The following is a 115,343-nucleotide window of genomic DNA, read 5'->3' on the forward strand; positions in this document are numbered from 1 at the left end:
ACGTCGCCGATTGTATAGTGGTCGCCGCCCGCAGCGGCGGCGGCGGTGAGAACGGTGTGACGCTGCTCGCGGTGCCGGCCAGGGAGAAGGGCGTCACGGTCACGCAGCTGAAAACAGTCGATATGACGCGCCGGCTGTGCCACGTCAAATTCGACAACGTCACCGTGCCCGGCGCCAACCTGCTTGGCAAGGAAGGCCATGGATGGGCTCCGCTGCGCCGCACACTGGACGTCGCGACTGCGGCGCTGTCGGCCGAGATGGTCGGCACGGCGCAGAAGGCGCTCGACATCGCGGTGGACTACGCCAAGACTCGCGTGCAGTTTGGCAAGCCCATCGGCTCCTTCCAAGCGGTCAAGCACAAGTGTGTGGACATGATGGTCGCGGTCGAAAACGCGCGCTCGCTGACCTACTACGCCTGCTGGACGGTGGATGAGAGGCTCGCCGAGGCGGCCACCGCAGTGCCGATGGCCAAGGCGTACGCTTCCGACATGGCCAAGAACGTGACCAGCGAGGCGATCCAGGTGCATGGCGGAATCGGCTTCACCTGGGAGCACGACATGCACCTGTACCATCGCCGCGCGCTGGCCGGCGAGGCCAACTTTGGCAACGCGCCGATCCATCGCGAGACCGTCGCGAAGTCGCTGCTCGCGTAGCGCGCTCGGGCTCCACGGTTGAGATAATAAGGGCGGCCGCCGCGGCAAAGAGCGGCGGCCGATTTTTCCCCCGCGCTCCCGGTCAATCGGCTGAGGCCTGTGATGCAAGAAGCAGCGAAGACGCGCAGTCTATCGACTTACTATTCCCCCGTCAGCCGCGATATTCTGGCGATTGATCCAACCGCCCTGTTCGCTGACGATGAAGTAGATGAGCTTGGCGATGTCCTCGGGCCGGCCAAGGCGGCGCAGCGGCGTCATCTCGACGAAATCCCGCCGCGCCTCCGGGCCGAGATTCGCGAGCAGCATTCTGGTTTCAACGAAGCCCGGTGAGACCAGGTTGACCGTGATGCCGCGCGGGCCGACCTCTTTGGCCAGCGTCCGACAAAATTGCTCCACGGCAGCCTTGCTGCCGAAATAGCAGCTCCCCCCGGGAACATTCAGGAGGGTTCCAATCGTCGAGACACATACGACCCTGCCGCCATCGGCCATGTGCCGCAGCGCTTCCTGAAGACAAAAATATGTTCCCTTTGCGTTGACTCGGTAGGTGTGATCGAAGTCCTCCTCGGTCGTTTCCGCCATCGGTTTGAAGCACGCATACCCTGCGTTTGCGACGAGAATATCGAGCCTTCCCAACCGCTCAATGGTTTCTCGAAAAAGCCGCCGTATATCGGCGAGGTCGGCGATGTCAGCTTGGATTGCCAGCGCCACGCCTCCCCGGCTGCCGATCGCCGCCGCTACAGCATGCGCCTCCTCTGCACTGGTCGCGTAATTGACCACCACGGCAGCTCCGGCCTCTGCTAGCCGTTCCGCTGCGGCTCGCCCGATGCCGCGCGAGGCGCCCGTTACGACCGCTACCTTGCCATCCAATTCGCCCATCGCCTTTATCCATTTCTACGGCCATGGCCCGGCCTGGCCCGCGTGAACTAGAACCGCGGATGGGCGGTAATGTGAAACCGCGCCTCCCTCCCCTTACTGCGTGGGTGCTGCATTTCCGGCTCGCCTGCCGACGCGCGGAGCCCTCTCGGAGTCCGGTCAGCCGGTCGATCGCACCGCGAGCAGGGCGCGGCGCACTCGCTCGGCCTCATCGGCCAGTTCGACGAGCGTCGCGCACGCCTTCTCGGTCGCGTGGTCGCGGCCGGCCTGCTCCAGCAGCGCGCAGATGCGGTCGAGGGCCTCCGCGCCGAAGTTGCCAGCGCTGCTGCGCAGTGCGTGAGCGTGCAGCGCAAGTGCCGGGGCGTCGGCACGCTCAGTCGCCGCCCTGATCGCGGCGAGGCGCTCCGGCAGATCGGCGAGAAAGAGATCGACGAGTTCGGCCAGCGCCACGTTGCCGCCCGGGAGCGAGTCGCGCAAGCGACGAATCCGCTCGAGGTTGATTGGATCGGCAGACAAGCGCCCCGGCGCGCGTCCGCGGGCGACCGTCTAGCGCGCCCCGTTGGAGTCGTTGTCGCGCCGCGGATAGCTGTGTTCGTTGCCTAGGCGGCGCATGAAGCGGTACAGCGTGGCGCGCCCGATTCCGAGGTTGCGTGCGGCCTCGGCCCGGTTGCCTTTGGCCTTGGCCAGGGCTTGTGCGATTCGTTCGCCCGCGGCCTTGTCGAGATATTCAGTCAGACTCACGTCGTGGATTTCGCGCGCGGAGGTCCGGTGATTGCTGTCATTGTCGGCGGCGCTCGCTGCTGGCCTGGGTGGGTCGGGCGGCGGTTGGGTCGAGGCGGCCTCGCCGCGATGCAGCGCGCCGCCGACGCGATCGAGCATCAGGTCGCCGGCGCCGATTACGTCGGCGCGAGTCAGCACCACCGCGCGCTCGATGGCGTTTTCGAGCTCGCGCACGTTGCCCGGCCACGAGTGCTCAAGCAGCATCGACTCCGCGTCGGGCCCAAGCGTCATATGGCGGCCGGCGCGCGCGGCGAAGCGCTCAAGAAAATGGCGCGCCAGTGGCAGGATATCCTCGCGCCGCTCGCGCAGAGCAGCGAGCACGATCGGGATTACGTTGAGCCGGAAGTAGAGATCCTCGCGGAAGCTGCCCGCGGCGACCTTGTCCTTGAGCGCGGTGTTGGTCGCCGCCACCACCCGCACGTTGATTCGGCGCGGCTCCGCACCGCCCACCCGCAGCACCTCGCCTTCCTGGAGCACGCGCAGCAGCTTGGCTTGGAACTCGGGGCTGATGTCGCCGATCTCGTCGAGCAGCAGGGTGCCGCCCGAAGCCCGCTCGAAGCATCCCTGGCGCGCTGCGATCGCGCCTGTGAAGGCGCCCTTCTCATGTCCGAAGAGTTCGCTCTCGAGCACGCTCTCGGCGAAAGCTTTGCAGTTGACTGCGACGAAAGGGCGTCCCACTCGGTCGCTCCAGTAGTGCACCAAGCGCGCGATCAGTTCCTTGCCGGTGCCGCTCTCGCCCTGGATGAGCACGGTGGCGTCACTGGCCGCGATGCGCCGCACCAACTCCATCAGCGCGCGGCTGTGCGCGCTCTCGGCGACCACGCTTTCGGGACCGAAGCCGGCGGCCAGCTCCTGGCGCAGGGTTGCGTTCTCGCGCCGCAGCTGGCTGCGCTCGAGCGCGCGCGCGACCCGGGTCTGAAGTTCGAAGATCTCGACCGGCTTGGTCACATAGTCGAACGCTCCCGCACGCATCGCGGCCACCGCAGCGGCGATGCTGCCGTAGCGGGTGACCAGGATGACCGGCAGCCCGGGCACGCGCCGATGCAGCTCGCGCAGCAGCTCGGTGCCCTCCATGTTGGGCATCACGATGTCCGAGACCACGACGTCGGCCGCGTGCTTCTCAAACGCCGCCAGCGCCGCGCGTCCGTCGGCGCAACTCACCACTTCGCGCTCGGCGCTGCTCAGCGCCTGCTCGAACAGGCGCAGATCGACCGGATTGTCTTCGACGATCAGTATTCGCTGGGTCATGCGGACGACGGACCGAATCGGCGACGCACCATCCCAGCACGCCACCAGCAAGTTTCAGGCCGCCCACTAAATCTTCAGCCTTAACCCGATATCCCTCGAAACTAACCGGTCTAATGGAGCATGGACCCACGCCCGACTTTTTTGATGCGCCGAATCTTTGGCGCGTCATAGACAAATCGTTGCCGCTTGCACCCTGCCGCCGGCTGGAGCATAAACAAGGCACACGACCAGTTTGCTGAGGCCGGCCGGGGAACAATCGTGGCAACTGTCATCACGCTCCGCCGCCCGCGCCCGCTCGGGCCCCACGCCACGCCGGGTACGACGGCCCGCGCTCCGCATTCGGCCGAGCGCTTTTGGCGCAATTCGATGGTTCCGGCGTCGATCGTGATGGGGGCGATCATCGTGCTCACCCTCGGCACGCTCTTCGTCGGACTAAAGACGGGGCTATTGGGCCACGACTCGGCAACCTGGGTGCTCGTTGCGGCGCTGGTCTCAGTGATCGGTCTGACCAAAATCATCGTCGCCAACATGTTCTTCTACATCATGACCCAGGACGACGCGCGCCTGGACGAGCCCGCGCCCACCCCGCCGCCGCCTCCGATCCGACAGACACGGCCACTCAGGATGCCGCCGCGCGCGCTAGCGGATCGACATCCGGATCGGCGGCGCGGTCGCGGCCGGCTCGCGGTGCTGCCGCGCAGCTAGCTGCCGTCCCGCGGGCGCATCAGCCAGACAACCCTCCGCATCGGCGCCGCCCCACACGATGCCCACCGAGATCAGAGCCAGCGACCTCCAGCTTGCGCGCTTCATCCGGCCCGGCGACACCGTCGTCTGGCCCCAGGGCACGGCCGAGCCGCTGACGCTGACCGAGGCGCTGGTGGCGCAGCGTCACGCGTTTGGCCCGGTGACGGTTTTTCTCGGTCCCGCCTTTTCGGACACGCTGCGCCCCGAGCACACCGACCGCCTGCGTTTTCTGGCAATGAGCGCGATCGGAACCCATCGCCGGCTGGTGGAGGCGTGCGTGCTGCGCCTCATCCCCTGCCAGCTCTCCGATGTCCCCGGGCTCTTCCAAAGCGGCGTGCTCAAGTCGGAGGTTGTCTTTCTCCACCTCAGTCCGCCGGCCGACGGGCGCGGCGAGTACAGCATGGGGATCGTCAACGATTATCTGAAGATCGCGATGCGCCGGGCGCGGGTGGTCATCGCTGAAGTCAACGAGCAGCTGCCGTGGACCCATGCCGACGAGCCGCTCGATTTTGCCCGCGTCGATTACGTCGTGCGCACCTCGCGCCCGCCGCTCGAGCAGGCCACGCGCACGCCGAGCGAGACCGACCGCGCGATCGCCCGCCGCGTGGCCGAGCTGGTGCCCGACGGCGGAGTGATCCAGATCGGAATTGGCGCGATGCCGGCGGCGATCCTCGATGCCCTGCACTCGCATCGGCGGCTCGGAATCCATTCCGGGATGATCGGCGATAGCGTGGTGGACCTCGTCGCCTCGGGCGCGGTGACCAACGAGACCAAGCCGTTCGATCGCGGCGTGAGCGTCACCGGCGCGCTGCTCGGCACCCGGCGGCTGTACGACTTCGCCCATCGCAATCCGCAGTTGGTACTCAAACCGCTGACGTTCACGCACAACGTCGAGCTGCTGGCGCAAATCGACCGCTTCATCTCGCTCAACTCGGCGATCGAGATCGACCTCGGCGGCCAGGTCAACGCCGAGGTCGCCGGCGGAGTCTACATCGGCGCGGTCGGCGGCCAGGTGGACTACGTGCGCGCGGCGCGGCGCTCGCGCGGCGGCCGCTCGATAATCGCGCTGCCGGCGACCGCGCGCGGGGGTAAGGTCAGCCGGATCGTGGCGGCGCTGAGCGCGCCGGTGGTCACGACCGCGCGCTCCGACGTCGACGTCGTGGTGACCGAGTTCGGCGCCGCCGAGCTGCGCGGGATAAGCCTGGAGGAGCGGGCGCGACGGCTCGTCGCGATCGCCGCGCCGCAATTTCGCGAAGAGCTCGAACGGGCGGCGCGCGCGAGCTTCGGCCCAATTTATTGATTGGCCGCTCGGTCCGCATCAACGGTCGGGTAACAAACTGCAGCGAGGTCAAGGCGTATGAAATTCGGCACCTTCATTACCCGCCAGCGCGGCTCGGCGATCGCCGCTGATGTCCAGAAGGCCGAGCAGCTCGGCTTCGAGTCGGCCTGGGTCGCCGAGCATCTGATCATGCCGGCGCGCCAGGGCTCGGCGTACCCCTACACCGCCGACGGCCGCTTTCCCGCGCCGCCCGACGCGCCGTTTCTCGATCCGCTGCTCGCGCTTGCCTACGTCGCGGCGGTGACCCGCACCATCCGGCTTGCCACCGGCATCTTCGTCGTCCCGCTGCGCAACGCTTTTGCCACCGCCAAGGCGATCGCTACGCTCGATACGCTGAGCGAGGGGCGCGTCATCTTCGGCGTCGGCATCGGATGGTACAAGGAAGAGTTCGAAGCGGTTGGGATGAAGTTCGAGGACCGCGCGCTGCGCACGCGCGAGTACCTCGAACTGATGACCGAGCTGTGGAGCAAAGCCGACCCCGTGTACCATGGCAGGACAATCGCGACCGAGGGGATGAAGTTCAATCCCAAAACGGTCCAGCAGCCCCATCCGCCGATCGTCCTCGGCGGCACCACCGAGGCGGCGCTCAAGCGCGCGGTGCGGCTGGGCGACGGATGGTACGGGATCGCGCACACCCTCGACGAGGCGCGTACGCTGATCGCCCGGCTGCGCGAGCTCGAGCGCGCGGCCAACCGCGCGCGGCCTGTCGAGATCACCCTCAGCCTGCGCACCGGCAAGCCGATTAGCGCCGACGACGTGCGCCGGATGGCCGAGCTTGGTGTCGAGCGCACGCTCGCTGGCCATCCGATCAAGGCGCTCGATGCGGCCGAGATGGAACGTTTCCGCGCCGAAGTGATGGACAAGGTGTAGCGGCGCGATGGGCCACCTGTTGCGGTGATGGGATCGCGCGTGATGAACGAAAAACTGTGGGAACCGTCGGCGCAGAGGGTCGCGGCCGCGCGGATGAGCGCCTTCATGCGCGCGGTCGAGTCTTCGGAGAACGTCCGGATCGCCGACTACGGCGCGCTGTGGCGATGGTCAGTCGATAATCGCGAGGCCTTCTGGCGCGCGGTTTGGAAATTCTGTGACGTGATCGGCGAGCCCGGCGCCAGCACCGTCGCCGATGGCGATCGGATGCCGGGCGCGCGATGGTTCCCCGATGGACGGACCAACTTTGCCGAGAACTGTCTGCGATGGCGCGGCGGCGAGGACGCGCTCGTCTTTTGGGGCGAGGACAAGGTGCGCCGCCGGCTCGGCCGCGACGAGCTTTACGCCGAGGTCTCACGCGCGGCGCAGGCGCTGCGCGCGGCCGGCGTCGGAATCGGCGATCGCGTCGCCGGCTTCCTGCCCAACCTGCCTGAGACCGTGATCGCCGCGCTCGCCGCCGCCGCAATCGGCGCGATCTGGTCGTCGTGCTCGCCCGACTTCGGCGTCGAGGGCGTGGTCGATCGCTTCGGCCAGATCGAGCCCAGAGTGTTGTTCGTCGCCGACGGCTACTTCTACAACGGGCGCGCGTTCAACACGCTCGACAAGGTGCGCGAGATGCGCGCACGGATAAGCGGCGTCGAGCGCGTGGTCGTCGTCCCTTACGTCGCCGCCAACGCGGAGCCGCCCGCCGGTTCGGACGCGGTGAGTTGGGCCGACTTTGTGCGCCCGTTTGCGCCCGGCGAGATCGACTTCGCCCGCCTGCCCTTCAATCATCCGCTCTACATCCTGTATTCCTCGGGAACGACCGGCGCGCCCAAGTGTATTGTGCATGGCGCCGGCGGCACGCTCCTCCAGCACCTCAAGGAGCATCAGCTCCACACCGACGTTCGCCCCGGCGACCGCCTGTTCTACTTCACGACCTGCGGCTGGATGATGTGGAACTGGCTGGTGAGCGGGCTCGCCTCGGGAGCGACGCTGCTGCTTTACGACGGCTCGCCGTTCCATCCGCATCCCTCGGCGCTCTTCGATTTCGCCGAGCAGGAGCGGATGACGATGTTCGGCACCTCGGCCAAGTACATTGACGCGATCCGCAAGTCGGCGCTCGAACCGCGCCGCACGCATCGCCTCGACGCCCTGCGCACGATCTGCTCGACCGGCTCACCGCTTGCGCCCGAGGGCTTCGATTACGTTTATGCGAACGTCAAGGAGGACGTCTGTCTCTCCTCGATTTCGGGCGGCACCGATCTGGTGTCGTGCTTCGCGCTGGGCAACCCGGTCGGCCCGGTATGGCGCGGCGAGCTGCAATGCCGCGGGCTGGGGATGCGCGTCGAGGTGTGGGACGAGGACGGCCGGCCGCTGCGCGAGGCCAAGGGCGAGCTCGTGTGCACGGCGCCGTTCGTCACGATGCCGCTTTACTTCTGGAATGATCCTGACGGTTCGAAGTACCGCTCGGCCTACTTCGAGCGCTTCCCGGGCGTATGGTGCCACGGCGACTGGGCCGAACTGACCGCGCACGACGGGATGATCATCTACGGCCGCTCCGACGCGACGCTCAACCCCGGCGGCGTGCGCATTGGCACCGCCGAGCTTTATCGCCAGGTCGAACAGCTCGACGAGGTCGTCGAGTGCATGGCGATCGGCCAGGACTGGGACAACGACGTGCGGATCGTGCTGTTCGTGCGTCTGCGCGAGGGGCTCAAACTCGACGACGCGCTGCGCGAGCGCATCCGCGAGACTATCCGGCGCAACCTCACGCCGCGTCACGTTCCGGCCAGAATAATCCAGGCTCCCGATATCCCGCGCACGCGCAACGGCAAGCTGATGGAACTGGCGGTGCGCAATCTGATCCACGGCCGGCCGGTGAAGAATCGCGAGGCGGCGGCGAACCCCGAGGCGCTGGACTTTTTCGCCGACATCCCGGAGCTCAAAAGGCAGCCGCCCGCGCGCGTCCGCCGCCCCCGCCGCCGGGCGTAAGTGCGCGGCTGGTTGCGGGGGCGCGCCTGTTCTATGATTCGGGGCGCGCGGCGAGAGCTGCTTTTCCGCACGCGCAAACTTCGCACCGGAGAGCGATTACGATGGGCAAGTACTTTGAGGAATTCAAAGTCGGCGAGGTGGTGCAGCATCAGCCCGGCCGCACGATCACCGAGGCCGACAACCTGCTGATTACGACCCTGACGATGAATCCGCAGCCGCTGCATCTCGACGCCGAGTTCAGCAAAAAGGCCGAGTTCGGCCAGCGCCTGGTCAACTCGATCTTCACGCTCGGGCTTACCGTCGGGCTTTCGGTCGGCGATCTCACGCTCGGCACCACGGTGGGCAACCTCGGCTTCGAGAAGGTCGAGTTTCCCAAGCCCGTCTTCATCGGCGACACGCTTTACGCCGAGAGCGAGGTGCTCGAAGCGCGGGCGTCGAAGTCGCGTCCGGAGTGGGGAATCGTGATCTTCGAGCATCGCGCGCGCAACCAGCGCGGCGAGACGGTGATGCGCTGCAAGCGGGCGGCGATGATGCTGCGCAAGCCTAATAAGTAGCGGCCGGCGGGAGCACCGATCATGGAAACGCTGCGCCGCGCCGTGCACTTCGTGCCCGGCGCCAACGACAAGATGCTGGCGAAGTCGATCGACCTCGCCGCCGACACCCTGGTGCTCGATCTCGAGGATTCGGTCACGCCCGACAACAAGGAATCCGCGCGCAGGACGGTTACCGAGTGGCTCAGGAGCGTTGATTTCAAGGGGCGCGAGCGGATGGTGCGGATGAATCCGCTGGAGACGCCGTGGGGCCTCGCCGATCTGGAGGCGACGATGGCGGGGCGGCCGGACTCCTACATGGTGCCCAAGGTGCGCACCCTCGACGACATCGTGCGCATCGACGAAATCCTCTCCGGGCTGGAGAAGAAGTACGGCTATCCCGAGCGCGGCGTCACTCTGCTCGTGCTGGCGACCGAAACCCCGCAGGGCCTGCTGAACATCAAGGACCTCGGCACCCATCCGCGGGTGGACGCGCTGTCGTGGGGCGCCGAGGATCTCTCGGCCGCGATTGGCGCGCGGCGCAACCGCGACGAGCGCGGCGAGTTCCTCGAAGTCTTCCGCTACGCGCGGATCATGACGCTGCTCGCCGCCACCGCCGCCGGCGTCCAGCCGATCGACACCGTCTTCGTCAACGTCAAGGATCCCGAGGGCTTCCGCCGCGACTGCCTCGAGGGCGCCTGGATGGGCTTCACCGGCAAGATCACGATCCATCCGGGCCAGATCGACATCGTCAACGAGGTCTTTTCGCCTTCGCCGCAGGAGGTCGCCGACGCCGAGGCGCTGCTCGCCGCCTTTGAGGAGAACCGCAAGGCGGGGCGGATGGCGTTCAGCTTCCGCGGCGAGATGGTCGACGTGCCGCATCTCACTCGCGCGCGGCGGATCATCGAGCTTTCGCGCCGCGCGGGCAAGCGGTGAGACAGCGCAATTTCAGCACACTGATCGCCGGCCGCGCAGACGGCCAGCCCTTCAATACCCCGCGAAGCCCATGTCGGTGGTCGCCTGCGCTTCGGGATCGGTGCACACGTTGACCAGCGCGGGCTTGCCGCTTTGCATCGCGCGCTCGATCGCGCCGCGGATCTCCGCCGGTTTCTCGACGAACTCGCCGTAGCCGCCCAGCGCCTCGACCATCTTGTCGTAGCGCTGCCATCCCAGCTCCCGTCCCACCGTGCCGCCGGTCTTGCGCGAGGTGAAGCCGGCGTTGTTCGACACCACGACCACGATCGGCAGCTTGTGCCGAATCGCCGTGTCCATCTCCATCCCGTTCCATCCGAACGCACCGTCGCCCGAGAGCACCACCACCGGCGCATCTGGCCTGGCGACCTTCGCGCCAATTCCGAACGGCACGCCCACACCCATGCATCCGTGCGGCCCCGCGTTGATGCTGCATCCGGGCTGGTAGATCGGGATCGATTGGCGGGCGAAGTTGAGAATCTCGTGGCCGTCAACGATCAGGATGGTGTCGCGCGAGATGAGGTCGCGGACCTCACGGCACAGGCGCAGCGGATGGATCGGCACGGCATCGGAGTGGAGCAGCGGGGCCGAGCGCTCCTGGTTGGAGCGATGCTTGGCGGCAAGCTGCGCCACCCATGGGCTTTCGTGGCGCGGATTGAAGCGGCCGTTGGCCTCCTCGGTGAGCTGGCGCAGCACGAGCTTGGCGTCGCCGATGATCCCGAGCTCGACCCCGCGGTTATGGCCGATTTCCTTGCCGTCAAGGTTGACGTTGATGAAGCGCGCGGCGGGTGAGAAGCGCGGCGGGCGCAGAAAGGAGAGCATCGAGTTGGCCCGCGCGCCGATCACCAGCACCACGTCGGCTTCGCGAAACGCCATCGAGCGCGCACCCGGGAACGCGCGCGGATGGTCTTCCGGCACCACGCCGCGCCCCTGCGGCGTGGTGAAGAACGGGATGCCGGTCGTGCCGATGAACTCGCGCAGCTCGGCTGCGGCGTCCGACCACAGCACGCCGCTGCCGGTCACGACCAGCGGGCGCTCGGCCGCGAGCAGAAGCTCGACGGCGCGGCGCACCAGCGCGGGATCGCCCGCCGGGCGGCTGGTGACGCGGTAGTTGGTCGGGAAGTAGAGCCGCTCGTCGTCGAGCTTGGCGTTGAGGATATCGCCGGGAAGGTCGAGATAGACCGGGCCCTTCTTGCCGTCGAGCGCCTCGCGGAAGGCGATGCTGATGTACTCGGGGATGCGCGCGGCGAGGTCCACGCGGTAGGCCGCCTTGACCACCGGTTTCATGATCGCGACCTGGTCCATCTCCTGGAAAGCGTCGAGCGTCGTCGCGCGCATCGGCGCCGACCCGCCGATCGCGATGATGGGCGCGGCGTCGGCCCACGCGTTGGCGAGCCCGGTGAGCGCGTTGGCGGTGCCCGGACCCGACGGGGTGATACAGATTCCGGGCTTGCCCGTCAGCCGCGCGTAGGCGTGCGCCGCCATCGCCGCGGCCTGCTCGTGGCGGACGTAGATTCCGCGCATGCCAAGGTCGAGACAGGCGCCGGCAGTGCCGCTGGTGGGTCCGCCCATCATGAAGAAGATCGTATCTACGCTCTCGTTGCGGAAGCAGCGCGCGATAACCTGTTCGCCCTTGATAATCGCCATCCTCGGATGCTCCTGTGGGTTGAGCCTGCGCGATTGTTGGAGCAGCCTTGCGCCCGCCATGTCAAGGGCGCGCCGGGCAGCGGCGCGCGGCTTGCCCGTCCGAGACGATTTCGGCGGCAATCCGGTCAAGCGCGGACGCCATAGAGCCGGGCTGAGCAGGACACGCGGCGTCCGCGAGTGCTTCCGCGCGCATGGCGCCGCCTCGTTCCAGGAGGATCCAATCGGCCTCGAGCTGGCGGGCCTGTTCAAATTCGACGTCGAGCAGATGATGCGCTAGCCGCGCGTGCCGCTCAACTAGGTGGGTGCGCCGCCGGGCCCTGTGCGTCCAGGGACAGCGCCGCCAGGCGCGGATAAGGTGAGGCCGTCTGCTCAATAAGAGCGCAAAAAGCCTATCAATGAACGGGTCAGGTTATTGACTCGCTAGCCCGGTCGTGTTTATGGCTTGTTGCGGACATCAGCAGTGTTGCCCGGGGCGTGGGGGAGGGCATCTACGATGGAAAAGCATACCGCGATAAGGGTGCTGCCCGGGAGCCGCGTGTTTTTCCGCGGGCGGCTTTACGAAGTGGTGAGCGTGAGGTCTGCTGGCGGAATCGACGCACCGTATTTCCGCCTGCGCAACCTGGAGCACGGCACGCCGACCGATCTTGTGAGCTACAAGATGATCGAGCCTGCGGAGAAGCGACAGCCCGCCTAGCCTCGCACATTCCGCGCAGCGGCTTGCCGCTTTGCGTCAGGACGTGAATCGGTAAACCAGGCGGGTTGCGACGCTCATCGCGAAGCGCGCCGCGCGGCGAGCTGGCACGGCGCGCGCGTGCAATAGCGCGCGCCGTTGGCCGCGACGAATGCGCCGCCGCAGGCGGCGCATCGCGCAAGCTCCTCGTTGGCATCGAGCAGCGGCCGCAGGGCGGCCGCAACCGCGGCCGATTCGGCGACATCCACCATCTCCAGCACGGGCCCGGCGGACGCTGCGGCGCGCCCGGCGCCGGCGGCCCGCGATACCGCGGCCCCCGCCCGTCTGCCGCGCGCGAGGGCCGCCGCCTCGCGCGCCAGCCGGTCGGCGGTCTCGTTCAGCGGGTCGCCCGCGTGGCCCTGGACCCACTCAAAGCGCACGTCGCGCTTGGCGACCTCGGCGTCGAGCGCTTTCCACAGGTCGTGGTTTTTGTTCCGCCGCCATCCCAGGTTCATCGTATTGACCAGGTACTGGCTGTCGCTGCGCAGGGTGACGTGCGCGCCGGGCTTGAGATGGCGCAGCGCCTCGATCGCCGCCGTTAGCTCCATCCGGTTGTTGGTGGTCTGCGGATCAGAGCCGCTGAACTCCATCGGCTCGAACGGACCAACGATCACCACACCCCATCCGCCGGGGCCGGGATTGCCCTCGCAGGCGCCATCGGCGTAGGCCAGGATCCGCGCTGGAGCGGGAGCCATCGCCGCCGCTTTCAGAGCCCGCGTGCGCGGCGCAGCTCGGCGAACCATTGCAGGTAATGGCGCGCCGAGACGTTCCACGAGAAATCGGCGGCGAAGCAGTTATCCATCAGCCGCTGCCACGCCGTGCGATCCGCGAACACTCGGCGCGCGCGCCCGGCCGCCTCCAGCAGGGCCTCCGGACGGTAGTCGCTGAAGACGAAGCCGTTGCCCGTACCGGTTTGCGGATCGAACTCGACGACCGTATCGCGCAGCCCGCCGGTCGCGCGCACCAGCGGCGCGGTGCCGTACTTCAAGGCGTACATCTGGGTCAGCCCGCACGGCTCGAAGCGCGACGGCATCAGGAAGATGTCGCTCCCGGCCTGGATCTGATGCGCTAGCGCGTTGTCGAAGGCAAGCCGGATCCGCAGGCGGTCGGCAAAGCGCTCCTCGGCCGCCTTGAAAAGTTTCTCCAATGCGGGGTCGCCACTGCCCAGGATTACCAGGCGCACGTCGAGCGCCATCAGCGCCTCGAGCGCCTCGCCCAACAGATCCACGCCCTTCTGCGAGGTCATCCGGGTGACCATCCCGAGCACCGGCCCCTCGCCGTGCTCGGGCAAGCCAACCACCTTGAGCAGCGCCCGGCGGCATACCGACTTGCCCTCGCGCCGTTCGGGCGTGTACCGGGCCGCTATCAGCGGGTCGGTCGCCGGGTTCCATTCCTTGTAGTCGGCGCCATTGAGAATCCCGACGTAGCGCCCGCCCTTGGCGCGCAGCACGCCCTCCAGGCCGAAGCCCAGCTCGGGGTCGGTCGCGGTCTCGCGCGCGTAGCTTGGGCTTACGGTCGAGGCACCGTCGGCGAGCACGATCGCGCCTTTCATCAGGTTGACCCGGCCCCAGAATTCCAGGCAGTCGACCGAGAAGTACGAAGGGTCGAGGTTGAGCAGGCCGTAGTCGGCGGCATCGAAAATCCCTTGGAAAGCTAGGTTGTGCAGGGTGAAGACGATCGCCGTGCGGCTGAACGCTTCGCGCAGCGCGGGATCGGCACGCGCCACAATCGGCGCGACCGCCGCGTGCCAGTCGTGCGCGTGCAGCACCTCGGGCTGTATGACACGCGCGGCGGCGAGCGCTGCCGCCCGGCCGAACATGATGTAACGCGGCAGGTTGTCGGGGTAATCCTTGCCCTGCTCGCCGTAAACTCCGGGTCGCGCGAAGTTCCGCGGATGATGAACGAGGTAGAGCGGCACCCCGCCGGTGCCTTCCGCGCGCAGCAGGTCGAAGCGTTCAACCTCGGCGCCGACCGCGACCGCAAGCCCCTCGGCCACAGGCGTGGCCTTGAGGCTCTCGAGCAGGCCGCGATAGCCGGGAAGGATGACCGCGGCCTCGGCGCCGTTGGCTTTGAGCGCCGCGGGCAGCGCGCCGATAACGTCGGCGAGTCCACCGACCTTGGCCCACGGAGTGATTTCAGCTGCGACGATTGCGATCTTCATTTGTCACCGCAAGGCGCCGCGTGGGATGCTTGCGGGTGTCCGCGAACATCCGCACCCGGCGGAGGCGTTCGCTGTCGGCCCTCAGCGCTTCAAGCTAGCAGACCCGGCGAGGTCGCTCGAACGGCGGTGCGGGCGGCGCGGCGAGCAGGCGCAAAGTCACTGTTCGCCCGCGCGATGCGGGCTGTCGTGCACGCCATGGAGCGGAAAGCGCGGCGGCTCAGCTCGCCACCGGCATCTGCGTCTGCTGCTGGGCTTGGGCGTTGACCGGGGCCTGGGCCGCGCCGTTCAGCGCCTCGCGCAGCGCCTCGGCCGCGCTCTCGGGCGGAACCGGGTTGATGTAGAAGCCGGTGCCCACTTCGAAGCCGGCGACCTTGGTCAGCGCCGGTGTGACCTCCATGTGCCAGTGGTAGTGCTTGCTCTGGGCCTCGCGCAGCGGCGCCGAATGAATGATGTAATTGAACGGCGGGTCGTGCAGCGCGTTTTTCAGCGCGCTCATCGTCGCCTTCAGCGCCGCCGCGAAGGCCGGATAAGAGGTCGCCATGTGCTCGAAATGTGAGCCGTGGGTCTTGGGGATCACCCACAGCTCGAACGGGAAGCGCGCGGCGAACGGCGAGGCGGCGATGAACTCGTCGTTCTCGAACACCACCCGGCGCCGATCCTGACTCTCCTGGTTGACGATGTCGCAGAAGATGCATCGCTCCTTGAGCGAGTAATAGTCGCTCGACCCGCGCAGCTCCTGCTGCACGTTGAGCGGCAGGATGGGCAGCGCGATGAGCTGCGAGTGGGGGTGTTCGAGGCTCGCGCCGGCTTCGGGTCCATGGTTCTTGAAGATCAGGACGTAGCGGAAGCGTTCGTCGCGCGACAGGTCGAGTACCCGCTCGCGATAGGCCCAGAGCACTTCCTCGATCTGGTGAAGTTCGAGATCGGCGATATCACGCTCGTGGTCGGGGCTTTCAACAACGACCTCGTGCGCGCCGATCCCGTTCATCAAGTCGTATAGTCCTTCGCCGCGTCGCCCCGCTGGTCCCTCAATGCGCAGGGCGGGGAACTTGTTGCTCACCGCCCGCACGCGCCATCCGGGCGTGTTGGGCTGCGAACCATTGTCGCGGTAAGCGAGGACTTCGGGCGGAGTCATCTGCTCCATCCCGGCGCAGAACACGCAGGGCGGGCCCTTGCGTTCGTCGCGACGAGAATTGAAGTCCGAGGGGCGTTTCGCGCGCTCGGTTGCCATAATGACCCAGCGCCCGACCACCGGATCCTTCCTCAGCTCAGGCATTTCGGTTGTGCCATCTCCAGAACAGATTGCCTTGCCACCGGCCCCCAACCGGCAAGGCGAGCGTTATACTAGCCGCGCAGGTTGGTCCCGCGCCATAGCAGCCGGGCCGAAGCAAAGCACAAATCAAACGTCAGTTCAGAACCGTCCGTTCCGCTCTCGCCGCCTCGGGCTGCGCGCGCTGCTCGCTGCCGTCTCGCAAAGCGTGCCTGAGAACCTCGTCCACCGTGTCCACGAAGATGAACTCGATCTCCTTGCGCACTTCCTCCGGGATGTCGTCGAGGTCGCGCTCGTTGCGCCGCGGCAGGATAACGGTTTTAATGCCCGCCCGGCGCGCGGCCAACACTTTCTCCTTGATTCCGCCCACTGGCAGAACCTTGCCGCGCAGAGTTATCTCGCCCGTCATCGCAACCTCCGGGCGCACCGGCCGCGCGCTCAGCAGCGACGCGAGCGAGGCGGCGATGGTGACGCCCGCCGACGGTCCGTCTTTTGGAATTGCGCCAGCGGGAACATGGATGTGGATGTCGGACTTGTCGAAGAAGTCGGTCGGAATCCCCAGTTGCGAAGCGCGCGAGCGTACGTAAGAGAGCGCCGCCTGCGCCGATTCCTTCATCACGTCGCCCAACGAGCCGGTGATGGTCACGCCCTTCTGGCCGGTCATCCGCGTGCTCTCGATAAACAGAATGTCGCCGCCGTTGGGCGTCCATGCCAGTCCGGTCGCGACGCCTGGCTCCTGGGTCCGTTCGGCCACCTCGGAGAAGAACTTAGGCGGTCCGAGGAAGCGCTGGAGCATGTCGGGCGTGATCCGCTCGGGCGGAGCCTCGCCCTCGGTTATTGCGCGCGCGATCTTGCGGCAGATGCGCCCGATCTCGCGCTCGAGATTGCGCAAGCCGGCCTCGCGCGTGTAGCTGCGAATAATCTCGGAAACCGCCTCGGGGGTGAACTCGATCTTCAGCGAACCGAGGCCGTTCTCGGACATCTGCTTGGGCACGATGTGGCGCTCGACGATCTGGAGCTTTTCCTCCTCGGTATAACCGGGCAGCTCCAGCACCTCCATCCGGTCGCGCAGCGCGGGCGGAATCGGGTCGAGCACGTTGGCCGTGGTCAGGAACAGCACCTTGGACAGGTCGAATGGCACGTCGAGGTAGTGGTCGGCGAAGGTGTTGTTCTGTTCGGGGTCAAGCACCTCGAGCAGGGCCGAGGCCGGATCGCCCCGGAAATCCATCCCGAGCTTGTCCACTTCGTCGAGGATGAACAGCGGGTTGTTGGAACCCGCGTTGCGCAGTCCCTGGATGATGCGTCCGGGAAGCGAGCCGATATAGGTGCGGCGATGGCCGCGGATCTCGGCCTCGTCGCGGATGCCGCCGAGCGACAGCCGCACGAACTTGCGTCCCAGCGCGCGCGCGATCGAGCGCCCCAGCGAGGTCTTGCCGGTGCCCGGCGGACCCACGAAGCACAAGATCGGGCCCTTGGTGTCCTGTTTGAGCTTGCGCACGGCGAGGAATTCGAGGATGCGCTCCTTGACCTTCTCGAGATCGAAGTGGTCCTCGTCGAGCACCGCCCGCGCGTGCTTGATGTCGAGGTTGTCGTCGGTTGAGGTCGCCCATGGCAGGCTGACCAACCAATCGAGGTAGGTCCGCACCACCGTGTGCTCGGCCGACTCCGGCGGGATCATCCTGAGGCGTTCGAGCTCCTTGTCGGCCGCCTTGCGGGCCTCCTCGGGCATGTTTGCCGCCTCGATCTTCTTCTGGAGGTCTTCGATCTCCGAGGAGCGGGCGTCGCCTTCGCCCAATTCCTTCTGGATCGCCTTGAGCTGCTGGCGCAGGTAATACTCGCGCTGATTCTTGTTGAGCTCAGTCTGGACCTGGGACTGGATCTTGTGGCCGAGTTCGAGCAGCTCGATCTCGCGCCCGAGGATGACGATGAGCTTCTCGAGGCGCGCGCGCACGTCGTTGGCGGCGAGCAGGTCCTGCGATTCCTCGACCGCGATCTTGAGGTAGGAAGCGACCATGTCGGTCAGCCGCCCCGGCTCCCGCACCTGCATTGCCATCACCTGGAGCTCGTCGGGCAGGTAGGGCACCAGCGAGACGAACTTGGAGAACTGGCTGACCAGGTGGGCTTGGAGGGCGTCGAGCTCTTTGTCGGCGGCCATCTCGTCGGCTACCCGCCGAACGTGGGCGCGGAAGTAGGGATCGACCTGGACGAATTCGCCGAGGTCGATGCGCGCGATGCCCTGGACCAGCACCCGCACGCTATGGTCCGGGTACTTGAGCATCTTAAGAATCCGCACCGCCGTTCCCCGCGGATACAGTCCCTCGGGCCGCGGGTTCTCCTCTTCGGGATTTTTCTGCGCCGAAAGCCCGATTATCCGGTTGGCCGCGCCGACATCCTCGATCAGGCGCAGCGAGGAGGCCCGGGAAACCAGGAAAGGGTGGATCTGATTTGGGAAGATGACGATGCCACGCAGCGGCAGCACCGGCAAAATGTCGGGAACTTCGACCTTGCTCAGATCTTCTTCAATGTCGAAGCGCTTCTCACCTCGGGATTTGTCTGCCATAGGCTGGTCCGCCTGCCCCCCTAGCGACCGAAACAAACGGCCGGCGCTTCCACCCCCGCCATCATTCAACGTAATATACGGGTCGGGAAGGCACAAGCTCAGTCTTTACTGTCAAATGTAGCCACGATCGCCAGCGCGCGCCATCGTGGAGGCAAACACTTGGCAAAGCATCGGTTCGAGAAGGTTTTCACACCGGCGGACGCCAACGCGCTCATCCCGCGGCTGGAGCTTTTGATCCGCGGGCTGCAGCTGGAGGCCGAGGCCCTGCGCGCCCGCATCCGCGAGCTGGCGCGGCGCGACCCCTCAGTCCCTGGCGAGGCGCTATCCGCTCTGATCGAACGGTTTCCCGACTTGCGCGATAACGCCGCACGGATAGCCGAAGCGGCCGCCCAAGTCGAGTCGCTGGGCGGCTTCCTCAAGGACATCGACCAGGGGTTGGTGGATTTCCCCTACGAGGCCGAGGACGACGTGGTCTTCCTCTGCTGGCAATTCGGCGAGCGCGAAATCGTGGCTTGGCACCCGGTCGATGGCGGTTTCGCCCAGCGTCGCCCGCTGCCCGGAGTCAGCAAGCCCTACCTGAACTGAGATCAACCCCGGAGGCAGCCACCCGATGCTTGCGTTGTTCGTCTACCTCCTGTGCCTGGCGTGCTGGCTGGGTGGGATGGTGTTCTTCTCGGCGATCGTGGCGCCGGTAATCTTCGCGCAACTTTCGATGCCCGACGCCGGTAAGGTGGTCAGCGCATTGTTCCCGCGCTACTACCTGCTCGGTTATATTGCCGGCGGGCTCGGCCTCGTTCTGGCGGTGTACCTTTGCGTGATGCGCGTGCCGCGGCTGTGGTGGGCGATGGCGGCTGTCGCGCTCGCGATCGCGCTTGGGCTCACCTTCTATGCGGGGCAGGTCGTGCGCCCACAGGTCGACGCTATCCGCACCGTCGCCGAGGAGGCTAACCCTGATCCCGCGCGGCGCGCCGAGTTCGACCGCCTCCATCGCCTGTCGGTCATCCTCAACGGGGCGATGATGGTGCTCAACCTGGCGGCGCTGTTCAGCAGCGCGGTCGCGCTGACTCCGCGACCCTGAGCGGCGTTTTTCTTCCGTGGCTGGCGGCGAAATCAAGGCGGTGGTGCTCGACCTGTTTGACACCCTGGTCAAATGGGAACCCGAACGGCTGCCGCTGTTCACATGGCGCGAGCGCACCGCCCATAGCACCATCCCGTGGGTTCTGCCCGCGCTACGCGAAGGGATGGGCGAAGGCTTCGCCCTGGAGGATTTCCTTACCGTCTATCACGAGGTGGTCGAGGAGATCGGCGCCGAACGCGAGCGCGAAGGCATCGAGATAACCTGCCACGAGCGCTTCGAGCGGACGCTCGCACGCCTGGGCCGGCCGGAGCCTGACGCCCGTCGCGCGTTCGCGCGCCATCTTACGCGTGTCCACATGCGCGGGGTGCGCGAGGTGACCTACGCGCCGCCCGAGCGCTCACACGCGGTGCGCCGGCTCGCCCCCCGTTTCCGCCTGGGACTGCTCTCCAATTTCGACGACGCCGAGACCGGGCGGGAGGTCCTGCTTGATACGGGCGTCGCCGAGTTGTTCGAGGCGGTGATAATCTCGGCCGAGGTCGGACTGCGCAAGCCCAACCCGAGGATCTACGCGCGGATGCTCGAGATGCTGCGGCTGGCGCCGCACGAGGTGCTGTTCGTCGGCGACACCCCGCGCGAGGACGTGCTCGGCCCCAAGCGTGCCGCGATGCGCGTGGCTTGGATCAACAAGCGCGGCGAGCCGCTGCCCGAAGGCATCCCCCCGCCCGACCTGACGGTGCGCGACCTGGCCGAGTTGCCCGCCTTGCTTGGGGTGTGACGCGATGGAGCGCCCGCCCGCGATAGCCGTGATCGGCGCCGGCGAGGCGCCGGCCGAGGTGCTCGATCTGGCCTATCGGGTCGGGAGCGAAATCGGCGCCCGCGGCGCAACGCTGGTCTGCGGCGGGCGGGGCGGCGTGATGGAAGCGGCCGCGCGCGGAGCACGCGAGCGTGGCGCCCATACCGTCGGCATCATCCCGGGCTTCGACCATCGCGAGGCCAATGAGTACGTTGAATTCGTCGTCGCCACCGGCCTCGGCGAGGCGCGCAACGCGGTCGTCATCGGCAGCGCCGACGCGGTCGTCGCGCTGGCGGGCGAGGGCGGCACGCTCAGCGAGATCGGCTTCGCGCTGAAGCTCGGCCGCCCGCTGGTCGCGCTGCGCGCCTGGCGCAATCTCGAGGGCATCACGCACGCCGACAACCCAAGGGCGGCCGTCGAGACGGCGCTCCGGATGGCCGAGGAACGGCGGCCCGGACGGCGCCGAGCGGAGAGGTCGCGATGAGCGACGCGCACGTCGGCGCAGTACTGGCCGAGATGGAGGCCGGGCCGTTTTCGGCGGCGCTGCGGCTCAAGATCGAAGAGTACGCCGAAGGGACGGCGGTTGTGCGGATGCCGTTCGACCTGCGGAGCCTCAATGCCGGCGGCCCCGACGTTCCGATCCACGGCGGCGCAATCGCCGCGCTTGCCGATTTCGCCGCTTGCGCCGCGGTTTGGACGCTGCCGGCGACCCGCCGCAGCGCAACGATTTCGATCACCGTCAACTACACCGCGCCAGCGGTGCAGAGCGACCTCATCGCGCACGCGCAGGTGCGCCGCCACGGGCGGCGCGTCGCCAGCATCGCGGTCGAGGTCCACGATAGCGCCGGCGCGCTGGTCGCCGACGCGCTGGTGACCTACAAGATTGCCTGACGCCCGCGCCATATTCGCCGCAATTCGCGCGGCGGCCGATCGCCATGGCCTCAACCTTGCCGCGGCGGTGCCGGTCGAGCGCTACGACGCGAGGGTCAAGCCGGCGGCGCGCGCGGCGGCGATTGACCCCGCCGCGCGCTCGATGGTCGTGCTCGGCAACGGCGGCGGCGCGCTCTGGACGGCGCTCAACGGGCACGCTGCGCGCAACCACGGATGGTGGGAGCGCGAGAACCCGCTCGACGATTTCATCCGCGAGGTGGTCGAGCGCGACGCCGCCGCCCCCGCGCGCGATGCGGGCGTACGATGTACGATTGCCTACCCGTTCATCAACGGCGGCCCCGCGCTCGATTTCGTCGCGCTCGCGTGCGCTGCCGCAATCGCTGCACCGAGTATCCTCGGCGTCGCGGTCCATCCGCTCTTCGGGCCGTGGATCGCCTTTCGCGCTGCGCTTCTGCTTGACGTGGTGCTCGATGAGCCGGGCGAGGCGGCGGGCTTCGATCCGTGTCCCGGATGCGTCGCGCGCCCGTGTCTGGCCGCGTGTCCCACGGGCGCGGTGCGCTTTCCCGCCGGATGGGACGTGGCGCGATGCCTGACGTATCGCGTCGAGCAGGAGGCCGATTGCGCCGGGCGATGCCATGCGCGGGCGGCCTGCGTGCTCGGCCCCGGGCATCGCTATTCCGACGACGAGTTGGCGTACCATCAGATGCGCGCGCTGCACGCGATGCGCCCGTACTACGAGGCGCACATCCGACCGACGCGGCGCTAGGCGGGCGCGCCGCTCTCTGGCGGAAGGTGCAGAAGGGAGTGCCGAGCGTCGCCCGTGCGGCCTACTTGCAGGAATTGAGCCGATGGCGGTCGAGCGCCGGCAGCGACGGCTCGGCGGTCTCGTCCTCTTCGGCCCACGGTGGCGGCTGATCGCGCTCGGTGTAGGTCTTAAGCTCCGGGCGCATCGGGTTATACACCTCGCGCGCCTGCTCGTCGTACCACGCCAGCATCTCGCGCATGTTGCCGTCGCGCCCCTGCTCGGCCAGAACGCGCGAGCGATGCATCAGCAGCTCCTTGGTTTCGACGAAGTCCTTGCGGTCGAAGCCCCAGATGCGTGGATGGACGTAGGTGTCCATCCGGATCGCGTCGCACGGGCAGGCCTCGACACACAGCCCGCAGTAAATGCAGCGCAGGGTGTCGATCTCGTAGCGCACGGGGAATTTTTCGACGTGGGGGTCGGGATGCGCGCAGGCCTCGATGTAGATGCATTGCGCGGGGCAGGCGGTCGCACACAGGTAGCACGCGGTGCATCGCACCGAGCCGTCGGCGCGCAGGGTCAGGCGATGGCTGCCGCGGTAACCCTCGGAGTAGGGCTTGCGCTCGTCGGGGTACTGGACGGTGGTTGCCGCCTGGCGCTGGCGGGCTAGGCCGAAGAGGTGCGCGACATGCAGCGCAAAGTTGCGCATGAAATGGGCGTTGATCGTCGCGAGACCACGCAGCACCTCGCCGAGGTACAGGCGTTCCCACAGCGTCATTTCTTCGCGTCGTTTCATCGTGGTCGGGATGCGGCGCAGGGGGTAAGGCGTTAACTCGGCGCCCACTATAGGAGGCGCCGGCGATCGGAATCAAGCCTGCCCCGTTTCCCCTTGGGGCCGCTGCCAACGGCGCCTACCGAAGGCGCGTCCAAGCCGGGTCTGTCAGCCCGGAACAACTTCCAGCGCGACGGTGGTGTCGGCGGTCGCGACCGCGACCGAGCCGTACAGCGGTCAGTGCCGCTTGTAGAACTCGACCATCTCGCGCGCCTGCGCCTCGCTCACTCCCACCATCACGAATTTCAGCCGCGCGTTCTCGAACACCGCCGGCCCCTCGCGCTTGGCCTGGGTGTCGATCAGTCCTTCCATGCTGACCTCGACGCGCTTGAGCGCCGCGCCGGACTGCCTGGCCAGTCGTTCCATCATGAGCGTCGCACAGCCGGTGATTCCGGCCAGGAACAGCTCGCCCGCACCGGGCGCCTCGCCGGGGCCGCCGTGGTAGGCGCCGTCGTCGATCACGGCCTGGTTGTGGCGCGCGGTCCAGATGTGGCGGCCGGGAATGCCGGTCGAGACGGTTGTGACCTTGGGCGTGATGTAACGCTCAGCCATGGGGACGCCTCCTCGACGTTTGCTACGCGGCGACTTGGGTTGTGCCCTGGAAGGCGGGGCGTTCGGGGTCGCAGATGTAGCGAATGCGCGGCATCGCGATGTCCGCGACCGCGTAGCTTATCGAGATCGGGTTGCGCGGCTTGAGGTTGCCGGCGGCGTCACCCCACGCCGCGTTGTCGAGCACGCGCAGCACCGGGCGTCCGCGCTCGGCGCACGAGAAGGTGAACTCGGGATCGACCTGGATCAGGACAAGCTGGCCGTCGTCCCTGTTGCGCGCCAGATGCATGCTCGCGATGTACTGGATATCGTTGCCGGAGAGCAGGTCGCGGTCGAGCATCTCGAACTCGAGGATCGTTCTTCCCTCGGCGCCGACGTGGCCGATCACGCGGTCGTGGCGCAGCGTGAGTTTGACCTCGCCGGGCGCGGTCGGATAGCCCCATCGCTGCGCCAGTTCGCGGCGTGCCTCTTCGTTGTTGCAGAAGGTGCGCAGGACGAAATCGCGCGGACGCACGCCGGCGCGCCCCGCGATTTTGACCTCGCCCAAGGCATACGGGCCCACCGGACTTTCGGGGCAGAGCGTCACCGTGCAGGTCATGTAGGCGGGGATCGACGGGTGCATCGTGCGCGGGATCAGCCAGTCGCCGAGGTCGTCGTCGATCTCGTGGTTGAGATTGAGGATCTGAGCCTTTTTGAGCGTCCACGGCTCGGTCTTGTAGCCGTGGATCTCGCGCGCGTACTTCGCGCTGAAGGCTTTTACGTCGAGCTTTCCCAGACGCGGTGGCATCAGCGGCCTCCCGCCGCGGCGGCGGCCTGCTGCTCGCCGCGGAAGTGCGGCATCACGTGCTTGGCGAACGTGCGCAGGCTTTCGAGCACCTCGGCTTGCGGAATCGTCTCCAGCGCGTTGAGCAGGAAGTTGACCCGATCGACGCCCACCGACTCCCACGCCTTGCACGCCCGCAGCACGCGCTCGGGATCGCCGATCGCGATTCCCTCGGGCACGCCCATGTCGTCGCCCGGACCCGAGGCCTCCCGGCGCAGGGTCGGCAGCAGCCCCAGCGATGGATACGAGCGCGTCGGGTAGGCCTCGCGGCAGGCGAGCAGCTGGGCAGCGAGGAAGTTAAACGTGCCGAGCAGGCGGCGTCCGTTTTTGACTCCCTTCTCGGTGTCCTCGTGGCAGTACAGGAAGTTGACTGTGCTGACCTGCTCGTTGACGAACTCGCCGACCGGCTCGCAATCGCGGATGATGCGCCGGTAGTTCTTGATCTTCTCGGCCTGCTCCTTGAACGAGCCAAAGGTGAGCCCGAGGCTGCCCAAGCCGCGCTCGGCGGCGTCGATTTCGGTGCCCGGGCTGGTCACCGCGACCCACATCGGCGGATGCGGCTTCTGGTAGGGCTTGGGGATGATCGTCCGCACCGGCATGGAGAACGCGCGACCCTCGTAACCGAAGCGCTCCTGGGTCCACATCCTGGGCAGCACGTGCACGAACTCGTCCCAGGTCTTCTTGGTCTCGTCGGGATTGGCGCCGAAGCCGCCCAGCTCGGTCCAGGTGGCCGAGCGTCCGGTGCCGACCTCCAGCCGCCCGCCCGAGACGATATCCATCGTGGCGGTGCGCTCGGCGATTTTGATCGGGTTGTTGAACTGCGGGACGCAGACGATGATGCCATGGCCGACGCGGATGCGCCGGGTCTTCATCGCGCAAGCGGTCAGAAAAATCTCGGGCGCCGAGCAGTGCGAGTACTCTTCGAGGAAATGGTGCTCGACGGCCCAGACCTGGTCGAAGCCCAGCTCGTCGGCGAGCATCACCTGCTCCAGGCAGTTGTCATAGACGCGCTTTTCGGCTTCGCGGTCCCACGGGCGCGGCACCGAGATTTCGTAGAAAAGGCCGAATTTCATCGTGGTTCCTCCCGCTACAGGGTTCGGTTTAACGCAATCCCGGCGCGAAGGGAAAGTCCGCACGGAGAGGGCTGGCGATGAGTCCCGCCCGATCTCGCCGCGGATTCTTGCGCTGCGCTCAAGCGGGCGCGCCGGCGTGCAAGTCGGACCCCTTACGCTCTCGGCCCAGACTTATCACGATCGCGGCGCCGACCAAAGCGATCCCGGCCACCGTCGCCAGCGCCGCCGCGTACGACATCCGTTCCGCCAGCAGCGCCTCGACGAACGCCGCGTTGGCGGCAAACATCACCCCGAGCTGATAGGCGAGCCCGGTGAACAGCCCGCGCACCTCGGCAGGCGCGAGCTCGGCCAGGTGCGCCGGGATTACTCCCCACGCGCCCTGCACCATGAACTGCATCACGAACGCCCCGGCTCCGAGCCACAGCAGCGAATGCGGATAGACCCATAGCGGCACCACCAGCAGACCGCACAGCGCGGCCCCCGCCATCGCTTGTCGCCGCCCCGCGCGGTCGGACAGCCACCCCAGCACGAGCCCGCCGATTAGCGCGCCGACGTTGTAAACCAGCGCCAGGGTGGCGACCGTGCGGGAGTCGAGCCCGCGCTCGCGCTGGAGAAAGGTCGGATACATGTCCTGGGTGGCGTGCGCGATGAGGTTCATCGTCGTCATCAGCACGACCAGATACACGAACAGTCGCAGGTTAGCGCGCACTGCGCGCCAGATGCGCGAGCTGTCCGGGCGCATCCGCTCCCACGCCGGCGACTCCGGCACCTTGGCGCGGATATACAGCGTCAGCAGCGCCGGCGCGCCACCCAGCACGAACATCGCGCGCCATCCGAAGTGCGGAAAGACGAAGTAGAAGGCCCCCGCCGCGAGCAGATAGCCCACCGCGTACCCTTCCTGCAGCAGCCCGGAGAGCAGTCCGCGCCAGCGCACAGGCACCGCCTCCATCGCGAGTGCGGCGCCCACGCCCCATTCGCCGCCCATCCCGATCCCATACAGCCCGCGCAGGATCAGGAACACGGCGTAGCTCGGCGCGAGCCCGCTGAGCGCCTCGATTATCGAGTAGAAGATGACGTCGAGCATCAGCGGTGTGCGCCGGCCCCATCGGTCGGCGATCCAGCCGAAGAGCAGCGCTCCCACCGGACGCATCATCAGAGTGGCCGTGATCGTAAAGGCGACGTCAGCGACCGAACGATGGAACTCGCGGGCGATTGCCGGGACAGTGAAGATCAGGACGAAGAAGTCGAAGGCGTCGAGCGTCCAGCCCAAAAACGCCGCCGCCAGCGCGTGGCCCGCGCCCGCCGCGGCGGCGGCCTGCGGTTCAGCGATTCGGGCCCGCGCCCGTCCGGCCTCCATAGGCTGCATGTCATAGTCGATATGCTTGGCGGCGCAAAGCCCCATTGCGCACGCCGCTCTTTGGCCGAGAAGACCACGGCGGGCGCTCGGAGCCCCGACCGCTAAATCTGGATCCACCTTGGGCCGCAGGGAATCTCGCCGTGCGGGCAGCCGTCCGAGGCCTCGTATCCCACAGCGCGCCGATTGAACGCGCGCGGCAAATGCGCCATGCAGATAGCATGCGATTGGCGCTCGGAGCGGCATTGTCACTGGTGACCGTCGGCTTTTCGACCCCGCTCCTGACGCGGCATCCGCTTTCGGCGTCGGCCGCCGCGGCCGCCGAGCCGTTCCGCTTTCCGGCCGTGCTGCGCACCGGCAAAAGGGTCGGCGACCTGATTCCCGGCGTCACCAGCTTGAACGATGCGCTCAGGATGTTCCCGGCTGCGCCGCGCGACTTCCCGGGTAATCCGCGCGCGCCGGTCAGCTTTCCGGTAGCCAAGCTCGGCGACGTCCAGCCCGAGCCGACGCTGGTTTACAACCCGCCCGATACCACCTACGCGTTGTTCTTCGACGACAACAGCAAGCTCGTGATCATTGAGGACGCCCGCCCACCGCTGCGCGGGCTCGGCCCGCGCGAGATCCACAAGCGCTATCCAATGCTCAAGGACATGGGACACGACGAACGCGTAATCGAACTCCAGGGCGAAGTGCGGCCGTGCGTCGTGATGATGGTGCTGTTCGATGCCGCCAGCCGCAAGGTGAGCGCCATCGCGTACGCGTTCACGTGCGCGACCGGTGCGGCGCAGAGCACGATGCGCGATCCGGATGGGCGGCTCGCATGCCGCGCCGCGGCGCGCGGCGCTTGAGGCGAGGGCGCGACGTGGGTTATTTGACCGTCGGCGGCTAGTCAGGGGAATCGGCGAGGCGACGGCGATGTTCAACGGCAGCAAGGTTATCGACGCCGACGGGCACGTGATGGAGCCCAACGCGCTGTACGACGAGTATCTCGAAGCGCGCTTCAGGCCGGACCTCGAGGAGCTCAAGCGCGAGGCGGCCGCGCTGCCCTCGCAATTCTTCTTCGGCATCTTCCACCGTCTGAACACCGGCCGCCCGCTCGGGGTGATTAACCCCGAGCGGCCGCTGGTGCGTTCGGGACGCAGGCCGCCGGGCGAGGCGCCCGATACGCGCGGCGGCTTCGACCCGCACGTCAGGATCAAAGACATGGCGCGCGAGGGAATCGACATTGCGGTGCTGTTCGCGACCGTGGTGTCCAGCTTCTGCGCGCTCAAGACGGTCGAATTCGAGCTCGCGATGATCCGCGCGTACCATCGATGGCTCAAGGAATACTGCGCGGCCTATCCGTCGCGGCTCAAGGGCGTCGCGGTGATGCCGATGCGCGCGCCCGCGCTCGCCGCCGAAGAAATCCGCCGCGTCGCCAAAGAGCCGTGGTGCGTCGGCATCTATCTCTCCGGCCATATCGAGGACAAGCTGCTCGACCATCCGACGCTCCATCCGATCTGGCAGGCCTGCCAGGACGAGGACCTGCCAGCCTGCTTCCACGGCGGCACCGCCCGCCCGCCCTACGGGCTTGGCACCTTCGAGATGACCAACAATCTTTTCCTTCAGCACTCGGCGACCAACCCGTTTGAAATGATGCGCGCGATAGGCGCGCTGGTCGGCGGCGGCGTGCTCGACCTCTTCCCGCGCCTGCGCGTGGCGATTCTGGAGGCGGGCGTCGGATGGCTGCCGTACTGGATGGAGCGGCTCGACGAGCACTACAAGTTGATGCCGGAGTATGTGCCGCTTCTGAAGCGCGCGCCCTCCGAGGCGCTCCGCTCGTCCCAGTTTTTCATCTCCTGCGATCCCGACGAGGAGACGCTGCCCTACGTCGCAAGCTTCGTCGGTGTGGACCATATCCTGTACGCTTCCGACTACCCACACTTCGACGGCCGCTTTCCCGACACCGTCCGGCTGACCGCGGGGCGCGCGGAATTCAGCGAGGCCGACCGCCGTAAGATCCTGTGGGACAACCCGCGCCGGCTGTACTCGCGAATTTCGTGAGCCCGGGCGCGCCGCTGCGACCCGACCTCGTGGATAGGACCGCACGCCTCGTCGCCGGCACGCTGGCCGCCGAAGTCTGCGCGATGGCGGGGTATGCACCGTTCGCCTCACTGCTGGTTGAGCTTTCGCGCCTGTGGCGGCTCGATCCGGCGCATGCCGGATGGATCAGCAGCGCCTACCTTATCGGCTATGCGCTCGCGGTGCCGATGCTGGTCGGGATGACCGACCGCGTCGACGCGCGTGCGATCTACGTGGCGGGGTCGGCGCTTGGCGTGATCGGCGGCGCTGGCTTCGCCTGGTTCGCGCACGGCTTCTTCAGCGCCTTTATCTTCCGTGCGATCGCCGGAATGGCGCTGGCGGGGACGTACATGCCGGGCCTGCGGATTCTGACCGAACGCCTTGCGCCGCGTGCGCGCATCCGTTCGGTGCCATATTACACCGCGATGTTCGGAGTGGGTGCGAGCCTGTCGTTCTGGATAAGCGGATGGGCGGCGCAGCGCTGCGGATGGTCGGGTGCGTTCTGGGCGGGCGCAATCGGGTCGGCTGCTGCCGGCGCGCTCGTTCTCCTCGGGACCGTCGCGATTCCGCGCGCGCCCGACCTCGATGGCGCGCCGGCCGCCGCGCGCCATCCCCTCGACTTCCGCCCGGTGCTCCGCAATCGCGCCGCGCTCGCCTACGTTCTTGCCTATGGCGGCCATTCACTGGAACTGTTCGGCTTCCGGGCGTGGCTGCCCGCCTACCTGCTGTTCGCATGGACGCGGCTTGGCAACGGACCACCGGGCTCGAGGATCACCGATTGGGCGATGGTGATCACGGTGACCAGCCTTCCCGCGAGCATCATCGGCGCGGAGGTGGCGATGCGTCGGTCGCGCAGCCGTCTGATCCGGTTGGTTGCCGGGGCGAGCGCGCTCATCGGTCTTTGCACCGTGGTTGTCGGACGGCTCTCTTTTGCAGCGGCGGTCACAGCGCTGTTCGCCTACGCAGCGGCAATTTCGGCCGATTCCGGCGCACTTACGGCGGGTGCGGTTGCGGTCGCCCGACCCGGCGAGCAGGGTGCGACGCTGGCCGTCTACTCGCTGGTCGGATTCGTCGGTGGCGCGCTCGGGCCGCTGGGCGCGGGAGTTGCGCTTGGCCTGGGCGGCGGGCTGTCGGCGCTGACCGCGTGGTATTTGGCGTTCGCCGCCGTCGCGGGGGGCTCAATTGTAGCGGCGGTGGCAATTTCCTTCGCTCCGCTCACGAGTTCGGTTTCGGCCTAGCGCCGGTGGGCTGCCATGCCTCCGCCCTTTCACTGGCGCGGCGGGATGCGCGCGATGCGGTAAGCCGGATGGTCGGGCAACAGGCGCCGCTGGCCGGCTCCGAACAGATGCTCGCGCAGGGTCTTCCCCTCGTAACTCGTGCGCAGGCGCCCGCGGCGGTGCAGCTCCGGAACCACCAGGTCGATGAATTCGGCGAAGCTGCCCGGTTGGTAGATCGGCACCAGGTTGAGGCCGTCGATGCCGGTTTCGTCCACCCACCGCTCGACCTCGTCGGCGACGCGTATCGGATCGCCCACGACGAGCGGAATCAGGCTCGCCAGCTTCATCTCCTCGCGTGCGTCGGCCAGCGTGAGCATCCGTCCCGGATAGGCGGCGGAGAACCATCGCGCCGCCGCCTTGATCCCCTCCGATGGGAAGCGGTCGAGCGGCTCGTCGTCGCGGAACTGCGCAAGGTCGATGCCGGTCCATCCGCCGAACAGCGCAAAGGCGCCGTCGGGACTGGCGTACGAGCGCAGGCGACTCTCCTTCAGCCGGGCCTCCTCGTCGGTCTCGGCGACCACCACGGCGAGGCCGAGCAGGAGCTTGACGTGATCGGGGTCGCGGCCTTCGGCGCGGATGGCGCTGCGAATACGCGCGACGCGCACGCGCGCGGCCTCGATGGTCGGATAGGTGACGAAGAGCGCCTCGCCGTGGCGCGCGCCGAAGGCGATGCCGCGGCCGGACTGTCCGGCCTGGAGCAGCAGCGGCGTGCGCTGCGGCGACGGCTCGCACATATGCGGCCCGGCGACTTCGAAGTATTTGCCCTTATGGTTGATCGCGCGGACGCGGGCGGGGTCGGTGTGTATGTCCCGCGTGGAGTCGCGTACCACTGCGTCTTCCTCCCAGCTTGCCTCCCACAGCTTGTACACGACCTCCATGTATTCCTCGGCACGCTCGTAGCGCCGGTCGTGCGGCAGCATCTCGCCCATCCCGTTGCGGCAGGCGCTGGCGAGGTACGAGGTCACGATGTTCCAGCCGACCCGCCCTTCGGTGAAATGATCGAGCGACGAGAAGAGTTTGGCGGTATGGAATGGCGGGTAGTAGGAGGTGCTGTAGGTCGAGATGAAGCCGAGATGGCGCGTCGCCTGCGCCATCGCGGGGAACAGCACCGTCGGATCGTTGCCCGGAAACTGCACCGCGTGGCGAATCCCGGCCTCGGCGCTCCCGCGATAGACGTCGTAGGCGCCGTGGACGTCGGCGAAAAACAGCGAATCGAAGCCGCCCGACTCGAGCAGGCGTGCAAGTTCGACCCAGAACCGCGTCGAGGTGTACCCCTGCGAGGTGCGGTCGCGCGGGTTGCGGAACTGGCCGAAGGACTGAAGCGCGGCCGCGCACTGGTTGAAGGCGTTGAGATGGATTAGCTTCTTCATCGCGACGAGTTTTACTCCGCCCCGCGCACGCGCTATAGGCGTGGGGCCGATGCGCGGCGCGCCGCGCCTGCGCTAAAATAATACCGACATGCGCTGGACAATCGACAAAGTGCGCCAGTCGTTCCTTGATTTTTTCCGGGAGCGCGGCCATCAGATCGTGCCCTCGGCGCCGCTGGTGCCCAAGGGCGACCCGACCCTGCTGTTCACCAACGCCGGGATGGTGCAGTTCAAGGACTATTTCCTCGGCATCCGCACGCCCGCCTCGACGCGCGTCGCCGATTGCCAGAAGTGCCTGCGGATTTCCGGCAAGCATAACGACCTCGAAGCCGTCGGCCGCGACTCCTATCATCACACTTTTTTTGAGATGCTCGGCAACTGGTCGTTTGGCGACTATTACAAGCGCGAGGCGATCGAGTTCCACTGGAAACTGATAACCGAGGTCTGGGGCATTCCCGCCGAGCGCCTGTGGGCGACGGTCTATAAGGACGACGACGAGGCCGAGCAGGCTTGGCTGGACCACGGCTTTCTGCCGCGCGCGCGAATCCTGCGTTTCGGCGAGAAGGACAATTTCTGGGAGATGGGCGAGACCGGGCCGTGCGGCCCGTGCTCGGAGATCCATATCGACCGCGGCGCGGCGGCGGCAAAGGACTGCACGCATCCGGGGACGGAGTGCGCGGTCAACGTTGACGGATGCTCGCGCTACATCGAGTTGGCCAACCTGGTTTTCATCCAGTACAACCGCGACGCGGCGGGCAAGCTGACGCCGCTGCCGATGAAGCATGTCGATACCGGCACCGGCCTGGAGCGGGTGACGGCAGTGTTGCAGAGTCTCGAAACCGGCAAGGTGCTGGGCAATTACGACATCGATTTGTTCCAGCAGATAATCGCCAGCATCGACGACGTTGTGGGGCGCATAGGCGACCATTTCATCTACGGGCGAGATGGCCTGGCCTCGCAAGCAGTTGGCACGTCTTTCCGCGCGATCGCCGATCACGCGCGTGCTATCGCCTTTCTGGTTGCCGAGGGCCTGAGACCCGGCAACACCGAGCGCGAGTATGTGTTGCGGCGCCTGATACGGCGGGCCGCAACGCACGGCAGATACCTGGGAATTAAAGCCCCATTCCTTGCGGAGATTGAGCGGTCTGTTATCAAAGGTATGGGAGAAGCATATCCCGAGCTAGAGGCTCAGCCCATCTGTGACGTAGTCACGGACGAGGAGGGGAGGTTTGGCGAGACGCTCGACCGCGGGCTCGAATTGCTCCATCCCGAGCTTCGTAGGCTGTACGTTTCGAGGCAACGAACGCTGTCAGGAGACCTCGCCTTCAAGCTGTACGACACATACGGATTTCCCCTTGATCTCACGCAAGACATCGCGCGCCGTTTCCTTGGTGACTGGCCGATCGAAGTAGATGTCGCCGAGTTCAATCGCCTGATGGCGGAGCAGCGCGAGCGGGCGCGTGCCGCGCGCAAGGAAGAGGCCGGCGCGCCCGCGATCAAGCTCGAAGCGGGCGCAACTTCGCGCTTCGTCGGACACCATCGCTACGAGGCCGAGTCCGAAGTGATTGCGGCCCACCGCGAGGGCGACGGCCGCATCATCCTGGTTACCGCCGAGACGCCCTTCTATCCCGAGGGCGGCGGCCAGATCGGCGATCGGGGCGTGATCGAGACCGCCGACGGCACAATCCTGGAAGTCCTCGACACGCGCAAGGGCGACGGCGTCATCCTCCATATCGGACGGCTCATCCGCGGTGAGCCGGGCGAGTTCGAACGCGGGCGGCGGGTGCACCTCAGCGTAGATCGCACTCGGCGCGACGCCGCGATGCTCAACCATTCGGCGACCCATATCCTGCACTACGCGCTGCGCGACGTCCTTGGCCCCGGGGTCCATCAGGCGGGCTCGCTGGTCGCGCCCGACCGCCTGCGCTTCGACTTCAGCCATAGCGGCCCGGTGGGTGAGGGCGACCTCTCGACGATCGAGGAGGAGGTCAACGCGCGCATCCGCGAGAACGCCGAGGTTACGACCGAAGAGATGGCCTACGACGAAGCGATCAAGGCTGGTGCGCTCGCGTTTTTCGGCGACAAGTACGGCGACCGTGTGCGCGTGGTGCGGATGGGTGACTTCTCGGTCGAGCTGTGCGGGGGCACCCACGTCTCGCGCACCGGCGACATCGGATTCTTCAAGCTCGAGGCTGAATCGGGGGTCGCCGCCGGCGTGCGCCGAATCGAGGCGGTGACGGGACAAGGTGCGCTGGAGACGATTCGCCGCCGCGAGCGCATCCTCGCCGAGCTGGGCTCCCATCTAGGGGCGCGCGAGGAAGCGGTGCTCGAGCGCCTGGAACGGCTGCTCGCACGCGAGAAAGAGCTGGAGAAGAAGCTCCGCGCGCTCGAACAAAAACTCGTCGCCGGCGACGGCGGGGCCGGCGCGGGGGCCGAGCAGGTACGCGAAGTCGGCGGAGTCAAGGTCGTGACTCGCCGGGTCGAGGGCGTGGACGCGCGTGCGCTGCGCGAGATGGCCGACCGCTTGCGTCAGAAGCATCGCTCGGCCGTGGTTGCGCTAGGCGCGGTCGCGGATAGTAAAGTCGCGCTGCTGGTTGCGGTCACGCCCGACCTTACCGCGCGGATCAAGGCCGGTGACATAGTCCGCCAGATCGCGCCGATGGTCGGCGGGTCGGGCGGCGGGCGGCCAGACTTTGCCCAGGCCGGCGGGCGCGATCCCTCGGGACTCGACGCCGCGCTGGAGCGGGTCGCCGCGCTCGTCGGATGATCGTTCGGCCGCCGGGGGAGTTATTGCTATCGACGATACGTCGAAGTGCCCTTTAAATGAGGGCGCGAAACGCGCTACGATCGTGGTGAACGCGGTGGACTGCGGTCCGCATCGAGACGAGGCTTAGCGCAGCCATTTCTCAGCCAAACACCGAAGATTCGCTCGAACTCCACTTCGACGACCATCGGGCCTTCACCGATCTGCTCGGCCAGCACGACGCCCACATCCATCTGATCGAGCAGGCGCTGGGGGTGCGCATCGGAGTCAACGGCAGCACCCTGCGCATCTCCGGTGGCCATCCGGAGCAGGCGCTGGCGGGCAAGGTCCTGGGCGAGCTTTACGAGATCGTCAAGCAGGGCCATCCGATCTACCCCAGCGACGTCGAGTACTCGGTCCGTATCCTGCGCGCCGACCGCAACGTCGAGCTTAAAGACATCTTCCTCGACACCATCTACATCTCCGCGCACAAGCGGGTGATCTCGCCCAAGAGCGTCAACCAGAAGCGCTATATCGACGCGATTCGCAACCACGACATCGTCTTCGGTATCGGTCCCGCCGGCACCGGCAAGACGTACCTGGCGATGGCGATGGCGCTGGCGTCGCTGATGAAGAACCAGGTCACGCGGATGGTGCTGTGCCGACCCGCGGTCGAGGCGGGCGAGCGGCTGGGCTTCCTGCCCGGCGACCTCGCGGAAAAGGTCAATCCCTACTTGCGGCCGCTGTACGACGCGCTGCACGACATGGTGGACTTCGACCGTGCGCGCCGGATGCTCGAGCGCGGCACGATCGAGGTCGCGCCGCTCGCCTTCATGCGCGGACGCACGCTCAACGACTCCTTCATCATCCTCGACGAGGCGCAGAACACGACCTCCGAGCAGATGAAGATGTTCCTCACGCGCCTCGGCTACAACTCCAAGGCGGTGATCACTGGCGACATCACGCAGATCGACCTGCCGAGCGGGAAACTCTCGGGGCTCAAGGAGGCGCGCACCGTGCTGGCGCGCACCGAAGGGATCTCGTTCGTCTATTTCGACGAGCGCGACGTCGTCCGCCATCGCCTGGTGCAGGCAGTGATCAGCGCCTACGAGGCGGCCGCCGAGGGCCGGGTCGCCGACGATCCGGACGCTACCGACAACCATTCCGAAGGATAGACCGTGGTGATCGCGCTGCGATCCGAGGCCGGGCGCGGACGGCGCTACGCGGCGCGGCTGCGCGCCGACGCGCGCCGGCTGCTGGCGGCGTGCGGGCTGGGGGCGTGCGAGCTGTCGGTGGTGATCGCGGGCGACGAGTTCGTGCGCGCGCTCAATCGCGATTTTCGGGGCAAGGATCGAGCGACCGACGTGCTGTCGTTCTCGCTGCTGGAGGAGGCGGTCGAACCCGCGCAGCGCGCGGCGACGCCGCGCGCCGCGCGGGTTGGAGACGCGGGTGACGGTGCGGCGGGCGTGGGGCGCGGCGTCTGCCGGGCCCCACGCCCGCCCGGGCGTCTGCCGGCCGGGGCGCAAGCCGGCATGCTTACGCCCCGGCCGGGGATGCTGCTTGGCGACGTCGTCATCTCCGCCGACACTGCCGAGCGCCAGGCGCGCCGCCTCGGCGTCGAGGTGGCCGCGCGAATGCGCGCGCTGCTGGTGCACGGCGTGCTCCATCTGCTCGGCTACGACCACGAACGCTCGCCGGCCGAGGCGCGGCGGATGTTCGCGCGCGAGCGCGAACTGGCCGCCACGCTGGCCGGGGCTGTGGGCGGGGCGGCGGCGCGCGCTCGCGGGTGCCGCCGTCCAGCCCACGGCGCCGGCCGGAGGCGCTCGCGATGACCGCGCGGCGGCGCTTCCCAACTCTGACCGGCGCCGCGATGCTCACCCATTTCACCCGCGCCGCGCGCACCGATTCGGCGCTCGACAACCTGGTGACGATCCTGCGCGAGGGCGCGGTGCGGAGCTCGACCCGGATGGTGCGCGGTGAGCGGGCGGTGGTGTGCCTGTTCGACGTTGCGCTGGGTGATCTCCGGATTCTCCTTGATCGGCGCAACCGGCGCCGCTATCAGCCCTTCGGAATCGCGGTCGATAAACGGTATGCTTTCCGGATGGGAGCGCGGCCGGTCATCTACATGCCGTGGCGCGAGGCCGAGCGCCTGCTGGCGCCGGCTGAGCGATGGCGTGTGGTCGCGCTCGACCTCGAACGCAATCCGCCGGTCGATTGGAGCTTCGAGCGCGAATGGCGAATCGCCGGCGACCTCGTCCTGCCCAATAAGGGGGCGGTGGCGCTGGTCGAGAACTGGCGCGACGCCGACGAAATCTACGACCGGTTCCAGGGCCAGCCGCCATGCGCCGGAGTGATACCGCTGAACGAAATTTTCGGGCGTTCTTGAACGGCCCCCTCAACACCCCGGCGCGCCTGTTCTTGTGCCTGCTCAGCGGCATCGCGCTGGGTCTTGGCTTTCCCAAGTTCGACTTCGGCCTGCTCGCATGGGTGGCATTTGTGCCGCTCCTGCTGGCGGTCGAGGGCCAGGCGCCGCGACGGGTGTTCGGTTACGCGTGGGTCCAGGGGTTCGCCTGCAACCTGGTGGCGCTCTACTGGGTCGAGTTCACGCTTCATCACTTTGCCGGTGTCAATCCGGTTCTCGCGACGGGGCCGCTCCTGCTGCTCGCGGCGATCGAGGCACTGTATACGGGGCTCCCGATCTGGGCGGCCGAGTTGACGACCGCGCGCCTGCGCCTGCCGATCTTCGTCACGCTGCCGATCGTGTGGCCCGCGATCGAATGGCTGCGCAGCATCGACGCACCGATCGCCTTCCCCTGGGATCTGGTGGGTTACACCGCTTACCGCAGTCTGCCGCTGATCCAGTTTGCCGAGATTACCGGTGTCTATGGCGTCTCGGCGCTGATCGTGTTTTTCAACGCCGTCATCTTCGTCGTGCTCTTCGAGCGCCATTCGCGCCGCACGCAGACCTGGAGCCTGGGCTTCCTTACCGCGGTGATGGTCGCAGTGCTCGTCTTCGGCACGATCCGGATCGACGAGCTTCGCGCCGAGCGGCCGGCCGACCGGATTAGGGTTGCGATGGTGCAGGGCGATATACCGCAGAGTATCAAGTGGGACCCGAGCTTCCTCGACGCCAGCTTCAACATCTACGCCCGGCAGACTGCGCAGGCCGCCCACCATCACGTCGATCTCGTCGTATGGCCGGAAGCGGCGGCCGCCTTTTTCTTCCAGCCGGACGCCATCTATCCGCCGCGCTTCGCCGGCGACGCGCTCTATCGCGAGCGCCTGCTCAAGCTCGCCGAGAGCACCGGCGTTCCGATCCTGTTCGGCGCGCCCGCGCTGGGCCGTGCTCCCGACGGCTCGATCGGCACGCACAACCGGGCCTACCTGGTTTCGGCCGAGGGCAAGGTCGCGGGCTATTACGACAAGATTCAGCTCGTCCCCTTCGGCGAATACGTCCCGTTCCGCGCCGTCCTCGGCTTCGTCGTCAACCGCATCGTGCACGGCTTCGGCGACATGCTCCCGGGCACCATCCAGACGCTCTTCGACGTCAAGGGCGCACGGCTCGCGGTGCTCATATGTTACGAGAGCATCTTTCCCGACCTCACCCGCCGTGCGGTCAAGGGCGGCGCCGACATACTGGTCAACATCACCAACGACGCATGGTACGGCAAAAGCTCGGCGCCCCATCAGTTGCTTGCGATGGCGGCGCTGCGCACGGTGGAGACGAAGGTCCCGATGGTGCGGGTGGCCAATACGGGGATAAGCGCGATCATCCGTCCCGACGGTCGGATCACCGCGCGCACGCCGCTGTTCAAGCGCGGCACCGAAATCGAGGACGTTGCATGGCGCCCGCGGCGTACGATCTACACCGTCGTCGGCGACCTGTTTTCAGAGATCTGTTTCGCGCTGACCGTAATCGGCTTGCTGCTCGCCATCCTGCGCGGGCCGGGCGCCGACGCCGCGCCCTCGCCGATTGCCGGCGCGCTTAGCCGCAACGGCCACGGCTGAGGCCGCGCCCGCCTGCGCCATTAAACCGGCCGCGCAGATATGGCATGATGGACGCCATGACACTGAGTGAGATGCGCGAACAATTAGCTGATTTCGAAGCTCGCACCGAAAAGCTCGGGAGGCGTCTTTGACCTTGCCCGCCTCAAGGCTCGCCACGAAGAACTCCTGAAGGAAACCGCCAAGCCAGGATTTTGGGATCGCCCCGAGGCCGCGCAGGCCACGCTCAAGGAACACGATCGGATAAACGAGCGGCTCGCCGGCTTCGAGCGGCTGAACTCCGCGCTCGAGGAGGCGCGGCTGTTCCTCGCGATGGCCGCCGAAGAAGGTGCCGAGGACTCCGAGGCCGCGCACGAGGCAACGGCGGCGCTCGCCAAGGCGCGCGCCGAGCTCGAGCGCCAGGAGCTCGAAGTGATGCTCGGCGGCGAGTACGACCGCCTCGGCGCGATCGTCTCGATCCATCCCGGCGCCGGTGGGCTGGAAGCCCAGGATTGGGCCGAGATGCTGCTCCGGCTGTACCTGCGATGGGCCGAGCGGCACGGCTACAAAACCGACCTCGCCGATTTGCAGCCGGGCGAGGGCGGCGGAATCAAGAGCGCGACTTTCACTGTCGAGGGCGACTACGCTTACGGTTACCTCAAGGCCGAGGCCGGAATTCATCGCCTGGTGCGGATCTCGCCCTTCGACGCCGCTGCGCGCCGCCACACCTCGTTTGCTTCGGTTTTCGTCTTCCCGGCGATCGACGACAAGGTCGAGGTCGTGATCAACCCCGCCGACCTGCGCGTCGACACCTTCCGCGCAAGCGGCGCGGGCGGCCAGCACGTCAACAAGACCGACTCGGCCGTGCGGATGACCCATATTCCGACCGGAATCGTGGTGAGCTGTCAGAACGAGCGCTCGCAGCATAAGAACCGCGCGATGGCGATGAAGATCCTGCGCGCGCGGCTGTTCGAACTCGAGGAGCGCAAGAAGCGCGAGCAGCTCGAACAGTTCACCAAGGACAAGAAGGAGATCACCTGGGGCAGCCAGATCCGATCCTACGTGTTGCAACCCTACCGGATGGTCAAGGACCATCGCACCGGGGTCGAGATCGGCAACGCCGACGCCGTGCTCGACGGCGCGATCGATCCGTTTATCGAGGCTTACCTGATGGGCGTGCGCAAGGCGGGCGCCGAGTCGGCGCCGGCGTAACGCGCGCTTGCGCCGCGCGCCCGCAGTGACGCAAAGTCGTTTGACCCGGGCCGCTTCCCGATCGAAGGAGATGCCATGATCGACGTTTATTTCTGGATGACTCCCAACGGCTACAAGGTCACGATCGCGCTGGAGGAGCTGGGGCTGCCCTACAACGTGATCCCGGTCAATATCGGCAAGGGCGAGCAGTTCCGCCCGCAGTTTCTGGAAATCAGCCCGAACAACAAGATCCCGGCAATCGTCGATCACGACGGCCCCGACGGCAAACCGCTGTCGCTCTTCGAGTCGGGCGCGATCCTGATCTATCTCGCCGAAAAGACCGGGCGCCTGATGCCGAAGGACCCGCGCGGGCGTTACAACGTGCTCGAATGGCTGATGTTCCAGATGGCCAGCGTGGGTCCGATGCTCGGGCAGGCGCATCACTTCCGCCGCTACGCGCCCGAGCAGATCCAGTACGCGATCGATCGTTACACCAACGAGGCCCGGCGCATCTACAACGTGATCGACAAGCGTCTCGCCCAGACTCCCTACCTCGCCGGCGAGTATTCGATCGCAGACATCGCGACCTACCCTTGGCTGCGGCCACATCGATGGCAGGGGCAGGAGCTCGGGGATTTTCCCAACCTCAAGCGATGGTACGACGAGATCGAAAAGCGCCCGGCCGTGCAGAAGGGATGCGCGGTGATGGCCGAGCAGCTCCAGAGCCGCCCGCCCGACAAGGAATCATGGCAGGTGCTTTTCGGCCCCAAGCAGTACGAGAAGCGTTAGCGGCTCGGGCCGTCTAATCGCACCATCGGGCGCCGCGCCCCAGAAAATCGCGGACCTGCGGGTCCCCGGAGCCTTCGCCTTCGGCTCGGGATGGCGAGCCGGGGGAGGCTGTCTGTTGCCTGTCATCGTGAGCGCCGCAAAAGAGTTTCCCGGCCATGTTTGGTGGCCGCGATTTTTTCCCCGATGTGATGCCGAGCCGCGGTTGTACTTCCGCCTGGGTCGCCCAAGCAGCAACCCTGTTTAATCATCCGCAGCAAAGCGAGGAGAAAGGGGCTGCGTAAGGGTATGATTAGCAAAACAGCAGCGACTCCTGCTCCGGCGACTGATGGATCGCGTTCCCGGAGTCTCAAGCGTCTCCCGGTATCGCACGCATTTTCTATGCACCGACGGAGATTTGCACAATCTTATGGCTATCGGGCAGCTCCCAATCTTCGCTCGCTCGATTGTCCATGCAGAGTTCGATCGCCTCTCGGATATTCCGCAACGTTTCCTCACGCGTCCTGCCCTGACTGATACAGCCTGGGATCACGAGGCACTCCGCGACCAGGTAACCGTCCTCTCCGGGGAGCAACATGATTGGAAGTTCCATTCGAACGTTGCGGCAGCACAGGCGTTCATGCCCGCGGTAGGGCTAGAGGCTGCGGGGTGGGAGCGCCTCCGCTTCTCCTGACAAATGCGGACAATCCGCTTTGTCGCTTATGTCCGCGAACCGAAAAAGCCTTGATTTTCTTGGTGGAGCTGAGCGGGATCGAACCGCCGACCTCCTGAATGCCATTCAGGCGCTCTCCCAAACTGAGCTACAGCCCCACCGGCGGGAGACGGTCCCCAGTTAACCCGATGCGTACCACGGGGTCAACCTGACCCCCCTTACGTAAATTACATCGACGCAGTTCAGCGCAGGGCCGAATGCGGCACCGGCCGCCGTCGGGACGGCCGGGAGGTCCGAGCCGCGATTGCTGCGTGCCGGGTCGCTTGCGCGGCGATACAATCCACAGGGGACGACATCCCGCCGGTAAGCGAAGCGGCGGCGCGAGGAGCAACCATGGGGCGCAAAATCCTCTTCATCACCACCGACCAGCAGCGCTACGATGCGCTCGGATGCAATGGCGGCCGAATCGCGCGGACGCCCGCGGTCGACGCGCTCGCCGCCACCGGCATCAACTACCGCCGCGCCTACAATCAGAACACGGTCTGCACACCGGCGCGCTCGACGATGCTGACCGGCCAGTACGCGCGCACCCACGGCGTGGTCGCCAACGGCATCGCGCTGCCCGCTGAAGCGCCGAGCGTCGCCGCATGGCTCCGCGAGCGCGCGCGCTACCGCACCGCTCTCATCGGCAAGGCGCATTTCGAGCCCGCGCTCGACCTCAACAACCACGCATGGCCCGAAAACCGGATGGCGCTCGATGGCTCCCACGGCCCCCATCGCGGCTTCGAATACATGGAGCTGGCGATGCATGGGCCGATGGGCAACTGGCACTACTCGGTCTGGATGCGGGAGAACTTTCCGGCCGAAGCCGGCGGTTTCGTCTCGATGCTCGCTGGGCCGCCGGGCGGCGACACCGGCGCGGTCCAGGTCGCCTACAACCCGATGCCGCGCGGCCACTACCATACCGACTGGATCGCCGAGCGCACGATCGCCTACCTCGACCGGCTCGCCGACGACGAGGACTGGTTCGTCTGGATGAGCTTTCCTGATCCGCACCATCCATGGGATCCGCCCGCCTCCGAAGCGCGCCGGATCAACTGGCGCGAGCTCGACCTGCCGCCGGGCCATCCCGGCTCGCGCGAGAAGATCGAGAAAATCCTCGCGCAGAAGCCGCGCCATTGGCTGGACTGGTACGAGGGACGCTTTCGCAACAACGAGGGCACGCCGGTGATGACCTTCGTGCCGTGCCAGATGAGCCACGACCAGGTGCGCGAGATCAACGCCCTCGTTCACGTCAAGAACGAGCTTATCGACGAGGCCTGCGCGCGTGTGCTCGGGCGGATCGCCGAGCGCGGATGGGACCGCGACACCGACGTCTTCTTCACTACCGACCACGGCGAGTTGCAGGGCGACTTTGGCCTGCTGTTCAAGGGGCCCTACCATGTCGATGCGCTGATGCGCGTGCCGCTCGTATGGCGGCCGGCGCCGTCGGCCAAAGTCGCGCCTGCGCAGGTGAGCGAGCCGGTCGGCCATCTCGACCTCGCGCCGACCTTCTGCGCGGTCGCCGGCCTGCCGGCGGCGCCATGGATGCAGGGGCGGGCGCTGCCGACAGCGCCGGGCTCGGGGCGCGAGCGGGTGATTACCGAATGGGATAGCCAGTTCGCGCAGATTGGGATGCATCTGCGGACCATTTACCGGGATGGCTACGTATTGACCGTGTATGAACCGACTACGCGCGATTGGGGATTTGACCTCGCGATGCTCTACACCGCGCTGGGCATCGCCCAGCCGCTGCCCGATATCCGCTACGCCGGCAGCGAGGGCGAGCTTTACAATCTCGAGGAGGATCCGCTGCAATGGCGCAACCTGTGGAATGATCCGGGCTACGCGCGGCTGAAGTCGGACCTCAGGGCCGACCTCTACGACAACCTGCCGCCGCCTCGCAAAGAGCGGCTGCCCGTCGATTCGCCGGTGTGAAGATTGTAAGCAAAAGGTCGACCCTCCTCGCGCGGCAGCCCGCGCGCGAGTGACAGACCAGAGAGCCGGCGGTTCATGTCGAAGAGTCTGAGGAGCCACCAACCGAACGCCGCGTCGGTCTCCGAGACAAAGCGCGCTAGGCTCGGGCGCGGTCGATCAGTTCGCGGGCGGCGCGGCGGAACTTGTCACTGACCTCTTCGCCGGCGAGCATCCGCCCGATCTCCTCGATCCGTCCGTCGTGGTTGAGCGCGCTGACCTTGCTGCGCGTCGCCCCGCGCCGCTCCTCCTTTTCGACCAGGAAGTGAGTATCGGCAAATGCCGCGACCTGCGGCAGATGGGTGACGCAGAGCACCTGATGATAGCGGGCGAGCTCCTTGAGCTTGCGCCCGACGACTTGGGCGACTGCGCCGCCGACGCCCGCGTCCACTTCGTCGAAGATGAGCGTGGCGATGCCGCGGCGCTGCGCCTCCAGGCGCTTGAGCGCGAGCATCACGCGCGACAGCTCGCCGCCCGAGGCGATCCGCGCCAGCGCCATCGGCGGCTGCCCAAGGTTGGGCGAGAGCATGTACTCGACGCTGTCCGCACCCGCCGGCCCGAGCGCCATCCGGTTATGCTCGAAGCCAGCCTCGCTTCGTTCCAGCGGCGCAAAACCCGCCTCGAAGACCGGCGCACGCATCCCGAGCGTCTTCAGCTCGGCCTCCATCCGGCGCTTGAGCTCGACCGCCGCGCTCTGGCGGCGCGCGCTCAGCTCAGCGGCCATCCGCGCCAGCCGGTCGAGCGCGCCGCGCAGCGCGGCCTCGGCCTCGGCGCGCGAGTCGGCGACGCCTTCGAGCTCAGCGATCTCCGCGCGCGAGTGTTCGAGGGTTTCGAGCGCGCTTTGGAGCGTGCCGCCGTACTTGCGCTTGAGGCGGTTGAGTTCGGCGGCGCGCGCGTCGAGCTCCTCCAGGCGCGCGGGGTCGGCCTCGACGCGCGCGGCGTAGGCGCGCAGCGCGTGCGCCGCTTCCTGAAGGCTCAGCCGCGCCGCCGAGATCAGCTCCGCCGCTTCGCCAAGCTTGGGGTCGATCGCGGCCGCTTCGCTGACGCGTGTGAGCGCGCGGCCGACCGCATCGAGCGCGGCGCCGTCGCCCTCGAGCAGCATCTGCTCGGCCTCGCCGGCGGCGGCGACTAGCCGCGCGGCATTGGCGAGCACGGTGCGCTCGGCGGCGAGCGCCTCGTCCTCGCCCGGACGCAGCGCGGCGCGCTCGAGCTCGGCGACGCGGAAGCGCGCGAGTTCGAGCGCCTCGGCGCGGGTGTGCTCGCGCTCGCGCAGCTCCTCGGCGCGCTCGCGCGCTGCCATCGCGTCGCGGTAGGCGGCGCGGTACTCCGCGAGCGCGGGGTCGAGGCCGGCGTGGCGGTCGAGGAGCTGGAGATGGCTCTCCGGGCGCAGCAGCGTCTGCTGTTCGTGCTGGCCGTAAACCTGGACCAGGCCCTCGCCCATCCGCGCCAGCGTTTGCACGGTCGCCAATTCGCCGTTGATGTATGCGCGCGAGCGGCCGCCGTCGGCGGCGACGACGCGCCGGATGACCAGCTCGCGCTGGCCCGACGCCGCCAACTCCTCGGGCATCCCCTCGGGCGGCGGCCCCTCGCCTTCGAGTTCGAACAGCCCCTCGACCACCGCCTCGCTCTGCGCAGCGCGGACCATGTCGGGCGAGGCGCGCGCGCCGAGCAGCAGGCCAAGCGCGGTCATGATGATGGTCTTGCCGGCGCCGGTTTCGCCCGACAGCACGTTGAAGCCGGGGCCGAAGTAGAGCGTGGCGCCCTCGATGATCGCGAAGTTGCGGATGCGCAGTTCGACCAGCATCGCCGCTCCGATCCGCCGCCGCTAACCCCAGCGCAGCTTGTTGCGCCAGATCTCGAAGTAGGCGTGGGACGAGCGCACTAGCACCACCGGATTTCGGCCGCGGCGCACGCGCAGCGCGTCGGCGCTGGTCAGGCGCGCGGTCTGCTGGCCGTCTACGGTCAGGATCGCGCCGTCGTCGTCGGCGCTTCTGACGCGCACCTCGATCTCGAAGGAATCCGGCAGCACGACGGGACGGTTGCTCAACGTATGCGGGCAGATCGGCACCAGCAGCACGACTTCGAGCGAGGGAAACACGATCGGGCCGCCCGCGCTGAGCGCGTAGGCGGTCGAACCGGTGGGAGTGGCAATGATCAGCCCGTCGGCGCGGTAAGTGGTGAAGCGTTGGCCGCCGGCGACAACCTGCAGCTCGAGCATCCGCCCGATCGCGCGCTTGTTGATTACAACATCGTTGAGCGCGCGGAAGCTCTCGCGATGCACGGCGCGGCCGCCCTCGCCGTGCGCCTCCACCCTCGCCTCCAGCGTGATCCGGCGGTCGGTTTCGTAGTCGTCGGCGAGCACGCGGGCGAGCGTCGCCTGCGCTTCCTCGGTGGTGATCTCGGTCAAAAAACCCAGCCCACCCATGTTGATCCCGAGGATCGGCGTTTCGCGCTCGCCGACCAGGCGCGCGATGCTCAGGAGCGTGCCATCGCCGCCCAGCACCACGATAAGATCGGCGCGCCGGGCGAGCGCCTCGTGTTCGGCGGGCTCGGCGCCGAGTTGGGCCGCGACCTCCGGCTCGGCGAGGGTGGCAAGATGGCGTCCGTGAAGCCACGCCGCCAGCTCGCGGGCGAGCGCGACCGCGCGCGGCCGTTCGCGCCGCACCACCATCGCGACGGTCTTGATCGCGTGCCGCGCCATCGGGCTCACGCGGCCCACCGCGCGCGGCGCGCGGCGGCGAGTGCGGCGGGCGGGCGCCCGCATCGTCTATCGGATATGCGCGGCGAGGATGAAATGACGTTCAACGCGCTGGTCCGCCGTCCTCCCCAATCCCCGCCCAAGGTTAGCTAGCCCGGCGCGTCGGGATCAACCGTGATGGTTTTGGGCACAGGCTTGGAGGGCAGGGGAACTTCGATTGTTTTGCGCACCGGCTTGCCGGCAGGCTTGGCAGACTCGATTCTCAGCGCCACCGCCTCGACGTGGTAGGTCCCTGCCGCGGAGTCGGACTGCTTGAGCACGAGCGCGTTGGCGCCGGCCTCGCACGCGCGGCGCTTGAGCAGCGCCATGATCTGGTCGCGCTCGACTGGCTCGCCGTCGAGCTTGAAGGTTGCGACCTCGCGCACTGCGCTCCTGGGCTTCTTATGCAGGATCTCGACGTCGCATTGCGATGGTTCTGCGCCCGAAGGCGCGCCCGCGCCGGGGCTGGCAAGAAGCGTCACAGCAGCGGCATCACTGGCCGAGTGCTCGCCGCCAGCAGGACGTGCGTCGCCCGATGCCCTCGCATCATTGGGGGTAGTCGCACCGGCGGCGCGCGCGTCGCCGACAATAAACGAAATCGGCATTCCGCCCGAGGTTCGCGCCGAAACCGCGTCGGCGCCGCTGCTCGGCGCGTTGCTATCGTCGGAGGCGGCCTTGGAGTGGGCGCTTGATGAGGACGCGTCGGCAAAGGCGCCAGAGGCGTGTCCGTCGTCGCCAGCGGTAGAGGGCTGCGCCGCGGCGTCGGCGCCGCGGTCGTGCGAGGCATCGGCGGATTTTTCACCACCGTTGGAAGACGGAGGATTGTTCAGCAAGACGACAGAGGTTTCGTTGCCGGCCTCGAAAATTTTCGGTCCGGCTTTTGCCGGCTCGGATGCGGCAGAGGGTGACGTGGCCTCGTCGTGCACCAGGCGCATCACGGTCACGCCTATCGCCGGCTCGAGGCGCAGCTTGGGCGCCGCAGGTTGAGACGCGCTGCTATCGTCGCGGGAGGGACCGGCGAAGCGCTCGGGGTTGGAGCGTGCCGCAGCTTGCGCCGCGGGCGCAGATGCCGAAGCGTCCGACTGGTCCGGCACGACCACGGCCACGCCCGCCGGCATCGAGTCGGGTGGCGGAAGCGAGGGCGCCCTCGCCGCCGAGCATCCGAGTACGCCGAGCGCGCCACCAAGGACGAACCACGCCGCTGACCGCCGCACATTCCCAAGTATCCGCGCATGCCCGGGGTGCGCAAGCCGCGCGCTCGGCGCCTCGCTTTCGCGGCCGTTTGATATAAAATCCCGGCGTCGACTTCGCGAGACGGCGCTGGCCAGCGGCATGAATTGACGATGACTTCGAGGGATACCGACAAGCGCCCGCTTATCGGCGCGCACATGTCAATTGCGGGCGGCGTCAGCGAGGCGCTCAGGCGCGGCAAGCAGGTCGGATGCGACTGCATCCAGATCTTCACGAAATCGTCGCGTCAGTGGGCCGCCAAGCCTTATGCGAAAGAGGAAGTCGCGGCGTTCAAGGCGGCGCAGGTCGAGACCGGGATCAAGATCGTCGTCGCCCACGACTCCTACCTGCTCAACCTGGGCGCGCCCGACGAGAAACTGCGCAGGAAATCGGTCGCCGGCTTTATCGACGAACTGGAGCGATGCGAGATGCTGGGCGTGCCGTTTCTGATCGCGCATCCGGGCTCCCACGTCGGTTCGGGCGAGGAGGCGGGCATCCAGACCATCGCGCACTCGCTCGACGAGGCGCACAAGTCGTGCGCCGGCTTCAAGGTCAAAGTCGCGTTGGAGATCACAGCCGGGCAGGGAAGCAACCTCGGCTACTCGTTCGCCCAGATGGGCCGGATTTTCGACGCGGTCAAAGAGCATGAGCGGCTGCGCCTGTGCTTCGACACCGAGCACGCCTTCGCCGCCGGCTACGACCTGCGCGACAACGAGGGCTACGAGCGCACCTTCGCCGAACTCGACGAGCATATCGGGCTGCGCCGCCTGGTCGCTTTCCATCTCAACGACTCGCTCAAGCCGTTCCACTCGCGCGTTGATCGCCATGAGCATATCGGCAAGGGGCATCTCGGCGTTGCGCCGTTTCGCCGCCTGCTCCACGACCAGCGCTTTTTCGGATTGCCGATGTGCCTTGAGACCGAGCCCGGGCCCGAGATGAAGGACATCGCCGCCGACCTCGCCACGCTGCGCAAGCTGCTTGAAGCCAAAAACTGACAAGATGGAAAAACGCATCCTGACCGGCGACCGGCCGACCGGCCCGCTGCACCTGGGCCACTACGTAGGCTCGCTGCAAAATCGTGTCCGCCTCCAATACGACTACGACACCTACATCCTGATTGCCGACGTTCAGGCGCTCACCGACAACTTCGAGCATCCTGAAAAGCTCGAAGCCAACGTCTTCGAGGTCGCACTCGACTATCTCGCCGTCGGCCTCGACCCCGAGCGCACGAAGTTCGTCGTGCAGTCGATGGTGCCCGAGCTGACCGAGCTCACCATCTACTTCATGAACCTGGTCACAGTAGCGACGCTCGAGCGCAACCCCACGGTCAAGGACGAGATAAAACAGCGCAACTTCAAACGCGGAGTGCCGGTCGGCTTCTGGGCGTATCCGATCTCGCAGGCCGCCGACATCACGATCTTCAAGGCCGAGCTGGTTCCGGTGGGCGAGGACCAGCTGCCGATGATCGAGCAGGCGCGCGAGATCGTGCGGCGCTTCAACTCGCTGTATGCCAAGGTGCTGATCGAGCCGCGCGCGATGCTCGGGCAGATAGCGCGGCTGCCGGGGACCGACGGCAACGCCAAGATGTCGAAGTCGCTCAACAACTGCATCTATCTTGGCGACCCGCCGGAGACGGTGCGCAAGCGGGTGATGTCGATGTTCACCGATCCCACCCGCATCCATCCCACCGACCCCGGCCACGTCGAGGGCAATCCGGTTTTCACCTACCACGACGTCTTCAACCCGGATAAGGCCGAGGTCGAGGAGCTCAAGGAGCGCTATCGCAAGGGCACGGTAGGCGACGTCGAGGTCAAGCAGCGGCTGTTCAAGGCGCTCGGCGCGTTCCTTGCGCCGATCCGCGAGCGGCGTGCGCAGTACGCCGCCAGGCCCGCGCAGGTGCGCGAGATCATCATCGAGGGCACACGGCGGGGCAGGACGGTGGCGCAAGCGACGATGGAAGAAGTCCGCGCCGCGATGAAGCTCAACTACAAGTTCGAGCGCTAGCGTGAATCGCTTGACCCGGATTCTTCGCTTCGTCGAAACGCCGAAGGACCGGACCATCCCGGGCGGAGCGCGTTCCGGGCCCCGCCAGTTCAAGCCCATTTACGCCGCGGGCGGCGTTACAGTATAGGATCGCTGACGCGGGAGCGCGCGGACTCGCTCCCGGCAAACCGGTGAAGCCAGGCGCAAGCGCGGCAGGAGCCCGACAACGCACGCGGCGATGGGTAGCATGCGCGTCGGCGCTCGTCGCCGTGGCCCTCGCGATGCGATTCGCCCCGCTGTGGGCGCGCGCCGAGCCGCCCGTCCTGACCTGGTATCCCGACGCCAGCGGAAGCTTCGCCACCTACGAGCCGGGCGGGCCGACGGCCGCCGACAACCCGTTCTTTCATCCCCTGGGCACCAATGGACGCGCTTGCGTGAGCTGCCATCAGCCGGCCGACGGATGGACGATCACCCCAGCGCATGTCGAGGCGCGATTCAAAGCCAGCCACGGACAGGATCCGCTGTTCCGTCCGATCGACGGCGCGGTCTGCCCCAACGCCGACGTCTCGACGCCAGCCGCGATGCGGCGCGCGTACGGCCTGCTGCTGAGCAAGGGGCTGATCCGGATGCCGATGCCGATCCCGCCCGACGCGGAATTTTCCGTCGTCAAGGTCGACGACCCCTACGGCTGCACCAAGCTTGCCGGCCCCAAACGCGGGGTACTTTCGGTATATCGGCGGCCGCTGCCGGCGACCAACCTCCGCTTCGAATCCGAGATCATGTGGGACGGGCGCGAAGCGAGCCTTCAATCGCAGGCGATCAGCGCCGCGATCGGCCACGAGCAGGCGAGCGGGGTGCCGCCGGCGAAGACGCTGGACGCGGTCGTGCGATTCGAAAGCGGATTGTGGAGCGCGCAGGTGTCGGACGGCCGCGCCGGGAGCCTGCGCGAGCTCGGCGCGGGCGGCGGCCCGATCGATCTGTCGCGCCAGGACTTCTACCTCGGGATCAACGACTCGCTGGGCAACGACCCGATTCAGCGCGCGTTCACGCTCGAAGTGTTCAACATCTATCAACCGTGGCTGGGCCTGAAGGCCAAGCCGTTCGCCGAGCAGCGGGCGGCGATCGCGCGCGGCGAGGAGATTTTCAACCAACGCGCGTTTTTCATGGCCGGACTCGCGGGATTGCAGAGCCGCGGGCGCGACCAGATGGCGACCGGCTTCTGCACGACCTGTCATGACACGCCCAACGTCGGCAACCGCTCGGTCGCGGGAACGATCGACATCGGCACTGCCGACGCCTCGCGGCGCACGCCGGACCTGCCGTTGTTCACGCTGCGATGCGATTGGGGCGAGTTCAGGGGGCAGACCTTCGAGACCGACGACCCCGGGCGCGCGCTGATAACCGGCAAGTGCGCCGACATCAGTACGTTTAAGGTGCCGGTGCTGCGCAACCTGGCGGCGCATCCGCCGTATTTCCACGACGGCTCGGCGGCCACGCTGATGGACGTGGTGAATTTCTACGACCTGCGTTTCGGAATGGGCTTCACTGAGCAGGAGAAGAGCGACCTCGTCGCCTTTTTGCAAACCCTCTGATGTTTGTGTGTTTCTTTGAAGTCTATCCATACGATTAGCCAGGGGCTATACGGTTTACGGAACGGAAGCGCAGAGCCGGCAGGAAAGTCGGGTCGCCTGCTGCAGCGAGTCGCTCGACGGGGACGCACATGATCAATGAGGCAGTGCTCAAAGCGCTACAGAGTCGGATGCGGAAGCTAACTATGGCCGGCATCAACGCGGCCGCCCGCGCGGAGGAGCTGCGCGCGGCGATCGAGGAGTCGGAAGCGGCGATTGAAGCCGCCGCCGAGGAAGAGGCGGCCGCGCTGCGCGAGAACGACAAGGCGGTGGCCGAGGTGAAAGCGTTGGCCGATTATATCGAGAACCTGGTCCGTGGCGGCGAAGACCAGGCCCTGGTCACGGTGCTGAAGGAGGAGCTGGCCGAGCTTGAGAGCCAGCAGCGCGAAGCCGCCCAGCGGCTCGAACGGCTCCGCGCTCACACCCAGGCGCTCCGGGACGCGCTTAAGAGCAATGCGGGCGAACTCGCAAGCGTCGAGCAGCGGCATCGCCAGATAAACGATCAGGCGATGAAGCTGCGCGAGCATATCGAGAAGGTCGTGCATCGCGAATCCGACGCTCGCGCGCGCGGATGAGCCGACGCGGGTGCCGGATGCCGCCTCGCGCCGGCGTCCGACGAGCGCGCGGCGACAGGCTGCGCTCGCCTGCCTACAACGTCACGTGGAGGCCGACGTTCTCCAGCCGGTCGGCGCCCGCGCGCAGGTTGCGGTCGAGGTTCCATCTGCGCGCCAGCGCCAGCGTGCGCTCGTAGTCCTCCTGCACGTAGGGCTCGAATTGGAGCACCTCGCCGAGCCCGAAGCGGTTCAAGTCGTAGGAACGGTCGTGCAGGATCGGCGGGATGTTGCGCTCCCACAGGCGCATGTAGCGCTCGGGGGCGGCTTCGAGCGCGGCCTGCGCCTGGCGCATCGCGCGGAAGTACGCCGCCGCCGCGTCCGGCTCCAGGGTGGCCGCGACCCAGAACAGCGTGCGGAACTCGCCGGCCGCGATCTTGCGCAGCCCCAGCTCGTCGGCCATCGCGATCTCGGGATCGAGCAGGTTGGCAGCCGCTATCTCGCCGTCGAGCAGAGCGCGCAGCCGCCGCCCCGGCCCGCCGATATTTTCCGGCCGGATACACCCGCGCGGCATCACGCGCTCCATCGTCTCGAGGAACGAAAAATGGCTCCCCGCCATCAGCCCGATACCGACCGGCACGTTCCTTAGCTGCGCAAGCCGCGTGATCTTCGAGCCTGGCGCGACGAACAGCGCAAAGCGCGCGACTCCATAGACGTCAAGCACTGCCTTGCCCATCCCCGCGCCGGCGTTCATCGGGACCGCCCACTCGCAGGCCGACGAGCAGACCTTGTCGCTGGCGCGGAAGGGGCGGTCCTGCGGCCGCTCGAAATAGACGTCGGCGCCGTGGGACGAGATCTGATGCATGTCGTCGGCGAGGATTTCGGGCGCGAGTCCTTCGGCGGCAAAGAGACCTTCGTCGAGCGCGATCCATTCGTGCAGCCGCATGAAGTGCGGAACGATCTTGATCGGCCTCGCCATCGCGCGTACCTCCCTCGGATTCGAAATGCCGCTCGCCGCCGCTGGTGCCACTCAAGCTTCGGTTACTCCGTGTGTCGCAATTGGACAAGCGCGCGCCGCCAGGCGATTCGGCCGCCATGCGAAATAGTGTTAGATTTGCGCAATGGCCGACCTACATACGGGTTACGTCGTCGATTGCGACTCGCACGTGATGGAGCCGCCCGACCTGTGGGAGCGCTACCTCGAGCCGCGCTTTCGCGACCGCGCGATCCGGATCGTCACCGACCCCGCAGACGGGCTGGAGGTTCTGATGATCGACAAGCGGCCGGTGCTCAAGGGAGTGCTGGCCGGACTCGGCGGCGCCAATCTGCCGCGCCAGTCGGTTTTCATCCCGGGTCAGACTCGCTATCTAGACGGATGTCCGCCGGCAAGCTATGAGCCGGCCGAGCGTATTCGTCTGCTCGACCAGTGGGGCGTGGACGCCGGCGTGCTGTTCCCCACGGTCGGCATCCTCTGGGACGTCGCGGATGCCGAACTTGCCCTCGCCTACGCGCGTGCCTACAACAAATGGGTCAACGATTTCGCCGCCCACGATCGCAGCCGCATCATTCCGATCGCGCATCTTGCGCTCCATGACCCCGACGAGGCGCTGCGCGAGCTGCGCCGCTGCCTCAAGCTCGGCTTCAAGGGCGTCTTCCTCGCGCCCGAAACCGTCGGCGGCAAGCGCTTTTCCGATTACTCATTCGATCCGATCTGGCGCGAATGCGAGCAGGCCGGGATTCCGGTTTGCCTGCACGTGATCGTGCGCCTGGGGCGCGCGCAGGCGATGCTCGGCAATTTCTACCAGCCCAGCGAGTTCCGCGCGGTGTTCGGCTTCGCGCTTGGCGGCTTCGCCCAGATCGTACCGGCGATGATGACGATGGTGCTTGACGGGCTGTTCGACCGCTTCGAGCGGCTCAAGGTGCTGTGCGTCGAGGCGGGATGTGGATGGGCGCCGTACGTGATGGACCGGATGGACCAAAAGTACGAGCACCTCGGCTGGACGTTCCCGCTCAAGCTCAAGCCCAGCGAATACTTGCGGCGCAACGTATGGATGGTCGCGGAGCCCGAGGAGCGCACTATCGCGAACGTGATGGACCTGATGGGCGAGGACCATGTGTTGTGGGGTTCCGACTACCCTCACATCGACTCGACCCTCGAAGCGCCGAGGCTCATTCGCGAAAGCGCCGCTCGGCTCGCGCCCACCCGCGCACGCAAACTGATGGGCGAGAACGCCCGCCGGCTGTTTCCGTCGTAGCCGGCCGGTTCAATTGGCCGGCGACGGGAAGCAGGGCAGCTTCTGCACCGCGGCGTAGCGGTAAATCCGGTTGTTCCAGCGGAAGGTGCCGAACGTTGGCCCAAAGGCGACCGTCAGCGCGTTGAGCTGATCCTGCTCGGTGGCGTCCTGCGCCGGATCGGGCGCGTAGGCGATGTAGGTTACCGAGTCGGCTTTCAGCAGCGGCTGAATCGGCGGCTGGAAGTCCATCTTCATGAAGTTGGTCGCGAGCCGCCAGCCGTTCGGATCGGCGCTCTGGTTGGGCATTGCCACCCATCGCGGCTCGATCTCGTTGCCGGTCAGGCTGAGCGCGCGGTAATCGATCTTGCCGTCCTTGCCGGTGCGCAGTTCGGTGAGCAGCGGAATCTCGCTGGTGAGGTCGTCGCAAATTTCGTTCTTGCGCAGTTCGCTGCCGTATTCCGGCTCATGGGATTCGATAACGCCGGCCTCGGCGACGTGGGCGACGCCCGCGCCGACCGCTTCCACCGCCTGGAGCGCCAACGGCACCGCCGCCATGCATCCGCCGGACGCAAGCGCAAACGCCACGCCGAGCAGCGGCGCTCGCCTCGGCCGTCTGGGCCCCCCGCTCATCGCGAGAACCACTTTAGCATCAAGCGCGACGCAAGTCGGATAGGGGTGATGGGATTTCGCACAGCTCGAGCGCCGGCGCGCCGGCCTCTACCACGGCCGTGATTGCGTGTGTCAGACTGGATTGTTAGCCTCCGTCCGCTGCCGCGGCGGGGCGTCCCTCGACGCGGACGCGGCGGTCCACCGGGCGGCCCCGGATTGGCACAACGGCCTTGAGCGCACTACTGGGTTACTGCTTTCTGTTCGGCCTGCTGCACGGGATTCTGCCCGACGAGCACACCTGGCCGATCACGTTCAGCTACGCGATCGCCGGCGGCAGCGGAGCGCAGGGGATGCGCACCGGAGCTTGGTTCGCCGCGGGATTCACCGCGCAGCGCATGCTGATTTCGGAGCTCTCATACCTGGCGCTGGCGCCTTTTCTGCGCTCGGCAGAGGTCAACGCGGTCGTCTATGTGATCGTCGGCATCGTGATGTCTTTGGCCGGTTGGATCCTGCTGCGCGGCCAGCGCTACGCCCATCTCCATCTCCTCGGCCATCATCATGAGGCGCGCGACGAGATGGACCGCTCCACCGCGCTCCTCACCCGCCGTCACGCGCAATGCGCGCCCGAACCCACGATGCCCGTGCGATGGACGCTAATTCACGGCTTCATCGCCGGCTTCGGCTTCGGCGGCTTCGCGCTCTTCGTGAATGCGGTCGCCGCGCCGGCGATGCCCAATGCGTGGCTGGGCTTTCTGCCAGGGCTGCTTTTCGGCGCGGGCACCGCCGTAACCCTGGCCGCGGTCGGCGCCGCTTTCGCAGCCGGGCTGCGCACGTTGAGCGGGCTCAGCGAGGACGACGTGCGCCGGTTCGGGGCGCGGGTCGGAGCGACGACCCTGTTTGCGGGCGGCTTCCTGTTCATCGCGGGCGGGCTCGCGATGGCCGCCGGAGTGGGGCGCTACCTTCCAGTTGACACCGGCTACCTCGTGATTGTGCTGTTCGTCGTCACGGTCGCTATCCCGGTGTTCATTAACGCCTGGCGCCAGATACCCGCGGCGAAGGGGCTGGACGATGGCGAAGTCAGCTATTCGCGCGACAGCGGGCGCTGACGCGTGCTCGGGTCGCCGCGTCCTGGATTGTTTAGCAGGCTCCGTGCAACGTGCACCGTCCGGGGGCTGGACTCAGGCCACGCGGGTTGATGGACTAGGGTGGTCGCGGCTGTCTCAACCGCAGTGCTCATGATCGCGCGGGCATGCGACGGCATACGGGCCGCACGGGACGAACGCCGGTTGCGACGAAGATCGCGACGCAGAAGAGGGCGTCATGAAAAAGCAATTGAAGGGTGTGCTGGCGACGGCCGTTTTGGCGCTGATGGTGGCCGGGACCTTCGGATGCTCGGGGCAGCCGCTGTCGACGCGTGAGAAAGCCACTGGCATCGGCGCGGTCCTCGGCGCCGGCACTGGCGCGATCGTCGGCGCCGCGGTCGGTTCGCCCGGAGCGGGCGCCGCGATAGGCGGCGCGATGGGCGGCGTCGGCGGCTACGCGGTCGGCAACCAGATGCAGAACCAGGAAGTTCAGCAGCAGCAGACCCAGCAGCAAATCCAGCAGCAGCAACAGCAACTGGAGCAGCAGCGCCAGGAGCTGGAGAAGTTGAAGCAGCAGCAACAGACCGAATAGCGGCCGCGCGCGCTCCCGATCAGACCTCAGCGCCGTCGCCCGCGAGGTTTGCGCGGACGAGGCGCCGAGGTGACGCTCAGACGGGTGTAGGACGGAAATTATTGCCAGTTCGGCAGGCCGCCGAGCTGCTCTTCGACCCGAGCGAGATCGGCCATCGCCGCGCGATAGTTGCCCCGCGCGACTTCCCGCTGGGCCTCGATATAGTCGCCCTCCGGCAGCGGGCGCGAGAACGAAGCGAGCTTGGCCGCGCGCAGGCGCCGCCCGACCTCGACCAGTTTGGCCCTGACTTCGGAGAGCGCCGGACTCTGCTCGGCCTTGATGGTGGCCTCGGGTTGCGTCGGTACCGCCTGACTCCACGCGACGCTCGGCGCCGCAGTCAACACGGCTAGAGCGCCAATCACCAGAATCTTCGAAGCCTTCATTTCTCCACCTTTCCGTAAGGAATTGCGATTCGGCCGTTACGGCTCAACGGCTTCGAGTCAGACATAGAGCGAAGCGCGTGCCAGCGCCTGCGCATAAGCTCGGCTGATGCGGAACGTCAATCGCCGGCGCTGTTCAGCGCCGCGATCGCGCGGATTTCTGACGCAATCGGTGGACGTGTCCCGAAACGCCACCGCCATGCGAAGAGCTCACAGCGCAGGCGCCGCCGCGCGGATGCGTCGCGTTTGGCCTTTCGCGAACATGGACGGGACAGGGGAGTTCGTTACGCCTGCCCTGTGGAGATTTGCCGCATCCGCACGAAGCGAGAAGTCAGCGGCGTACTAAATCAGACGAAGGGAGGTAACCCGGTGTGGGCGGTCAGGCCGCCGTCCACGACCAGCGTGGTGCCGGTGACGAACGAAGCCTCGTCGGAGGCCAGGAAGAGCACCGCGTTGGCGATTTCCTCGGGCTCGCCGATTCGCCCGATCGGATTCTGACCGAGTCTGCGCCGGAATCCTTCGACGTCACTGCCGCCGAGCAACTGCGCCACGCGCGTGTTGATCGCGCCCGGGCATACGCAGTTGACGCGAATCCTGTGCTTCGCGTTTTCCAGCGCGGCGGCTCGGGCAAGGTTGATAACCGCGGCCTTGGCTGCGTTGTAGGCCGACATCCCGTAGTCGCCCGCAATCCCCGAAATCGAAGCGGTGTTGACGATCGATCCGCCGCCCTGCTTGCGCATGATCGGGATGCTGTACTTGATGCCGAGGAAGGCGCTGGTCAGCGTGACCGCCACGATCCGGTTCCAGTTCTCCAGCGACATCGTTTCGAGCAGCTCGACCATCCCGAGCCCGGCGTTGTTGAACGTCACGTCGAGCCGTCCCCAGCTCTCGGTCGCAAGCCGGATCGCCGCCTGCACGCCCTCGGGGTCGGAGGCATCCATCTTGAGTGACTTCGCCTGGCCGCCGCTCTTCGCGATCTCGTCGGCGACTGCGGCGGCGCGCGTCCCGCTCAGATCGGCGACCACCACGCGCGCGCCTTCGCGCGCGAAGCGTCGCGCGGTCGCCGCGCCGATTCCCGAGCCGCCGGCGGTGACCACTGCGACCTTGCCTTCCAGTTTGCCTGCCATGTTCTTTTCCCCCCGATTGAGCGTGACGGCGAATCAGCGGCCGCGCGCCGGGTCGCCCGACCATCGCCATGCCACGCTAGTGCGGCTCACCCCGACCAGCACACCGCAAAAGGCGGTCGGATGGATCCACAGGCCGTCGTGCACGCCTTCGCGGCGCGGAGTGAAGCGGCCGCCGCGCGCGCGCAGGCGCTCGGCTATGGCTTCGACGCTGTCGGCCTCGACATAGAACATATACAGCGCGTCACCGCGGCGGCGATGGAACCGGCCCATCGCGGCGTCCTTCGTCGGCTGCGAGATCTCGATCCGGTCCAGGCGCGCCGGCGCGTCAAACATCGTGAGCGTTCCCCTATATCCGAACTCGTCGTGCTCGATCGGAACGTACTTCGACGAATCGAGCCCGAAGATTCGCGCGTAGCGCGCGGCCGCCGCGCTCCAGTCGGCGACCACGTTGGTCACCTCGTAGGTCCATTTGATCGCACCTACCGACACACGCTCCTCGAAGGGGCTCAGAACAACCGGCATCCCGCAAGTTGCCCCCGCGTCGAGGAAGATCTGGTCCGCCGCGCGCGCGAAGCCGACCCGGTTGCGGGCGAGCAGCGCGGCGGCGGCGTTGAGGTCGGCCACCGCGAAACCGGCCGCGTACAGCCCGCCGCCCCATCGCGCGACGAAATCCGCAACCGGCCCGGCGCCGTCGACCTCGAGAAATTCGATCATGCTCGCGCCTGCCCGCACGGCCGTGCGCTGTGCGCCAAGCGGTTCAACCCGGTCGCTGGAGGCGACCTCCGCGCCGAAAACGGCAGCCGCCGTGCGCACCGCTTGGTCGCGGTCGTGGACAACGATCTGTACCCGATCAACCCGTTTCAGCATCTTGCTTCCCGACGGCCGGGCGGATCGCCTCTGATGGGTAAGAGCCGGCCCGTTCCGAGGCGACATCATAGACTCCCACGCCGACCCAGGGAATTGCGCTGGCGGTTGCAGGCGAGCGGGCAAACCGCAGCGGACGCCGAGAAGCGGCGCCCATGGTCCGACTAAAGTTCCGCGCCGGGGTTCCCGAGCGCGTCCTCCGCGAGCCCGCGAGTGATAAGGTCGTAGGCCTCGTCGACCGAATCGGTCCGGTGAAAAAGCCCGACGTCGCCGGGACTGATCGTGCCGTATTTCACCAGCGCGTCGAAGTTCACTACCTCGTTCCAGTATTTCGCTCCGAACAGCACGATCGGCATCCGTTTCTTCATTTTGCGCGTCTGCACCAGCGTCAGCATCTCGAAGAATTCATCGAGCGTGCCGAAGCCGCCGGGAAACAGCACTACTGCCTTGGCCAGATAGACGAACCAGAACTTGCGCATGAAGAAATAGTGGAAATGAATGTGCAACTCCCGGCTCACGTAGGGATTGTCGAACTCGCTGGCGGGGATCGATATGGTCAGCCCGATGTTGAGCCCCTTGGCTTCCGAGGCCCCGCGGTTTGCCGCTTCCATGATGCCGGGGCCGCCGCCGGTGCAGATGACGAAGCGGCGCTCATTATGGTCGAGCTTCTTTGACCAGAGCGTAAGCCGATAGGAGAGCTCGCGTGCCGCCTCGTAGTACGCCGAGAGTTCGAGCGCGACGCGCGCGGCCACGAGATCGCTTCCCGTCCGTTCGGCCGCGGCCAGCGCAGCCTCGGCGGCCTCTCGCGACAGCAAGCGCGCCGATCCCATGAAGACAATCGTGTCCTGCACGCCGTAGCGTTTGAAGCGCGACAGCGGTTCCAGGTATTCGGCCAGGATGCGCAAGGCGCGCGCGTCCTTGCTTTCGAGGAACCGCATGTCTTCGTAAGCCTTGGTCTGGCGATGGTGTGGTTTGGCGTCGTGCGACTTGTCCAAGATTCACCTCTGCGGCAGCGCGGCGCTGAAGCCCAGTTGCGCCTTGCGCCCATTGCACAAGGATCTTATCAAAATCGCTCAGGCTCCTTCGTCGGGTGCGGCTACCCCGGACTCAGGCCCAATAGAGGCTAATCCCGATGCCAGCGCGTCGAGAGCGACGGAGTCGCGCTGGCTGGGTCGCGCCGCCTGCGGCAAGGTCACTTGGCAGGCCAGCATACAACGCGGGCGGGCTTGTAGACGTTACACGGTCTTCCCGTCTTTTGCAGAGAAACCCGCAAAAGCCGCACGCACGATCGCCGTCGCGCTCGGGGCGAAGCGCGCGAACCCGACTGCTCAGAGACGAGGTCCGCCGGAGAGTTGCTAGGGGTGGTCGCCTGCGGCGGTCGGCAACTCCGAACCGTCGATGCTCACAACGCTCGGAGCCGCTGCGGTGGATTCAGGTTCCGGTGCGACGGTTGACTGGCCGGTGGTGCGGCCTTTCGTTATCGCGATCGCCCCGGGCGGCTATGCTCGCCAGATGGCGTCGCCATGCCTGAGAGGCGGCCCCAACGATGACTGCAACGACTGCGATCGACGCTATGCATAGTAGAAGTATGCGAGCACGGCGACGTCGGCGATAGCCGCCCCTTGGCGCCTGCTTGTTCGAGGGCGTCAGGCTGGCCCCGCCAAACGCATCGAGCACAAACTTCACGGCATTCGCAAACCGATCCTCTATGTCATTGCTCTCAGTCAAGAATGGCTTCGGTATAGTCGCTATGCGCGGATGCGCAAGAGATTTATCCGCCGGTCATTTCTCGGTATTGCCGAAGGCGCGCGACAGTTCAACGAAACGGTGTTGCAACGCCTTAGCCGGCTCGAACGCTTTGGTCAGGTTCTTCAACTGATCCTGGAAGGCCGTGGCTGGCTCCATCGCGGCCGCCAATTCGATCAGCCGTTCGTGGAAGGCTGCCGCAACTCGTTCGAATTGGCTGTGGAAAGCACGCATCGGTTCAAAGCGCTCGGCCAGGGCTTCCAGATGTCCGCCCATTCCCTTTATCGGCTCGAAGGCCGCGGCCACGTCCGCAAGATCATCCTGGAAGCTCTTTATCTGCTCGAAGACATCGGCCAATTGGGTTAGCTGGCGAGCCGGCTCGAGTACCTTGGCCAGCCGATCCAGCATCTCGCGCGCCGGCTTAACAGGGTCGAACACCTTGGCCACCGCCTCGTCAGGTATAGAGATCAGCAACGCTTGGTCCAAAGTCTTCCTCCTCTGAACGATATGAAATGCGGGTGCTCGGCTGCCTGGTGAATTCGGCAGTTGCGCAGCAGCCGAATTCGCGAGCGCCCGCCCGTGGGAGCGTCGCCCACCGCTTCGGCAAAGTCAGATCGAGAAGTATCGGAGCTCAAGTATAGCACCGTGACAAATAGAGCAAGTCCCTTGCGTGGCTGGCTAGCGATGTTGGGTCGATCACCGAAGCGGTCTCACCGCGCAGTATCGCCGGAAGCCCGGAGTTTACCTCCAGGCGGAGGTAGATCCTGCTGAGCGCAGCTCATAACGGACTCTACCTATTGGACGTAAACGTTGTCTTAGAGGAAGGCGTGATAGCCATTGAATTTTTGACGCGCGCTTCACGCGTTTTCACGCTCCTTACCTAAAGATTTCAATCAGTTGCCGCGTCTCCTCTGGGCTTGGACCTCAACTTGAGCTAGGAGTGGGCATTGTTTTTCAGACAAACCTCAGACGCGAGGAAAAAAAACAATGCATCCTAGGCTCGAAGAAATTCGGCAGCGTCTGCTCACTCCGCCATCTCCATCCGCGCCGTCCCGCTATAAGGCGCTCGCGCGCCCTGCAGAGGGGATTTCTCCAGTAACGAGCGACGCATCGAGGTCATCGCAGATCGGCTCACCCATCGAAGCGACCAATACCGAGGAGCGGCTCGTCGGAAAGACTGGAGAGCAGATGGCCGGCGCGATACCGGCCTCGTCGGATGGGCTGGCGCAGGCCGTCGGCGAGTTATTCGACCCGGCGCGACAATGCCAGAGGCGCCTCATAGAGATCACGCGGGCATCGAAAGCCATCAGCCAGCTGACCCGTCTGGCGCTCGAGCTTCGCGAGCCACTTGGAAGTTTTCACGACAACATTCGCAGGCTCTCAACGTCTTTCGAATCGATGCGTACGTTCCGCGACGAACTCGGGAGCCTGGCCGAATCCTTCGCCCCGGTCAGGGCGCTCCATCAGCAGGTAGTCCAGATGGCGCATATTGTGCGGGTGCAACTCGCCGACGTGGCAAACGGGCTGGAACCAGCCAAGGCCGTGAAACTGGATATCGCGGAGCTCAGCGCGGCAATCGACTCTCTCAGCGAACTGCAGGCTCGGTTTTATGAATTGTCGGAAGCGTTCGGCGACGGTGCCTCCAGCGTCGCAAATGAAACATCAACAGACGTTCCCGGCCCTGGTACCAGCGTGAAATAGGCGCACATCGCTGCGATTAAACAGCGAACCGGGCGGCCGCCGACGACCTTTCCTTACTAGCTGGGTAACAGCCAGCCGCGCAGCAAGCCATCGTGTCGCAAAGTACACCGGCGAAAGGCGCGAAGGAAGGTTCGAAAGTGCCCCGCACTTCGTCACACTCGTGCTCAGGGAGCCCTGATCAACTCCGACCCATAGCAAGTTCATCGGAGAGATCAAATGCACAGTCTAGCGTATGTTCGCGGGCTCAGATATGGCATCACGGTTCTGTTCGCCCTGGTTCTCTCTGCCATGGCCGTCATTGCACTGGCGGGATACTCGAGTCTGGAAAGCCTTCTGAGAAATAACCAACGATCGTCCCATATCCAGGACATTATCGACCATCTTCATAGCCTTCGGATTCTGCTCAACGAGGCCGAGGCCCGCGAGCATAATTACTTAATACGGGATGATCCGCACGATCTGGAGCGCTTCCGAAGCGCAAGCGCCCAAGCCCGCCGTCAGCTTCATCTACTGGAGGCGCTTATCGGCGATCAAGCTCTCCAGCGGCGGCGCCTGCAAAGCCTCGAGCCGTTGATCGAAGCTAGATTCTCCACCCTCAACGACTCTATCCAGGTTCGAACACAGATGGGTTCTGAAGCGGCGCTCGAAATGCTTCGGTCAAGCGATGGACATCCTTCGGCAGACCAGGTTCTGCCGCGCATAGACGGCTTGATCAGCGATGAGCATTCACTTCTGGCCGAGCGCCAGCCAGAGGAGAGCTTCCCGATAGGCAGGGCCATCCGCACTATTGCCGGCGCAAGTGTCGCCGGGTTTCTGATTTTATCTTTGACCGGTGTGTGCACCTTCCGGGGACTGACAGTACTGCGAAAGCGGGTGGCCGAACTGTCGCAGCGCGACAGGGACCTGCAAGCGCGGGCCAGATTCATGGATGCAGTTCTCGAGAGCATGGACGAAGGCGTAGTGCTTCTGGATTCTGATATGAAAGTGTTTCGCTCCAACGCGGCCGCGGAACAACTGTTGAAGCGGGGCAGATCGCGCCTGCTTGGCGAACTGACGGCCCAGCTTGAACCAGGGTTAACCGAGGGCCCATTGCCATTCCGCTCCCAGGGTCTTCAGATTGCGGCGCATGGAGCTGCGGGGCTTCTGCATACAAAGCTGGACACGAGAAGCCCTGACGATCCAACCCTTACCTCTATAACCGCGAGCGGCACGACGCTGCGCGACGAAACCGGAAGGCTGGACGGAGCGGTGTTGTTGTTCCGCGATATAAGCGAGCAATCCTCGATGAAGAGCCGACTTGAGACGAATGAAGCGGTCCTGATCAGCCTTTTTCACTGTGGACTTGAAGCGGCATTCATCGCTACGCAGGAAGACTCGCTTTGTATCGGTGCTAACGATGGATTTCTGAAATTATGTGGCTATTCGCGGGACGAGATTCTGGGCTGGCCAATTGAGAAAGTGAGCGTGATCGATAATCCTGGCGAGCTCCGACAGGCCGTGGAGCAGGCGCGGCTTGGACAGATTGTGCGCGCTCCAGTTGGTTTTCGCGCCAAATCCGGACGCGCGTTCGACGCCGTCCTTTCCGTTCTCCCGATCGAAATTGATGGAATCGCTTGTCTTCTTTTCATCCTCAGGAGCGTCGAATGGCGGATCCAACCATCCCGGCTCGTACGCGATTTGTTTGGAACATTAGGTAGGCTTGTGAGCTGAAAGGGAGGCACGCCCGGGGATCGCCGAGGACGAGGCAGCAGGCGGCTCAACTGATTGCGATCAGAGAGCGAGAACCTCGTCGATTCTCTCGACGTGGCGGCGGGCTCTGGTTGGCGCCAATCTGACACCAATCGCGAACCCGGGCCAGGTGAGGACGTGCAGGCTCCCTGATTTATTTGGTGAGCCGGCGGAGAGCGTCACCCGGTCGCCCACCCTGCACGAACTTCCCCGATCAGGGTGGATGGCAGCCCTCCTCGCGTTCCACCCCGCGTCGCCATGCCACCGCCGGGTCGGTCAGTTTTACTTCGGCGATCTCGAACGAAGGTGGGTCAACATTCAATCGGCGTTGACGGTATGGACCGTCTCAAGCTGCCGTCAGGTCCTCTGGCGCCCGTTCACGACCGCGTTCAGTTCATCCACGATATCGATTAACTTCATGACCTGCGTGTCGAGGGGACCTTGTTCCTCTGGCGTCACCTCGCCATAGGCTCGCATGTAGCGCGCAGTCGCCTCGGTGAGGTTGATCGACAGGAGAGAAAGCTTGGTTGAAATTCGCCGACGGTTGGATAGAACCTGTGGAGCGAGCGCATAGCGTTCCTTGACTTTGAGAATTTCGTCGCGCAGTTGCCGGACTCGTTCGCGAATCGGCGCCCGTAGCGCATGGGGTACGTCGTCCTCGTAAATCGTCATCGCGAGACGGGGTGGGTCGGCCAGCCCTGCCTCGATGTCGAGGAGTGCATCCTCCAATATCCGCAGGGTGACGGAAAGCCGTCGCAGATGAGATTCCGTCATTGAACACTCTCGCCGACGAGGCGGCGGCCTCAATCGTTCCTGCAGCGCACACTCTCCCTGACCGTCGCGCTTGGATCGTGCTCCGCAATGTCAAGGGCAATTTTTCTCCAAGCGCCGCCGGCCCTTGCGAGGGCTTCGATTGCGCGTGCTCTAACCGAGAAGGACTTGTGATGAGCAGCGTGAGCCAACGCGGCCAGGCTCTCTTCGTTCCGGATCTTCCCCAACGCAATGGCAGCTTCCTCGACAAGAAATGGATCGTCCTCGTGGTCCGCGAGTTCGGCCAGGTCTCGGACCGCCTCCGCTACGCGCTTCTCGCCGAGCACGAAGATGGCGCGGCGTCGCGTCTCGGCAAGCGGGTGTTTGAGCGCTTTTCTGAGCTTTGCAGGGTAGTCGCGGCCGTCGAGTTGTTGTTCGACGCCGCATCGTGGGCACGCACGATCGTCGCTCGCAAGCTCGGCAAAGCAATTGACGCAGTAGAAAGTCATATCGCGCGGAAAAGCACTAGCGAACCTATCGCACTCATAGCGGCTCCATATCCGAAGGCGGCCTCCGCCGACACGCGGCTCCATAGAAGCCCTACCACGATGCTTGACACCAAATCACCAACGCCGTTAGTGCCAGCCAGAAGGCCAAAACCCGCGCCGCGCACGTCTGCGGGCAACAGATCAGTGGCTACCGCGGACTCCAGGGTCTCCTCGGCGGCCAACACAATTCCTTCAAGGACAAAAAGCACCACGAGTGGCGTGAGGCTTCGTGGTCCGAGCGCGAACCCGACCGTAGCAACCGTATCGATGACGTAGGACACCGCGAGCAGGTAGCGCCGTTGATAGCGGTCGCCCAGTGCGCCGATGGGATACGAGAACAGGGCGTGAGTGACGTTGTGGACGACGTAGAGTGCGATCGCTGCGCTCATCGCCTTGGACGTCGAACCCATCAAGTCGGCGGCACGAAGCACCAACATACTGTGAGCGAAGTCGCCAGCGCCGAAGATTCCAACGGCGACCAGGAAGCGGCGATAGGTTGGAGGCGCGGCAGCTCGCCAACCGGGGAATTGCGGGTGGATATCGCGGCGGCGGTCAGGCGGTTCGCGAACCAGAAAGAAGAACGCGGCTGCAGAGAGCGCTCCGGGAAGCAGACTGAGCAGGAAGATCCGCCGAAACCCGAGTCGATGGAGCAAGAACATTGCGACAAGTGGACCGAGGATAGCGCCCAGAGTGTCGGCTGACCGATGAAACCCGAAAGCCGTTCCCACTCTAGTCATGGGAACCGAGTCCACCAGCAGGTTGTCGCGGCAAGGCCCGCGCGCACCGCGCGCCATCCAACCGATGGTGCGCGAGATGAGCAGCCCAAACCACGACTGCGCCAGCGCAAAGGAGCCGGTGGCCAGACCAGTGATCAGATAGCCCAGGCTGGCTACCTTATGCCGCAATCCTTTGTAATCCGCGATTCTGCCGCTGCCGACTTTCGCAAAGGTGGAAGCGCCATCGGAGGCGCCTTCGATGATTCCAAGAGCGGCGGGCGAGGCGCCGATCGCCGCAATAAACAGAGGCAAAATCGCGGTCGCCATCTCATGACCGAGATCAGAGAGCAAACTCGCCAAACACATGCCCGCGACGTTGCGATTAAGCCAAGTCGTAAGAGGAGCAGCTTCCTCGGGCTCCTTTAATACTGGCTCAGATCGTCTATCCATTCTCAGCTGCCTTGTGGTTCGTCTGAGCGTCATTCGGATGGATCCTCGTCATACCCGATCCTCGCGTGCGGGCAACACCAACAGCATGTCGCCGACCAATTTTCTGAGCGCAGTCTGTGGCGCATCCCGTTCATCCGCGGTCATGAGGCCCCGACGGATGGCGTCATGCTTGAGCGCGTGCCGGCGCATAGCATCCGCCAGGCGCGCAAGAGCGCGCGCCGAGGCGGTCGCGAGCAAACGGGCTTCTGCCAAGTGCGCGCTGCTTCGCAGAGCCAGCTTCAGATGCGGCAGGCAAAGAGTGGGAGTCTCGCCCCTGCCAAGTGTTGCGAAAATGTCTTCAATGGTCTCTTTAGCGGCAAGGTGTGCAACCGAGCACACTACGCAATTCAGGGACGATGGGGCGAGGGCCTGAATTTCCTCTGCGAGCGCATCAAGCGAGCGCGATCTGCGCGCGGCGAGCTCGAGTCTCTCGGCACGCGTACAAAGCAGGGGCGGATAGGCACGCGAGATTGCGACTGGAGAGGTCAAGCTTGAATAGATCCAGGTATGTGCGGGGCAAAAACCTCCGGCCTCGGCGTGCGCCCGCTGAGACCTTGATTCGACGCTCAGTTCGTATTGGAGCTTGCCCAGATGATCGAAGACAGCCCGTACCACCGCGCGGCAGACCGGGCACACGCAGAGCGCGCCAGCCTTTGCGATGGCCGAGTGATCACGGTCACCGTCTTCAGGCGCGGATGCCAGGGTTGTCTGGTTACTGTCGAAGCAGCGTCGTGCCGCCTGCGCGCGGTCCAGCAGTTGACCGAAGATCTTGCGATTCTTTGGCGCTTCTTCATCGCTGAGCGATTTTCTGATTCGGACGGCTTGGTGAGTGATGGCCTCTTCAGTCTCTCGGCAAGCCGCTTCCACCTGATTGCCGATTGCTTCTCGCAGCATCGCCTCGAAACTGGAGCGGTACTGCGCGAGCAACTGGTCCAGCGCTTTGCCGAACTGTGGTTCCGCAGTAGCGGACAACCAGCGCCGGGGCAGGAAATGGCTCCATCGGTTCAGAGCGGCACGCCACTCGATCAGCGCCACCTCGGCGACTTCCAGTCTGCGCCGGTGCTGGTCGGGCTTCTCGACGCTCGAAGCAGGTGCGTGGGTTTCCAGTTCATTGCGGCCGGTAGCTCTGGCGAGAAGCTGCTCAGGCAGCTCGGTCAGCTGCCTGAGGATAGGAGCTGCGCAGCCTTCCCAGTGCTCGTTCAGCGCGGCCTCGTAAAGTGGCAACTCATGCGACAGGGTTTGTTGGCAAAATTCAGAAACCCCGCGTGCGAATGCGTCGAATCCGTCGGGTTCCGCAAACGCCTTGCGCGAGAGCAGATCGGGCAGAAAGGTTCGAATTGCGACTTGCCTTAGCTTCTCGAACGATGCCCTCAAACGAGGCTGGAGCTCATGCATGACTTCAACCGCATGAGCCTCGAGACGGTTGCGAAGCTGTTCGAGCTGCTGAAGCAGAGCCGCATGCTCGGCTTCGATTTGTCGAGCAAGCGAGGACGTCCGATCGGGCGAGTGACTGACAGAGGTGGCGATTTCGGCGTGGGCAGCTTCGCGTCGCAAAAGCTCTATCAGCCGCTCTGCGACGCGGATGCCCAACTGCCGAGTTTTGCCCTCAGCGATGAACTGCGCCAGCGCGGCTTCGAGCTCGGTCAGGCCCGATTGAGCCAGAGCTTCGGAATCACGGGCCAGCTTCGACGCAAGCGCGTGCTTAGCGGAGACGGCAAACAAGGTATATGTGCCGACGCCCAGAACACGATCGAGCTGCTCGCGGACGAACTTCGTGACCTCGCTGCGCTCCGCGTCTGAAACTAGATCCAGCTTGTTCAGGACGACGAAAACGATCCCGACAGTGGACCGAACACGCTGAAGAAACTCAATGTCCGCTTCGCCGAGCGCGGAATCAAAACTGGACACGAAGATGGCCGCATCGATCTGCGGCACAAAGCTTTGGGTTGTTTGCGTGTTGGCAAAAACCGGAGAGCCAACACCGGGTGTGTCCACAAAGTGGAGGCCGTGCCGGAGCATCTCGGCGGGCAACTGAATTTCGGCCACCGTGACCCGCCGCCGGTTTCCCGGATTGCCGCGCTCGGTCACGTATTCCTCGAGTTGATCGAGATGGATCTCCTGAGGAAGCGACCACCCCTGACATCTGACGAGAACCCGCTCGTGCGGCCCGTAGCAGACGGTGGTGATTACGGACGTGTGGGGCAAAATGCCGGTCGGCAGAGCGTTGAATCCGAGGATCGCGTTCATCAGAGTGCTCTTGCCCCGGCTAAACGGGCCAACGACGGCCAAGTTAAAGTGGTCCTCGACCAACCGCGCGAGCAGCTGCTGGAAGGCGCACTCGCCCGCCTCGTTCTTGAGCTTGGCGCATTGGAGCATGCCGGCCTGCGCGATAGCCGCGACTTCCAGCTTGAGATTGTCGTAGCGCCGGATGGCGCCCGCGGTCGCACTCACGATTGGTACCGCTGTCTCCATCTGGTTGAGGGTCAATGACCCCGAGCCGAAGAGCCGCTCCTTTTTATCCTTTCGAGTGAGCGGCGAAATTGCAGCTGCGAGCTATCCACGAGATGGCCGCCTGGCGGCTGTCCGAGCGCTCGATCCACGAATTCCCGCGCGACCGCCAGGTGCTCTATGAGGCAGTCCTCTATTTCCTTGCGAAGCGGCCATGGAGCTCTCCGCAGAAGATCGACCAGGCGCTTTGCGCATGCGCGTCCTGGTTGTTCACAGTCAGCGGCAATGGCGATCCTGCATGCCAGAGCCGCAATCTCGTCGTCAGGGTCATGCGCGAGGCGAGCGATGCGGTTGCGAGCGTCGCCCGTGACCGGCATCTCCAACAGCAAGCGCAGCGCGCGCCGGCGGCGTCGGACACTCGACGGCATCTCACGTCCACTCGGACCCACCGTGACCCGCAACGCGATCTCGATCAGCGAGGGCACGGCTTGGTCCGGGTTCGATCTCAGCGCGTCTTGCGCAGCCGTGGCAGCGCAGTCGTCCGCCAGCGCGTCAATAAGGATCGGAATCGTCTCAGGGCGCTTGAACCGCCCCAGAGTTTCTATAACTCCAGGGATTGGATGCTCACGAGCGACAGCGCACAAGATGGAGAGGGCCTGCTCGTCAAGCGTCGCTCCCAAGCTTCGCGCCGTCGCGCTCAAAACGGCCTCGTCGCCAAGGCGCTCGATCGGATCGACTGCCGGCCGCCACGTTGCGACGAAGTCTTTGAGGACATTGGTTGCGTTCAGCGCCCCAAGGGCGCGAACCGCTCGAACACGCGGCTCGAAAATTCCGGCACGGTCTCTTTCGAACAAGACTTCGCGCAGGACCGGTATGGCGTCGGTGCCGATCCCGATTGATTCGATGACGGCGAGGTCGCCGTCATGCAGAGAGCGCAGCCGTCGGGCGACCCGCGCGAGTTTATCGTCGCGCTCGGCGCGGATTCGAGAAATCATCGGACCTTTCCGGTGCGCAAAACCTCAACCAGATCGTGCTTCACTTGGTCGGGCAATTGCAGCGAAAGAATTTTGTGTACAGTGGCTTCGACTGGATAGTCATATGCCTTAAGCTCGAAATGGTCGTCCCGCCAGACCGCATAGCGGGCGAGCGCGTCGCCGGCCTTCGACTGGCCCAGACTCCCAGGATTGGCCACGAGGCGCGAGCCAACTGTTCGAATGAAAGGCCAGTGCGTGTGACCTGCCAGGATAACATCGGCGCGGGAGCTGGCGTCCTCTTCACGCTCCCATAACGGCGAGTCTGGCGCGCGGTACTCAAAGAGCAGATCAGAAGGAGTCGCGTGGCAGAGAAAAAATGTGCGGCCGTCCACAATGCGGCGGGCGTACGTCGGCAATTCGCGCAGAAACTGTTTGTCGGAGGCATTCAGCACGGAACGCGTGTACTCGCTAGTCGCCTCGGCCATCGCGCGGAACCGAGGAGAGCAGCGACAATCGGCCCCGAGCGCAATGGCGTTGTCGTGGTTTCCTCTAACCACGACCGCCGCACGCGAGCGCACAAACTCAATCGCCGCGGCAGGGTCGGGCCCGTAATTGACGAGGTCGCCGAGCACCCATAGTTCGTCATAATCAGTCGGCAATGCCGAAAGCGCCTCGATATTCGCATGCAAGTCGGAGATAACGCAGATGCGCATGAGAACCGGCCATCCTTTTTCAGCACCGCTTCGAAGACTTCGGAGAGTCGGATTTCTTCGCCGCAGCGAGGAGTTGCTCGCGGTCACGCTCAAGGTCCCGCCGGGTGGCTTCGTTCGCCACATGGGCGAGCTTGAGTCTCCGGTTCTCCTCGGAAAGCAACGCGTTGCGATAACGGAGACTTGCCAACTCGCTTTCGAGCGCGCCCAAATGCTTGAGCAACCGTTTCTCTTCCCACTGCTCGAATTCAGCCCTCTCCGAGGTCGCGGCGCCACTCTCCCTATCCAGCTGCCCCTGGAGAGCCGGCGTCCGCTTCGGAGGCTGGGCCAGATAGGTGAGAGCGTGCTCGATCAGCGGTTCCAGCCCTTCGCTATTGCGCAGTTCGGCCTGCGCAAGACTATCGCGCAGCAGGCGAGCCTTTGCTCTTTGGACTTCGGCAAAATTGATCGCGTCACGCGTGTCCGCTACAGCATCCGCGTGACGCCGACAGAAGAGGGGCGCGGACTCGAGCGCCTTGCGGAAACGCATCGAGCCGTCGAGCCGGCGGATCGAGCGCACCAGGGATGACGCGATTTTCGCCGATTTGATGCATATCTCACAGGCTGGGCCCTGCGTAAGCGATGCTTCGAGCGCTTGCCGTGCGCAGCGCGCCCGGTCGGCGGAGTCCGTAACGGCGTGGAGAAAAATATCGAGATGGGTCCCGCAGAGGGCGGGCACGCGTGCATACTTTGCGTGGACACTCTCGATTTGCTGCCGCTCGTACCGGGCAAGGACCCCGCACAGCGGGCAGACGGTACCGTCGAGCTGCCTCAGTAACTCTCGGAAGCTGCCTCTCAGACGCTCAAGCACTTGCCCTCTCCGATCGTCAATCGTTTGAGAGCGGTGCCGAGACCCCGGCCCTCGGAGGTTCACTCCCGCCTCGGGTCTCAAGCCGCTGCAGGAGTCATTGGCCAGGTGGCGGTTATCGGCGGACTCCACCGCCTTGTGCTTTTACGCTAGGACTCCCTTCTCTGGCGGTCAAGCACCTAAGAAAACCTGGCGACGAGCAGTGCCGCGATAAGCGCGCCCAGCCCGTAGAAGACATACGCATTGAGGACACCGTGGTGCATCCGAGCAAACCCATTTGCCACCCACAACGCGGCGTCGGAGATCGGGTTGAGCAGGAGGCGGTCAAGAACGTGGTTCTCGCCTCGAGTTCGACGGATCACTGCGCGGAAGTGCTTGCCCACGGTCTCACGGGTGTCTTCGACCGTGGTCGGCCGGAAGACGGCTTCGAAGATTACCCGGACCGGATTGGAAAAACCTGTGCCTGTGTACGTCATCTCGGGCAGCAGACGGCGTATGCCTCCATCCCAAACCGCGCGCCGCTCGACTGCCCGGCCGCGGACGACGATCAGCCGGAAAACGACGAACACGCCGAGCAGCATCAAGGGCAAGACCGCCGCCATGTAGGAGGTGGACATCGCGAAGACCACCGGATTGTTCGCGCCGCCGCGATGCATGACGACCAACCCGCGTCCAGGGAGAACACTCTGTCCAAGTTGCGCGCCCAGAGTATGAAAGTCCGCGACGAAGGAAGCGGGGAGCTCGCGGTGATGGGGGTTCCCAACGAAGAACGGTGGGATGAGGGCGTCGGCGGCACGCGCCTGCTGAGCAAGCGGGCCGATCGCGCCATCAAGTACGGGAATAACGTAGGTGGGCGCGACTCCCAGCACGAAGCAAAGCACCCCGAGAAAAGCCATCGGCAGGATCGCCGATGAATTAGCCCGGCGCGCGTTGCCCGCCGACTCAGAGCGCGGCATCCCGAGGAAGCTCATCGCGAATGCTTTCACGAAACAGGTCACCGCAAGTGCGGCAGTCAGGGCTAGAATCGCACCACAGATTGCAAACACGATCTTGATGCCGGTCGATGCCATGCCTGCGCTTAGCAGCATCGTCTGCAGGGTCAGCCATTCGCTGACGAAGCCATTGAAAGGCGGCAGCGCCGCGATCGAGAGTGCTCCAATGAGAAAAAACCCTGCAGTCAGAGGCATCGCTTTTATCAAGCCGCCCAATCGGTCGATGTTCCGAGTGCCGACGTTCGAATCGACCGCCCCCGTCGCGACAAACAAGAGGCTCTTGTAAATCGAGTGGTTCAGCATGTGATAGAAAGCCGCGGCGAACGCGATGGCCGCGATGGACGGGTGGCCCGATCCCACGAACACGAATCCCGCGCCCAGAGCCGTTGCGATGATGCCGGCGTTCTCGATCGAACTATGGGCAAGCAGAGTTTTCAGATCGCTTTGCGTGGTCGCGTAGAGGATACCTAGCAGCGCTGTCACACTGCCGATAATGAGCACGACCAGACCCGGCCCCGGAGCGGTGACTCGCAGCAAATCGCCGTCGAGCCTGACGATCCCATACAAGCCCAGATTAAGTGTGGCGCCGGCGAGTACCGGCACGAATGGAAGCGGCGCCGACGTATAGGCTCGCGGCAGCCAGAAGTTCACCGGGATAAGGCCCGCTTTGACGCTAAAACCGATGAACGCAAGCAGGAAAACCGCCCATCGCGCTCCATCTCCGAGGCTGCCTCCGGCTGCTTTCAACGCCGCGAATTCGAGCGAGCCGTTCGCAGCGAGCACGATGAAGGCGAATGCGATGAGCAGCGTTCCGGCCTCTCCGATCGCGAACATCACGTAGGCCGAGCGCGCGTGCTCTTCGACTTCATGCTCGTAGCCGACGATCAGGTACAGGAGGATCGACATCAACTCCCAGAGCATCAGAAAGGATACGACGTCGGCTGATAGCGGGATCAGTATTAAGGTCGCGAAAAGGCTGAAGTATGAAACGCAGAAAGCCCGCAAGCTGTAACGATTGAGATAAGCGTCAAGGTGTCCCGACGCGAAGATCGAGGCCGGTAAGAGAACCAATCCCGAAACAAAAAGGAATAGTGCAGACAGTTTGTCGAGCTCGAGCGTTAGCGTAACCAGCGGTGGAATCGTCCACAGTGTCGCCCGGAAAGCTGCGCCGCCGAACAGTGCAGCGCCGCTGAAGAAGAGCAAACCACCGGAAATCGCGACTCCGAGAATGCCCAGCAGCGACGGGATGCGCCGTTCGTTGATGATTAGCGGCAAGACCACGCCCACGCCGCACAGTGCCAGGGAGATGACCAACAGCAACTGCATAGCCATCAGCTCGCTCCGTTCTCCGTGTCGCGCAGTGCGCGACGGAGCGAGCCGGGCGGTTTTCGGCCGACCGCCACCAACAACCCGTGCAGAATTGCAAGCGGGGGCGGGGGATTGCCCGCCACCTCAACATCGACTGGAAGCAGGTCTTTCACGCCCCCCGCGCATGCGAAAGTGCGACCAAAGACCCCGCCGGAAAGGGCGCAGGTTCCCACGGCGATCACGCGTTTGGGCCCCGGCATCGCGTCGTAGGCTTTACGCAGCGGGACGCGCATGTGCTCTGTCAATGCCCCAACAACCAGGAGCAGGTCTGCATGACGCGGCGTTGGAGTGAAAAAAAAGCCCAGGCGATGCATGTTGTAATACGGATTGTTCAGTTGCTTGACTTCATTGAGACAGGCTCCGCAGTCGCCTGCATCAACGACGAGTATGTGGGCGGACCGGCTAAAGGCCGGACCCAGGCGCGATACATGGCTATTGCCGTTCCCTGGAGCAGCTGCGCACTCGTAGTTGTAGTCCCAGTTCATCGGCCAGTCTGTGTCGCGCGCACATCTGAAGCAATTGACACAGCGGCGCAGATCGACATTCACCCCGCCGTGAGCCGCGTCGAGAGCGCCAGTCGGGCAGAGTGCGGCTATCGCCTGCGCGCGGTCAGCGGGTAGTGGCGTCGCGCCGGGCAGGCCAGGGGCCGTTCCCGGCGCAATCTCTTTGACGCGAGGGTAGCGAGTGCTTTTGATGCCAGTCCGTAGACCGCTGATTACCCACTGGCTCATGGCATGCTCCGCCGGCTACCGGTCATTTTCATGCACCGAAAGTGCGAAAGTCGCCAGAATTATCGGAAAATCCTGGAATGCGAAGTTCTCGGCCGCAAGTCTGAAACCATGCCAGTTGGCAAATGAGGGTGTGACGATTCGGTATCTGTCGACGCGCCCCGCTTCGCCGAGGCGAAGCCAGTGCATAGCCGCTCCATTTGGCGCTTCCACCCAGCCGAGCGCGGCACCCGGGCGCAGGCTGACTTGTGGCCTTCGGTAGGGGCCGGGGGGAATAGCACGTGCGAGATTGGAGACGACCCGCGCGGACTGTTCGGCCTCGCGGAAGAACACTCGCAATCGCGCATAGCCGTCCCCCTCGGACTCCTGAGGAATCCGGAAATCGATCTTTTCGTAACCGCAGTACGGTTGTGCCTTCCTGAGATCACGAGCGAGCCCCGACGCGCGAGCTACCGGTCCCACCAGTCCGAAGTCCACCGCGTCCGATTTGGATACGTCGCCGACATCCTCCAAGCGGTCAAGAAAGCTGCTCGACGTGCTTAGCATACTCTGGAGAGTCGCAAGCCTCTGCGCGACGTCGCTCACACCGTTGGCGGCGCTGGCGCACGCGGCATCAGTTAGTTCCATGGCCAGCCCGCCGAAGGCATTGAGTCCGAAAAGGTAGCGGTGGCCGGTCAAACGGCCTGAGATTCGCAGCAGGTCTTCCTGGAGTATTCCCGCCTGAGCGGCGGCAACCGTAAGACCGGTCGATTCACAGATCCCCTCGATGGCCGCGACGTGATGACGAAGGCGCTCCAGTTCAGCGAGAAATATTCGAAGCGAAGATGCCCGCTCCGGAACCTCGACATCGGACAGGCGCTCAACCGCTTGGCAGAACGCCAGCGAATGAGCGAACGCGGAGGTGGCGCTGATTCGCTCTGCGATCAGCAACACATCTTCCGCCCGGCGGCCCTCCGCGATTTTTTCCAGCCCGCGGTAAGCGTAGAAAAGACGGGGCTGCGCGCGGATGACGTCCTCGCCGACCGTTTCCAGCTGAAAGTATACCGGCGCGGTCGCGACGGAATAGAGCGGCCCCACCGGCATCGCAAAAGCGCCCGCCTCCTCGACAATGCGACGGGGTTTCCAATTCAAGTCCGGCTCGCGGTGTGTCACGGGCCTGGAACCGTCAAACGCTCTGCGCATCGGCGCCACGCCTTCGTGCCAGACGTCATTGTGAAGCACGAAGTCACCCAACCGAGGATGGCCCTCGAAGACGAGGCCGAATGCGTCTTCGGCCTCACGTTCATGCCAATCCGCCGCGTGCACCAGCTTCGCGATACTGGGTATTCTTTCACCGCTTTCCGGCAAGTAAGTGACGACGTGCACCCAGCCTTCTTTCCCCTCCCCATAAAAGAGGTATCGAAGTTCCCAACGCTGCCGTTGCTCGACGACCAGACCGCCGAAACTGTAATGGCGCTCGGAAAACAGCCAGTTGCAGATCTCCGGCAAGTCCGAGGCCTCGCACTGCAGTTGACAATCTGCGTCGGGCGCGCCATTGAGGGTCGGGCGAACCCTGCCGGTCCATCGCACCTCGGCGTGTTCTGCAAGCTCGTGCAAAACGGCCGCCACCGCTTACCTCGTGATACCTTCGGCAGCCATTTGAAGCAGACGGTGAAGCGGAGGCGGCATATAGACGCCCAGGATGATGATAGGCGCGCCGGCTAGAATCAGGGTCAATACGCAACTGCGCGGCAATCTTACCGGGAGTGAATCCGTGGCTGCCGGGGACGCTTCACCGAAGACCATGCGGTTGAGATGGTGAAGGATCCCGAAGAAGGCCACGACCACGAATGCGGCAAGCAGGCCGGTCGTGATGTAGTGCTGACCGGCGATTCCAGAGCGGAAAATTGAAAACTCGCTCAGAAATACCGCCAAAGGGGGCGCGCCGGCGATCGCGATTCCACCAAACAATAGCGCGGCGCCCGCGATGGGTGAAGTTCGTATCAATCCGCGCACGTCCGCGATCTGCCGGGTATCCACCGCGAGCAAGACAGCGCCCGTTGCGAAAAAGCAGAACGATTTGGTCAGCGAGTGATTTAAAATTTGATAGACAGCGCCGTAGTGGGCCGCAGTGCCACCCAGGCCGGCCGCGGTCAGGATGATTCCCATGTGTTCCACTGTGGAGAACGCAAACAGGCGTTTGTAGTCAGTAACCTGCAAAATCAGGAATGCCGCGATTCCTACAGAGATAAGACCGATGACAACCGCCCAAAGCTCGATGTTAATCCGACCGGTGGCGTTGAGGATCGGCAGCAGGCGCAGAATGACGTAGAGAACGAGAGTTGTCTTAATACCAGACAAGAGTGCACAGACGGGCGTGGGTGCCTGACTGTGGGCGTCAGGAAGCCAGGTATGCAACGGCACCAGCCCGACCTTGGCGCCAAAGCCGACCAAAATCAGCAGAAAGGACGACTCGAGTACGTCGGGCGGCACCCTGGGTGCGAGCGTTATCAGCCCGCTCCAGCTAAAAGGTGCTAAACCAAAACGCGTAGCGCGATACAAAACTATGAATCCGAGCAGTGCTATCGCGCCTCCCATGATTGTCAGCACCGAGTACTTCCATGCCGCCTCTACGGCTTCGGCAGTGTTATCGAACGCCACCAGATAAATTCCAAAGATCGTTGTCAACTCGACCGCAGTCCATACGAGCGCCGGCTCGACCAGCATCGGCACGGCAAGCATCGAGGAAACGAAAAGATTGTAGTTGGCGTAATAGCGACGGAGGTGTCCTGCGTCTTCCTCGCGGGCCACATAGCCCCAAGAAAACAATGCGGCAGCTGTTGCGACGATTGCAACGAGCCCCAAGATCAACGCACCGAGACCGTCGAGTTCAACCCATTCGGAAACCGCGCTCACCCTGGCCCCTGCGGCCACCTTCAAGGCCGCTTCACCCGCCAGGACCAAGACGACGATGCACGCCAGCAGAGTGACGATCGGAGCAGTGCGGCGGCCGAGCGGAAGCCACGAAATCAGAGCCGCTACTAACGGCAAAACCAGAATTAGGAACAGGTTCATTTTGCCGAGCTTTCGCGCAAAGCGCGCAGCGCTCCGACTTCGGTTGTGCCAACGCGTTCGTGGGTTATGCGAGTGAGAATTCCGATGACCAGCGCGATGATCAGCATGTCAAACGGGAAGGCCATCTCCGCCACCAGGGGCAGCCTGGGCGCGATAGCGATGCCGGTCAGCAGCGAGCCGTTCTCGATCGCGAAAATCCCGATCAGTTGCGGAACAGCTTCGCGCCGTGCGGCCAGCATGAACACGCCCAGCAGGAGGCCGGCAAGGCCGACGGGAACGTTGATGTTGGCCATGGCGACGGCCGCAAGCGGAAGCGGAGTGGCCAAGAAGTAGGCCGCGAGCGTCAGAATCAGTGCGATTAGCAAGGAACTGGGAATGTTGAATACCTGTTCGATCTCCCGGCGCCGGAAGACCTCTTCAGGCACGTAACGCCTCAGGAGCCATGGAATCAGCAGTGGCTTGATCGCGAGATCGAGCAAGGCGACGGCGATCAGGTCCGGCACCGGAGCCCCGACGGCTACAAGGAAGATCGACCCGACCAGCGCAAGCGACTGCAACCTGAAGAAGCGCACGCATCCCTGCATCTGCCGGGTTGCGAGCAAGCCGAAGCCGCTCAGGAGAAAAGCTCCCGCGGCAAGGCCGTTCAGTGAGGATAAAGCTGGCGCCAGGTTCTGCATCGTCGATTACCTAAAAGCTCAGAAGCCCTGTAATCATTGCGACCACAGAGGTTACAAAAGCCGCTCCTAGGAATTCGCTGATCCGAAACAGCCGCAACTTAGCTAACGACGACTCAATTACGACCAAAATCAGAATGAAGAGCCCGATCTTGAGCAAAACAAGTGGCGCAGCCAAAAAGACGTCAGTCAGGTTCTTACCGCCGGCCAATCCCCACGGGGTTACCAGCACGTTGAGCAAAATGCACATCAGCACTAGCAGCTTCATTTGGCCGCCCCATTTCATCAGCGCCATGCCATTGCCCGAGTACTCAAGACTTTTGGACTCATCAATCATCGCGAGCTCGAAATGGCCTGTCGGGTTGTCAACCGGAATCCGCCCGGCCTCGGCCAGAATCAGCATTACGAAAGCGATCACCAATAGGACGTGCGACGGCGCAAAGAAGTCCGCGAAGGTTACCCAGTGCTGCTGGACGATATAGGGTATGGTCGAGCCTGCGATAAATGAGACGGTGAAGAAGACAATCATGAAGACCGGCTCCGCAAGGAACCCGACCATGCGCGTGCGGCTCGCGCCCATCGGCCCGTAGGGATTAGCCGTGTCAACCGCCGCGAGCGAGGCGAAAAATCCGCCGAGCGCGAGCACGAACCCGCCGCCCAGCATGTCGCCCATGAATGCGAAGAAGAGCGGATAGTTCGTCAGCACCGGGATCAAAGTGGTGACGAAGATCGGCGCTATAAAGACGACATAGGGCGTGACCCGGAAAATCCAGGACGCATTCTGCGAGACCACTTCGTCCTTGTTGAACAGCTTGCGCAGATCGCGATAGGGCTGGAAGATGCTGGGTCCGCGCCGCGACTGCACGATCTCTTTGAGGCGCGAGAGCACGCCCGACACGAGTGGCGCGAGCCCTAGCACGAAAAGCACCTGCAACAGGTTGAACGCAACTGAGCGCGTCATCGATCGCTGCACCTGCTCCTGGGAGGCGCAGTCGCTCTTCCATCGCCGCCCTCAGCGAAGCCGCGAAAGAGACCGATCTACCAGGTAGGGAGACGGAGCAAATTAACCCCTACCGGCTTACGCCTCGGTAGGGGTTATCAGCCCTGCTCAGAAACGGGCGGTTATCGTGGTGAACCCCATCACCAGATATGGCCGGGATTTTAACAGGCCCGCGCGTCGAGTCAATCCGACGGGCAGGCCGCATCAGATCCAGCCGCCGAGCGCAATGCCCGCAATCGCGGCCAGAGCCCCGGATACGACGCTCCCAAGCAGGTACACTACGCTTAGCAGCAACTCACCATCCTGTAGCAGCCGAATCGACTCGTACTCGAATGTGGAAAAAGTCGTGTAGGCGCCGACGAAGCCGACCGCGAACAGCAGCCGGGCTGGGGGCGCCACCCACGGCCGGTCCTGAGCGAAGGCGAGAAAGAAGCCGAGGATAAAGCTTCCAGTCACGTTGATTATGTACGTTCCGTAGGGAAACCCAACCCCAAGGCGGCTGGCGACCCACCCGCCCAGCAGGTAGCGCGCATTTGCGCCGAAGAACCCACCCAAGCCAACCCACAGGAATGCTCCCAACGTTCCATTCCCCCGGGACTCAGGCGCGCGCCAGGAGCGCCCGCATCATTTCGGTCCTGCCGACAATTCCGAGCAATCTGCCCTGGTCGTCGACCACCGGAAGCCGTTTGACCCGCCGTTCTGCGGAGAGCGCCAGCGCGCTCGCAACCGGCATCTTTTCATGCACGGTTATTACCTCGCGCGTCATCAACTCCCTCACCGATTTCGCCCGCAACTTCTGCAGATGCAGACGCGCTTCGCCACTTATTCTGGCGATGGGTATCCTCGCTCTTAGCAGCTCGACGACGCCCGGCCAGCTCTCACGGCTCACGCGCGAAATCAGGTCGGAATCGGCAATGATCCCGACTACGCGGCGCCGGTCATCGACCACCACGACCCGCTTGTGCGCCGATGACACCAGCAACTCGAAGATTTCTTCGACGGTTGCCGATTCGTGCACCGTCGGCACGTCGCGCGTCATCACGTCAGCAACTGTAGCCTGCGCGCCTACCGGATGGGCCTCCGGATGCCACTCGGGCAAGTGGACGGCCGCAATCGTGTTCAGAACGTCGAGTCGGCCCAGGATGCCGACCAGCTTTCCTTCCTGATCGACTACCGGAAGCCGCTTCAGATGCCGTTCGACCATCAGCTTTGCAGCCTGACCCAGAAAAATGTCAGGGCCGATGGTCACCACCTCACGCGTCATCACCTCCGACACCTTGCGATTTGGATTCTCCAGCGATTCATGCAGTTCGCGGACGAACTCCGGATCGGTCGCCCGCTTGAGGCTGAGAGCGACGTTCATCCCTCCGCGAGTGAGCAGGTCGCTGTCACTCACCATCCCGACCACCTTGCCCTGTGCGTCGGTCACTGGCACGGCCGTGAAGTCCTTATCCAGCAGCAGTTCGATGACCTGCGTTATGGGGCTGTCCGGCCGCACGGTGGCGACTTCACGCCGCATCACTTCGGAAACCTTGACGTCGGGCAGCCCTTCCTTGAGCGGGGTGCCGGACTGCATCACTTCCACGTCCTGAACGATAATCAGCGCATGCGGCGCCATCTCCCGCAGCGGCTCGATGATCCGCTCCACCCGTTCGGGGCGATCGACAACCATGATCACCATCGGCAGATCCATCGACAGTCGAAGGATCGCCGCGGTGTGGATCACCGAAGATGCCCCAAAGCCCGCCACTCCCCGGATTGCCGTCGCCCCGCTGCATCCCTCGCGGCGAAGCATTTCGATAATCGCCGTGTACAGCGCCTTGTGATGATACTGGTCCGTCTCGCCGATGAAAATCGTGAGTTGCTTGCCCCTGCCAGTGAACATCATCTCTGACCTCCCGGCTGAGCGGTGTCGAACCGCAATCCGCTTGGTAGAGCCTTAGCTGTATTCTGAAGGCTGACTGTCAAGAGAAACAGGCCCTGTCTTTTCAGGCAGAGCCCTCAAACCGAAGAGCCCCTACCCGTGTTCAACACCAGTAGGGGTCATCAGCTCACGCGGGCGAGCGGTTTCGGTGGAACCCCATCACCGTTTGCGCGTAACATCAAATAATTGAACCCGGCAGTCAAGCCGCGACCGTGGGAGAACCAGGCCGAAACGGCGGAGCGCCGCGAGGGACGTCAGTCATGAGCTCCACTGCAATCGCCAGAGTCGCCGCGCAGGAAATTCTCGATTCAAGGGGAAATCCGACGATCCGAGTGACCGTCCGCCTTGAGGATGGATCCTTGGGCTCCGCCGACGTGCCTTCCGGAGCCTCCACTGGTTCGCGCGAGGCCCACGAACTCCGCGATGGCGATCCTCACCGCTATGGGGGCAAAGGCGTGTTGAAAGCGGTATCGAACGTCAACCAAGTCATCGGCTCGCGGGTGCGCGGACTGGACGCAATTGATCAACCAAAGCTGGACCGAACGCTGATCGATCTGGACGGGACGCGCGACAAGTCGCGCCTTGGTGCGAATGCTATCCTTGGTGTATCGCTCGCTGCCGCCCGTGCCGCGGCCGCTGCCCGTCAGCTCCCTCTGTACCGCCACCTGGCACCGGACGCACGCCTTCTGCCGGTACCCATGATGAACATTCTCAACGGAGGCAGACACGCCGAGTCAGGTGTCGATTTCCAAGAGTACATGGTTGTGCCGGCCGGCGCGCCCTCGTTTGCCGAGGCGCTGCGAATGGGAGCCGAGGTCTTCCATGCGCTGGCCGGTGTGCTGAAGTCCCGCGGTCATTCCACCGGCGTCGGCGATGAGGGTGGATTCGCCCCCAGCCTGAGGAGCAACGAGGAGCCGATCGAACTCATCCTCGAAGCAATCGTGAAAGCCGGCTACCGTCCCGGCGAGCATGCCTGGATCGCGCTGGATCCGGCAACGAGCGAATTCTACCAGGACGGAAAGTATGTCTTCGCACGCTCGGATGGGCAGGCTCGCGATGCTCAAGCGATGGTCCGCCTCTATTCGGACTGGATCGACCGCTACCCGATCATCTCGCTGGAAGACGGGCTTGCCGAGGACGATTGGTCGGGATGGCGCCTTCTCACCAGTGAACTCGGAGAACGGGTGCAAATCGTAGGCGACGATATCTTTGTCACTAATCCAGAAATCATCCGGCGCGCAATCGAGGAGAAAGTCGCGAATTCCGTACTGATCAAGCTGAACCAAATCGGCACTTTGACAGAAACGCTGGAAGCGGTCCGCATCGCCCGCGCCGCCCGATACACTTGCGTCATTTCTCATCGTTCCGGCGAAACCGAAGACACCACGATTGCGGATTTTGCTGTCGCGACCGGCGCTGGCCAAATCAAGACCGGCTCGGCTTGCCGCGGCGAGCGCATCGCAAAGTACAACCGTCTTCTCGCCATCGAGGCGGAACTGGGCGGGAGGGCACAGTTTGCCGGCAAGTCTGCGTTTGCGAGAAATTTGGGAAGTTAGATCGACGAAGGCCTCCAGCTTATAGAAAAGACCGAGGCAGTGGAGTCCGCCACAATCGCTGCCAACACCGGCATGCCAATGACTCCTGAATCGTTCTCGATGGCGGTGGAGTCATGGAAGACCAGGTGATTGTCAGCACCGCGCTGGCCCTCGTCAACGCTGTGAGGCGTGAGACGGGCGCGCCCGCACTGAACTCACTGCCGCGCGGCTCTCTGAGGGATTCAGCGGCTCAGTGCCCAATTGCCAAGGCACTGATTGCTTTGGTGGTTCCAGAGGAAGGTCGAATTGTCTTCTGCTACCCCTGGCACGCGGCGGCCGCGGTTAAGGCTTGGTCCGTTCCATTTGCCGATCCTCTGTTGATGTCGGTGGTCATGCCGGATGTCTTGCGCGATTTCGCCGTTGCCTTCAGGCGGGGCCTTTTTGCGGATCTTCTGGAATAGCCCAACGGGCTTCGCGCTCGATGCGCGCTTTCTGCGGCCTTGCGCACCACCCAATCGTTGTTACAATCAGTTTGGGCGGTGGAGTTCGCCCTAATCGCCGTTTCCGGACAAACGGCCAATGACTCCTACGGCACACGACAAGCCGCGGGAGTCTTTGTTTTTCTGCGGTTTCTCGTGGCGATGCTCAGGCAGAAACCGTGGAAGCGCGAGAACAATCGATTCGTCAGGCCGCATCGGATGACCGGCCGTGCGAACGCTCTGAATCACTGCTGGCGCTGAGCTACGCGGCCAGGGATCTGGGTAACCATCGCATCGCCCGCGACGCGCAGGCGCTCGCTGAGCGTGTCGCGGACAAGCGCTTTTTCCTCGCCTGCCTGGGCCAATTCAAACGGGGCAAATCCAGTCTGTTAAACGCGCTCATCGGCAGCCCGGTCTTGCCGACGGGCGTAGTGCCAGTCACCGCGATAGTGACGGTCCTTCGCTACGGCCCGATCCTCAACGCCAAGGTTCACTTCGAGAACGGGTCGCGCCAGCCAATACCGGTTGGATCCGTCGGTGACTATGTTTCGGAGGAGTGCAACCCCGCAAACTTCAAAGGCGTAGCCGCAGTCGAGGTCTTCGTCCCCAGCCCGTTGCTTGCAACCGGCATGTGCTTTGTCGACACGCCTGGAATCGGCTCTGTTTATGCCGGCAACACGGCTGTGACGAAGGCATTCGTCCCGCACATCGACGCCGCCATGGTCGTCCTTGGTGCAGACCCGCCGATTTCCGGAGACGAAGTCGCCCTCCTCGAAGAGATCGCTTCCCAGGTGGATGAGATGATCTTCGTGCTCAACAAGGCTGATCGGCTGAACGCGAACGAATGCAGCGAAGCAATCGATTTCGCGCGGCGCGCGGTGGCACAAAAAATCGGACGCCCACCATCCGCCATATTTCAGATCAGCGCCGCCGAGTGGCTCGACGGCTCCGGTCCGTCACGCGACGCTCCCGCTCTGTTGGCGGCGCTGGACCGGCTCGCTCGGGAAAGCGCTCCGAAGCTCGTCGAACGCGCCGAGCGGCGCGGCGTCGGCTGCCTGTCGGCCGCTCTGCTCCGCGAAATTGAAAATCAGCGCGGTGTCCTCACTGCTCCGGTCGAAGAGTCGCGGCGCATCGCCGAACGGATGCGGGAAATCGTCGCTGATGCTGAAAGGTCGCTGAGTGACCTCAGCCATCTGTTCAAAGCCGAGCAGGAACGCGTGAGCCGCCGATGCAACGAACGGCGCGAGGCCTTTCTAGCCGCGGCGATACCGGCCGCGCGCAAGGAATTTCATGAAGCAATCGTTAACGCCGCCGAGCGGCGCGGAAATGCTCTTCATATGCGTGCGACTGAAATCGCTCAAGCGATGTCGCGCCGTCTTTTGAATCAGTGGCTTCAAGAGGAGAGACCTGCGGCCGAGGCGGCGTACCGCGAATCGGGTCGTCGCTTCGTGACCCTGGCCAATGATTTTCTCCGGCGGATGGCCGATTCCGGTGATGCTTTGCTCGCCGACCTGCCGCGAGCGGTCAGCGCAGAGTCAGGCTTTCGCGTGAAGGGCCGCCTCTACTTCGGTGACCACTTTGGCTTTCCGCGCCAAACCATCTTCGAGCGCGTCGCCAACGCCTTCAGGTCCCGCAGGCGCCAAGTTGAAGCGATCGAAGTAAAAGTTGCTCGCTACCTCGACACTCTTCTATTACTCAACAGCACCCGGATTCTCAATGACTTCGACGAAATCATTCGCGAAAGCGGACGACGCTTGGAAGCCGAGATCAGAGGCATGCTCAAGGAATTGCGGAGCACGGCGGAAAACGCGCTTGCCCGCGCGGAGGCCACGCGCGCTGCCGGGGCCAGCGCTGTGAAAAGCGAACTCGAGCATCTTGAGCGGCTTCGCGAAAGAATCATCCGCGCTTCCGGGTCCCAATGCGTCGGCAGAAGTGCTGGATGATCAGACCGCCCGACAATTCCCAGTACGCTCGACGCACCAGCTTCCAGATTGCGGACAAACGGAAATGGTTTGTGCGCCTGTTGTCGGAGCTATGGCGCAGACGTTCTTTGCTCGACCACGACAGCGCATTGTCAAGGCTGGATTGGACGATCGAGATGCTCCATAGCGTGCGCGAAAACAGACCATCGGACCTTGAACATTGGTGGAGCAGCCTCAAAGACGAGGTTCTTGGCAGGTCACGTCTGAGAGATGGGAGTAGTGCGCAAACCAGACGGTCGAGCTCCACGAAACTCTGATCGCCAACTCTCCCCGCGACTCGACAATTACCATGATCCAATTCGAGCCTGAGATGCGCGACCCTCGTGCGAACAGAGATCGCCCCAGGCTCCGAAACTCGATAAGCGGATAGACCCGCTCGACGTACGTATGGCATCACCTCGCAAGGCAAAGTTTACCCCTGCGCGATCGCGCAGAGGATTGGAATCGACAGGCAAAGCGCATTGAACGCTTTGGGCGCGGTACAGCCGCCTCTCGAAGGACTTGCCGCGCACGCTCGGCGTGCGACCGTGGCTTCTCAGTAGAATTTCTGGTACGGGTTTGTGAGCGGAAAGGATGGAACGAGCGTGAATCACGCAAGAGTTGAAGACCGCATCATAGCGCCCGACGCGGACAGCACAGTGTGGTCGGGTCTTACCCGATGGGAGATCGCCGGAGCGTTGGGCGACATAGGCGTGCTGTTTCCGATCGCGATCGCGCTGATCACGCTTTGTCACATGAACCCGACCGCGATCTTTCTTACGGCTGGATTGGGATACGTTCTGGCCGGATCGTATTTCCGGATTCCGATAGCTGTACAACCCTTCAAGGCGGTGGCCGCGATAGCGCTTGCGCTTCAATTGTCGCCGTCCTTCGTCGCGACCGCTGGCCTGCTCATGGGCGCGCTGCTTTTGCTGATCGGGCTCGTTGACGTGGTTACGCCGTTGGCCCGCTTCTTCAGCCTGCCCATCGTCCGCGGCATTCAGCTCGGATTGGGCTTGATTCTGGTTCGGGAGGGCTTGCGCCTGGCTCTCGGTCCGGGGTCGGCACTCTCGATGGGAAGTGGCACGATCATTCCCGGATGGCTGCTGGCGCTTGGAGCAGTCGCCATCTTGCTCGCGTGTTTGCTTTCGGATCGGGTTCCCGCTGCCCTGGCGCTGCTTGGTGCCGGGATCTTTGTCGGCGTGCTGTCGCAGAGCGGACAACTGGCGAACCTCGCCTGGAGCCCGGTTCCGCTCCGCTGGCTGCGTCCGCAGGTTGGCGAACTGTGGAGCGTTCTTGTCATCCTGGTACTGCCGCAGTTCGCGCTGACGTTCGGCAACTCGATTGTCGCAACCGAGAACACGGCGCAGACGCTCTATGGTCCGCGGGCGCAGCGGGTGACGGCGCGCGCGCTAAGCATCAGCATCGGCCTTATGAACCTGCTGGCCGGCGCGATCGTCGGCGCCCCGTGTTGCCATGGTTCGGGTGGAATCACCGCTCACTACAAATTTGGCGCGCGGACCCAGCGGGCCAGTTACGTCATCGGCGGAGTATGTCTGCTGTTGGCGCTCTTCGGCAGGAGTTCAGTGGCCGTCCTGGCGCTAATCCCGACCGCGGTCCTCGGGATTTTCCTGGTTTATGTCGGGGTTCAACACGCCGCGCTGCTACGGGACATTGTCTCGAAGCCCGCTCACCTGTTCGTTGCCGGATGCGTTGGAGTGGTCGGCGCTGTGACTACAAATCTCACTTACGGCTTCCTTGCCGGATTCGCCGTTCAGGGCGCTCTCAGCGTAGTCGCCAGAGTAAACAGAAAGTCGTTGCTTGCATCGCTGCCTGGATCCGAATAGCGGCTTGCATTCGGTGTCTCCAAGGCCCCCAATCGACAAGGACTCGCTCGCATAAGCACATCCGTATCCGCAACCGGGGCGGAATCAGTTTCTCCGTTTCGAGCCGCGCGAACTCGGTCGGCGTCAGCGCGCCGAGGCTCGAATGGGGGCGGCGATAGTTGTAATCGTCGCGCCAGGTTTCGCTATGGGAATTGAGGAGGAGAGATGGTGGGCCGTCGGAGACTCGAACTCCGGACCCGCTGATTAAGAGTCAGCTGCTCTACCAACTGAGCTAACGGCCCATCCCGGCGGGAGCGCTCTTTCTAGCAGGATGTGGTGGGGTGAGTGAAGGGACTTGAACCCTCGACCACCGGGGCCACAACCCGGTGCTCTGCCAACTGAGCTACACTCACCACCGTCGTTTCTGTCGTCGGCGCCGCCTCGGCCCCGCTCCCAATCCGCGTGGCGCGCCAGAAGGGATTCGAACCCCTGACCCGCGGCTTAGAAGGCCGCTGCTCTTTCCACCTGAGCTACTGGCGCGAGTCGGGGCGAGCCGATTTGAACGGCCGACCCCCTGCTCCCAAGGCAGGTGCGCTACCAGGCTGCGCCACGCCCCGAGCCCTATCGATTAACACACGCACGCAGCGCTCTCAACCTTACGCGTCGTGGGCGAGGTTCGCAGGCGTGCAGACAGCGATCGAAATGAACGGCGAGTGAGTCTGGGTTGCGAAGCCTCGATCAGGCGCGCTCAAAGACAAAGGCTTGAGGAAAAGTCACAGCAGCGGCTCTCGACGGTCGGGACGGGTGAAAAAAGTCGCCGTCGTCGGCGAACAGTCGTTTTTTGCGAATAGGCTTTAAAATCCGATAGTTAGTGCCCATTTTCAGGAAACTGACATGGTGCTCGTCGCATTTCACGAAAAAAAATTCGAAAAAAAGCCTTCAGCTGCGTTATATCGCTGCCGGCACGGCAATTGCTTGAGAGGCAATCGGCGCTGCAGTCTCCCCCGAGAACACCAGCGCTTGTCCCCAAGCAAGGCCGGGCTACCTCCGTAGGTCCCCCAACGTGCGGTCATAACGGTAGCCCGGCCCTTTCCTATCCGGACTCAGAAGCGCAGCACTGCGCTCTCGCTCCACTCCAGCGCCTCCTCGCGCAGGTCGAGATGGACTTTTTTCCATCGGACCTCGACCTTGTCGGCGCTGCCCTCGACCAGCAGCTCGAACATCCCTTGGTCGAGCTCAGCCTGCGGGCGCGCGAGGAGTTGCAAGAACGCCTTGGCCGCCTCGTGCGTCTCGAGCATCCGCGGCTGCCATCGCCCGAACACCTTCGGATTGTGGGCGTATTCGTCGGTCATGCCGGTGCGCACGAAGGGGAGCAGAATGCACGCGGCGCTGACGAATTTCGCGCTCTGCCCCAGGTTGACCGCCAGCACCCGGGGCAGCTCCAGCACCGCCCAATTGCTGATCACATAGCCCGGCACCGAGGCGCCCGGATCGATCGCCTGGCGCGAGGAGACATAGAGAAGCTGCAGCGGCTCCTTGTGATAGACCGCCTCGCCGGCCCACAGGTGGGTCGCGGCCAGGAAGCCGTCAATCTTGGTGTCGAGCACCAGGCGCGACTCCTGGAGATTGTCGATGAAGTGCTGCCGCACCCGCGCGCGGCGCATCGCGAGCGGCTCGTCGGGAATCTCGCGCAGGGCGCGGCCGAAGGAATATCCCTTCTCGGTCAGCCCCGAATTGCAGATGAGCAGGTTGGGCGTCCGTCCTCCCATCTGCTCGATCACGTAGCTGCGTGTGGCCCACAGATCGCCCAAATTGGTGACGTCGGCCTGCACAGGAAACGCATTGACCCCCATCGCGCGCAGCGCATGCACGAGGTCGAAACCGTCCCCATAGCTCGTATGGAAGTGGACGCCGACCGACGCAGCGCCGTTGAGCCCCGAGGCGAGGGCGAAGGCCTGGCCCAGTCCGCCGTCCTTGCCTGCGCCGGTGATCAGCACTCGCTTGCCGCGGACGCCGCTTTGCAAATCCGGGTCGACGCGGAAGCGCTCGGGCGCGACTGTGAAAGCCATGGCGATGCCTCCGAGAGGTTTGCGGGACTGCCCGCCGGTCGGGCGGTACCCGGTCACGCCATCATAGCGCGACGGCGGGTCAAAGACTCGTCCGATTCAACGGCTTAGCCCACCGGCGGGCGGTATCGGGAGGTGCTCGGAAAAATCAAGATGGGGCGGCGCGGTGAGACGGGGTACAACCCGCGCCAGCCCCGGACTTGCACGGTGGGGAATCAGTATGCAGCAGCGGCCGCCGCCATCGTCGAGTGCAGCGCTTCGGCGCCTTGCGCGGCAAGGCGTATGCCGCGTGCGCGGCGCCGCGAGCGCCGACGGATCGGCACGCATATCGGACCCGACACGCGCACGGGCGAGCGGCGCGCCAGGCGCGGCGGATTCATCCCGTTCATCTGCTGGATCCGCCATTGGCGCAGCCCTCTACGCATAAAATTGGGGTCGATGCCCAAGGTATGGCAGATGGTCTCGAAGGAGAACGGACCGTCGGCCCTGCGGTCTGACAGCCAAGCTTCGGTCTCGACGAAAATCTGGCGGCGGACGCCGCGACTGGCGCTGGCGTAAGCCTGAAAACAGTGCAGGCCGTCCTCGAGCACCGCCAGCATCAGGCGCTTGATCGGACGGATCGCTGCATCGCTGCGGGCCCCTTCGTAGTATTGACCCGGCGTCATCGCGTCGGGAATAAGCAGTCGTAAAAGTGCGCCGTCCTCAAATCCATCCATCGTCTTCGCTGCTCCCGCTACCTGTATTTGGTTGGCCAACCCGAGCAGCAATTGGTGTGCCGCCTGTTAGGACGGAGATAGTGCGTTCGTTCGGGCACGGTCTCGCGCAGAAAGCTCGCGACAAACCTTCGATGATCCGTCTCGCGCTGGGGCATCGATGTCCCGCTGAGGCGTTTGCATGGGCAAAAGTGGGCCTGCCAAAGAGTTGGCACTACGACCCATAGCACCAATTTTCTGACTAGCCGTTTTGCGCACTCTTGCCCGCGAATGCGCGAGGGATGATTCGATTAGGCCCCGGGGGAGCCGATGGAACCAGCGCGTTTGGAGACACGTTGGCTTCGGCTGAAAGGGGGGCGAACCGTCAATCGTCGGCGTCGGCTAACGGGCACTCAGATAACGCCCGCTTCGCGCAGGCGCGCGATCTCCGCCGGCGCGAGCCCCACGACCTCGTGCAACACCTCGTCGGTGTCGGCCCCGAGCGTCGGCGGCGCCGAGCGGTAGGTCAGCGGCGTTGCGGAATACTTGATGGGATTGGCGACCGACGGCACCACGCCGAGCGTCGGATGCGCCAGCTCCAGGCGCATCCCGCGCGCCCGCACTTGCGGGTCGGCGAAGACGTCAGCGACCGTATTGATGGGGCCGCATGGGACGCCCGCGCGCTCGAGCGCGTCGAGCCACTCGCCCTTCGAGCGCGTGCGGAACGCCTCGCCAAGCAGGCGGCCCAGTTCCTCGCGATTCCTGACGCGCATCTCGTTGGAGCCAAAGCGCGGGTCGCTTGCCAGCTCCGGCCGGCCGGCCGCCTCGCACAGCCGCGCGTACTGACCCTCGTTGCCGACCGCGACGATCAAATGGCCGTCACTCGCGGCGAAGACTTGGTAGGGCACGATGTTCGGATGCGCGTTGCCCAACCGTCGCGGAGCAACGCCGGTGGTGAGGTAATTCATCGCCTGATTGGCGAGCATCGCGACCTGCGAGTCGAGCAGCGCCATGTCGATGTGTTGTCCCTCGCCGGTGCGGTCGCGATGGGCCAGCGCGCCCAGGATTGCGATCGTCGCATAAAGCCCGGTGAAAAGGTCGGCCACCGCGACGCCGACTTTCATCGGCCCGCCGCCCGCGCGCTCGTCGGGCTCGCCCGTGATGCTCATCAGGCCGCCGAGCCCCTGGATCATGAAATCGTACCCGGGCCGGTCGCGGTAGGGGCCGGTCTGGCCGAAGCCGGTTATCGAGCAATAGACCAGCGCCGCCTTGAGCGCATGCAGCGTCGGGTAGTCGAGTCCGTAGCGGGCGAGACCGCCGACCTTGAAATTCTCGATCACCACATCGCTCCATCCGGCGAGCGCCCGCACCAGGCGCTGGCCCTCGGGATGGGCGAGGTCGACCGTGACCGAGCGCTTGCCACGATTAGTCGAGAGAAAGTAAGCGGTTTCGGTGCTTTGGCTGCCGTCGCGCGTCCGCGCGTAGGGCGGCGCCCAGCTCCGGGTATCGTCGCCGGTTTTCGGTTTCTCGACCTTGATCACTTCGGCGCCGAGGTCGGCCAGGGTCTGCGCCGCCCACGGCCCGGCGAGCACGCGCGAGAGTTCAAGGACGCGGATGTGCCCCAGCGGACCAGCCATCGATTACTCCATCTGCCTGCGGAACTTCCTGCCGCGCGCCGTACGCATCACGCATCCCGAAGCCGCCGCGTGAGGTCCGTCGATATTCCCGCCCGCAGACTTGCTTCACTCACGATGACGAGTACTTTCGTTCGAGCCACTGATTAGAACACCAGGCTGCGGCGGCCTACTTCGTTTCCCGCGAGGCGGCGGTCTTGGCGCGGGCCGCCAACGCGGCTTGGCGAATTTTACTGAGCGTCGTGCGCGGCGAGATCGCCTCCGGGTCCAGCCGCAACTCGATTAGCGCGGCGCGTCGGGCGCTCAGCGCGCGCTCGAAGGCCGGCGCGAAGTCCGCAGTGTGCTCGATCGTCTCGCCGTGCAAACCGTAGGCTCGCGCCAGGGCCGCGAAGTCGGGATTGGCCAGTTCGGTGCCCCACACGCGCGCGGGGTATTCGCGCTCCTGGTGCATCCGGATTGTGCCGTACATGCCGTTGTTGACGACGAAGAAGATCGGCGCCGCCCCGTGCTGGGCGGCGGTCGCGATCTCCTGCCCGTTCATCAGGAAGCATCCGTCGCCCGAGAACGACAGGACAGTGCGGTCGGGATGGGCGATTGCGGCGGCGACGCCGGCCGGCACCCCGTAGCCCATCGAACCGCTCGTCGGCGCGAGCTGGGTGCTAAACCGACGGTAGCGCCAGAAGCGATGGATCCATCCGGAATAGTTGCCGGCCCCGTTGGCGACGATCGTGTCGGGCGGCAGTTGCTCGCGCAGCGTGGCGACAATTTCCGCCATCTGCACCGCCCCCGGGTTGGGCACCGGCGCGTTGTACTCCAGGTACTCGCGATGCGCGGCTTCGGTCGCCGCGGCCCACCCTGCGGAATCCACCGGCACGAGCCCCTTCGCCGCCTCCGCGAATTGCGAGCCGCCGGCGTTGATCGCCAGCTCCGCCTGATAGACGCGGCCGAGCTCTTCGGCGGCCGGATAAACGTGCACGAGCTTCTGGCGCGGACGCGGCACGTCGAACAGCGTGTAGCCGCCGGTGGTCGCCTCGCTGAGCCGGGTGCCGACGGCGATCACTAGATCGGCTTCGGCGGCGCGCGCCGCGAGCCTGGAATTGGGGCCGATGCCGAGGTCGCCGGCGTAGCAGGGATGGAGGTTGTCGAAGCGGTCCTGGCGGCGGAAGGCGACCGCAGTGGCGAGCCGGTTCGCCTCAGCGAAGGCCATGATGTCGGCGACGCCGGCCGCGGTCCACGTGCTGCCGCCGAGCACCATCAGCGGCCGCTGCGCGCCGCGCAGCATCTCACGCAGGCGCGCCATCTCGGCCCTCCCCGGATAAGCTTGCACCGGCGTGTAGGGCTCGGCGTCGTCCACTATGACCTCGTCGCGCAGCATGTCCTCGGGCAGCGCGAGCACGACCGGGCCGGGCCGTCCCGAAGTCGCCAAGGTGAAGGCGCGCGCGAGGAACTCGGGGATGCGGCGGGCGTCGTCGATTTGCGCGACCCACTTTGCCATTTGGCCGTACATCCGGCCGAAGTCGAGCTCCTGGAAGGCGCCGCGCTCGAGAAAGGCCCGCTCGACCTGCCCGATGAACAGGATCATCGGCGTGGAATCCTGGAAGGCCGTATGGACTCCGACGCTCGCGTTGGTCGCGCCGGGTCCGCGGGTGACGAAACAGATTCCCGGCCGGCCCGTCAGCTTGCCGTAGGCATCGGCCATGTAGGCCGCGCCGCCTTCCTGGCGGCAGACGACCAGGCGAATCTCCTCGCGCACGTCGTAGAGCGCGTCGAGCACGGCAAGATAGCTCTCGCCGGGGACGCAGTAGGCGGTGTCGGCGCGGTGGAGGCGCAGTTGGTCGACCAGCACCTGGGCGCCCGTGCGCGTTGCGCGCCGCGGCGCGGTTCTTTCCGCTGTCTGCCTGGTTTCGCTTGCCGCCATCGCGCGCCGCGCCCTTTCGTTCGGAGGTGGTGGAATCTAATACGGCGTTTGCTCAGGTGCCCAGAAAAGTCCAGCCGCGTCGCGGCTTCCGGACGGGGCGACCTTGACCCTCAGCAACTGGGCGCGCTTGACCAGCGCCTGCCATACTTCTTGCGGCCTGTTGCTGAAGACAGTGTCGGCGTCGGCGGCCGTAGTGTACCACGCGCCCTCCATGATCTCGCGCCGCAGCTGCTCGCGCGTCCATTGCGCGCGGCCGAGCATAAAGCGCAGGCTGCGCGCCGTACGCGCGCCGCCCATCGCGCCGATGATCGAACCCCGGTCGGTGCTCAGATAAACATCGCCGAGCAGGCGGGTCGCCTTGAGCGGCGGTGTCGGAGTGCGCAAGAGCAACGAGCCTTCGTTTATCCCCACGGGACCGCCGAAGTAGGCCGCGCCGTCTTTGAGCGCGATGGCCTTGGGAAACAGCCGGTGCAGCGGGATGGTGGTTGGCTTGTTGATGATCAGTCCGGCAACGATCACGTTGGGCGGCGGTGCCGGCGGAAGCATCAGGATAACTGAACGCTGGAAGATCGGGTCACTGAGCTCCGAGGTCGCAACCAGGAAGTAGGGTTTGGATTCGTCCTCGGGCTCGCCCATCACGCTGCCCGCCGCAAGCACGACCAGGGCGAGCGCGGCGCACGCGGCGATGGTCGCGCACAGCCGCGGCGAACCGCCATGGAATCGCAGGACCTTCATCACTGCGACGCTTAAAGATTAGCCCTCCGCGCGTCAAGCGCGCGCTCGGGGATAGAGCGGCGAGTTCGCCATTTCTCGGGCCCTGCTCGGTTGGAGGGAAAGGCGATTGTTCCCTGGCAGGCCAAATGGCGGCGGCGCCGATTGGGCCCCGCGGAGACAAAGCCCCACCCACCCCTTACGCGACGTCGACCCGCTCCGCCTGAATCAGATTCGCACGCCGGCGAAAAAAATGCCGACGACGTGCGGATTATTCTTCGGCCGGGTGCAACTCAAGCGGGCGTCCAGCTTATGTCACGCATAACCGCGGATGTCGGCACGATCTTGGCTCAACAAATCTGAGCTTTGCTGCGAGTCGAATGGATGGCGTCGTTCACAAAACGCGGTCCGGGGCGCCTGTCTGCGCCTCTGACGAGGCCGGTGCGCGTTAACCGAATATGATGGGTTGGCTTCCGCAGGACGTTTCAAGTTTTGGCCCCGACGTCGATCACGTCTTTAGCTTGATCCTCTACATCGTCGGCGCATGGTTCATCGCAGCCGAAGCCCTGATCCTTTATTTCGCGGTGCGCTACCGGCGGCGGACCGGGCGTCCGGCCGCCTATGTGCGCGGCGACACCCTGAGGCAGGCCGCCTGGGTGTTAATCCCCGGGCTCATCGTGGTGCTGCTCGATTTTGGAATTGACATCGCGGCGGGCCGCGCCTGGGACGAGATCAAGCTCGATTCGCCGGCGGCCACGCTCAACGTTCGCGTCACTGCCGAGCGCTTCGCGTGGATCTTCACCTATCCCGGCCCCGACGGAAAATTCGACGCCGGGCATGACTACTGGTCGCTGGGCAAGCTCTACGTTCCGGTGGGCCAGGTGGTGCGGCTCAACATGCGCTCGATGGACGTGATCCACAGCTTCGCGGTGCCCAACATGCGCCTGCGCCAGGACATCGTCCCCGGCCGCACGATCGCGGCATGGTTCAAGGCGACCACGCCCGGCAGCTACGAGATCGAATGCACTGAGCTGTGCGGTTTCGACCATTACAAGATGCAGGGCACGCTGATCGTCTTGAGCGCGGCAGACTATGCCAAATGGCAGCAGCAGCATTGGCCGTCGGCGCAGGCCAGGGCGGGCGGCGAGGCGGGCGAGGTGAAAAAATGAGTCAGGCGGCGGCGCTAAAGGAGACCGGTTACGCCGGGCACGGCGAGGCGCTCGGCTTCTGGCGCAAGTATGTATTCTCGATCGATCACAAGACGATCGCGAAGCAGTATCTCGGGATCAGCCTGTTCATGGCGCTGGTCGGCGCCTACACCGCCTATGCAATCCGCTGGCAGCTCGCCTGGCCGTTGACCCGGATCCCCGGGGTCGGCGCGATCTCGCCCGACGCGTACAACAGCCTTGTGACGATGCACGGCACCATCATGGTGTTCTTCGTGGCGATGCCGCTGCTGCTCGGCGCTTTCGGCAACTTTTGCATCCCGCTGATGGTCGGCGCGGCTGACATGGCGTTCCCGCGCCTCAATATGCTCTCAGTATGGACCTTCTTTACCGGCGGGCTGGTCCTGTTGGCGAGCCTGTTCGTGCCGGGCGGCGCTGCGGCCGCTGGCTGGACCTCCTACGCGCCGCTGTCGGCCAATCCCGCGTACACCACCGCGGTGCTGGGCCAGGATATGTGGATCGTGGCGCTCGCCCTGGAGTTCGCCTCCTTCCTGATGGGCGGCGTCAATTTTCTCACCACCGCGCTCAACGTGCGCGCGCCAGGGATGAGCCTGTGGCGGATGCCGCTGCTGGTCTGGTACGAGATCACTGCGAGCGCGTTGTTCCTGCTCTCGGTCGGGCCGCTGATCGGCGGCGCGGTCATGCTCCTGCTCGATCGCGTGCTCGGCACCGGCTTCTACCTGCCGGCCAAGGGCGGCGACCCGCTGCTCTGGGAGCACCTGTTCTGGTTCTTCGGCCATCCGGAAGTTTACGTGGTGGCGCTGCCCGGATTCGGGATCATGCTGGAGATCCTGCCGGTGTTCTCGCGCAAACCGGTGTTCGCCTACCGCGCGCTGATCTACTGCGCGCTGACCGCGACGGCGCTCAGCCTCATCGTATGGGCGCATCACATGTTCGTGAGCGGGATGGACCCGCGGCTGGCCACGCCCTTCAGCGTCACGACGATTCTGATTTCGGTGCCCTTCGCGATCATGGTGTTCGCGATGATCGCGACGCTGTGGGGTGGTTCGATGACGTTCGAGACGCCGATGCTGTTCGCGCTCGGCGGACTGGCGAGCTTTCTGCTCGGCGGCGTGACCGGCATCTTTCTCGGCTCGGCGGCGACCGATATCTATCTGCACGGGACCTATTTCGTCGTCGCGCATTTCCACTACACGTTGTTTCCGGTAACGTTCTTCGCCGGTTTCGCGGGGCTCTATTACTGGTACCCCAAGATGTTCGGGCGAATGATGAATGAGCGGCTCGGCAAGCTGCATTTCTGGCTGACCTTTTTCGGATTCCAGGCAGTTTTCATCCCGCTCTTCCTGGTCGGCGTCGCCGGCACGCCGCGCCGCGTGTTCATGCCGGTCGGCTATCCGCTATTCAGCGCGTTGCAGCCGTTGCAAGTATTCGCGACCGTCGCCGCGATCGTCTTGATCGCAGCGCAGGCGGCATTCGTTGCCAATTTCTTCCTGAGCCTCAAATACGGCAAGCAGGCCCAGCGCAATCCCTGGCGCGCCAACACCCTGGAGTGGAGTACCGACTCGCCTCCGCCGCACGAGAATTTCCCCGCGCCGCCCCAGGTCCGCCGCTGGCCATATGAGTACAGCACGCCCGGCGCCAGGCGCGACTGGATGCCGCAGGACGAAGCGGCCGAGGCTGCAACTGTCCGCGCGGCGAGTTGAACGGAGCGCATCGAACGATGGAAGCAGCACCTGCACACCAGGTCGAGGCCGCGCTGGCGATTGACGATTCGATCCAGGCGATTCCCGTCGGCCGAATCGCGATCTGGTGGTTCCTTGCCTCGGAAATAATGGTCTTCGGCGGACTGATCGCCTGTTTCGTCCTGTTTCGCCTCGCGCACGGCGGATGGGACGCCGAGGCCGCGCACGTGCATTGGCAGATCGGCGCCTTCAACACTCTGGTTCTGCTGACGAGCAGCTATACGATGGCGATGGCATGCACGGCCGCCAAGGCCGACGACGCCGCGCGGCTGCGCATCTGCCTGTTGCTGACGGTATTGCTGGGACTCACGTTCCTTGGCGTGAAGGCCCATGAATACTCATTGGAAGCAGCAAAAGGCTTGACTCCGTGGTCCGGCCTGTTCTGGGCATTCTACTACACGCTGACCGGCCTTCATTCGGTCCACGTCCTGGCCGGCATCGTGGTTAATTTTTTCCTGTGGATAGCCGCGCGCCGAAGCTCGTTGTGGCCGATGATTCAGCGGCGTATTGAATACGCCGGCCTCTACTGGCATTTCGTTGATGTCGTATGGATATTCCTCTTTCCGCTCGTCTATCTCAGCTGAGGATGCGTGGAACAGATGATCGAATCGATGCATGACAGTCCAGCCGCCGTCCGCACGCTCGACCTTCATATCTGGGAGTGGCTGCTCGCGCTGCTCGCCGCCGGACTGGTGGTTTTCGTCCTGCCGATTCCCAAAATCGTCGCGCTCGCGCTGGTGTTCGGAGCCGCTCTGATCAAGGCCGTGCTGGTCGTGCGCAATTACATGCATCTGAAGGCCGAACATCCGCTCCTCTACGTCATCGCGCTCTTTCCGGTTTTGCTGTTCATCGTGATGGCGATTGCCTTGCTGCCGGATATCGCATGGAAGCGGTGAGCGAAATTCCGGCCCTGCACTCCAGCCCCGGACGCCTGGGCGCTCCCGGCCTGGGCGCCGGCCCCGATTCGCCGGGCAACGCCACCGGAATCGCAAGCAGCGTGCTCGCGGTGGCCATCTTCATCGGCTCCGAGATCATGCTGTTTGGAGGGCTGCTCAGCGGTTTCATCATCCTGCGGGCGGGGAATCCGTTCTGGCCGCCGCCGGGCCAGCCTCGGCTTCCGCTGCTGGTGACGACACTCAATACCGCAGTGCTGTTTGTCAGCGCCTGGACGGTGCTGCGTGCGCTGCGCGCGGTCCGGCGCGGCGATTCGCAAGGACTGACGAGCGCACTGGTTGCGACCCTCGCCCTCGGCCTGACGTTTCTCGCAGTGCAGGGCTCCGAATGGATGCGGCTGATCCGCTACGGGCTCACTGCAGGCTCGAGCGTCTATGGCGGAGTCTTCTACACGCTTGTCGGTTTGCACGCGCTCCATGTGGCGGCGGCCGTGACCGCGCTGGCCGCCGTGCTCGGGCTGGCGCGCGCTGGCCGCTACTCGCGCACATCTCACGGCGGCGTCGCCGCGTTGTCGATGTATTGGTGCTTCGTCGTCGCGCTCTGGGGCGTCATCTATGTGGTCGTCTACCTCGGCTAGCGCGATGCGCGAAGTGCGGTCGCTCGCCCCCGTCGGCGGGTTTGTCGCAGGAGCGGCGGGCGTCCTCCTGCCGGCGGTGGCGGCGGCGTGTCCGGTGTGTTACGGAGCGAGCGACCCGCAAGTGCTGTCCGCGTATTACACGGCCACGATTGCGCTGTTGTTACTGCCGCTACTGCTGGTCGGCGGGTTCGCGCTCTGGATTTCGCGTGCGAGCCGCCGCGCTGCGGCGCGCGAGATTGGCGCGGCCCGCAGCGGCGTCAACGAAGCCTGATCGCGGCGCTCGCGGCGGAGGTGGGCGGTGTTGGACTCTCTGCATGCGCACTACGCATTGCTCGGATTGCATCGGGAGGCCGAAATCCAAGGGCTGCGGCTGGTGTTCGCCTTGATGCGCAAGCTTTCCGACACCGACGCGCAGATCGAACTGGCGCGCCAGGCCGCTGACGAAGCGCGACATCTCTGGATGCTCGAGCGCAGGCTTGCCGAGTTGCGCGCGACATTATCGTTCCCCGCGCGTCAGCCAATGACCCTGCGCCCGCTTGCGATTGGCAAGGACAGTGGCGACACGCTCGCGGCCGCTTGCGCGCTCAAGCAGCGCGCGCTGCTGCGCTACACGGCGAGTCTGCCGGGGCTCGATCGCGAGGCCGCCGAACTGCGCGAGGCGATTGCCGCCGACGAGAAAACGCACCTGGCATGGTTCGCCCGGCGGCTCGCACGGGCGAGGCCGTCGCCCGACTGCTCCCCAAGGATCGAGCGCTTTCTCGAAGCCGAAGACGCCGCGTTTGCCGCCGTGTCAGGGGCCTGAAGCAGGGTGTGGCGCAAGCGAGCTGCCGCCGCCCCCTTTTGGGCGCCGCCGACACTGACTAGAATGCTGGTGGATGAGCACAAGCGCGGATCTTCGCCTGCCGGCGCGGCATGACTCGGGACCCCCGAAGTATTTCGATCTTTTCTGGGACAGCGATCTCGAGGTGCTGATTCCGCTGCTCGCCGCGATCGGCGAGCAGCGCGGCGAGGTGCTCGCGCGCTGGCACGATCTCTACCTGCTGTATTTCGCCGACAAGCGCGCGCTCTCGCGCGAAGAGTTTTTCCGCATCTACGGCGAGGACCTCGCCGCGACGGTCGGCACGCTGTGCGCGAGGGACTTCGACGGTTTCGTCGCCGAGATGCGGCGGATCGGTGAGCTTCTGATCGGGCGCGAGGTACCGTTCTCCGAGGTCGTGGTCTCGATGCATCTGTTCGAGGAGAGCGCAAGCTGCGTCTTTCCGCCCGGCGCCTCGCCCGCCACCTACCATCTGTTCGACAAGATAAGCCATTGCCGCACCGTGATCCTGGCGGACGCCTACTTTCGCTCGCGCACTGCCGCGGCCGCCGCGCGCATCGAGGGGCTCGAACAGGAGGCGGCGCAGATCCCGCCCGCCAGCCGGACGCGCTTCCATGGCCTGGTCGGGGCCAGCCCGGCGATGCGCCGGCTGTACGAGCGGATCGAGGCCGCCGGCGCGGTCCGCGGCACGGTGCTGGTAGTCGGCGAAACCGGCACCGGCAAGGAACTGGTGGCGCGCGCGCTGCACGAATGCTCGCCGGCCGCGCACGGCCCCTTCCTCGCGCTCAACTGCGCCGCCGTTCCCCACGAGCTTATTGAGAGCGAGCTGTTCGGTTACCGGCGCGGCGCCTTCAGCGGGGCGACTGCCGATTACGCCGGACTGTTTCGCGCCGCGCAGAACGGCACGCTCTTTCTCGACGAAATCACCGAGATGAGCGTCGAAACCCAGGGCAAGCTGTTGCGCGCGCTCCAGGAGCGCGCGGTGCGTCCGGTCGGGGCGACGCGCGAAATTCCGGTCAATGCGCGGCTGGTCGCCTCGACCAATCGCGATCCCCAGGCGGCGGTCGAGGAAGGGCGCATCCGGCGCGACCTCTACTACCGGCTGCACGTCAACGTGCTTCACGTTCCCCCGCTGCGCGAGCGGCTTGACGATATTCCGCTGCTCATCGAGCACTTCATCCAGCTCTTCGGGCGGCAGCTCGACCGCAAAACGCCGATTACCGCCATCGACCCCGCGGCGCTGGAGGCCTGCCGGCGCTACTCGTGGCCGGGCAACGTGCGCGAGCTGGCCAATGCGATCGAGGCCGCCTTCACCTTCAACCGTTCGGGCACGATCGCGCTCGATGACCTGCCGCAGGCGATCGCCGCCGCCGCCGGCCTGTCAGCGGCCGCCGCGCCGCGCGTGGGCTCGGCTCTGAGCCTGGCCGGCGCCGAGCGCGAGCTTATCCGGCGCGCGCTGGCCGACGCGCGTGGCAACAAATGCCGCGCCGCCGAGCTGCTCGGGATCTCGCGCAAGATGCTCTACGCGCGGATGGCCCGTCACGGGCTGGTCTGGCGGCGCGGTTCGTGCAGCGCCGAAGAGCGCCCGCCGAGCAAGCCGTCCTGAGCCGGCGCGTCGCCGGGCCGCGTAAAGCAGGCCGTTTGCGCGGGGAGCGCGTCCGGACCCCAACGGTGTAAAATCGCCCATGCAGCGGCGGGCGCGGGGAGCGGCGGCATGAGCGGCTGGCGGCGATGGTTCGCGGAGTACACCGAGCGGCCGGTGCTGCTCATCCTGCCGCTCGGTTTCGCTAGCGGACTGCCGCTCCTGCTCACCTTCTCCACGCTGTCGGCGTGGCTCGCCACCGCGGGGGTCAGCCGCGCGGCGATTGGCGCCTTCGCGCTGGTCGGCACGCCCTACGCCTTCAAGTTCGTCTGGTCGCCGCTGATCGACCGACTGCCGCCGCCGCTGCCGTTGGGACGGCGGCGCGGATGGGGCGTCACGATTCAAATCGCGCTGATTGCGGCGACGCTCGCCCTGGGCCGGTGCGATCCGCGCGGCGGGCTAGCGCTGATGGGTGCGCTCGCGCTGCTCGTCGCGTTTCTCTCGGCCAGCCAGGATATCGTGATCGACGCTTACCGGGTGGAACTGCTGACCCCGGAGCAGCAGGGCCCGGGCGCCGGAATGATCCAGGCCGGCTACCGGGTGGCGATGCTGGTCTCCGGCGCGGGTGCGCTGTTTATCGCCGCGCGCGTGGGCTGGTTCGCCGCCTACGCCACGATGGCGGTGCTGTTGGGGGTGGGGATGCTCGTCTTCCTGCTCGGCCCCGAGCCCGCGCCGTCGATCGGCGCCGTGCGCGTCACGCGCGCCCGCGGCCGCGAGGCCGTGCGCGAATGGCTATCGAGCGCCGTCGTCGGGCCGTTCGCCGATTTCATGCGCCGCCCGCGCTGGCTGCTGATCCTACTCTTCATCCTCGGCTACAAGCTGGGCGAGGCAACCGCGGGCGTGATGGCGATGCCGCTGTACGTTTCGCTGGGCTTTTCGCTCGACCAAATCGCGGCGGTGTCCAAGCTGTTTGGGTTCCTCGCCACCGTGGTCGGCGCGCTGCTGGGCGGGGCGGTGACGGCGCGGCTCGGCGTGGTGCGCGCGCTGCTCTTGTGCGGGGTGCTGCAGTCGGCCGGCAACCTGTTCTATGTTTTGCAGGCGGTCGGCGGCCATCGCCTCGACTACCTGGCGCTCTGCGTCGCGGCTGAGAACCTGACCGGCGCGATGGCGGGTGCGGCGCTTATCGCCTATCTCTCCGACCTCTGCTCGCCCGCCTACACCGCGACCCAGTACGCGCTGCTTTCGTCGCTCGCAGCCGTCGGACGCACGCTGGTCGCGGCCTCAGGCGGCGTCGCGGCCCAGCGTCTGGGATGGGTGCCGTTCTTTCTGCTCAGCACGGTGGTGACGCTGCCCGCGCTGGTACTGCTGGTGTACCTTGCCCGCTGCGGCGCCGCGGGCGAGCTGGAATCCGCCTCGGCCGCCTCCGCGCGCTAGGGGCACCCGCGGAATTCCGCGCGATCGCCGCCTCGTCTGCCCGCACATGGCGGCTCGCTTCTTGCGTTGGCCGCCCGGCGGCCGCGATGACGGCAGGAAATTCCTGCCCGATGCCCAAAACTAATGCACGCGCGGTAGGCGAGTGCCTATTTATGCGGCAACCGCGATTTCGTGGGCTATGAAGAGTCCCGACTTCGGAGAACTTGATCGCCAAGTCGCCCGCGCGCGGCTGGTGCTTTCGCTGCTGGCGATCGCGACGCTGTACATCGATCCCAGCGACAGTGGAATCTTTCGCCTCTCGGGCGCGCCGCTTGCGATCATGCTGGCGCATCTTGCCTTCAGCCTAGGGAATTATTTTGGCCAAGGCCCGCGCTCCACTCCCACGCAATTGAAGCGGCTCACGACCGTTCTCGATCTCGCATTTGCCGCGGCGATCGCACTGGCTACCGAGGGGGCCACGAGCCCTTCGTACGTCTTCTTTGTCTTTGCGATTGTGGCCGCGGGTTTCCGGAGCGGGTTTCGCGCCACTGTGGTAGTAACTATTGCCAGCGTCATGTTGTACCTCATCGTGATCGGCCTCATGGACGGAGTGACCAATCTCTACATGATGAGGAGCGTGTACCTGGCGATCGCAGGCTATCTCATCTGCTTCTTCGGTCAGCAGCGCGCCTCGTTCGAGGCGCGGCTTCGTGAGGTTGAATCCAGGGCCGAGCGGCTGCAGATCGCTCGTTCGCTGCATGACGGTTATATCCAGAGCCTCGCCGCGCTCAGCCTGCGGCTCAAGGCCTGTGGCGAACTGTTGCGCCGGCACGAGGCGCAACGCGCCCTTGGTGAAATGGCAGAGCTCCAGGTCGGCGTCGCCCGCGAATATGATGCCATCCGTTCGTACCTGCGTTCGCTGGTCGAAAGCGACGGGCCGGCGGTTGGCACTCAGAGCGATTTCACCAATGCGCGCTTTGATGTGAAACTGGAATTCTCGGCGGGCGGGCTGATCGCGGAACAGATACTCCAGATTGCGCTCGAGGGGATGCGCAACGCGTGGCGGCACAGCAAGGGCAAACTGGTGAAAATCGAGGCGCGCCGCTTGGGCGGCGCTATCCAGCTTACCGTCAGCGATGATGGCGTCGGGTTTGTGGAAGCCACTGCACCGCCGTGGACAATTGCCTCGCGCGTCGCCCAATATGGCGGAGAACTCAGGATTGCCGGCGCGTTTGGGGCCGGCGTCCAGCTCGAAATCCAATTGCCCGCAGACCCGCCGCCCGACTAGCTATGAGCCCGCCCGCGCTTCGCCTGGCAATTGCGGATGACCACGCCCTCTTTCGCGCAGGGTTGAAGTCCCTGCTGTCGCTGGAGCCTGGCCTCGCGGTGGTCGTCCAGGTCGAGCGGGCGGACGAACTAGTGCCGGCGCTCGGGGCGACGCCCTGCGATATTTTGCTGCTCGACCTGCAAATGGACCGCTGGTTGCTCGACGATATTCCGGCCCTCGCGCAAAGGGTCAGCGTGCTCGTCCTGACCGCCAGCGAAAAGCTCGAAGACGCCCTCGCCGCACTGCGTGCGGGCGCCAGAGCGATCGTGCAGAAGCGCTTCGCTATCGAAACCCTCGTCGAGGCTATTTATGCCGTGGCGCAGGGCCAGGTTTGGATGCCGCCCGCCCTGCAAACCGAGGTTGCGGCGCAATGGGCGGATGCGCCCAAGGAGCGGCTGACGATGCGCGAAACCGAGATCGTTAAGCTGGTGGCCGGCGGAATGCGCAACGCGGAGGTTGCCCGCCAACTCTCGCTCGCCGAAAGCACGGTCAAGACCCATCTCAACAATGTTTTTCAGAAGCTCGCGTTGCGTGACCGGGTTGCGCTCGCTCACTACGCACTGCGTGCGGGATTGATCGGGGTCCGCGGCCCCCGGCGGTGACTCATCCACCGTTTCAGATATTCGGTCATCGCTGGTCTTTCAACCCTGCTCTCCTGCTGCCAAACCTCCGGGCATATGCTCGCTCGCAAAGCATCGATGCCGGGACCGGCGTCATATCTGGACGCTGGAAAGCCGCGCCTGCGCGGCCGTTATCATACCAGCGATTGATTAGCGCAGCCTTGATAGTGTGATGATATATCCATCTTAAGTTGTAGTTCACCTCTGCATCGTCCGTGGCACTCCGATTGCTCATGGCGCGATGGTCGCTGACTGATCAACGTGTATCGAAGCTGATTGCAGCTTCCAGGACAACGCCGGAGCTATGTGATGGGTGCAAACAGTGCGCAAGGTTGGTCTCTGTTTCTGTTCCTGGTGGGGTTTACTTTTCTGCCCGCAGGCCTCGTTTATCTAGGGCCGCTCTTCAGTGCGATCGGCATGATCTGCCTGATCGCTTCGGCCGTAGGGTTCTACCGAATCAAGCCTCTCGAGCACGGAGGCGTCAGTCAGTCGCCTCAGACCTCGGCCGCATTGACGGCGGGCGAGCTGGCTAAAGCGCGGCGTGTTTGAGCGGGCCTTGTCCACATCAAATGGAGGAGACGAAGGTGAAGATAGCGGGCCTGATCATGGCGATGTTGGGATGGCTGATCGCGGTGATGAGCGTCAAGGTGCCAGGGGCGGGGGGTGAACTCGCGGTCGCGCTGGCCGGCTTTCTGGTGGCCCTTGTAGGCGTGGTCGGGCTCCTTAACGGAGCGTATCTGAAGAACGCGATCTGGAAGGGATAAGCGCGCAGCCCAAACGGCGAGGAAGGTTCGATGTTGACACGAGTGCTGAAGTTTCGCGGAGCAATCACAAGCTTTCTGTGCGCGGTATGGCTTGCGGCATTGTTGGCGCCCGGCCTGGCTTCTGCGCAGGCCTCGGCGAGCGCGTCGGCTGCAAGCGCGCCGGCCAAACCAATAACCGACGCCGACTTGAAAAGCGTCGCGGGCCCCACCGCCGACGCGCTTGCCAAGGGCGATCCGGGCGGCACGCTGACCGGAAGCGCCAACGACGTCGTGGTGTCCGACCCGAAGAAAGGGCTGACGCTGTCCGACCTCGTTAACATGGTCGGTCAGAACCGGATCGCGATTAATTTCGTGTGGACCTTGATTACCGGCTATCTGGTGATGTTCATGCAGGCCGGATTTGCGGCGGTCGAGACCGGCTTGTGCCGCGCCAAGAACGCGAATCATACCATGATGATGAATTTCATGGTGTATGGGTTTGGACTGTTCGCCTACTGGGTTATGGGATTCGCCATCCAGCAGGGCGGATGCGCACCGATTGCCAATCTCGGCGGACTCAGTCCGCTCAACAGTGAGTTTACGGTCCACTTCCTCGCCGGCAAACCATGGGGCCTGTTCGGCGAGAAGGGCTTTTTCCTCAGCGGTTCGACCTACGACGTGGGGATCATGGTGATGTTCCTGTTCCAGATGGTTTTCATGGATACCGCGACCACCATCGTCACCGGTGCCGCCGCCGAGCGCTGGAAGTTTGCCGCCTTTGCGGTTTCGACCTTTTTCCTCGGCGCCATCACTTATCCCCTGTTCGGCAACTGGGCGTGGGGCGGCGGCTGGCTGTCGCAGCTCGGCGTCAACTACGGTCTCGGCCACGGCTATTGCGATTTCGCCGGCTCCGGCGTCGTCCACGCCGTGGGCGGTATGACGGCGCTCGCGGTATCGATGATCATCGGACCACGTATTGGAAAGTATACCCGCAGCGGCAAGCCCAACCCGATGCCGGGGCATGATATCACCATGGTGTTAATCGGCTGCTTCATCCTCGCTTTCGGCTGGTTCGGCTTCAATCCGGGCAGCACGCTGGGCGCTTCGGGCGCGGGCAATCTGCGTATCGGATCGATCGCCGTCAACACGATGCTTGCGGGGTGCACGGGCTCGTTCGGCGCCGTCCTCTATATGTGGATCCGTTTCGGCAAACCCGACGCCTCGATGTCGGCCAACGGCCTGCTTGCCGGCCTGGTCGCAATCACGGCGCCCAGCGGGTTCGTCAACACGGTAGGCGCGGCGATTATCGGATTCGTGGCGGGGCTGTTGGTTTGTCTCAGCGTCGAGTTCGTCGAACGCATAATGAAGGTGGACGATCCGGTGGGCGCGATTTCGGTCCACGGCACATGCGGCCTGTGGGGAGTGCTCTCGGTAGGTCTGTTCGCTGACGGCACCAGCAATTTCGGTGGCAGCTGGAACGGCGTCAACGGTTCCGTGACCGGGCTGTTCTATGGCGACCCGCGTCAATTGGTCGCCCAACTGATCGGCTGCGCCACTCTGGTCGGGATCATTTTCACCCTCTCGTATCTCTTCAACCTGCTGGTGGACGTTGTGGTGGGTCAGCGCGTGAGCGCGCAGAGCGAACTTGAAGGGCTCGATCTGCCCGAAATGGGCGCGCTAGGCTACCCGGAGTTCCAGTTGGTGACACCGGGCACCGGGCGTTCAATCGAAATTGCCGCGGACTGAAGGAGGCAGCGGAAAATGGCCGGACAACTGATCTTTGGAATCCTGGTGCTGCTGGTATTCGCAGGCTGGCAGTTCGTCAAACCGGGCAAGAGCATTTTCGACAAGTAGGTGTATCCATCGGCGGGTGGTTGAGGTGGAAGCTCATCTCGAAGCAGGCGGCCTGTCCGTGGCCAAACGATCGACCCCGATTATTCGTGATCCGCAGCTTTTGCTGGCCAGGGGGATCGAGCTAATCGAGCGCAATCGCTTCGCGGAGGCGGCCGCTGTGTTGGAGCAGGCGGTCGAGCTCGATCCCGCAGCGCCGACCGCTTACCTCGCATTGGGTATAGCACTGGGGCGGTTGCTGCGCATCCCCGAGGCGGCCGCGGCGCTCGAGCGCGCTGCTGAGCTCGATCCGACGGGATTCTTCCCGCGCTACCGGCTCGGCGAACTCTATATGCGGATCGGCGTTCCGACCCGCGCGCGGGAACATTTGCAGCTCGCGATGGATCTCAGTACCGCCGCCGAGGAGCGCAGGATGGTGCGCGAACTGCTGGCCAGCGACGACCGGCGCGGCGCCAAACGGGTTTGGCGCCCCGACTTCTCACGCCTGCTCGGCAGGCGGCGCAGAGGCAAACGGTGACGCGCGGGCGTTATGCGATGTTGACCGCGGGTGCCGGGTTGATCGCAGGCGCGGTCGCAATCTGCATCCTCGATGCGCCGGTTGTTCCTGCGATCTTCGGCGTAGTAACCGCCATAGGGCTCCTCCTCGTGCGCAGGCCCGGGGATTAGCGCGGAGACATTTCAGCTATGAAAAAGATCGAGGCGATCGTTAAGCCGTTCACTCTCGATGCAGTGAAAGCGGCGTTGCAGCGCGCCGGCGTGACCGGCCTTACGCTCTATGAAGTCAAGGGATTCGGCCGACAGAAGGGCCACACCGAGATGTACCGCGGCTCCGAGTACGTCGTGGACTTTCTGCCCAAGCTCAAGATCGAGGTCGTGGTCACGGACGATCAGCTCGAGCCGGTGGTCGGCGCGATCGTACGCGCCGCGCATACCGGCAAGATCGGCGACGGCAAGATCTTTGTTACCGACCTTTGCGATACGGTCCGGATTCGGACCAGCGAGCGCGGCGACGCCGCGATTTGAAAGGCGGAATGGTTCCTGATGGCAATCGTTCTCGGCGCGATTCTGGCGGCCGCGCTCGTCGGTCCGGTGCTGATCAAGAGCGTCGAACGCAACCTCGAAGCCTTCTTCCTGTGCGCTGGCGCGCTGGCGGCCGTAGCTGGAGGCCAGTTCGGATGGCCGCTGCTGCGGGCTGCCGCACGCGAGCCGATTGCCCTGAGCCTTGCAGTTCTGGGCTTCGGCACGCTCGCGCGCCTGGCGCGGCCCCGGCTCGATCGCTGGTTCGAGAATCTGCTGCGCACGACGTCGCCGCGTGCCGTCTATTCCATCCTCATCCTCGCCCTTGGCTTGCTCGCGAGCGTGATCACGGCGGTCGTCGCCGCGCTATTCCTGGTCGAGGCGATCGCGCTGATGAAGCTGGATCGGCGCAGTGAGATTGCGACCGTGGTGCTTGCCTGCTTCGCCATCGGGCTCGGCGCGGCGCTCACTCCGATCGGCGAGCCGCTGGGCACGATCGCGACGGCGGCGGTCGCAAAGGATTTCTGGTATCTGGCGCGGCTGCTGGGCCCGCTGGTCGTCGCTGGCATCGCAATCGTCGCTGCTATCGCCATGCTGCTGCCGGTTGCGCGCGGCGGCTCCCTGCATGCCGGGCCGGTCGAGCAGAGTTGGCGCGACGTTTTCGTCCGCGCGGGCAAGGTCTACATGTTCGTCGCGGGGCTGGTGGGCCTTTCGTGGGGACTGCGGCCGCTAGTAGACGTGTATATCAGCCGGATTCCGGCCGAACTGCTGTTCTGGCTGAATAGCATCTCCGCCTTGGTCGATAACGCCACCTTGACCGCGGCCGAGATCGGTCCGAGCCTCAGCGCGGCACAGCAGCGCGCGGTGCTCATGGGCCTGCTGATCAGCGGTGGCATGCTGATACCGGGAAATATCCCCAACATCGTCGCCGCAGGGCGGTTGGGAATCGGCAGCCGTGAATGGGCCGCGGTCGGCCTCCTCGCCGGGTTGCCGCTGATGGCCCTGTGTTTTCTCACGCTCCGCTGGATAGGCTGAAGAGCCGTGCCTCATTGCCGCGAGTCGCCCGTCGCCCGGCATCCGCGGGCTTGGCCGCAAGACCCGCGTGGGCTTACACGAGCGAGCGACCGCAGCCTGCGCTTGAGGCCTGTCGCGCGCGGCAGCCAACCATACGCGCCCGTGAGCTTGAGATGGAACTCCAGCGGCCAGTCGGTCGGGTCGACGCGGATACGTCCGATTACGAACTCCGGGCGCGACATGGTCGACGGGGGGAGGGCGAGAAAGACCCGGCGATATCCCACCTCGCGACATTTGTTCACCAGCGCGTCGTTGAAGGCGCCAAAAGGGAACGAAAAGAGCGTGACCCTGGTGTTCAGGATGTCTTCCAGAGCGCTGCGAGAGTCTTCGAGTTCCGACCAGGCCACATCTTCGTCGAGCGTAGTCAGGCGCGCATGAGTCGAGGTATGCGATCCCACGCACACCAGATCACTGGCGATCCCTTTGAGCTCCTCCTCGGTGGCCAGGCGATCCCGGGGTTGGCCGAGACTATCGCCGAGATAGTTTGGAATCGCGAAGATCGTGACCGGAATCGCGCGACTCTCGAGCTCCGGCAAGGCGTTCTCGATGAAGCTCAGCCATCCATCATCAGCGGTGACCATTACGTAACGCCGCCCGGGCTTCATCTGCGGGATCTCGTCAGCCCGGATCGGCATTGCCCATCGCAGCAGGTGATCCATCTGTCTTGCGAAGCGGTCTCGCTGCTCGCGCGGCACCTGATGATAATAAATCGCGACAACCTCCGCCGGTGGGTTGGACCCCATAAGCCGACGCGTCAGCCGGACAAGCTCCCGCGCGGCATAGTAGACCGACGAGAGCGCAAGCTTGGCGAGTCTGCTGCGCAGGGTCGGGTCAAACGGCGGCATAACGGGGTTGGGCTGGGCGCCCGCAACCTGGTCCATGGCTGAGAAGACTCCTGGCCAGCGGCCTGGCGGCGACCGGTCCGCGCCGATGAGTTGTATTCGGAACTAAGGACAGGTTCGAGCAAGCGGTATGCCGACAGTTTTTGCCGAAGCTAGCTCAATTTCATCTAATTTCTTTTGAGTTAATGACTGAACCCGTAAGGACCGCGATAAGCAATAGTGAAAATCTTACCTCAGTCATAATGGCCAGCATCGGTCAGTTTTGCGCTACGGCGGCTGCGCCCCTGGGCGGTAGACGTCATCTGGCTCTGAGGCTGGCAGCGGCGCCCGGCGCGCTCTTACGGGCTAGTAGGGCGCAACGCGGTCCACGGCTTGGTCGTCAGGTATCCCTGCGTCTCGCGTATGTACGGCAGCGAACTCGGAGTGTACCAGCCGCCGGAATAGTGCATCCCGATGCATCCCCACAGGATGCGCGCGAGGTCGCCGCTGGCGATGTCGGCGGCGTAGGTGTTCGGCTGCTGCGCGGCGCTCGCGAAATAGCTTGCGTAGTCGCCGTTCATGCAGGCGCGCTGATCGGCGCCCCGGTAGTCAGCATTGAAGGCCGTCGAGTCCTTGATCATGGGCCAGGTGCCCCAAGCGTAGTAGACCTTGGTCTGTAGAATTCCCCAGGATTGGTAGCAGCAGCCGGGACAGCCGAGGTTCCACAGGGCCGTGAAGGCGCCCTGCACGCATTGGCTGCGCAGGGTTCGCTTGTCGCCGCCGCCATCGCCCGGATTTGGCCCGCCCTGCCTCCACTTGCTTTCCGTCCACGCCTGGGCGCGCATGACGTCCTCGTCGATGCCCCATTTGCACGCGGCCCAGCGCAGAATCATGTCGGTCGAGCCCTGGTAATGGCCGTCAACCAGGAAAAAATCCGAGGCCGGCGGATTCGATCCAAAGACCGGGTGTTTGTAGAAGTTGAGGAGCTGCGAAACCGCAGGCTCGGTGTGGTTGAAAGGAATGTTCTGCGGCCTCGTCTCGGGACTGGGAGGAATCGCCGCCGCACAGTACTGCCCCGATGGCAGCGCGGCATGCGGCGGCAGCGTCCTGAAGTGCAAATCCACCCCGGCGGCGGGCGCCCGACTGGCGCTCGGCAAAATCACGAGGGCACACACGGCCGCCGTTGTTAGCGCCACGATCGAGGCGGCTGCTGTTTGTCGAGCGAGCCGGTTCATCGCTTGATATCCACGACCGGTTCGCCGGCTTTTCGTGTCTGCCAGACCGATATTGGCCATTTCAGCCCGCGAAGCTGCCAGGAAGCGGCGCGTATCAGCCAGGTTCGCGCCGCCAATACCTCTTCATGGACCGGGTTGACGTATACGATCCGCGCGCGACGCGGCCCTGCGGCGAGCCCATGTTCCATCTTCGCCAGCACCTCGCGGAGGGTTTCGGGCCCGAAGGGATTGAAAAGATAGAAGACGGTGCCCTGCGTGAAATCGAATTCCTGCGCCTTCGCGCGAATCAACGATGTCGCTGCGCGCGCGCGGCGCAGGCGCCCGACGTTAAGCGCGGCCAGCTCGTGGAGAACGCCGACATCCTCGACCCCGATTGCACGTTGGATGTTGTAAGTGGCGGCGCAGCACACCGCGCGGCCCTTGCCGGAGCCGAGGTCAACGAACACGTCATCGGGCTTAAGCGACAGGCGATCGAGGATCTCGAAAATTGCCGAATACGGAACGGTCGCATAATAGCGATGCTCTCCGGAGAGCGCGTCGCCCTCGCCGTATCGGCCGCGGGTTGAAATGCCGAGGCGGTACTCCCAAAACAGGCTGTGGGCCGCCGAAGACAGCGATGTGAGCCGGTTCGCCGCCATTATAGTCAATGCGACGGCCGCGCCGAGGGCCGCTCGATGTCTCGGCGGATCTCCTCCAGCGGCAGGTCCCTCCATCGCTCGCCGGCCCGTTGAACCGCCCGGCGCCTTTTCCCACGGCCGGTCAGTTTGGTGATCAATGCGAATGCCGAGTTGCCGATTATCGGCGTGCCCGCGAGCCAATAGTTGTGCTCGCGCACGAGCTCCCCGCCGAACTGGAGCTTGAACCGGTTGATGCCGGGATCATCGACGGGGCTGATACCGCCCAAATCATACATCGCGAAGCCGGTTTCCCGATATTTCTGAAACTCGAGCCAGTGCAGGTAGATATTTGCGATTCCTGCGACGCGGGAAGTGTCGGGATCCTGGAAGCGACGGCTTACCGAGTACAGCAGCCTGACCTTGCCGGCTTCTGGGTCGCGCATACACAAGTGGGCGCACAGCAACCGGTCGTCGAAATCGAGCAAGGAAAGCTCCGCGTGCGGGAAATAGCTGTGCGCCAGTTGGCGCGACATCGGAAAGAGAGCTCCATGCTTGTGTCGGACCAGCTCATTGAAGAACTCGACGAACTCGTCAACCATTCCGGTATTCTCCGCCGATGCGTCGTGGCGGCGCAGCCTGATACGGCTGCCGAGCTTTTCGGCCCGGCGAATCAAATTGCGCGTCGTCGAACTGAAGCGGCTGAAGATCTCGTCCAGCGAACGGCGCAGCTCCACGCAGAGCGTCAGGCTCAAGTGGTGCTCGATGACGGTGCTGGCGGTGCCGCTGACGTCGGCGCTTGCGCATTCGACGCGCGCTATGTGCGTCAACGGCAGTTCCTCCGCGAGCGACCGCAGGGCAGCATCGGAAGGAAACCAAACGATTCGATAAGGGATAAGCCCTTTGAGTTTTTTTCGTATTGTGATCATAGCCCTCACGCCGCGCGGCACGCACGAGGAACGTCAGCCTTTTTTCTCGTTCCCGGCGGATCAGGGCCGCCGGTCATCCACGCCGTTGGTAAGCCGGCGCAGCATTCCGAATGAGGCGCACAGTCTCAGCAGTCCGCGCGCGACACGTGGTGAGCCGGCGCACAAGTAGGTATGCTCCTCGAGCAACTGTCCACCGAACGAGGCCTTGAATCTATCCAGTCCCGTGTTCGCGCCGTTACTGAAGCCGCCGAGGTCGTAAGTCGACAGTCCTTCCTCGCGATAGCTACGAAGTTCGTGCCAATGAAGATGGCAATTCAGAAGTGAACACAGACGCGCAGTCTCCGGATCGTCGAAGCGCCGGCTGGCCGAAAACAGAAGCCGTTCGCGCCCGGCCTCGGCATCGAGCAGGTTCAGATGGCCGCAGAGCGCGGCGCCATCGAGGTACAGCAGAAAGATGTCTGAACTTGCCGCGTAGAGGCGCAGCAGGCTCTCGCTTATCGGCGACACGCCGGTTCTTTTAGAACGGACAAAGTTGTTGTACAGGGCGAGAAAGTCGCGTGACGCGTCGGGGCCGTTGCGCACAATCCTGACGCGATCGCTCAGCATCTCCGCCTGACGCAGCTTGCGCCGGGTGCTTTGCGACATGTCCTTCAGGATCGCATCCAGCGGCCGCTGCGCCTCGATACAAATGGTGGTGCTCGTTTGGTGGCCCACGACAAAGCGCGAATGGTCAAGCTTCGCGCCGGTCCAGAAGAACCGGGCGATCTGGTGAGGCTTAAGGCTATCGAGCGCGCGTGCCAGTGCGGACGCGCCGGGAAAGAACACGGTTCGGTACGGGATAAGGCCGCCCAATTTCTTGTCAATCGTGACCATGTGGCTGATTAATCAGAACGCGATCGTCGATTAGAACGCGGCGACTTCGGCATCCGAGTCGTGTTCCTCTTGAACCGGCGCTTGCGGGGGCGAGGAGTAAGCCCGCTTTACCATGTACGTCAGATTTGCGGCCTCGAGCCGCAGATAAACAGCGCCCGCCGCAAGCAACGCGAGGGCCAACGCCGGCACGCCGTGAATACCGAAATGGTGGCAAACGATGCTTACGAACAGGGAAGTCGCACCGCATACGAGCGCCAGGCGCACTCCCGGGAGAGACTCCCGCAGAATGTCGGCAAGCGTCAGAGAGGTGAAGCAACTGCCTACGTATTGGGCGGCGATTGACGTCATAATTTCCGCCGCGCTGATGCCCACCGCTATCGCCAGCAACCCCCGGTTGCGCAGCACCAGAAGTATTGCCACTACCAGGACAAGGCGCAGGCCGTTCAGATGAATGTCGAGACTCGGATGTCCCTTCGCGGTATAGATTGAGCTGACGGCGGTCTTGAGCCCGGCGAACGCGAGCCCTAATGCCAGCGCCTGGAGCGGCGCGGCCGCCGCCAACCATCGAGCGCCATACATCGTCTTCACCAGGTCTGGGGCGGTGACCGCCATGCACATCAGCAGCGGTAGGATGATCCGCGTCATCGCGCAGTAAAACTGAGCGTATGCGCGCGCCATTTCGCGGCTGTCGTCCTGGAGCTTGCAGAAGGCCGAGAAGATCACACGTCCGGCAACCCGATGAAGCCGATTTGGCACGAAGCGGAGCAGGTCGCGCGCCATCCCGTAAATGCCCAGTGGACCGCTTCCCAGCAAACGGCCAATCAGCAAGTAGTCCGAGTTGTCCGACAAGGCTTGAACGATACGGCCGCCCCAGACGCTCAACGCGAAACCGAACAGGTCGCGGATCGCGTGCGGGCGGGGAAGCGCAAGGTAGATGCGCGGGCTTGCCGACCATACGGTTAGGCCGTGGATCGCAAAGCGGGCGGCGAGTCCGCCGATCAGGCTCCATCGCGGCAGCCCGGCTACCAGGAGCGCGAGGGCGACAGCCACGAAGGCGATCTCGGCCAGCACGTCGGCCAAGGCGAGGGCGCCGAAGCTCAGGGCACGCTCGAGCCGCGCATTGCTCACCATCGAGGTGCCCTCGATAAAGATCGGCACGCACATCAGGCGGATCGCGGGTTTCAGGCCGGGCATTTCCATCCATCCCGCGATATGCGCAGCGCCCAGGTAAACCGTCGCGACGACTATGGACGTAACCGCAAGGCTCATCCACCATCCGGCGCACTCGTGTTCACCGGTGAGCTCGCGCCGCTGGATAAGGGCGTCCGGAATTCCAGCCTGAATGAAGATTGTTGCAATGAGGGTGACAGCGACGAGGGCTTTGAGGATTCCAAAATCCTCCGGACCGAGTATGCGAGCGAGGAATATTATTCCTCCAAAGCGGATTGCCTGCGCCCCAAATTCGGCCAGTATGTTGTCACGTACGCTGCGAGCGAAGGCTTCCGACACCCGCGCGGCCAGCGATTCCCGACCTTCCGCCTCCGGCCGGCACACTGCTTCCGACCGCCCCTGCGTCGCGGCGGCGGAAGCTTCGGCTTTGCGCATCAGAGTGGGCATCGAAGGCTGTTGCGCATCGGAAGAGGCGCTCAACGGCCCCACGCGAGCGCCATCGCGGCGCGCGGCAGGCTGGCGATCGCCTCCGCGCGGGTGCTTTGCGCTTCGTCTGTGGCGAGCAGGCGATAACGCTCCGCTAGCGCCCATACGATGCCAAAGAGAAAACCGACACTATCGGTCAGATCACCCAAGAACGCCTCGGTCATGTTGTTAACGAGAATCGGAACCACAATGAGCAGAAAGATCGACTTCAGACGCCATGGGTCGCCGGGCTGGCGCAGCACGAACACCCACGGGCGCAGGATGATGTAGAGCCACAGCAGCGTTGCCGGAATACCGACTCCGACGGCGTGATCGAGATAGCCATTGTGCAGCGAACTGTGAGGTCCGAGATCCCACGGCCCCCACCAGATCGGAAAGTAGCGGCTGAGAAAAATCGCCCCCGAGACTTCGTAACCGTAGCCCAGGATCGGCCGCTGCTCGATACTGCGCACGGTGAAGGCCCAGATGTCGGTGCGTCCGGTGAGCGTGCTGACGTCGCCGCGCCCCACGTAAGCGCCGAGATCGCCGTGAGTGTAGAAGAGCAGCAATCCGGCGGCCGCTGCGCTCAACAGGAGGACCCCGCGCGCACGCCATCGCCATACGATGTACAGGGCGCCGCCCACGGCCAGGGCAACGAACGGGGAGCGCGAATCGGCCAGCCCCGCCAGCAGCAGGGCGAAAACGATCAGCGCCGCCAGCGTCGCGCGGGTTCGCCGCCCCGCCGTTTGCCAGCATACGATTGCCGGCCCGACGATTATCAGCATCAGCCCGCCCACATCGTTGGGCCCATTGAGCAGGCCGCGGAAGCGATCCACGCCGGCCACGCTAATTCCCTGCTTCTGCATCTCACTTAGCTCGTCGAGGCTGAAACTCTGAAGCGGACTGACCCAGGTCAAGTCGTGCGGCAGCAGGAGTGCGGACACCGCGAGCAGCGCCAGGACCGCGCCTGCGCCGACCAGGAAATGCTTCAGTAGCCCAACGGCGTCCTCTCCCGCGTGAGCCTCAAGGATGACGGCTGCAAGGACTGCGAGGATCAGTACGGCTTCGCCAAGGCGCGCCAACGAGTATTCGGGCGCCAGCGAGTAGCTGATAGTCACCGCCGCCCACGTAAAGTAGGCGAGGTAGAGTCTGAAACCTCCGCGCCGCAGGATGTTCGCGCGCAGGGCCGTCGCCGCCACCGGAAGGCAGAACAACGCGAGCGCGCCGTAATGGAAGATGACCCGTGCGGTGGGATTCAGAAAGAAGAACGCGTTGAAGAGGAATATCAGGACGATCGCGCAGGCCAGCCAGTCGCGATGTCTGGCGACATAAGGTAGAGCGTAACAGACGCCGACCATCCCGGTCAGGCCGCAGGCCGCGAGGAGTAGGTAAGTGCTGCCCGCTTGCAGGCTGTAAAGCAGGGCAACAACGACGAGTGCC

General features: G+C 64.9%; 106 protein-coding genes, 5 tRNA genes and 4 riboswitches (2 of these 115 running past the window's edge). Of the genes, 55 read left to right on the forward strand and 56 right to left on the reverse strand.

Annotated features, from left to right (window positions below; genetic code table 11):
* Positions 1-653: the 3' portion of an acyl-CoA dehydrogenase family protein gene (locus VFB33_01160; GenBank protein HZO80277.1), read on the forward strand. Its footprint begins 481 nt before the window's first position; 653 of the gene's 1,134 nt are visible here — the last part of the coding sequence; its start codon lies off the left edge, out of view; it ends in the stop codon at positions 651-653.
* 129 nt (positions 654-782) lie between these two features.
* On the opposite strand, the gene VFB33_01165 is transcribed toward VFB33_01160, so the two are convergent.
* From VFB33_01165 to VFB33_01175, 3 genes are all read right to left on the reverse strand, one after another.
* Complete coding sequence (locus VFB33_01165; GenBank protein ID HZO80278.1) at positions 783-1,529, reverse strand: glucose 1-dehydrogenase; 747 nt, start codon at positions 1,527-1,529, stop codon at positions 783-785.
* A gap of 156 nt (positions 1,530-1,685) precedes the next feature.
* Positions 1,686-1,976, reverse strand: a complete 291-nt coding sequence (locus VFB33_01170; GenBank protein ID HZO80279.1) for an Hpt domain-containing protein — start codon at positions 1,974-1,976, stop codon at positions 1,686-1,688.
* 96 nt (positions 1,977-2,072) lie between these two features.
* Positions 2,073-3,554 (reverse strand): sigma-54 dependent transcriptional regulator, encoded by a 1,482-nt coding sequence (locus tag VFB33_01175; protein ID HZO80280.1) that lies wholly within the window; start codon positions 3,552-3,554, stop codon positions 2,073-2,075.
* A gap of 258 nt (positions 3,555-3,812) precedes the next feature.
* On the opposite strand from VFB33_01175, the gene VFB33_01180 reads away from it, so the two are divergent.
* The 6 genes from VFB33_01180 to VFB33_01205 all read left to right on the forward strand — a co-directional run bounded on the left by VFB33_01180 (position 3,813) and on the right by VFB33_01205 (position 10,004).
* Entirely contained in the window at positions 3,813-4,259 is a 447-nt protein-coding gene (locus tag VFB33_01180; GenBank protein ID HZO80281.1) for a hypothetical protein, read from the forward strand.
* 58 nt (positions 4,260-4,317) lie between these two features.
* On the forward strand, positions 4,318-5,598 hold the full coding sequence (locus tag VFB33_01185) for an acetyl-CoA hydrolase/transferase C-terminal domain-containing protein (GenBank protein ID HZO80282.1): 1,281 nt from the start codon (positions 4,318-4,320) through the stop codon (positions 5,596-5,598).
* A 57-nt stretch (positions 5,599-5,655) separates the two neighbouring features.
* Positions 5,656-6,507, forward strand: a complete 852-nt coding sequence (locus VFB33_01190) for an LLM class F420-dependent oxidoreductase (protein ID HZO80283.1) — start codon at positions 5,656-5,658, stop codon at positions 6,505-6,507.
* Positions 6,508-6,549: 42 nt separating this feature from the next.
* Positions 6,550-8,538, forward strand: coding sequence for an acetoacetate--CoA ligase (locus VFB33_01195; GenBank protein ID HZO80284.1), 1,989 nt, complete (start codon positions 6,550-6,552; stop codon positions 8,536-8,538).
* 101 nt (positions 8,539-8,639) lie between these two features.
* Positions 8,640-9,092, forward strand: a complete 453-nt coding sequence (locus tag VFB33_01200) for a MaoC family dehydratase (protein HZO80285.1) — start codon at positions 8,640-8,642, stop codon at positions 9,090-9,092.
* Between the two features lie 21 nt (positions 9,093-9,113).
* Positions 9,114-10,004 (forward strand): CoA ester lyase, encoded by an 891-nt coding sequence (locus VFB33_01205; GenBank protein HZO80286.1) that lies wholly within the window; start codon positions 9,114-9,116, stop codon positions 10,002-10,004.
* Positions 10,005-10,055: 51 nt separating this feature from the next.
* Here the strand turns inward: VFB33_01205 and VFB33_01210 are convergent, their stop codons facing one another.
* Positions 10,056-11,687, reverse strand: coding sequence for a thiamine pyrophosphate-binding protein (locus VFB33_01210; GenBank protein HZO80287.1), 1,632 nt, complete (start codon positions 11,685-11,687; stop codon positions 10,056-10,058).
* A 91-nt stretch (positions 11,688-11,778) separates the two neighbouring features.
* Here VFB33_01210 and VFB33_01215 point away from each other — a divergent pair, with 91 nt between their 5' ends.
* Together VFB33_01215 and VFB33_01220 are read left to right on the forward strand one after the other, a co-directional pair.
* Positions 11,779-11,964 carry a hypothetical protein gene (locus VFB33_01215; GenBank protein ID HZO80288.1) on the forward strand — a complete coding sequence of 62 codons (186 nt, stop codon included), beginning with the start codon at positions 11,779-11,781 and terminating at the stop codon, positions 11,962-11,964.
* 216 nt (positions 11,965-12,180) lie between these two features.
* Positions 12,181-12,381: a hypothetical protein gene (locus VFB33_01220; protein ID HZO80289.1), complete on the forward strand. Its 201-nt coding sequence runs from the start codon at positions 12,181-12,183 to the stop codon at positions 12,379-12,381.
* 74 nt (positions 12,382-12,455) lie between these two features.
* Here VFB33_01220 and VFB33_01225 read toward each other — a convergent pair whose 3' ends face one another.
* From VFB33_01225 to lon, 4 genes are all read right to left on the reverse strand, one after another.
* Complete coding sequence (locus VFB33_01225; GenBank protein HZO80290.1) at positions 12,456-13,112, reverse strand: ribonuclease H; 657 nt, start codon at positions 13,110-13,112, stop codon at positions 12,456-12,458.
* An 11-nt stretch (positions 13,113-13,123) separates the two neighbouring features.
* Positions 13,124-14,578 (reverse strand): glycogen synthase GlgA, encoded by a 1,455-nt coding sequence (glgA, locus tag VFB33_01230; GenBank protein ID HZO80291.1) that lies wholly within the window; start codon positions 14,576-14,578, stop codon positions 13,124-13,126.
* Positions 14,579-14,795: 217 nt separating this feature from the next.
* On the reverse strand, positions 14,796-15,854 hold the full coding sequence (gene galT, locus VFB33_01235; GenBank protein ID HZO80292.1) for a galactose-1-phosphate uridylyltransferase: 1,059 nt from the start codon (positions 15,852-15,854) through the stop codon (positions 14,796-14,798).
* 130 nt (positions 15,855-15,984) lie between these two features.
* Positions 15,985-18,408, reverse strand: a complete 2,424-nt coding sequence (gene lon / locus VFB33_01240) for an endopeptidase La (protein ID HZO80293.1) — start codon at positions 18,406-18,408, stop codon at positions 15,985-15,987.
* Between the two features lie 159 nt (positions 18,409-18,567).
* Here lon and VFB33_01245 point away from each other — a divergent pair, with 159 nt between their 5' ends.
* The 6 genes from VFB33_01245 to VFB33_01270 are packed head-to-tail and all read left to right on the forward strand — an operon-like array spanning position 18,568 to position 21,936.
* Positions 18,568-18,993: a DUF2203 domain-containing protein gene (locus tag VFB33_01245; GenBank protein HZO80294.1), complete on the forward strand. Its 426-nt coding sequence runs from the start codon at positions 18,568-18,570 to the stop codon at positions 18,991-18,993.
* 25 nt (positions 18,994-19,018) lie between these two features.
* Entirely contained in the window at positions 19,019-19,486 is a 468-nt protein-coding gene (locus tag VFB33_01250) for a DUF4149 domain-containing protein (GenBank protein HZO80295.1), read from the forward strand.
* A gap of 16 nt (positions 19,487-19,502) precedes the next feature.
* Positions 19,503-20,261, forward strand: coding sequence for an HAD family hydrolase (locus tag VFB33_01255; GenBank protein HZO80296.1), 759 nt, complete (start codon positions 19,503-19,505; stop codon positions 20,259-20,261).
* A 4-nt stretch (positions 20,262-20,265) separates the two neighbouring features.
* The gene (locus VFB33_01260; protein ID HZO80297.1) at positions 20,266-20,763 is read left to right on the forward strand and encodes a TIGR00725 family protein; all 498 of its coding nucleotides are present in this window, start codon (positions 20,266-20,268) and stop codon (positions 20,761-20,763) included.
* Positions 20,760-21,170, forward strand: a complete 411-nt coding sequence (locus VFB33_01265) for a PaaI family thioesterase (GenBank protein HZO80298.1) — start codon at positions 20,760-20,762, stop codon at positions 21,168-21,170. Before VFB33_01260 ends, VFB33_01265 begins: the two co-directional genes overlap by 4 nt.
* On the forward strand, positions 21,163-21,936 hold the full coding sequence (locus tag VFB33_01270) for a hypothetical protein (GenBank protein HZO80299.1): 774 nt from the start codon (positions 21,163-21,165) through the stop codon (positions 21,934-21,936). The genes VFB33_01265 and VFB33_01270 overlap by 8 nt, the downstream gene beginning before the upstream one ends.
* 61 nt (positions 21,937-21,997) lie before the next feature.
* On the opposite strand, the gene VFB33_01275 is transcribed toward VFB33_01270, so the two are convergent.
* The 5 genes from VFB33_01275 to VFB33_01295 all read right to left on the reverse strand — a co-directional run bounded on the left by VFB33_01275 (position 21,998) and on the right by VFB33_01295 (position 26,591).
* Positions 21,998-22,708, reverse strand: coding sequence for an NADH-quinone oxidoreductase subunit I (locus VFB33_01275; GenBank protein ID HZO80300.1), 711 nt, complete (start codon positions 22,706-22,708; stop codon positions 21,998-22,000).
* 213 nt (positions 22,709-22,921) lie between these two features.
* Complete coding sequence (locus VFB33_01280; protein ID HZO80301.1) at positions 22,922-23,296, reverse strand: OsmC family protein; 375 nt, start codon at positions 23,294-23,296, stop codon at positions 22,922-22,924.
* Positions 23,297-23,318: 22 nt separating this feature from the next.
* Entirely contained in the window at positions 23,319-24,080 is a 762-nt protein-coding gene (locus tag VFB33_01285; protein HZO80302.1) for a hypothetical protein, read from the reverse strand.
* A complete protein-coding gene (locus VFB33_01290; protein ID HZO80303.1) occupies positions 24,080-25,189 on the reverse strand; it encodes an LLM class flavin-dependent oxidoreductase in 1,110 nt (369 codons plus the stop codon). The genes VFB33_01285 and VFB33_01290 overlap by 1 nt, the downstream gene beginning before the upstream one ends.
* A 118-nt stretch (positions 25,190-25,307) precedes the next feature.
* Entirely contained in the window at positions 25,308-26,591 is a 1,284-nt protein-coding gene (locus VFB33_01295; GenBank protein HZO80304.1) for an MFS transporter, read from the reverse strand.
* A 179-nt stretch (positions 26,592-26,770) separates the two neighbouring features.
* Here VFB33_01295 and VFB33_01300 point away from each other — a divergent pair, with 179 nt between their 5' ends.
* The 3 genes from VFB33_01300 to VFB33_01310 all read left to right on the forward strand — a co-directional run bounded on the left by VFB33_01300 (position 26,771) and on the right by VFB33_01310 (position 29,842).
* Positions 26,771-27,391 carry a hypothetical protein gene (locus VFB33_01300; GenBank protein HZO80305.1) on the forward strand — a complete coding sequence of 207 codons (621 nt, stop codon included), beginning with the start codon at positions 26,771-26,773 and terminating at the stop codon, positions 27,389-27,391.
* Positions 27,392-27,458: 67 nt separating this feature from the next.
* A complete protein-coding gene (locus VFB33_01305) occupies positions 27,459-28,586 on the forward strand; it encodes an amidohydrolase family protein (GenBank protein ID HZO80306.1) in 1,128 nt (375 codons plus the stop codon).
* Positions 28,587-28,615: 29 nt separating this feature from the next.
* Entirely contained in the window at positions 28,616-29,842 is a 1,227-nt protein-coding gene (locus VFB33_01310) for an MFS transporter (protein ID HZO80307.1), read from the forward strand.
* 29 nt (positions 29,843-29,871) lie between these two features.
* Here the strand turns inward: VFB33_01310 and VFB33_01315 are convergent, their stop codons facing one another.
* Positions 29,872-31,251 (reverse strand): LLM class flavin-dependent oxidoreductase, encoded by a 1,380-nt coding sequence (locus tag VFB33_01315; protein HZO80308.1) that lies wholly within the window; start codon positions 31,249-31,251, stop codon positions 29,872-29,874.
* Positions 31,252-31,339: 88 nt separating this feature from the next.
* Here VFB33_01315 and alaS point away from each other — a divergent pair, with 88 nt between their 5' ends.
* From alaS to VFB33_01350, 7 genes are all read left to right on the forward strand, one after another.
* On the forward strand, positions 31,340-34,015 hold the full coding sequence (gene alaS / locus VFB33_01320; protein HZO80309.1) for an alanine--tRNA ligase: 2,676 nt from the start codon (positions 31,340-31,342) through the stop codon (positions 34,013-34,015).
* A gap of 251 nt (positions 34,016-34,266) precedes the next feature.
* On the forward strand, positions 34,267-35,166 hold the full coding sequence (locus VFB33_01325) for a PhoH family protein (GenBank protein ID HZO80310.1): 900 nt from the start codon (positions 34,267-34,269) through the stop codon (positions 35,164-35,166).
* Between the two features lie 6 nt (positions 35,167-35,172).
* The gene (ybeY, locus tag VFB33_01330; GenBank protein ID HZO80311.1) at positions 35,173-35,823 is read left to right on the forward strand and encodes an rRNA maturation RNase YbeY; all 651 of its coding nucleotides are present in this window, start codon (positions 35,173-35,175) and stop codon (positions 35,821-35,823) included.
* Positions 35,820-36,377 carry a hypothetical protein gene (locus VFB33_01335; GenBank protein ID HZO80312.1) on the forward strand — a complete coding sequence of 186 codons (558 nt, stop codon included), beginning with the start codon at positions 35,820-35,822 and terminating at the stop codon, positions 36,375-36,377. The genes ybeY and VFB33_01335 overlap by 4 nt, the downstream gene beginning before the upstream one ends.
* A complete protein-coding gene (lnt, locus tag VFB33_01340; protein HZO80313.1) occupies positions 36,374-37,999 on the forward strand; it encodes an apolipoprotein N-acyltransferase in 1,626 nt (541 codons plus the stop codon). The genes VFB33_01335 and lnt overlap by 4 nt, the downstream gene beginning before the upstream one ends.
* Before the next feature lie 90 nt (positions 38,000-38,089).
* Positions 38,090-39,187: a peptide chain release factor 2 gene (prfB, locus tag VFB33_01345; protein HZO80314.1), complete on the forward strand. Its 1,098-nt coding sequence runs from the start codon at positions 38,090-38,092 to the stop codon at positions 39,185-39,187.
* Between the two features lie 75 nt (positions 39,188-39,262).
* Positions 39,263-39,955 carry a glutathione S-transferase N-terminal domain-containing protein gene (locus VFB33_01350; GenBank protein ID HZO80315.1) on the forward strand — a complete coding sequence of 231 codons (693 nt, stop codon included), beginning with the start codon at positions 39,263-39,265 and terminating at the stop codon, positions 39,953-39,955.
* Between the two features lie 730 nt (positions 39,956-40,685).
* On the opposite strand, the gene VFB33_01355 is transcribed toward VFB33_01350, so the two are convergent.
* Positions 40,686-40,762: transfer RNA gene (locus VFB33_01355), tRNA-Ala, on the reverse strand.
* A 235-nt stretch (positions 40,763-40,997) separates the two neighbouring features.
* On the opposite strand from VFB33_01355, the gene VFB33_01360 reads away from it, so the two are divergent.
* Complete coding sequence (locus tag VFB33_01360; protein HZO80316.1) at positions 40,998-42,581, forward strand: sulfatase-like hydrolase/transferase; 1,584 nt, start codon at positions 40,998-41,000, stop codon at positions 42,579-42,581.
* Between the two features lie 136 nt (positions 42,582-42,717).
* On the opposite strand, the gene recN is transcribed toward VFB33_01360, so the two are convergent.
* The 3 genes from recN to VFB33_01375 all read right to left on the reverse strand — a co-directional run bounded on the left by recN (position 42,718) and on the right by VFB33_01375 (position 46,568).
* Positions 42,718-44,421: a DNA repair protein RecN gene (gene recN / locus VFB33_01365; GenBank protein HZO80317.1), complete on the reverse strand. Its 1,704-nt coding sequence runs from the start codon at positions 44,419-44,421 to the stop codon at positions 42,718-42,720.
* A 21-nt stretch (positions 44,422-44,442) separates the two neighbouring features.
* A complete protein-coding gene (locus tag VFB33_01370; GenBank protein HZO80318.1) occupies positions 44,443-45,318 on the reverse strand; it encodes an NAD(+)/NADH kinase in 876 nt (291 codons plus the stop codon).
* A gap of 146 nt (positions 45,319-45,464) precedes the next feature.
* Positions 45,465-46,568 carry a hypothetical protein gene (locus VFB33_01375; GenBank protein HZO80319.1) on the reverse strand — a complete coding sequence of 368 codons (1,104 nt, stop codon included), beginning with the start codon at positions 46,566-46,568 and terminating at the stop codon, positions 45,465-45,467.
* Between the two features lie 129 nt (positions 46,569-46,697).
* Between VFB33_01375 and VFB33_01380 the strand changes: the two genes are divergently transcribed.
* The 4 genes from VFB33_01380 (at position 46,698) to VFB33_01395 (ending at position 50,770) form a co-directional block, all read left to right on the forward strand.
* Positions 46,698-47,579, forward strand: a complete 882-nt coding sequence (locus VFB33_01380) for a deoxyribonuclease IV (protein ID HZO80320.1) — start codon at positions 46,698-46,700, stop codon at positions 47,577-47,579.
* A gap of 4 nt (positions 47,580-47,583) precedes the next feature.
* Positions 47,584-48,588, forward strand: coding sequence for a tryptophan--tRNA ligase (gene trpS / locus VFB33_01385; GenBank protein HZO80321.1), 1,005 nt, complete (start codon positions 47,584-47,586; stop codon positions 48,586-48,588).
* A 260-nt stretch (positions 48,589-48,848) separates the two neighbouring features.
* Positions 48,849-50,159 (forward strand): hypothetical protein, encoded by a 1,311-nt coding sequence (locus VFB33_01390; GenBank protein HZO80322.1) that lies wholly within the window; start codon positions 48,849-48,851, stop codon positions 50,157-50,159.
* A gap of 167 nt (positions 50,160-50,326) precedes the next feature.
* Entirely contained in the window at positions 50,327-50,770 is a 444-nt protein-coding gene (locus VFB33_01395; protein ID HZO80323.1) for a hypothetical protein, read from the forward strand.
* A gap of 73 nt (positions 50,771-50,843) precedes the next feature.
* Here VFB33_01395 and VFB33_01400 read toward each other — a convergent pair whose 3' ends face one another.
* Positions 50,844-51,725, reverse strand: a complete 882-nt coding sequence (locus VFB33_01400) for a hypothetical protein (GenBank protein HZO80324.1) — start codon at positions 51,723-51,725, stop codon at positions 50,844-50,846.
* A 142-nt stretch (positions 51,726-51,867) separates the two neighbouring features.
* Here VFB33_01400 and VFB33_01405 point away from each other — a divergent pair, with 142 nt between their 5' ends.
* Entirely contained in the window at positions 51,868-53,001 is a 1,134-nt protein-coding gene (locus tag VFB33_01405; protein HZO80325.1) for an amidohydrolase family protein, read from the forward strand.
* Positions 53,002-53,010: 9 nt separating this feature from the next.
* Here the strand turns inward: VFB33_01405 and VFB33_01410 are convergent, their stop codons facing one another.
* The gene (locus tag VFB33_01410) at positions 53,011-53,610 is read right to left on the reverse strand and encodes a hypothetical protein (GenBank protein HZO80326.1); all 600 of its coding nucleotides are present in this window, start codon (positions 53,608-53,610) and stop codon (positions 53,011-53,013) included.
* 209 nt (positions 53,611-53,819) lie between these two features.
* Here VFB33_01410 and VFB33_01415 point away from each other — a divergent pair, with 209 nt between their 5' ends.
* Together VFB33_01415 and VFB33_01420 are read left to right on the forward strand one after the other, a co-directional pair.
* Positions 53,820-54,695: a hypothetical protein gene (locus VFB33_01415; GenBank protein HZO80327.1), complete on the forward strand. Its 876-nt coding sequence runs from the start codon at positions 53,820-53,822 to the stop codon at positions 54,693-54,695.
* A 214-nt stretch (positions 54,696-54,909) separates the two neighbouring features.
* Positions 54,910-55,263, forward strand: coding sequence for a glycine zipper domain-containing protein (locus VFB33_01420; GenBank protein ID HZO80328.1), 354 nt, complete (start codon positions 54,910-54,912; stop codon positions 55,261-55,263).
* A gap of 98 nt (positions 55,264-55,361) precedes the next feature.
* Here the strand turns inward: VFB33_01420 and VFB33_01425 are convergent, their stop codons facing one another.
* The 5 genes from VFB33_01425 to VFB33_01445 form a co-directional block, all read right to left on the reverse strand.
* On the reverse strand, positions 55,362-55,685 hold the full coding sequence (locus VFB33_01425; GenBank protein HZO80329.1) for a hypothetical protein: 324 nt from the start codon (positions 55,683-55,685) through the stop codon (positions 55,362-55,364).
* A gap of 344 nt (positions 55,686-56,029) precedes the next feature.
* Entirely contained in the window at positions 56,030-56,809 is a 780-nt protein-coding gene (locus tag VFB33_01430) for an SDR family NAD(P)-dependent oxidoreductase (GenBank protein ID HZO80330.1), read from the reverse strand.
* Positions 56,810-56,842: 33 nt separating this feature from the next.
* A complete protein-coding gene (locus VFB33_01435) occupies positions 56,843-57,676 on the reverse strand; it encodes a VOC family protein (protein ID HZO80331.1) in 834 nt (277 codons plus the stop codon).
* 161 nt (positions 57,677-57,837) lie between these two features.
* Entirely contained in the window at positions 57,838-58,668 is an 831-nt protein-coding gene (locus VFB33_01440) for an LOG family protein (protein ID HZO80332.1), read from the reverse strand.
* A 787-nt stretch (positions 58,669-59,455) separates the two neighbouring features.
* Positions 59,456-59,905, reverse strand: a complete 450-nt coding sequence (locus tag VFB33_01445; protein ID HZO80333.1) for a hypothetical protein — start codon at positions 59,903-59,905, stop codon at positions 59,456-59,458.
* A gap of 501 nt (positions 59,906-60,406) precedes the next feature.
* Here VFB33_01445 and VFB33_01450 point away from each other — a divergent pair.
* Together VFB33_01450 and VFB33_01455 are read left to right on the forward strand one after the other, a co-directional pair.
* Positions 60,407-61,120, forward strand: coding sequence for a hypothetical protein (locus tag VFB33_01450; protein ID HZO80334.1), 714 nt, complete (start codon positions 60,407-60,409; stop codon positions 61,118-61,120).
* Between the two features lie 216 nt (positions 61,121-61,336).
* Positions 61,337-62,830: a CHASE3 domain-containing protein gene (locus tag VFB33_01455; protein HZO80335.1), complete on the forward strand. Its 1,494-nt coding sequence runs from the start codon at positions 61,337-61,339 to the stop codon at positions 62,828-62,830.
* 375 nt (positions 62,831-63,205) lie between these two features.
* Here the strand turns inward: VFB33_01455 and VFB33_01460 are convergent, their stop codons facing one another.
* The 15 genes from VFB33_01460 to VFB33_01530 all read right to left on the reverse strand — a co-directional run bounded on the left by VFB33_01460 (position 63,206) and on the right by VFB33_01530 (position 80,031).
* Entirely contained in the window at positions 63,206-63,622 is a 417-nt protein-coding gene (locus VFB33_01460; GenBank protein ID HZO80336.1) for a hypothetical protein, read from the reverse strand.
* Between the two features lie 29 nt (positions 63,623-63,651).
* Positions 63,652-64,107: a HEAT repeat domain-containing protein gene (locus VFB33_01465; GenBank protein HZO80337.1), complete on the reverse strand. Its 456-nt coding sequence runs from the start codon at positions 64,105-64,107 to the stop codon at positions 63,652-63,654.
* Positions 64,104-65,345 carry an MFS transporter gene (locus tag VFB33_01470; protein ID HZO80338.1) on the reverse strand — a complete coding sequence of 414 codons (1,242 nt, stop codon included), beginning with the start codon at positions 65,343-65,345 and terminating at the stop codon, positions 64,104-64,106. Before VFB33_01470 ends, VFB33_01465 begins: the two co-directional genes overlap by 4 nt.
* Before the next feature lie 15 nt (positions 65,346-65,360).
* Positions 65,361-67,802, reverse strand: coding sequence for a dynamin family protein (locus VFB33_01475; GenBank protein HZO80339.1), 2,442 nt, complete (start codon positions 67,800-67,802; stop codon positions 65,361-65,363).
* A 32-nt stretch (positions 67,803-67,834) separates the two neighbouring features.
* Positions 67,835-68,794 carry a HEAT repeat domain-containing protein gene (locus tag VFB33_01480; GenBank protein ID HZO80340.1) on the reverse strand — a complete coding sequence of 320 codons (960 nt, stop codon included), beginning with the start codon at positions 68,792-68,794 and terminating at the stop codon, positions 67,835-67,837.
* Complete coding sequence (locus VFB33_01485) at positions 68,791-69,486, reverse strand: metallophosphoesterase family protein (protein ID HZO80341.1); 696 nt, start codon at positions 69,484-69,486, stop codon at positions 68,791-68,793. Before VFB33_01485 ends, VFB33_01480 begins: the two co-directional genes overlap by 4 nt.
* 19 nt (positions 69,487-69,505) lie before the next feature.
* Positions 69,506-70,333 carry a hypothetical protein gene (locus VFB33_01490; GenBank protein ID HZO80342.1) on the reverse strand — a complete coding sequence of 276 codons (828 nt, stop codon included), beginning with the start codon at positions 70,331-70,333 and terminating at the stop codon, positions 69,506-69,508.
* An 81-nt stretch (positions 70,334-70,414) separates the two neighbouring features.
* Positions 70,415-70,475: riboswitch (Fluoride riboswitch) on the reverse strand.
* Positions 70,476-70,509: 34 nt separating this feature from the next.
* A complete protein-coding gene (locus VFB33_01495; GenBank protein ID HZO80343.1) occupies positions 70,510-72,654 on the reverse strand; it encodes a proton-conducting transporter membrane subunit in 2,145 nt (714 codons plus the stop codon).
* Positions 72,654-73,421 carry a hypothetical protein gene (locus VFB33_01500; protein HZO80344.1) on the reverse strand — a complete coding sequence of 256 codons (768 nt, stop codon included), beginning with the start codon at positions 73,419-73,421 and terminating at the stop codon, positions 72,654-72,656. The genes VFB33_01495 and VFB33_01500 overlap by 1 nt, the downstream gene beginning before the upstream one ends.
* Before the next feature lie 15 nt (positions 73,422-73,436).
* Complete coding sequence (locus tag VFB33_01505; GenBank protein ID HZO80345.1) at positions 73,437-75,026, reverse strand: NADH-quinone oxidoreductase subunit C; 1,590 nt, start codon at positions 75,024-75,026, stop codon at positions 73,437-73,439.
* Between the two features lie 3 nt (positions 75,027-75,029).
* Positions 75,030-76,472: a proton-conducting transporter membrane subunit gene (locus VFB33_01510; protein HZO80346.1), complete on the reverse strand. Its 1,443-nt coding sequence runs from the start codon at positions 76,470-76,472 to the stop codon at positions 75,030-75,032.
* Positions 76,469-77,149, reverse strand: coding sequence for a hypothetical protein (locus tag VFB33_01515; protein HZO80347.1), 681 nt, complete (start codon positions 77,147-77,149; stop codon positions 76,469-76,471). The genes VFB33_01510 and VFB33_01515 overlap by 4 nt, the downstream gene beginning before the upstream one ends.
* 10 nt (positions 77,150-77,159) lie before the next feature.
* A complete protein-coding gene (locus VFB33_01520; GenBank protein ID HZO80348.1) occupies positions 77,160-78,107 on the reverse strand; it encodes an NADH-quinone oxidoreductase subunit H in 948 nt (315 codons plus the stop codon).
* 121 nt (positions 78,108-78,228) lie between these two features.
* Positions 78,229-78,300: riboswitch (Fluoride riboswitch) on the reverse strand.
* Between the two features lie 50 nt (positions 78,301-78,350).
* Positions 78,351-78,725 (reverse strand): fluoride efflux transporter CrcB, encoded by a 375-nt coding sequence (gene crcB / locus VFB33_01525; GenBank protein HZO80349.1) that lies wholly within the window; start codon positions 78,723-78,725, stop codon positions 78,351-78,353.
* Between the two features lie 19 nt (positions 78,726-78,744).
* Positions 78,745-80,031, reverse strand: coding sequence for a DUF190 domain-containing protein (locus VFB33_01530; GenBank protein HZO80350.1), 1,287 nt, complete (start codon positions 80,029-80,031; stop codon positions 78,745-78,747).
* Between the two features lie 145 nt (positions 80,032-80,176).
* Positions 80,177-80,243: riboswitch (Fluoride riboswitch) on the reverse strand.
* 87 nt (positions 80,244-80,330) lie between these two features.
* On the opposite strand from VFB33_01530, the gene eno reads away from it, so the two are divergent.
* The 4 genes from eno (at position 80,331) to VFB33_01550 (ending at position 85,892) form a co-directional block, all read left to right on the forward strand.
* Entirely contained in the window at positions 80,331-81,626 is a 1,296-nt protein-coding gene (gene eno, locus VFB33_01535; GenBank protein HZO80351.1) for a phosphopyruvate hydratase, read from the forward strand.
* A gap of 113 nt (positions 81,627-81,739) precedes the next feature.
* Entirely contained in the window at positions 81,740-82,066 is a 327-nt protein-coding gene (locus VFB33_01540; protein ID HZO80352.1) for a hypothetical protein, read from the forward strand.
* Between the two features lie 65 nt (positions 82,067-82,131).
* Positions 82,132-82,201: riboswitch (Fluoride riboswitch) on the forward strand.
* A 62-nt stretch (positions 82,202-82,263) separates the two neighbouring features.
* Positions 82,264-84,027, forward strand: coding sequence for a dynamin family protein (locus VFB33_01545; GenBank protein ID HZO80353.1), 1,764 nt, complete (start codon positions 82,264-82,266; stop codon positions 84,025-84,027).
* A gap of 677 nt (positions 84,028-84,704) precedes the next feature.
* The gene (locus tag VFB33_01550; protein HZO80354.1) at positions 84,705-85,892 is read left to right on the forward strand and encodes a putative sulfate/molybdate transporter; all 1,188 of its coding nucleotides are present in this window, start codon (positions 84,705-84,707) and stop codon (positions 85,890-85,892) included.
* Between the two features lie 205 nt (positions 85,893-86,097).
* On the opposite strand, the gene VFB33_01555 is transcribed toward VFB33_01550, so the two are convergent.
* The 9 genes from VFB33_01555 to VFB33_01595 all read right to left on the reverse strand — a co-directional run bounded on the left by VFB33_01555 (position 86,098) and on the right by VFB33_01595 (position 92,916).
* Positions 86,098-86,173: transfer RNA gene (locus VFB33_01555), tRNA-Lys, on the reverse strand.
* 35 nt (positions 86,174-86,208) lie between these two features.
* Positions 86,209-86,284: transfer RNA gene (locus tag VFB33_01560), tRNA-His, on the reverse strand.
* 50 nt (positions 86,285-86,334) lie between these two features.
* Positions 86,335-86,411: transfer RNA gene (locus VFB33_01565), tRNA-Arg, on the reverse strand.
* 3 nt (positions 86,412-86,414) lie between these two features.
* A tRNA-Pro gene (locus VFB33_01570) sits at positions 86,415-86,488 on the reverse strand.
* Positions 86,489-86,974: 486 nt separating this feature from the next.
* Entirely contained in the window at positions 86,975-87,940 is a 966-nt protein-coding gene (locus VFB33_01575) for an SDR family NAD(P)-dependent oxidoreductase (protein HZO80355.1), read from the reverse strand.
* Between the two features lie 212 nt (positions 87,941-88,152).
* On the reverse strand, positions 88,153-88,653 hold the full coding sequence (locus tag VFB33_01580) for a hypothetical protein (protein HZO80356.1): 501 nt from the start codon (positions 88,651-88,653) through the stop codon (positions 88,153-88,155).
* A 389-nt stretch (positions 88,654-89,042) separates the two neighbouring features.
* Positions 89,043-90,266 carry a CaiB/BaiF CoA-transferase family protein gene (locus VFB33_01585; protein HZO80357.1) on the reverse strand — a complete coding sequence of 408 codons (1,224 nt, stop codon included), beginning with the start codon at positions 90,264-90,266 and terminating at the stop codon, positions 89,043-89,045.
* 166 nt (positions 90,267-90,432) lie between these two features.
* Positions 90,433-92,181, reverse strand: coding sequence for a thiamine pyrophosphate-binding protein (locus tag VFB33_01590; protein HZO80358.1), 1,749 nt, complete (start codon positions 92,179-92,181; stop codon positions 90,433-90,435).
* A 36-nt stretch (positions 92,182-92,217) separates the two neighbouring features.
* Positions 92,218-92,916 carry a YqgE/AlgH family protein gene (locus VFB33_01595; GenBank protein ID HZO80359.1) on the reverse strand — a complete coding sequence of 233 codons (699 nt, stop codon included), beginning with the start codon at positions 92,914-92,916 and terminating at the stop codon, positions 92,218-92,220.
* Positions 92,917-93,353: 437 nt separating this feature from the next.
* On the opposite strand from VFB33_01595, the gene VFB33_01600 reads away from it, so the two are divergent.
* The 16 genes from VFB33_01600 (at position 93,354) to VFB33_01675 (ending at position 107,757) form a co-directional block, all read left to right on the forward strand.
* Positions 93,354-94,061 (forward strand): cytochrome c oxidase subunit II, encoded by a 708-nt coding sequence (locus VFB33_01600; GenBank protein HZO80360.1) that lies wholly within the window; start codon positions 93,354-93,356, stop codon positions 94,059-94,061.
* A complete protein-coding gene (locus VFB33_01605) occupies positions 94,058-95,782 on the forward strand; it encodes a cbb3-type cytochrome c oxidase subunit I (GenBank protein ID HZO80361.1) in 1,725 nt (574 codons plus the stop codon). Before VFB33_01600 ends, VFB33_01605 begins: the two co-directional genes overlap by 4 nt.
* A gap of 17 nt (positions 95,783-95,799) precedes the next feature.
* On the forward strand, positions 95,800-96,405 hold the full coding sequence (locus VFB33_01610) for a cytochrome c oxidase subunit 3 (protein HZO80362.1): 606 nt from the start codon (positions 95,800-95,802) through the stop codon (positions 96,403-96,405).
* Positions 96,406-96,420: 15 nt separating this feature from the next.
* Positions 96,421-96,717 (forward strand): cytochrome C oxidase subunit IV family protein, encoded by a 297-nt coding sequence (locus tag VFB33_01615; GenBank protein ID HZO80363.1) that lies wholly within the window; start codon positions 96,421-96,423, stop codon positions 96,715-96,717.
* A complete protein-coding gene (locus VFB33_01620; GenBank protein HZO80364.1) occupies positions 96,705-97,352 on the forward strand; it encodes a heme-copper oxidase subunit III in 648 nt (215 codons plus the stop codon). Before VFB33_01615 ends, VFB33_01620 begins: the two co-directional genes overlap by 13 nt.
* A 4-nt stretch (positions 97,353-97,356) precedes the next feature.
* Entirely contained in the window at positions 97,357-97,623 is a 267-nt protein-coding gene (locus VFB33_01625; GenBank protein HZO80365.1) for a hypothetical protein, read from the forward strand.
* 27 nt (positions 97,624-97,650) lie between these two features.
* The gene (locus VFB33_01630) at positions 97,651-98,154 is read left to right on the forward strand and encodes a ferritin-like domain-containing protein (protein ID HZO80366.1); all 504 of its coding nucleotides are present in this window, start codon (positions 97,651-97,653) and stop codon (positions 98,152-98,154) included.
* Positions 98,155-98,227: 73 nt separating this feature from the next.
* Positions 98,228-99,775, forward strand: a complete 1,548-nt coding sequence (locus tag VFB33_01635) for a sigma 54-interacting transcriptional regulator (protein ID HZO80367.1) — start codon at positions 98,228-98,230, stop codon at positions 99,773-99,775.
* Positions 99,776-99,883: 108 nt separating this feature from the next.
* Positions 99,884-101,185, forward strand: coding sequence for an AmpG family muropeptide MFS transporter (locus VFB33_01640; protein HZO80368.1), 1,302 nt, complete (start codon positions 99,884-99,886; stop codon positions 101,183-101,185).
* Positions 101,186-101,363: 178 nt separating this feature from the next.
* Positions 101,364-102,452: a histidine kinase gene (locus VFB33_01645; GenBank protein ID HZO80369.1), complete on the forward strand. Its 1,089-nt coding sequence runs from the start codon at positions 101,364-101,366 to the stop codon at positions 102,450-102,452.
* 2 nt (positions 102,453-102,454) lie between these two features.
* A complete protein-coding gene (locus VFB33_01650) occupies positions 102,455-103,093 on the forward strand; it encodes a response regulator transcription factor (protein HZO80370.1) in 639 nt (212 codons plus the stop codon).
* Between the two features lie 602 nt (positions 103,094-103,695).
* Complete coding sequence (locus VFB33_01655) at positions 103,696-103,875, forward strand: hypothetical protein (protein HZO80371.1); 180 nt, start codon at positions 103,696-103,698, stop codon at positions 103,873-103,875.
* 30 nt (positions 103,876-103,905) lie between these two features.
* On the forward strand, positions 103,906-105,600 hold the full coding sequence (locus tag VFB33_01660) for an ammonium transporter (GenBank protein HZO80372.1): 1,695 nt from the start codon (positions 103,906-103,908) through the stop codon (positions 105,598-105,600).
* A 166-nt stretch (positions 105,601-105,766) separates the two neighbouring features.
* Positions 105,767-106,222: a tetratricopeptide repeat protein gene (locus VFB33_01665; protein ID HZO80373.1), complete on the forward strand. Its 456-nt coding sequence runs from the start codon at positions 105,767-105,769 to the stop codon at positions 106,220-106,222.
* A 167-nt stretch (positions 106,223-106,389) separates the two neighbouring features.
* Complete coding sequence (locus VFB33_01670; GenBank protein HZO80374.1) at positions 106,390-106,728, forward strand: P-II family nitrogen regulator; 339 nt, start codon at positions 106,390-106,392, stop codon at positions 106,726-106,728.
* 18 nt (positions 106,729-106,746) lie between these two features.
* Entirely contained in the window at positions 106,747-107,757 is a 1,011-nt protein-coding gene (locus VFB33_01675) for a DUF1646 family protein (protein ID HZO80375.1), read from the forward strand.
* An 11-nt stretch (positions 107,758-107,768) separates the two neighbouring features.
* On the opposite strand, the gene VFB33_01680 is transcribed toward VFB33_01675, so the two are convergent.
* The 7 genes from VFB33_01680 to VFB33_01710 form a co-directional block, all read right to left on the reverse strand.
* Complete coding sequence (locus VFB33_01680) at positions 107,769-108,677, reverse strand: polysaccharide deacetylase family protein (GenBank protein ID HZO80376.1); 909 nt, start codon at positions 108,675-108,677, stop codon at positions 107,769-107,771.
* 299 nt (positions 108,678-108,976) lie between these two features.
* Positions 108,977-109,852 (reverse strand): hypothetical protein, encoded by an 876-nt coding sequence (locus tag VFB33_01685; GenBank protein ID HZO80377.1) that lies wholly within the window; start codon positions 109,850-109,852, stop codon positions 108,977-108,979.
* Positions 109,849-110,490 (reverse strand): hypothetical protein, encoded by a 642-nt coding sequence (locus tag VFB33_01690; protein HZO80378.1) that lies wholly within the window; start codon positions 110,488-110,490, stop codon positions 109,849-109,851. The genes VFB33_01685 and VFB33_01690 overlap by 4 nt, the downstream gene beginning before the upstream one ends.
* A gap of 5 nt (positions 110,491-110,495) precedes the next feature.
* Positions 110,496-111,416 (reverse strand): GNAT family N-acetyltransferase, encoded by a 921-nt coding sequence (locus tag VFB33_01695; protein HZO80379.1) that lies wholly within the window; start codon positions 111,414-111,416, stop codon positions 110,496-110,498.
* A 39-nt stretch (positions 111,417-111,455) separates the two neighbouring features.
* Positions 111,456-112,268, reverse strand: a complete 813-nt coding sequence (locus VFB33_01700) for a GNAT family N-acetyltransferase (GenBank protein HZO80380.1) — start codon at positions 112,266-112,268, stop codon at positions 111,456-111,458.
* Between the two features lie 30 nt (positions 112,269-112,298).
* Positions 112,299-113,873 carry an oligosaccharide flippase family protein gene (locus VFB33_01705; GenBank protein HZO80381.1) on the reverse strand — a complete coding sequence of 525 codons (1,575 nt, stop codon included), beginning with the start codon at positions 113,871-113,873 and terminating at the stop codon, positions 112,299-112,301.
* 41 nt (positions 113,874-113,914) lie between these two features.
* Positions 113,915-115,343, reverse strand: partial view of an O-antigen ligase family protein gene (locus VFB33_01710; protein HZO80382.1) — the 3' portion only. Its footprint extends 89 nt past the window's final position; 1,429 of the gene's 1,518 nt are visible here — the last part of the coding sequence; its start codon lies off the right edge, out of view — the gene reads right to left on this strand; the stop codon is at positions 113,915-113,917.

The organism is Candidatus Binataceae bacterium, assembly GCA_035650475.1.
Lineage (GTDB): Bacteria > Desulfobacterota > Binatia > Binatales > Binataceae > JAKAVN01.

Bases quoted from the DNA above. Each gene is read 5' to 3' on its own strand.
- VFB33_01165 (HZO80278.1), bottom strand. From the start codon at position 1,529: ATGGGCGAATTGGATGGCAAGGTAGCGGTCGTAACGGGCGCCTCGCGC.
- VFB33_01175 (HZO80280.1), bottom strand. From the start codon at position 3,554: ATGACCCAGCGAATACTGATCGTCGAAGACAATCCGGTCGATCTGCGC.
- VFB33_01185 (HZO80282.1), top strand. From the start codon at position 4,318: ATGCCCACCGAGATCAGAGCCAGCGACCTCCAGCTTGCGCGCTTCATC.
- VFB33_01190 (HZO80283.1), top strand. From the start codon at position 5,656: ATGAAATTCGGCACCTTCATTACCCGCCAGCGCGGCTCGGCGATCGCC.
- VFB33_01195 (HZO80284.1), top strand. From the start codon at position 6,550: ATGAACGAAAAACTGTGGGAACCGTCGGCGCAGAGGGTCGCGGCCGCG.
- VFB33_01200 (HZO80285.1), top strand. From the start codon at position 8,640: ATGGGCAAGTACTTTGAGGAATTCAAAGTCGGCGAGGTGGTGCAGCAT.
- VFB33_01205 (HZO80286.1), top strand. From the start codon at position 9,114: ATGGAAACGCTGCGCCGCGCCGTGCACTTCGTGCCCGGCGCCAACGAC.
- VFB33_01210 (HZO80287.1), bottom strand. From the start codon at position 11,687: ATGGCGATTATCAAGGGCGAACAGGTTATCGCGCGCTGCTTCCGCAAC.
- VFB33_01220 (HZO80289.1), top strand. From the start codon at position 12,181: ATGGAAAAGCATACCGCGATAAGGGTGCTGCCCGGGAGCCGCGTGTTT.
- VFB33_01225 (HZO80290.1), bottom strand. From the start codon at position 13,112: ATGGCTCCCGCTCCAGCGCGGATCCTGGCCTACGCCGATGGCGCCTGC.
- glgA (HZO80291.1), bottom strand. From the start codon at position 14,578: ATGAAGATCGCAATCGTCGCAGCTGAAATCACTCCGTGGGCCAAGGTC.
- galT (HZO80292.1), bottom strand. From the start codon at position 15,854: ATGCCTGAGCTGAGGAAGGATCCGGTGGTCGGGCGCTGGGTCATTATG.
- lon (HZO80293.1), bottom strand. From the start codon at position 18,408: ATGGCAGACAAATCCCGAGGTGAGAAGCGCTTCGACATTGAAGAAGAT.
- VFB33_01250 (HZO80295.1), top strand. From the start codon at position 19,019: ATGCTTGCGTTGTTCGTCTACCTCCTGTGCCTGGCGTGCTGGCTGGGT.
- VFB33_01260 (HZO80297.1), top strand. From the start codon at position 20,266: ATGGAGCGCCCGCCCGCGATAGCCGTGATCGGCGCCGGCGAGGCGCCG.
- VFB33_01265 (HZO80298.1), top strand. From the start codon at position 20,760: ATGAGCGACGCGCACGTCGGCGCAGTACTGGCCGAGATGGAGGCCGGG.
- VFB33_01275 (HZO80300.1), bottom strand. From the start codon at position 22,708: ATGAAACGACGCGAAGAAATGACGCTGTGGGAACGCCTGTACCTCGGC.
- VFB33_01280 (HZO80301.1), bottom strand. From the start codon at position 23,296: ATGGCTGAGCGTTACATCACGCCCAAGGTCACAACCGTCTCGACCGGC.
- VFB33_01285 (HZO80302.1), bottom strand. From the start codon at position 24,080: ATGCCACCGCGTCTGGGAAAGCTCGACGTAAAAGCCTTCAGCGCGAAG.
- VFB33_01290 (HZO80303.1), bottom strand. From the start codon at position 25,189: ATGAAATTCGGCCTTTTCTACGAAATCTCGGTGCCGCGCCCGTGGGAC.
- VFB33_01295 (HZO80304.1), bottom strand. From the start codon at position 26,591: ATGGGGCTTTGCGCCGCCAAGCATATCGACTATGACATGCAGCCTATG.
- VFB33_01305 (HZO80306.1), top strand. From the start codon at position 27,459: ATGTTCAACGGCAGCAAGGTTATCGACGCCGACGGGCACGTGATGGAG.
- VFB33_01315 (HZO80308.1), bottom strand. From the start codon at position 31,251: ATGAAGAAGCTAATCCATCTCAACGCCTTCAACCAGTGCGCGGCCGCG.
- alaS (HZO80309.1), top strand. From the start codon at position 31,340: ATGCGCTGGACAATCGACAAAGTGCGCCAGTCGTTCCTTGATTTTTTC.
- VFB33_01335 (HZO80312.1), top strand. From the start codon at position 35,820: ATGACCGCGCGGCGGCGCTTCCCAACTCTGACCGGCGCCGCGATGCTC.
- VFB33_01350 (HZO80315.1), top strand. From the start codon at position 39,263: ATGATCGACGTTTATTTCTGGATGACTCCCAACGGCTACAAGGTCACG.
- VFB33_01360 (HZO80316.1), top strand. From the start codon at position 40,998: ATGGGGCGCAAAATCCTCTTCATCACCACCGACCAGCAGCGCTACGAT.
- recN (HZO80317.1), bottom strand. From the start codon at position 44,421: ATGCTGGTCGAACTGCGCATCCGCAACTTCGCGATCATCGAGGGCGCC.
- VFB33_01370 (HZO80318.1), bottom strand. From the start codon at position 45,318: ATGGCGCGGCACGCGATCAAGACCGTCGCGATGGTGGTGCGGCGCGAA.
- VFB33_01380 (HZO80320.1), top strand. From the start codon at position 46,698: ATGACTTCGAGGGATACCGACAAGCGCCCGCTTATCGGCGCGCACATG.
- trpS (HZO80321.1), top strand. From the start codon at position 47,584: ATGGAAAAACGCATCCTGACCGGCGACCGGCCGACCGGCCCGCTGCAC.
- VFB33_01390 (HZO80322.1), top strand. From the start codon at position 48,849: ATGCGATTCGCCCCGCTGTGGGCGCGCGCCGAGCCGCCCGTCCTGACC.
- VFB33_01395 (HZO80323.1), top strand. From the start codon at position 50,327: ATGCGGAAGCTAACTATGGCCGGCATCAACGCGGCCGCCCGCGCGGAG.
- VFB33_01400 (HZO80324.1), bottom strand. From the start codon at position 51,725: ATGGCGAGGCCGATCAAGATCGTTCCGCACTTCATGCGGCTGCACGAA.
- VFB33_01405 (HZO80325.1), top strand. From the start codon at position 51,868: ATGGCCGACCTACATACGGGTTACGTCGTCGATTGCGACTCGCACGTG.
- VFB33_01410 (HZO80326.1), bottom strand. From the start codon at position 53,610: ATGAGCGGGGGGCCCAGACGGCCGAGGCGAGCGCCGCTGCTCGGCGTG.
- VFB33_01420 (HZO80328.1), top strand. From the start codon at position 54,910: ATGAAAAAGCAATTGAAGGGTGTGCTGGCGACGGCCGTTTTGGCGCTG.
- VFB33_01425 (HZO80329.1), bottom strand. From the start codon at position 55,685: ATGAAGGCTTCGAAGATTCTGGTGATTGGCGCTCTAGCCGTGTTGACT.
- VFB33_01430 (HZO80330.1), bottom strand. From the start codon at position 56,809: ATGGCAGGCAAACTGGAAGGCAAGGTCGCAGTGGTCACCGCCGGCGGC.
- VFB33_01435 (HZO80331.1), bottom strand. From the start codon at position 57,676: ATGCTGAAACGGGTTGATCGGGTACAGATCGTTGTCCACGACCGCGAC.
- VFB33_01450 (HZO80334.1), top strand. From the start codon at position 60,407: ATGCATCCTAGGCTCGAAGAAATTCGGCAGCGTCTGCTCACTCCGCCA.
- VFB33_01455 (HZO80335.1), top strand. From the start codon at position 61,337: ATGCACAGTCTAGCGTATGTTCGCGGGCTCAGATATGGCATCACGGTT.
- VFB33_01460 (HZO80336.1), bottom strand. From the start codon at position 63,622: ATGACGGAATCTCATCTGCGACGGCTTTCCGTCACCCTGCGGATATTG.
- VFB33_01465 (HZO80337.1), bottom strand. From the start codon at position 64,107: ATGACTTTCTACTGCGTCAATTGCTTTGCCGAGCTTGCGAGCGACGAT.
- VFB33_01470 (HZO80338.1), bottom strand. From the start codon at position 65,345: ATGACGCTCAGACGAACCACAAGGCAGCTGAGAATGGATAGACGATCT.
- VFB33_01480 (HZO80340.1), bottom strand. From the start codon at position 68,794: ATGATTTCTCGAATCCGCGCCGAGCGCGACGATAAACTCGCGCGGGTC.
- VFB33_01485 (HZO80341.1), bottom strand. From the start codon at position 69,486: ATGCGCATCTGCGTTATCTCCGACTTGCATGCGAATATCGAGGCGCTT.
- VFB33_01495 (HZO80343.1), bottom strand. From the start codon at position 72,654: ATGGCTATGCAGTTGCTGTTGGTCATCTCCCTGGCACTGTGCGGCGTG.
- VFB33_01500 (HZO80344.1), bottom strand. From the start codon at position 73,421: ATGAGCCAGTGGGTAATCAGCGGTCTACGGACTGGCATCAAAAGCACT.
- VFB33_01510 (HZO80346.1), bottom strand. From the start codon at position 76,472: ATGAACCTGTTCCTAATTCTGGTTTTGCCGTTAGTAGCGGCTCTGATT.
- VFB33_01515 (HZO80347.1), bottom strand. From the start codon at position 77,149: ATGCAGAACCTGGCGCCAGCTTTATCCTCACTGAACGGCCTTGCCGCG.
- VFB33_01520 (HZO80348.1), bottom strand. From the start codon at position 78,107: ATGACGCGCTCAGTTGCGTTCAACCTGTTGCAGGTGCTTTTCGTGCTA.
- VFB33_01530 (HZO80350.1), bottom strand. From the start codon at position 80,031: ATGTTCACTGGCAGGGGCAAGCAACTCACGATTTTCATCGGCGAGACG.
- eno (HZO80351.1), top strand. From the start codon at position 80,331: ATGAGCTCCACTGCAATCGCCAGAGTCGCCGCGCAGGAAATTCTCGAT.
- VFB33_01540 (HZO80352.1), top strand. From the start codon at position 81,740: ATGGAAGACCAGGTGATTGTCAGCACCGCGCTGGCCCTCGTCAACGCT.
- VFB33_01575 (HZO80355.1), bottom strand. From the start codon at position 87,940: ATGGCTTTCACAGTCGCGCCCGAGCGCTTCCGCGTCGACCCGGATTTG.
- VFB33_01580 (HZO80356.1), bottom strand. From the start codon at position 88,653: ATGGATGGATTTGAGGACGGCGCACTTTTACGACTGCTTATTCCCGAC.
- VFB33_01585 (HZO80357.1), bottom strand. From the start codon at position 90,266: ATGGCTGGTCCGCTGGGGCACATCCGCGTCCTTGAACTCTCGCGCGTG.
- VFB33_01590 (HZO80358.1), bottom strand. From the start codon at position 92,181: ATGGCGGCAAGCGAAACCAGGCAGACAGCGGAAAGAACCGCGCCGCGG.
- VFB33_01595 (HZO80359.1), bottom strand. From the start codon at position 92,916: ATGAAGGTCCTGCGATTCCATGGCGGTTCGCCGCGGCTGTGCGCGACC.
- VFB33_01600 (HZO80360.1), top strand. From the start codon at position 93,354: ATGGGTTGGCTTCCGCAGGACGTTTCAAGTTTTGGCCCCGACGTCGAT.
- VFB33_01605 (HZO80361.1), top strand. From the start codon at position 94,058: ATGAGTCAGGCGGCGGCGCTAAAGGAGACCGGTTACGCCGGGCACGGC.
- VFB33_01610 (HZO80362.1), top strand. From the start codon at position 95,800: ATGGAAGCAGCACCTGCACACCAGGTCGAGGCCGCGCTGGCGATTGAC.
- VFB33_01615 (HZO80363.1), top strand. From the start codon at position 96,421: ATGATCGAATCGATGCATGACAGTCCAGCCGCCGTCCGCACGCTCGAC.
- VFB33_01620 (HZO80364.1), top strand. From the start codon at position 96,705: ATGGAAGCGGTGAGCGAAATTCCGGCCCTGCACTCCAGCCCCGGACGC.
- VFB33_01625 (HZO80365.1), top strand. From the start codon at position 97,357: ATGCGCGAAGTGCGGTCGCTCGCCCCCGTCGGCGGGTTTGTCGCAGGA.
- VFB33_01635 (HZO80367.1), top strand. From the start codon at position 98,228: ATGAGCACAAGCGCGGATCTTCGCCTGCCGGCGCGGCATGACTCGGGA.
- VFB33_01640 (HZO80368.1), top strand. From the start codon at position 99,884: ATGAGCGGCTGGCGGCGATGGTTCGCGGAGTACACCGAGCGGCCGGTG.
- VFB33_01645 (HZO80369.1), top strand. From the start codon at position 101,364: ATGAAGAGTCCCGACTTCGGAGAACTTGATCGCCAAGTCGCCCGCGCG.
- VFB33_01650 (HZO80370.1), top strand. From the start codon at position 102,455: ATGAGCCCGCCCGCGCTTCGCCTGGCAATTGCGGATGACCACGCCCTC.
- VFB33_01660 (HZO80372.1), top strand. From the start codon at position 103,906: ATGTTGACACGAGTGCTGAAGTTTCGCGGAGCAATCACAAGCTTTCTG.
- VFB33_01670 (HZO80374.1), top strand. From the start codon at position 106,390: ATGAAAAAGATCGAGGCGATCGTTAAGCCGTTCACTCTCGATGCAGTG.
- VFB33_01675 (HZO80375.1), top strand. From the start codon at position 106,747: ATGGCAATCGTTCTCGGCGCGATTCTGGCGGCCGCGCTCGTCGGTCCG.
- VFB33_01680 (HZO80376.1), bottom strand. From the start codon at position 108,677: ATGGACCAGGTTGCGGGCGCCCAGCCCAACCCCGTTATGCCGCCGTTT.
- VFB33_01685 (HZO80377.1), bottom strand. From the start codon at position 109,852: ATGAACCGGCTCGCTCGACAAACAGCAGCCGCCTCGATCGTGGCGCTA.
- VFB33_01690 (HZO80378.1), bottom strand. From the start codon at position 110,490: ATGGCGGCGAACCGGCTCACATCGCTGTCTTCGGCGGCCCACAGCCTG.
- VFB33_01700 (HZO80380.1), bottom strand. From the start codon at position 112,268: ATGGTCACGATTGACAAGAAATTGGGCGGCCTTATCCCGTACCGAACC.
- VFB33_01705 (HZO80381.1), bottom strand. From the start codon at position 113,873: ATGCGCAAAGCCGAAGCTTCCGCCGCCGCGACGCAGGGGCGGTCGGAA.